The 82,726-nt window shown below is 36.6% G+C and carries 61 protein-coding genes and 1 pseudogene; 29 read left to right on the top strand and 33 right to left on the bottom strand.

Features of this window, described 5'->3' with window-relative positions; genetic code table 11:
• Positions 1-790 precede the first annotated feature (790 nt).
• From BW980_RS20690 to BW980_RS20735, 10 genes are all read left to right on the top strand, one after another.
• Entirely contained in the window at positions 791-4,909 is a 4,119-nt protein-coding gene (locus BW980_RS20690; protein WP_076457066.1) for a hybrid sensor histidine kinase/response regulator transcription factor, read from the top strand.
• Positions 4,910-5,299: 390 nt separating this feature from the next.
• Positions 5,300-8,557 (top strand): SusC/RagA family TonB-linked outer membrane protein, encoded by a 3,258-nt coding sequence (locus BW980_RS20695; RefSeq protein WP_076457067.1) that lies wholly within the window; start codon positions 5,300-5,302, stop codon positions 8,555-8,557.
• Positions 8,558-8,577: 20 nt separating this feature from the next.
• Positions 8,578-10,149, top strand: coding sequence for a SusD/RagB family nutrient-binding outer membrane lipoprotein (locus BW980_RS20700; protein ID WP_076457068.1), 1,572 nt, complete (start codon positions 8,578-8,580; stop codon positions 10,147-10,149).
• Positions 10,150-10,302: 153 nt separating this feature from the next.
• Positions 10,303-12,546, top strand: a complete 2,244-nt coding sequence (locus BW980_RS20705) for an alpha-N-acetylglucosaminidase (protein ID WP_076457069.1) — start codon at positions 10,303-10,305, stop codon at positions 12,544-12,546.
• Positions 12,547-12,551: 5 nt separating this feature from the next.
• Positions 12,552-14,855, top strand: coding sequence for a beta-N-acetylhexosaminidase (locus BW980_RS20710; RefSeq protein WP_076457070.1), 2,304 nt, complete (start codon positions 12,552-12,554; stop codon positions 14,853-14,855).
• Between the two features lies 1 nt (position 14,856).
• A complete protein-coding gene (locus BW980_RS20715; protein WP_076457071.1) occupies positions 14,857-16,248 on the top strand; it encodes an arylsulfatase in 1,392 nt (463 codons plus the stop codon).
• A 35-nt stretch (positions 16,249-16,283) separates the two neighbouring features.
• Positions 16,284-17,657, top strand: a complete 1,374-nt coding sequence (locus BW980_RS20720) for an MGH1-like glycoside hydrolase domain-containing protein (protein ID WP_083690576.1) — start codon at positions 16,284-16,286, stop codon at positions 17,655-17,657.
• Between the two features lie 413 nt (positions 17,658-18,070).
• Entirely contained in the window at positions 18,071-18,787 is a 717-nt protein-coding gene (locus BW980_RS20725; RefSeq protein WP_175609932.1) for a phytanoyl-CoA dioxygenase family protein, read from the top strand.
• Positions 18,788-19,145: 358 nt separating this feature from the next.
• On the top strand, positions 19,146-20,018 hold the full coding sequence (locus tag BW980_RS20730; protein WP_083690577.1) for a sugar phosphate isomerase/epimerase family protein: 873 nt from the start codon (positions 19,146-19,148) through the stop codon (positions 20,016-20,018).
• 593 nt (positions 20,019-20,611) lie between these two features.
• Positions 20,612-22,144 (top strand): sulfatase family protein, encoded by a 1,533-nt coding sequence (locus BW980_RS20735; protein ID WP_076457074.1) that lies wholly within the window; start codon positions 20,612-20,614, stop codon positions 22,142-22,144.
• A gap of 85 nt (positions 22,145-22,229) precedes the next feature.
• Here the strand turns inward: BW980_RS20735 and BW980_RS20740 are convergent, their stop codons facing one another.
• The gene (locus tag BW980_RS20740) at positions 22,230-26,330 is read right to left on the bottom strand and encodes a hybrid sensor histidine kinase/response regulator transcription factor (protein WP_175609933.1); all 4,101 of its coding nucleotides are present in this window, start codon (positions 26,328-26,330) and stop codon (positions 22,230-22,232) included.
• A gap of 691 nt (positions 26,331-27,021) precedes the next feature.
• On the opposite strand from BW980_RS20740, the gene BW980_RS20745 reads away from it, so the two are divergent.
• The 10 genes from BW980_RS20745 to BW980_RS20790 all read left to right on the top strand — a co-directional run bounded on the left by BW980_RS20745 (position 27,022) and on the right by BW980_RS20790 (position 48,604).
• Complete coding sequence (locus BW980_RS20745) at positions 27,022-28,620, top strand: right-handed parallel beta-helix repeat-containing protein (protein ID WP_245800126.1); 1,599 nt, start codon at positions 27,022-27,024, stop codon at positions 28,618-28,620.
• Between the two features lie 153 nt (positions 28,621-28,773).
• Positions 28,774-31,872, top strand: coding sequence for a SusC/RagA family TonB-linked outer membrane protein (locus BW980_RS20750; protein WP_076457077.1), 3,099 nt, complete (start codon positions 28,774-28,776; stop codon positions 31,870-31,872).
• A 12-nt stretch (positions 31,873-31,884) separates the two neighbouring features.
• On the top strand, positions 31,885-33,630 hold the full coding sequence (locus BW980_RS20755; protein ID WP_076457078.1) for a RagB/SusD family nutrient uptake outer membrane protein: 1,746 nt from the start codon (positions 31,885-31,887) through the stop codon (positions 33,628-33,630).
• Between the two features lie 15 nt (positions 33,631-33,645).
• Positions 33,646-35,319 carry a hypothetical protein gene (locus tag BW980_RS20760; RefSeq protein WP_139327755.1) on the top strand — a complete coding sequence of 558 codons (1,674 nt, stop codon included), beginning with the start codon at positions 33,646-33,648 and terminating at the stop codon, positions 35,317-35,319.
• Between the two features lie 253 nt (positions 35,320-35,572).
• A complete protein-coding gene (locus BW980_RS20765; RefSeq protein WP_139327756.1) occupies positions 35,573-38,593 on the top strand; it encodes a beta-galactosidase in 3,021 nt (1,006 codons plus the stop codon).
• A gap of 6 nt (positions 38,594-38,599) precedes the next feature.
• On the top strand, positions 38,600-39,301 hold the full coding sequence (locus tag BW980_RS20770; RefSeq protein ID WP_139327757.1) for a fibronectin type III domain-containing protein: 702 nt from the start codon (positions 38,600-38,602) through the stop codon (positions 39,299-39,301).
• Between the two features lie 219 nt (positions 39,302-39,520).
• The gene (locus tag BW980_RS20775) at positions 39,521-40,951 is read left to right on the top strand and encodes a glycoside hydrolase family protein (protein ID WP_076457082.1); all 1,431 of its coding nucleotides are present in this window, start codon (positions 39,521-39,523) and stop codon (positions 40,949-40,951) included.
• Between the two features lie 268 nt (positions 40,952-41,219).
• Positions 41,220-42,650 carry a Gfo/Idh/MocA family protein gene (locus tag BW980_RS20780; RefSeq protein ID WP_076457124.1) on the top strand — a complete coding sequence of 477 codons (1,431 nt, stop codon included), beginning with the start codon at positions 41,220-41,222 and terminating at the stop codon, positions 42,648-42,650.
• A 160-nt stretch (positions 42,651-42,810) separates the two neighbouring features.
• On the top strand, positions 42,811-45,153 hold the full coding sequence (locus tag BW980_RS20785; protein WP_139327758.1) for a glycoside hydrolase family 42: 2,343 nt from the start codon (positions 42,811-42,813) through the stop codon (positions 45,151-45,153).
• Positions 45,154-45,376: 223 nt separating this feature from the next.
• Complete coding sequence (locus tag BW980_RS20790; protein ID WP_076457084.1) at positions 45,377-48,604, top strand: VPS10 domain-containing protein; 3,228 nt, start codon at positions 45,377-45,379, stop codon at positions 48,602-48,604.
• A gap of 389 nt (positions 48,605-48,993) precedes the next feature.
• On the opposite strand, the gene BW980_RS20795 is transcribed toward BW980_RS20790, so the two are convergent.
• Positions 48,994-50,121 (bottom strand): epoxide hydrolase family protein, encoded by a 1,128-nt coding sequence (locus BW980_RS20795; RefSeq protein ID WP_076457085.1) that lies wholly within the window; start codon positions 50,119-50,121, stop codon positions 48,994-48,996.
• Positions 50,122-50,498: 377 nt separating this feature from the next.
• Here BW980_RS20795 and BW980_RS20800 point away from each other — a divergent pair, with 377 nt between their 5' ends.
• Positions 50,499-51,227, top strand: coding sequence for a hypothetical protein (locus tag BW980_RS20800; protein ID WP_076457086.1), 729 nt, complete (start codon positions 50,499-50,501; stop codon positions 51,225-51,227).
• 384 nt (positions 51,228-51,611) lie between these two features.
• On the opposite strand, the gene BW980_RS20810 is transcribed toward BW980_RS20800, so the two are convergent.
• The 5 genes from BW980_RS20810 to BW980_RS20835 form a co-directional block, all read right to left on the bottom strand.
• Positions 51,612-52,184, bottom strand: coding sequence for a hypothetical protein (locus tag BW980_RS20810; protein ID WP_076457088.1), 573 nt, complete (start codon positions 52,182-52,184; stop codon positions 51,612-51,614).
• Complete coding sequence (locus BW980_RS20815) at positions 52,168-52,959, bottom strand: alpha/beta hydrolase (RefSeq protein WP_076457089.1); 792 nt, start codon at positions 52,957-52,959, stop codon at positions 52,168-52,170. The genes BW980_RS20810 and BW980_RS20815 overlap by 17 nt, the downstream gene beginning before the upstream one ends.
• A gap of 69 nt (positions 52,960-53,028) precedes the next feature.
• The gene (locus tag BW980_RS20820; RefSeq protein WP_076457090.1) at positions 53,029-53,634 is read right to left on the bottom strand and encodes a Crp/Fnr family transcriptional regulator; all 606 of its coding nucleotides are present in this window, start codon (positions 53,632-53,634) and stop codon (positions 53,029-53,031) included.
• Positions 53,635-54,130: 496 nt separating this feature from the next.
• Positions 54,131-55,186, bottom strand: a complete 1,056-nt coding sequence (locus tag BW980_RS20830; RefSeq protein ID WP_076457092.1) for an ATP-grasp domain-containing protein — start codon at positions 55,184-55,186, stop codon at positions 54,131-54,133.
• A 436-nt stretch (positions 55,187-55,622) separates the two neighbouring features.
• On the bottom strand, positions 55,623-56,057 hold the full coding sequence (locus BW980_RS20835; RefSeq protein WP_076457093.1) for a winged helix-turn-helix transcriptional regulator: 435 nt from the start codon (positions 56,055-56,057) through the stop codon (positions 55,623-55,625).
• Positions 56,058-56,184: 127 nt separating this feature from the next.
• On the opposite strand from BW980_RS20835, the gene BW980_RS20840 reads away from it, so the two are divergent.
• The 3 genes from BW980_RS20840 to BW980_RS20850 are packed head-to-tail and all read left to right on the top strand — an operon-like array spanning position 56,185 to position 59,025.
• Positions 56,185-57,195 (top strand): SDR family oxidoreductase, encoded by a 1,011-nt coding sequence (locus tag BW980_RS20840; RefSeq protein WP_076457094.1) that lies wholly within the window; start codon positions 56,185-56,187, stop codon positions 57,193-57,195.
• 25 nt (positions 57,196-57,220) lie between these two features.
• Positions 57,221-58,096, top strand: coding sequence for an SDR family oxidoreductase (locus BW980_RS20845; protein ID WP_076457095.1), 876 nt, complete (start codon positions 57,221-57,223; stop codon positions 58,094-58,096).
• A 5-nt stretch (positions 58,097-58,101) separates the two neighbouring features.
• Positions 58,102-59,025 carry an alpha/beta fold hydrolase gene (locus tag BW980_RS20850; protein ID WP_076457096.1) on the top strand — a complete coding sequence of 308 codons (924 nt, stop codon included), beginning with the start codon at positions 58,102-58,104 and terminating at the stop codon, positions 59,023-59,025.
• A gap of 329 nt (positions 59,026-59,354) precedes the next feature.
• Here the strand turns inward: BW980_RS20850 and BW980_RS20855 are convergent, their stop codons facing one another.
• From BW980_RS20855 to BW980_RS20965, 21 genes are all read right to left on the bottom strand, one after another.
• Positions 59,355-59,933 carry a YdeI/OmpD-associated family protein gene (locus BW980_RS20855; RefSeq protein ID WP_076457097.1) on the bottom strand — a complete coding sequence of 193 codons (579 nt, stop codon included), beginning with the start codon at positions 59,931-59,933 and terminating at the stop codon, positions 59,355-59,357.
• A gap of 2 nt (positions 59,934-59,935) precedes the next feature.
• Positions 59,936-60,325: a DoxX family protein gene (locus tag BW980_RS20860; protein WP_076457098.1), complete on the bottom strand. Its 390-nt coding sequence runs from the start codon at positions 60,323-60,325 to the stop codon at positions 59,936-59,938.
• 7 nt (positions 60,326-60,332) lie between these two features.
• Positions 60,333-60,797, bottom strand: a complete 465-nt coding sequence (locus tag BW980_RS20865) for an SRPBCC domain-containing protein (protein WP_076457099.1) — start codon at positions 60,795-60,797, stop codon at positions 60,333-60,335.
• A gap of 2 nt (positions 60,798-60,799) precedes the next feature.
• Positions 60,800-61,123 (bottom strand): ArsR/SmtB family transcription factor, encoded by a 324-nt coding sequence (locus BW980_RS20870; protein ID WP_076457100.1) that lies wholly within the window; start codon positions 61,121-61,123, stop codon positions 60,800-60,802.
• Positions 61,124-61,715: 592 nt separating this feature from the next.
• Positions 61,716-62,603 (bottom strand): succinylglutamate desuccinylase/aspartoacylase family protein, encoded by an 888-nt coding sequence (locus BW980_RS20875; RefSeq protein ID WP_245800128.1) that lies wholly within the window; start codon positions 62,601-62,603, stop codon positions 61,716-61,718.
• Between the two features lie 755 nt (positions 62,604-63,358).
• A complete protein-coding gene (locus BW980_RS23035; protein ID WP_083690582.1) occupies positions 63,359-63,742 on the bottom strand; it encodes a class I SAM-dependent methyltransferase in 384 nt (127 codons plus the stop codon).
• Complete coding sequence (locus BW980_RS20885) at positions 63,742-64,014, bottom strand: class I SAM-dependent methyltransferase (protein ID WP_076457102.1); 273 nt, start codon at positions 64,012-64,014, stop codon at positions 63,742-63,744. Before BW980_RS20885 ends, BW980_RS23035 begins: the two co-directional genes overlap by 1 nt.
• Before the next feature lie 33 nt (positions 64,015-64,047).
• Positions 64,048-65,367, bottom strand: a complete 1,320-nt coding sequence (locus BW980_RS20890) for a leucine-rich repeat domain-containing protein (RefSeq protein WP_076457103.1) — start codon at positions 65,365-65,367, stop codon at positions 64,048-64,050.
• 37 nt (positions 65,368-65,404) lie between these two features.
• Positions 65,405-65,803, bottom strand: coding sequence for a VOC family protein (locus BW980_RS20895; protein WP_076457125.1), 399 nt, complete (start codon positions 65,801-65,803; stop codon positions 65,405-65,407).
• Positions 65,804-65,938: 135 nt separating this feature from the next.
• Positions 65,939-66,685, bottom strand: a complete 747-nt coding sequence (locus tag BW980_RS20900) for a helix-turn-helix domain-containing protein (RefSeq protein ID WP_076457104.1) — start codon at positions 66,683-66,685, stop codon at positions 65,939-65,941.
• Between the two features lie 211 nt (positions 66,686-66,896).
• Positions 66,897-67,202, bottom strand: a complete 306-nt coding sequence (locus BW980_RS20905) for a hypothetical protein (protein ID WP_076457105.1) — start codon at positions 67,200-67,202, stop codon at positions 66,897-66,899.
• A gap of 72 nt (positions 67,203-67,274) precedes the next feature.
• Positions 67,275-67,877, bottom strand: a complete 603-nt coding sequence (locus tag BW980_RS20910) for a Crp/Fnr family transcriptional regulator (protein WP_076457106.1) — start codon at positions 67,875-67,877, stop codon at positions 67,275-67,277.
• Positions 67,878-67,970: 93 nt separating this feature from the next.
• Positions 67,971-68,537: a nucleotidyltransferase family protein gene (locus BW980_RS20915; protein WP_076457107.1), complete on the bottom strand. Its 567-nt coding sequence runs from the start codon at positions 68,535-68,537 to the stop codon at positions 67,971-67,973.
• A 636-nt stretch (positions 68,538-69,173) separates the two neighbouring features.
• Positions 69,174-70,130, bottom strand: coding sequence for an AraC family transcriptional regulator (locus BW980_RS20925; RefSeq protein WP_076457109.1), 957 nt, complete (start codon positions 70,128-70,130; stop codon positions 69,174-69,176).
• Positions 70,131-70,610: 480 nt separating this feature from the next.
• Complete coding sequence (locus BW980_RS20935; protein ID WP_076457110.1) at positions 70,611-71,231, bottom strand: hypothetical protein; 621 nt, start codon at positions 71,229-71,231, stop codon at positions 70,611-70,613.
• Between the two features lie 395 nt (positions 71,232-71,626).
• Positions 71,627-72,142, bottom strand: a complete 516-nt coding sequence (locus tag BW980_RS20940) for a hypothetical protein (RefSeq protein ID WP_076457126.1) — start codon at positions 72,140-72,142, stop codon at positions 71,627-71,629.
• A 392-nt stretch (positions 72,143-72,534) separates the two neighbouring features.
• The gene (locus BW980_RS22685) at positions 72,535-72,699 is read right to left on the bottom strand and encodes a hypothetical protein (protein ID WP_175609934.1); all 165 of its coding nucleotides are present in this window, start codon (positions 72,697-72,699) and stop codon (positions 72,535-72,537) included.
• Between the two features lie 46 nt (positions 72,700-72,745).
• Entirely contained in the window at positions 72,746-73,177 is a 432-nt protein-coding gene (locus tag BW980_RS20950) for a hypothetical protein (protein WP_076457112.1), read from the bottom strand.
• Positions 73,178-73,337: 160 nt separating this feature from the next.
• A complete protein-coding gene (locus BW980_RS20955; RefSeq protein WP_076457113.1) occupies positions 73,338-74,129 on the bottom strand; it encodes an ImmA/IrrE family metallo-endopeptidase in 792 nt (263 codons plus the stop codon).
• Positions 74,110-74,451 (bottom strand): hypothetical protein, encoded by a 342-nt coding sequence (locus BW980_RS20960; RefSeq protein WP_076457114.1) that lies wholly within the window; start codon positions 74,449-74,451, stop codon positions 74,110-74,112. Before BW980_RS20960 ends, BW980_RS20955 begins: the two co-directional genes overlap by 20 nt.
• A complete protein-coding gene (locus BW980_RS20965) occupies positions 74,441-75,106 on the bottom strand; it encodes an RNA polymerase subunit sigma (protein ID WP_245800130.1) in 666 nt (221 codons plus the stop codon). Before BW980_RS20965 ends, BW980_RS20960 begins: the two co-directional genes overlap by 11 nt.
• A gap of 90 nt (positions 75,107-75,196) precedes the next feature.
• On the opposite strand from BW980_RS20965, the gene BW980_RS22690 reads away from it, so the two are divergent.
• From BW980_RS22690 to BW980_RS20985, 5 genes and pseudogenes are all read left to right on the top strand, one after another.
• Complete coding sequence (locus tag BW980_RS22690; RefSeq protein WP_175609935.1) at positions 75,197-75,370, top strand: hypothetical protein; 174 nt, start codon at positions 75,197-75,199, stop codon at positions 75,368-75,370.
• A 3-nt stretch (positions 75,371-75,373) separates the two neighbouring features.
• Entirely contained in the window at positions 75,374-75,988 is a 615-nt protein-coding gene (locus BW980_RS20970; RefSeq protein ID WP_076457115.1) for a Cap15 family cyclic dinucleotide receptor domain-containing protein, read from the top strand.
• Positions 75,989-76,000: 12 nt separating this feature from the next.
• Positions 76,001-76,999, top strand: a complete 999-nt coding sequence (locus BW980_RS20975) for a cyclic GMP-AMP synthase DncV-like nucleotidyltransferase (RefSeq protein WP_076457116.1) — start codon at positions 76,001-76,003, stop codon at positions 76,997-76,999.
• Complete coding sequence (locus tag BW980_RS20980; protein WP_076457117.1) at positions 76,989-77,621, top strand: hypothetical protein; 633 nt, start codon at positions 76,989-76,991, stop codon at positions 77,619-77,621. The genes BW980_RS20975 and BW980_RS20980 overlap by 11 nt, the downstream gene beginning before the upstream one ends.
• Before the next feature lie 264 nt (positions 77,622-77,885).
• Positions 77,886-78,122, top strand: a pseudogene (locus BW980_RS20985) (transposase); the annotation flags it as partial.
• Positions 78,123-78,691: 569 nt separating this feature from the next.
• Here BW980_RS20985 and BW980_RS20995 read toward each other — a convergent pair.
• From BW980_RS20995 to BW980_RS21015, 5 genes are all read right to left on the bottom strand, one after another.
• Entirely contained in the window at positions 78,692-79,336 is a 645-nt protein-coding gene (locus BW980_RS20995) for a hypothetical protein (protein WP_076457119.1), read from the bottom strand.
• Between the two features lie 185 nt (positions 79,337-79,521).
• Positions 79,522-80,139, bottom strand: a complete 618-nt coding sequence (locus BW980_RS21000; protein ID WP_076457120.1) for a CatB-related O-acetyltransferase — start codon at positions 80,137-80,139, stop codon at positions 79,522-79,524.
• Positions 80,140-80,146: 7 nt separating this feature from the next.
• A complete protein-coding gene (locus tag BW980_RS21005; protein WP_083690581.1) occupies positions 80,147-80,533 on the bottom strand; it encodes a hypothetical protein in 387 nt (128 codons plus the stop codon).
• 2 nt (positions 80,534-80,535) lie between these two features.
• Positions 80,536-81,396, bottom strand: a complete 861-nt coding sequence (locus BW980_RS21010) for an SDR family oxidoreductase (protein ID WP_076457121.1) — start codon at positions 81,394-81,396, stop codon at positions 80,536-80,538.
• A gap of 21 nt (positions 81,397-81,417) precedes the next feature.
• Positions 81,418-82,497, bottom strand: a complete 1,080-nt coding sequence (locus tag BW980_RS21015; protein WP_076457122.1) for a serine hydrolase domain-containing protein — start codon at positions 82,495-82,497, stop codon at positions 81,418-81,420.
• Between the last annotated feature and the right edge of the window lie 229 nt (positions 82,498-82,726).

An 82,726-nucleotide genomic window follows, 5' to 3' on the forward strand; every position in this document is an offset into this window, starting at 1 on the left:
TTTGGCTATAGATGATAGTGAATCTGAAAGCATTTAACTTTTTGGATTCAAAGATCGGCCAATTTTAACCTCTCCACAACTTTTTGTGTTGAGCCGTAATAATCTTTTCAAATGATGTAAATATCCATTTCGGATAAGCGGTAAAGCTACCATTATAAATACCAAGGAATCCACATAGGAGAAGCAATGGTACTCTAAAGTCTATCGTACCAAGGTCTTGACAAAGGAGGCAAAGTACATCAACGGTATTTTATATAACATAAAAATGGAACCCAAAAGTCTCATAAAGAGCTTCCGGACGAAGGGAGGGTGATTATGGTATTAGCAGTTAAGGAACGTTATCTCGGAAAGGATAAAGCGGTATCGACTACCCGCAAATATGCCGAGGTCATGTTTAGTAGTGTTTATGGTAATTGTATTTAATATTATAATGTACTTTGGGCTGATTTATGAAAATCCAATTGTTTCTATCTTAAACTTATGGTATGTCCGATTTCGCATTAGTAAGAATGATCGAGAATGACAGGTTCAAATTGTTTTACGGAACCTATAATTTCTATCTTTAATTGTTCTTACATTGGGCTTAAAGCGTAAATTGACCACAATATCGTATGGATGATTTCCTAGGTCTTAAATCTAGGAAGTCTTATGTTTTTCGTTATAAATTGAAAATGTTGTTGGTAAATTAATGGTCAGGTCTATTCTAAAAATAAAGTTCTCAAATACAATCAAAACGGGTTTAATCGCATTTCTGTTGCTTTTTATTTCTGTTGGAAATAGTCAGGTCCCTATGTACAAAGTAGGAACGTTGAATGATCAAAACAGTATTAATGATAATGTGGTATCATCTATATGTAAAGACAGTTTAGGTTTTATATGGATAGGTAAGATGGATGGGCTGTTTAGATATTCAGGTTACGATGCTGAAGTTTATTCTTCGTCGTCTAATGATAAAAAACGGTTAAGCAATCCGTGGGTGACTGATATTATAGGGTATCGAGATGAATTGGCTATAGGCACTAAACGAGGGCTCAATTTTTTTAATCCCAAGACAGGCATATTTCGACGACTGTTCCCTTCAGGAACAAATAGTGAGTTAAGCAATGAAATTACATCCCTTCTAGAATTACCGAGAGGAAGATTGCTGGTGGGTACGGCAAACGGTCTAATACTAGTAGCATCTGATACTACTTCTGTTTTGAAAGAGATTCCCTTGTTCGTTGATGGAGTGAGAAACAAAGCAGTTAGGGTAAGGGATATGGTTCAATCTCCACATGGGGTTTTTATCAATACTGAACTTGGAGTTTTTCAGCTTTCAGAAGACAGCAACAGAGCACATAAATTAGCTTTTATTTCAGGGGGGCAAGAGTTGAATGATATTCGTTCAATATATGCGACAAAGGACCGCCGTTTACTCATTTCCGCTAAACAAGGTTTTTTCTACTTTGATATAGGCTCGTATCGCTTAACTATGGATAAGGACATTCGGGTAAGTCCGATTGGGGAACTTTATAGCAATTGGCCGCCAACGAAGAGGGTAAACGTTGTTCTGGAGGACTCCAACGGTACAATTTGGTTGGGAACTGAAGGTAATGGTGTGTTTTCTTATTACAAACAAACTGCTCAGTGGAAAAATTATCGGTTCGAGATAGATAAAAAAAATGTTCTAAAAAATGATTTCATAAGAGCGCTTTATGAAGATGAATCGGGGATGATATTGATAGGAAGCGATGCAGGTGTAAATACATTAATTGCAGAAGGAGGTATATTTCAATCAATAGAGAACCTTACCTGTAAAAATATAAAAGAAGACGTGTCTAATGTGCACTCAATTCTTACGGATAGGAATGGTAGGCTTTGGATAGGTACTAGAGGCAACGGACTTTTTGTTAAAGATGATGTGATTTGTATAAACGTGCATCCGGATGAGAACGGGAGACTAGGTCAAATACGCTCTATTATAGAGGATGAGTATAACCGTATATGGGTGGGCACGCAGGAAGGAGTGTACATAATTGACAGTAGGAAGGTCAAAACTGAAAATATCGAAACTTATCTTAAAAATGTACAGCCTGCATTGCTCCCCGAAACAGAGATATATCATATTTTGGAAGATAGGGTTGGTAACAAATGGATTAGTACTTTAAGTGGACTTTATATATATACTGCCGAAAAAAATCTTAGGAAGATTACCAATACGAATATAGAGACCATTTTAGATAAAAAGGTGGTGTACTCAATGTTCTTGGATAGTAAAGAAAGAATATGGATGGGAACTTTAAACGGGACAATAGCTTTTTTGGACTTAAACGATTATGACAATCCGTACTTGTTTTCTGAATATATTGGAAAATCACTCAATTTTCAGAGGATTGCAGTTGCTCCAACTTACAAAGATTACTTTGAAAATTATGGAGTTTATTCCCTTACCGAAATTGTCGACGGTACTATTTTGGCCGGCACTAATTTTGGAGTGTGCAAAATCGATATTGAAAATAAGCAAATAGCCCCCCTTTTCTCTGTTGATGAAGTAAGTACTTCTTCTAATCTGGGCAACAGTTATGTATACGGACTTCTTTACAATAAAAACCAAAATCAATTGTGGGCTAGTTCGAACAATGGCTTGTTTTCTTATGATTTCAATAGTAGGGAAATTGAAAATTTTGGCATAAAAGATGGCCTACAGTCCCTAGAGTTCAATGGTAATGCTGTTCATAAAGATAGTCAGGGAAAACTTTATTTTGGAGGGGCAAACGGTTTAAACATTTATGATGCTTCCTTAAGGTTCGAAAAAAGTAGTTTTAAACCCAATATCGCTTTGACAAAGATTTTTGTGAATGGAAAATTATTGGAGAACGACTTAAAAAGTAGGGCTTTGAATAATGAAGTGGCATACACTCGATCACTGACCTTGTCCTCAAAACAGAATACCGTGGGGTTTGAGTTTACCTCATTACATCTGCCGCATCCTTTAAGTAACTACTTCAAATGTAAATTGATAGGGGTCGACCATGATTGGATCGAACTTAAAAACAAACGCTCGATCAATTACGCTAATTTGCCTAAAGGTAAATATAGCTTTCAGCTCATGGCTACGAACAATGACGGAGTGTGGAATGAAACCCCGCTTACAATACACCTTGAAATACTACCTGCATGGTATAATACTTGGTATATGATGTTATTATGGGTTTTATTATCCCTAACGATTATAACATTGTTCGTTCGTGTTTTAATAAAGAATCACAATAAGAACAATGCCTTAAAGATTAAAGAGATAGAACAGGAAAACCTTCAAAATTTGTACGAGTCAAAACTGGTGTTTTTTACCAATCTCTCACACGAGATTAGAACGCCTTTGTCATTGATAGTAGATCCCATAAAAACGTTAATGTCGCACAGCGAAATCTATGGTAGAAAACCAGAGCTTTTTAATGTGTTGAACAACAACGTAGATCGCTTACGAAGGTTGATCGACCAGATTATGGATTTTAGAAAGTATGAATACGGAAAATTGGAGTTAAACGTCGTGCATGCGGATATGGTCCAGACCATACGGTCGATTACTGCATCCTTTGATTTTCATTCGGTTCAGCAAAAAATAAAATTTAAAGTTAAGTTACCTGAACACGAGATGTTAATGTATTTTGACGAAGATAAAATAGAAAAGATAGTTTACAATATTTTGTCCAATGCTTTTAAGGCAACTCCCGCAGAGGGGACGGTGAGAATTTCTTTAAGAAACTTTGATCCTCAAAAAACAAAAAAGTTAAGTAAGTACAAGGTTATATGTGGTAATGATAAATTACATGAATTTCAAAACCATATATACATCAAAGTAGTAGACAAGGGCACTGGAATAAGGGAAAGTAATCTAGAAGAAATTTTCACTCGGTTCTACCAAGATAAAACCATAAATTCGGGTACAGGAATAGGGCTTTATATGGTAAAGCAGTTGACCGAATTGCATTCAGGTACCATTTTAATAAAAAGCAAGCGTCATAAAGGAACTTCATTTATTATCGTTTTACCTCGAAATGAAGATATTTATAGCACCTCCATAGTTGATGATCAACCTTTGGTTAGTCAAGGGGAAAAGGCAGAAAGACCAAGCACTTTAATTCTTCGGGGCACGGATAATAATATTTTTAAAGCCAAAACGCATAGTGTTGCAATTGTAGAGGACAACGACGAATTGCGCATGTATCTAAAAGATATTTTGGAAGGCCATTACCATGTATTTACGGCTACCAATGGGGTTGAAGGGCTAGAATTGATTAAAGATGAAATACCGGACTTGGTTTTGAGCGATGTCGTTATGCCGGAAATGGATGGCCTGGAACTTTGTAGGCAGGTAAAGAATAACTTTGATACCAGCCACATCCCGATAATATTGCTCACTGCCAAAACTTTTGATTCTCAAAAATTGAGCGGCTTACAATCGGGGGCGGACGTATATCTTACCAAGCCATTCAATCGAGAAATAGTATTGGCCAATATTGCCAATCTTATTACAAGTAGGGAAAAGCTTAGGTTGATTTTTCAAAATGAAAAGATACTGGAACCATCAAAAATCACGGTTAGTTCAGTAGATGAAACCCTTATGCTGAAATTAAAGAAATATATTGAAGAGCACGTTCAAGACCAAAACCTTACCTTAGAACGCATGGCAACTGAAATAGGTGTGAGTAGGGCCCAGCTTTTTAGAAAAATGAAGGCACTGACGGGACTGACCCCTAATAACTTTATAAAATCGGTGCGCTTAAAATTTGCCGTAAAGTTGTTAGAAGAGAATAAGCTGCAGATTTCGGAAGTGGCATTCCTCTGTGGATTTAAAGAACCTAGTTATTTTTCCAGATGTTTTAGGGAAACTTATGGGTGTACTCCCAAAGAATATATGAAGTCCTAATCAAGCTCGGCATTGTTTTTTATACGTTTAAAACACTATTTTGGCCAAATTTAAGTGCGAATTTTGTGTTATGGGGTATGCCTCATCTCTTGGTCAGGTCTACATCTTTCCTTTTTAAATAATTTTCTCTTCCTAGAATGGGCATCAAAGCTACAATTACGCATTGAGCTATTACTTTTTTTGTAAGGTTTTAATAGCAATTTTACCCAAATAGCTTCATAATCGTTGATTTGATACGATTTTATTAGTAATTGATACTTGTTTATCACTGCCCAATGCCTCTTCAAGTTAATTTCAAACCATCTAAAAACCCAAAAAATAATTTGCGAATGGATACTAATTAGTAAAGGAAGAAAACAAAGACTAACAGATAACTAAATAACGCCAAGTATGAAAAACAAACAGAATAAGAAACAACTTTTGCTGGCCCTGATATTTTGTCAGCTCATTTTCGCACAATATATATTTGCACAAGACCAAACTTCCGGTAAAATAGAGGTTACCGGTGTGGTAACCGACGAGTTTGATATGCCCATGCCCTATGTGAACGTGTATGTTAAAAATACACGATCGGGTACATTAACGGATTTTGACGGAAATTATAGTATACAGGTTACACCGGGCCAAATTCTGGTGTTTTCTTATGTAGGTTACAGTAATCTTGAACAAACGATTTCCGAGAACACCGAACTTTCCGTCTCATTGGTGCCCGATACCAGTGAGTTATCGGAAGTAGTGGTAACCGCACTTGGTATAAAAAAGGAAAAAAAGGCCATAGGTTACGCGGTAGACGCTATATCGGCAGATGAGATCAACTCAACGGGAGAACCTAATGTATTATTGAATTTATCGGCCAAAGCCCCCGGAGTTCAAGTGTCTGGTTCGGCCAATGGTGTAGATGGGTCTCCTAGAGTATTGATTAGGGGGGTAACTTCCCTGTCATCCGATAATCAGCCTTTATACGTTCTTGATGGTCTGCCCTTGCTTAGCAATAGGTCGCTTTCCGAAAGTTTGTTCACATCATCTTCGGGACAATCTGATTTAGGTAATCCATTATCCGATATCAACCCCAATGATATTGAAAATATCAGTATTCTTAAGGGAGCGAGTGCTACAGCTTTATATGGGGCCAGAGGTGCAAACGGGGTTATTATGATCACCACTAAAAAGGGGAAATCCGGACAGAAAGGTTGGGGGGTAAACCTTAGTACTTCCACAACGTTTCAATCGGCTTTGATTCTACCTGAACCTCAATTAAATTATGGTCAAGGTAATAATGGTGAGTTTTCATATGTAGATGGGAACGGTGCAGGTACCAATGAATCCGATACAAGATTATGGGGTCCCCGATATAATGGCCAGCCTATATCTCAGTGGGATCCAGAAACAGGGGGGGCGATAGTAAAACCGTGGTTACCCTATGGGTCTAAAAACTTGGACAATTTTTTTGAAACAGGTCACACATATCAACAAAATATATCGCTGACCCATGTTACCGAGACTTCTAACGCGCGTCTTTCCCTTGGGCATCAAGATATAAAAGGAATTACCCCTAACACCGGTTTGGAGCGTATCACTGGAAGTTTTAATTCAACTTTTAGGTTAGGTGAAAAATTAAGTTTGAACTTTGTAGCCACAGGCTCTACAATGGATAGTGATAACAGAACTAGTTATGGTTTTGGTAACGGTGGTATGTGGCAAGCGCTTTTTATTCCAACGAACATAGATATTAGGGACTTAAGGGATTATAAGGATGAATTCGGCAATAAAAAGAGCTTTTACCAAAACGGACCGAACCCTTATTGGGACCTGTATGAGAATGTTAACCCTGTTACCCGAACACGCTTCAGTTTTAATGTAGGACTTGATTATGCACTTACCGATTGGATGTCCTTACAGGCAAACGTGTTTCAAGATACCAATACCACCGAATATGAGAGAATTGTAGCGAAACACTTATATAATACAGGGAGTTATCAAGAAGGTCTTGATTTAAACAAGGAAATTAACGCAGATGTACGATTGAATATCAATCAGGATATTTATAAAGATTTAAACGTGAATTTCATGATGGGCGCTGCAAACAGAAATGAAAAGACCAACAGCAAATTTGCCAGTACCGATGGAGGACTTTTAGTTTCAGGGGTTTATAACCTGGGTAACTCGGCTAAACCGGCGACCGTAAATAATAGAAAAACGGAGAAAGAGGTCAGCAGTGTATTCAGTTCGGTAGAGTTTAATTTTAAAGATTACTGGTATGCGACTTTTACGGGAAGAAATGATTGGTCTTCTACGCTGCCAAAGGACAACTGGTCTTTCTTTTATCCATCCGCTTCAACGAGTTTTATTTTTACGGATGCCTTAAATATCAAGAGTAAATTGTTGACCTACGGTAAACTACGGGGTAGTTGGGCCAAAGTAGGTAATGATACCCAACCTTATGCCTTAGACCGCTTTATTACGAGAAGCTCCACTGCTTTTAACGGGCAGCCTGTTGCAGGAATAGATAATGTTATTCCGGCAACAACATTGGTGCCTGAGGAATCAACTTCGTTTGAAGTCGGTGGGGAACTTTACCTATTTGATTCAAAGGTGAAACTGGATGTAGCCTACTATAAAAACGAATCGAGCAATCAATTGATTCAGGTGGAGAATGCATGGGAAAGAGGTGCCCGTTTCGCCTTTATCAATGCGGGAACAATTACCAATAAAGGATTTGAGGTAAAGCTTGATGTCACTCCGTTAGAAACCAAGAATTTTCGTTGGGACATAAATATGAACTGGTCTCGAAATAGAGGAACCGTATCGGGTTTTCCTGAAGATCTCGTAGACTTCAAGCATATTGCAGCTTGGTTCGGACCGGAAATTAGGGCCACCAATGGAGAGCCTTATGGCCATATTGTAGGCTTTGAATATTTTAGGGATACCCAAGATGCCTTGGCCAACGTTCCCAATATGGCAGATGACTTTAATAATTTTGGGTATACGGCTGAAGACAATATCTATGGAACGGGACAAATACTTACCAAAGATGGCTTTCCTATGCATAACCAATGGAGAGGAACGAGAGACTTGGGAGTTTCCGCTCCATTAGATTGGACCGCGGGAATCAGCAATAGTTTTAGGTATAAAGACTTTAGTCTCAATTTTCTTTTCGACCTTCGATATGGGGGTAAAATAATATCGACCACATATCAATATATGTCGCTCAACGGCCTTAACCCCGAAAGTGCTGGGAATAATATAAACGGGGTGGCCGTAAGGGAAAGTACAGAGAATGGCGGCGGTTTTATTTTTGAAGGCATCGATGTGGAAACCGGACAACCGAACACGACAGCTATAAGCACCCAAGATTTGTACGCCAATTTCAACTATCCGACTTCCGCACTGATGAGGGACGCTACAAATATTAAACTTAAAGAACTTTCGATAGGATATAGATTAGATAGAAAGGTTACCAAAAAATTAGGGTTGTCCGATGTGAACATATCCTTAGTGGGTAGAAACCTCTGGTTGATAAAGAACAACCTAGATGGTATCGATACCGAGACGGCAAATATGGGGAGTTTGAACAATGGATCTGGATTTGAAACCGGATCGCTTCCCAATACCAAAAGTTTTGGAATGAATTTCTCCGTTAGTTTCTAATCGAATAAAAATATATCAATATGAAATATTCAAATTATATAGTGGCCATTAGTTTTCTGATTTTCTCGCTACAGGCCTGCACCGACGATTTCGAGGAAATAAACACAAACCCTAATGCCCAAGTTGTAGGTAGCAATGAGAGTTTATTGTTAGGTGCGGAAATAAGGGCTGCACGAGAATTGTTGGACAATGTCAACAGCTACAATAAGGGAACTGCAAAATGGGTGCAGTATTATACAAATACTACGGCCCCTACTGATTTTGTAGCCTCTAATCCGCGCGAAGACTTCAATGATTTTTGGGTGTATCAAAATTTGGTAACCCAGACAATCCCCTTGATAGAAAGAATTTTGGACAATACGGAGGAAACCCCCCAACCGAATTACCAAGCGGTAGCCCTAGTATTGAAGGGGTGGATTTATAGTAATATGGCCGAGCTTTGGGGCCCCATTCCATTTTCAGACGCTCAATTTGGGGAAGTCTCGGAAGAAGAACAGTACAATAAACCAAAGTTCGATTCGCAAGAAGAAATTCTCAAATCAGTTCTTGATTTGTTAGAAGAGGCCAATGACTCTTTTGACCTATCCGGAGAGCCCAACGTAGCATTGAATGGAGAAAGTGATGCTTATGCCGGCGGAGACTTGTTGAAGTGGAAAAAATTCGCCAATTCCTTACAAGTGCGTATTTTAATGCGGATTTCTGATGCAGATGCCGAGTTTGCTAAGTCTAGACTAGAGTCTATTTTCGCGAACCCTAGTAAATATCCGTTATTAGAAAGTAATGGGGATAATTTTGGTATGACCTGGGAGGCCACCATCGGTTCTTATTCGGACCCTTTTGCCCAATATGTAGAGAGCAATACCAATTCTCCTATCGCTATTACCGGTTTTGTAAATACCCTTGGGGAGCTGAAAGATCCCAGAATGAAGGTCCTTTTGGATCCAGCTCCAGGTTATACGGATGAAGATACGTACACCGGGGTTCCACCGGCTTTTGATGAAGAGAATCCAAATGGGTACACCAGGGTGGCCTTGGATTCGGTAAGTCAATTATCCGATATGTATACCTCCCCTCAAAAACGATTTATGATGACCTATTCGGAGTTGATGTTTATAAAGGCGGAAGCGGAGAGCAAAGGCATTGAAACTGGAATTTCGGTGGATCAGGCATACCAAGATGGCATTAAGGCCAATATGGAGCAATTAGCTGTAGACCAGACGGCAATTGACGCTTATTTGACCTCTCCAGGAGTGACCTTTGATTCGTCGAATGCATTGGAGCAGATTATTACGCAACGTTATATAGCGCAGTTCGGTCAAAGTATAAATACCTTTTCAATGATACGAAGAACGGGATTGCCGACTTTGGACTTTTTCGATATAGGAATAAACAAAGAAAAGGGTTATCCGGTACGAGTTGGATATCCACGTGAGACTATGCAGAATTTCAACAATGCCAATTTTGAAGCCGCCATTCAAGGGGTGAATATAGTCGATAACGTATTTGGAGACCCACTTTGGTTTGCTCGGAATGCCCCGGCCGTAAAAATGGTGCCGACCATTCAAGAAGGGCCTGTTCTGTTCAGTTATTAGTTTTTTGAGTTAGTTAAAAAGGCTTGTTGTAAAGGCTTTCCCCTAAAGTAATCACTTTGCCTTGACAATAAGCCTTTTATAGTTGTACGATCTATAAGGGCGCCCCAAAAGTTGGCCTAATATGACTTTTGGGACTTAATCAAAATTTAATTCATGAGAAAAGTAGTCAGTTCAATACTATTGTTGTTTACTATAACCGTTTTTGGCCAGGTACCGCAATCCAGTGTGGAGAAATCTGCATATGGTATTTTAAAGCGCATTTTGCCCGATCGTGTTTCCTCCTTCGTTTTTAAGGAAATCACAGAGATAAACAATAAAGATGTTTTTGAGGTATCCAATGGACATGCAGGAAAAATTATCATATCTGGGAATAGCACCGTGGCGATGGCCTCAGGTCTTGACTGGTATTTGAAAAATTACTGCAATACCCACATATCGTTAAATTATAATCAACTTGACCTTCCTGAGACGCTGCCTAAACTGCCCTCTAAAATTAGAAAAGAGACCCCCTTCGATTACCGCTATTTATTTAATTATTGCACATACGGCTACACCATGCCTTGGTGGAACTGGGACAGGTGGGAGCGGATGATTGATTACATGGCATTGAAAGGAGTGAATATGCCTTTGGCCATCATCGGTCAAGAAGCGGTATGGCAAGAGGTTTTTCGGGATTTAGGAATGTCTCGGCAGCAGATAGATAATTTTTTTGTAGGTCCCGCACACTTACCCTGGGGGTGGATGGGAAATATCGATGGTATGGCAGGTCCTCTGCCTCAAAATTGGATATCACAGAGAAAAGAGTTACAGGTTAAAATTTTAGAACGTATGCGTTCGCTTGGTATGAAGCCGGTTTTACAAGCGTTTACCGGCCACGTCCCCAAAGCTTTAAAAATACGCTACCCAGAGGCCAATATTTTTCAAATAGAGGATTGGGCAGGAGCGGAGGGAACCTATTTTCTGGATCCTACCGATGCGTTGTTCCAAAAAATTGGAACGGCCTTTATTAAGAAACAGACGGAACTTTACGGAACAGATCATTTATATGATGCAGATTGTTTTATTGAGGTAAACCCCCCTTCAAAAGACCCTGTTTTTTTAAAGCAGGTAAGTGAAAGTGTTTATAAGTCCATGGCATTGGCCGATTCAAAAGCTACATGGGTGCTACAGGGATGGTTTTTCTTCTTTAAAAAAGATTTTTGGACAAAGGAAAGAGGAAAGGCGTTTTTAGACGGTATACCTAGAAATAAAGCTATTGTGCTTGATCTCTACGGGGAAAAAAATCCTACTTGGGACAAAACGGATGCATTTTACGGACAACCTTGGATATGGAATGTAATCTGTAATGAAGATCAGAAAGTTAACATGAGCGGGGATCTCGAAGAAATGCAAAGACAGTTTCAAGAGGCTTATACGTCTGAAATAGACAATAACCTTAAGGGTATCGGAGTGATTCCAGAAGGTTTGGGGTATAACCCCATCGTACAGGATTTTATTTTCGAAAAAACTTGGAATCCCCAAAAACTCAGCGTAAAAGAATGGATTGAAGATTATGCCACAGTGCGTTACGGCACAAAAAGTCCATCCGTGAAAAAGGCCTGGCAACTTTTAGGGGAATCGGTATATGGTAGAACCCGAACAATGTGGTCGCCCCTAATCACGACCCCGCGATTAATGATTTTTGAAGAGGGTAGCAAGGAAGATATTAGACACGTAAGAAAGGATTTTAAAATTACCGAAACGGACCCCTTCGCATGGGATTTCGATGTATATAAGCTAGCCAAGGCGGCCGAGATACTTCTTGGGGAAGCCAATGAACTACATGACATTAAAACGTATAATTTCGACCTAGCGAACGTGTATCGTGAATTGTTGTCTAGCTTAACCCATAAATATATAAATGATTTAAGTGTGGCCTATCAGCAGAGGGATCGAAAAGCGCTTGACAGAAGTGCTAAATCCTTGTTCAAGCTATTGGATGACCTTGAGGCTATTACCGGTACCAATGAAAATTTCTTGTTGGGGAAATGGTTGGAGGATGCCAAAAGCTGGGGAAGCACACCAGAAGAGAAGGAATACTACGAATGGAATGCCAGAACAATTGTTACTATTTGGCAGCCCGACCCAAAGGGGGGGCTTCGAGATTATGCGGGTAAACAATGGAACGGTCTTTTTAGTGGTTACTATAAGCCTAGATGGGAATTATTTGTTGAGCACCTACAGAGGTCGTTAACCGAAGATGTCGATTTTGATCCCAAAGCTTATGATTCCGAAGTGCGGGAGATAGATTATAAATGGACTCGTTCGCATCAAATATACCCTAGTGTCCCAAGCGGGAAAACCATAGATGTAGCCCGTAGGATACAAACCGAGTATGCTTATTTGTTTAAAAAATAAAAAACATGATATTGAAGAAAAACATTTGTATAAGTCTATTTTTATTTCTCTATGGACTTTTATCGGGAGGTGCCCAAACATCGGGGAAGGACCATGGAAACTGGGACTTACTGCCCAGTCCGACACAGATTGAGAAAGAAAAGGGATATTTTAAACTGAACGGCCCCATTCTGGTTGGTATGGCCCAACCTGAATTAAAACCACTGGCAGAAATTTTGGTAACCTATGTCAACCGCATTGCCGGATCAGACTTAAAATTGGCCCAATATTCTGAGGGTAAGGCCAAGATATTACTGGGCATAAATGAAAAGCTCAACGAAAACTCATATACCATCAAAGTTGGTAAAACAATTGAAATAGAAGGGCAGACCTATGAAGCTGTATCCAATGCCGTGGCCAGCTTGGTTCAATTGGTTCACGGCTCTCAAACTGGTGGAACAATACCAAAGGTTTCTATTTCCGATAGCCCTAAATCTAATTTTAGGTCAGTCATGTTAGACCTTGCTCGATTTTGGCATCCTACAGAAACTATCAAGGAAACCATAGACTTGTTATGGTTGTACAAAATAAAGTATTTAAGCCTTCATTTAACCGATAATAAGCGTTTTACCTTTCCTTTGGAGAAATTTTCCAAAGTAAATAAAACCCATTCAGATGGCAGTCGCGAATTCTATACGAAAGAAGAATTGAGGGACTTGGTGGAGTATGCCAAGAATCGGGGGGTTACTATAATTCCTGAAATTGAGGTTCCTGGTCACTCTGGTATTTTATGGAGTACCTATCCTGAGGTTTTTGGAAGTGTAGATGAACAGACAAAGGAGGCAATGCCCTTGTATGTGGTTAATATGGCTAAAGAATCTACTTATGCGGCCTTGAATGGAATTATAAAGGAGGTTGCAGAGGTTTTTTATACGAGTCCGTATATACATATAGGTGGAGATGAAGTGTACCTCGAAAACCTTAAAAAAACACCTGAGTACAAGGAATATACTTTAAAGCATAATCTGCAAGAAGCAGCTAATGGTGATGCCAATGAACTTTTTTGCCATTTTATCAACCGAATGAATGGTATGGTAAAGGCTACAGGTAAGAAGACCATAATTTGGGAAGGCTTTCATGGAACGGGTTCCAAACATGTCACGGTGGACAAGGATATAACCATTATCGTCTGGAATACCACCTATAACCATCCTCAAAACTTATTGGATAATGGCTATAAGATTATCAATTCTACATGGGTGCCATGGTATATGGTGGGAGCCATGAATTTTGCCCCGGAAATAAAAAAAGCATATGATTGGAGTCTGACCGAGTGGTCCCATTGGCAAGACGCTATTGAAGATATTGAGGTGAAGGGCGATGAAGGAATTTTAGGCGGGCAGATTTCTTTTTGGGAGCAAAACCATTTTAAGGTTATTCCTGTTCTAAGAAAGAGGGTGCCCGTATTGGCTACCCATCTGTGGAGTGGATCAATTAACAAAAGTTACGATAGTTTTTTAGAGACACTTGACAATACGGACCAATTGTATTCCCGTCTTTTTAATCCCGTAAAAATAGAAGTGAATGGCTTGGTCCATGACGAAGACCAACGTTTTACCGACAAGATAACCATAGCGTTTGATTCTACGGAGGAAGTGGAGTTCAAATGGAAGTTTTCAAACTCTTGGAGTTTACCCAATATGGGCAAGGCAAAAACATACGAAGGTCCGATTGACATTGCCAATGGGGGGATTCTTACCGTGCAGGCCTTTACTGCATCAGGGAGTCCATTAGGGCACCCTCAGCAAGAGTATTATCAGAAAATAGTACCGGCTTATGCTTATAAAGTTTATGGTCCCATATCAAAAGGAGTTGGGATGGGGCTGCCCGATTTCTCGGAATTGAATTTGGTAAGGGAAGGGGTTACCGGCTTTATGACCAACGATCGCCTAGATAAAATAAACGGGGAACTTTTTGCGAAGGTCGCCCGGGACGGACATATCGATACGAGGTTTTACGGGCTTTATAATCCATATGCGGTCGAGCTTAATGGACAGATCTATATTCCTGGGAACGAAGATTATACATTGCGGCTTACTACCGATGACGGATTTGCTAATATATATATCGATAATAAACTTGTAGCCAAAGGAAGCGAGACCAACAAAACCCCTCAAGATTTTAATGTGGCTCTTTCCGAAGGTAAACACAATTTGAGGATAGAATATTACTATCGAAAAATTCAGAACCAATTGAACATAAAATATAAAACCGACAAAATGCACGGTTTTCTGCCTTTTGAGAAATTAGTGGCCCCATTAGAAAATTGATATGAAAAAACGAACACTTTTATACGTTGCCTTTATAGCCTTGCTTTGTTCCTGCGAAAATACGGGCTCGGCGTATGAACGGGCAAAAGGGGCAAAGCCCAATATAATATTCATTTTAGCCGATGACCTAGGTTATGGGGATTTAGGTTGTTATGGGCAAAAAACCATATTGACACCACACATTGACCGTATGGCCTCAGAGGGTTTGCGATTTACCCAACACTATGCAGGGGCTACGGTATGTGCCCCGTCTAGAAATAGTCTTATGACCGGACAGCACATGGGCCATACCACGATTAAATCTATGGAAAAACCCATAAAAGATAATGACCTTACCGTGGCAGAGGTGCTTAAGGGTGCCGGATACCGAACAGGGGTAATAGGAAAATGGGGCTTGGGAAATGTGGGTACGTCAGGATACGCCAATGCCCAAGGATTCGATTATTCCTTTGGTTATTACGATCAAATTAGGGCACATAATTACTATCCGGACTACCTTATGGAAAATGGTGAAAAGTTTCCTTTGAAAAATGAAGTGGTTTATGTTACCGATAGTACGAATTACGCAGTAGGTATCGGTAATGCTGCTGTGAAAAAGAAAGAGTACTCAAATGACCTCTTCACACAAAAGGCTTTGGATTATATAAAAAATGATACAAAAGAACCTTTCTTTCTATATCTCGCCTATACCATACCGCACGCCAATAATGAGAGCTTTTTAATTAACGAGCACGGTATGGAAGTGCCGGATTTTGGGATTTATGATAAAGAACCGTGGCCATCAGAAAAAAAAGCCGGTGCGTCAATGATAACCAGATTGGATAGTTATGTAGGTCAAATATTGGATTTGCTCAAGGAAAATAACCTCGATGAGAATACGCTTGTAATTTTCACTTCCGATAACGGACCGCACCAAGAGGGAGGGTGGCGATTAGATTATTTTGACAGCAATGGACCTTTGCGGGGAATGAAAAGAGATTTATATGAAGGAGGTATACGAGTACCGTTTATAGCAAGATGGCCTGGGAAAATAAAAAAAGGGGAAACTGACCAAGTAGTGTCTTTTTGGGATTTTTTACCTACGGCATGTGAGTTATCAGGTCAGGATCAACCTATTTCAACTGATGGAATTTCATATTTACCGACTCTTTTAGGGGATAATGAACAGCAAGAACAACATTCTTTTTTGTATTGGGAATTCAAAACGAGCATTTCAAGACATGCGGTACGGTCGGGCGATTATAAATTGGTGACCATCAAAGACCCTAAAATCGATTCTACAAGTATTGAATTGTATAACCTTGCCGATGACATATCGGAAAAAAGGAATATTGCCGATCAAAACCCTGCAATGGTAAGCGATTTGGAGGCTATAATAAATAGATTTCGATAATAATGTATAAATCAAGGCCATAACACCATATACATATGAAGATACACTATAGAAGTAAAGGTTTGATCAAACGGAACTTGAACAATTCCCCTTTGTTCTTTATGTTTTTTATTGCGATTTCCCTATTGTTGAACAGTTGTAAAGAAAAATCGGAAAAGCGTATAGCGGAAATCGAAACCAAGGTGATATCTTCTTCAAACCGGCAAGAATTGTATGACCTCTATACCCATCTACATGAAAATTTTAAGCGCTTAAGCACAAAGGTAATTCAACCGGCTGAGGGCTATTTGGAATATCCATACCTTATACCGGCTGGGTTTTACAAACAAATGTGGGATTGGGACGGGTTTTTTATGGGGAATTATTTTGTGAGTAAGGGTAGGCCTGAATATCTGAAGTATTGGGCGCTGAACTTGATCAAGGGGATAGATGAAGTGGGGTACGTATCGGGCTGTGCAACAATAAATGGACCTCGGCCTATATTCGGAAAGTTTGCTATGAAACCTTTTTTGTCTCAAGGTGTATATTTAGCTTCTGAAAAATTGAACGATTTTGAATGGGTAAAGCCTCATTACGATCAAATTAAAAAGGTATTGGAGTACAGGGAGAGAACCCAGAGGGATAGTATTACCGGCCTGTTTTTTTGGGATATTGCCATGCAGAGTGGGGCAGACAATAACCCCGCTCTTAATTATTTTATAGAGGATAAACGTTCTTTTTTAGCTCCTGACGCTAGTACATGGCAATACAAAGAATATATTGCTCATTCCGCACTCGCAAAAAAAATGGGGAAAGAGGCAGATGCTCTTTTGTACGAGCGGAAAGCAAAGGAGCTAAAAGTGGCAATCAACAAAATTCTATGGTCCGAAGAAGATTCTATTTTTTACACGGTAGATAGGGAAACGGGTGATTTCTATAAAAGGGTTACTTTTTCCTCTTTTTTACCATTGACAGCCCATATCGTTCCAAAAATCAAGGCAAAAAAAATGATAGAAACGTATTTGCTGAGTGAGCATCATATGAAGGCTAAATATGGTTTTAGAACACTTTCTGTACAGGATCCCGACTATAACAATAAAAACATTATTGTTCCTTTTTCAAATTGGCAAGGTCCTGTATGGCCCATAGCGAACTATATCTATTCCATAGGTTTAAAAAATTATGGATACGACCAAGAGATCGCTTGGTTGGCGCAAACCGTAGGCAATTTATTGTTAGACGATATTGCAAAGTACAAAACGACCCATGAAAATTATCATGCGGATACAGGCCAACCATTGGCTCCAAGCGATGACCATATTGATGAAGATGGCAATATAATCGGATTTATAAGTTGGAACCTCTGTATGGAAAACGTGCTTGACGGGGTGGTCAATGATAATTGGATGTTACTCGAAATAAAACAATAAAACACAACTAATCGAGAATAGAGGTTCTTGAAGGTACTTATAAAGAATTAGTGTAAAATAGAATTCTTGATAAATTTTATATAGGGTTAAGACTCAGTGTTTAAGGGGAGCCATTCTTAAAGCGAACAGGGGGTGGCTGGCAAAAAAAATGAATTTTACCAACTTTTTTACGGAAGGCATGTGGGGTGTGGTTTCGATAGTTTTAAGAAGTTTCCGTTGAGGTGGATTCATAAGAAAAGAACAAGATGAAACTAAGGCATAAGAATGCTTAGGGTTGGTTTCTAAATTGCCCTCCCGGAGAGGGAGGGAGCGTTTCGAAAAGGTTGAAAATAACCTTAATGTATATGTCGCTTCCTAAATTAAAGAGGAAGCCCCCTTAGCATCATTCGTAAAATGAAAAAAACAATCTTAATATGTTGAATCAGGATTTTGCAAACAATGGATTTATGCATTTAGACCGGCTATTGTCTTTTGATGAAGTGGTAGGGCTAAGGAAAGTGTACGATACGCTTTTGGAAGATAAGAAACTTACTGCTGGGTTGCGAAGCGATTTGTCCGGTAATAATACAAAATCACAAGCTGTTGAGAAAATTACTCAAATCATGCTTCCCAGTCGCATTGAGCCCCGGCTTTTACAACAGCAAGTCTATTTAAAAGCACTGCGGTGGGCGCAGAATTTGTTGGGTGATGATATGGCCCTCGATTTTGATATGCTAATAAATAAGGCACCATTAACGAATACCGAAACACCTTGGCATCAAGATGCTGCGTATTGGATCGATTTGCCGGATAAAAGATCGGTAAGTTGTTGGATAGCATTAGATGATGTTTATGAAGAGAATGGGTGTATGTGGTTTGCTCCCAGATGTGATACCAATCTACTCAAACATACTCATAGTAAAGAAGGCGGAGCCTTAACCATTGATGTAAGTCCAAAAAATGGTAGACCTATACCTCTGAAGGCGGGAGGGTGTACATTTCATGATGGTTTTACTTTGCACTATAGTAAAGGGAATAGCACCAATGGACCGCGACGAGCCTTGATCTTGAATTATAGACCTCATAAAATGATAGCGCTAGAACGTGAACAAGGGATGGATCATACGGGAAAACGACAATTTAGGAAGTAAAATGGTCTGTTTTTTTTCGGAAAGAAGAAAAACTAAATCTAAAATATAAAAGCCTTAAAGCACGATTGGCTTGTTGACCGGACAAACATATTTTTAGCGCACGATTTAGACGAAATAAATAATTAGTGAATTTTAAGCTACCTACATACACTAATTTTGCTAATTTTAAATGCCGATAACTCTCTGCTTTTTCATTTTTTTAAGGAATCAATTGGTTTTTTTGGACTGATTTAAGAGGAATCTACAAATCAGCTATGGTCAGATTTACGTCTATAGTGAAATGTCAAAAAATCATATATGGATATAGTTAGCTTTTTTGTAAAGGATTTGAAATAGAATTCAAAATAAAATTTTCAGAATGAAAAGAAGACAATTTATTACAAACACAGTTTCTGCCGGTGTCGTAAGTGCCTTATCTCCAACATTGTTAACAGCCTCTTCCATGTTGACTATGAAAGATCCCAGAAGGGTTAATGATGATATATCGTTAGCGCAATGGGCCTTGGTAGATGAATTTAAATCCGGAAAATTGAACACTTTGGATTTTCCGCGTATAGCTAGGGAAGGTTTTGATTTAAACGGCATTGAGTTTGTGAATATTCTATTTGATGTACCTACTTCTAGATATATTAATGAGCTTAAAAAAAATGCCAATGACCATGGTGTTGAAATGGTACTGATGATGGTAGATCAAGAAGGGGAAACTGCAGCGGAAACGGCCAAAGCAAGAAAGCAAACTGTAGACAATCATAAAAAATGGATTGACATAGCCCAAGAATTGGGATGCCATGCTGTAAGGACCAACTGTAGAGGTCCTGAAGGAGCGGACAAAGATGAAGCTCTAAAATGGGCTGCGGACACCTATAATATGATGTTAGAGTATGCAATTCCGGCCAATGTTAGTATTTGTATCGAAAACCATGGAGGATTGTCGAATGATACGGATTGGATGCTTGCTTTAATGAAAGAAGTTGATAATCTTTATTTTGGTTCCTACCCAGATTGGCGCGAACCAAGTGAATCTTTTGACAATTACAATTTTTTGAAGCAAATGCTTCCTTATGCCAAAGGAATGTCATTCAGAAACCAACCTACCGAAGAAATAGCTATAAAGATGATTAACCTTTGTAAAGAAAGTGGTTATAGGGGGTATTATGGTATAGAATCCAAAGGACGAAAAGAAATTAAACAAGCTATAAAAACCTTAAGGAAGCATTTGTTAAATGAATAAAGTAGTTGCTTTTGTATAGCTTAAATATTTTGAAGATTGGGAACTCTTTATTATGATGGATTATGGTTGGCAGTTATTCAAATGTTTTCCTAAAAGCAGCCTAGCTTAATGGAATAATATCCTTGGTGGCAACTTCTTTTGAGGGTTGTGCCCAAGTAGGGAATAATCGTAGCAGTTGCGCTAAAACCACGGTATTCAAGTATTAAACCCTTATAGACCTTAATTTTCAATTCATGGGCATTTGTATTGATAGTAGTTCACTTGGCAATGGATATGTGTAATTATTAAGAATAGATATTTTTCTTTCGTTTAATTGGGCCAAATTCTATAACTATCTATAGGGCAAATAAAACGATAGGTTTAGAAATGGCCTGAAACTTCTTGTTGGGAATATTTGCCCAGGTGTTTGGTAAGTTGAAATAAGTTGTGATCAAACTTGGACCTATGGTCTTTACTGTACAAAAATAAAGTATTTGTAAAATTTTAATCTATAGTATGATGGTCAGACTAGATATATAAAAGGTTCCCGAGATAGTTAAGTAGCAAAAAATCAAAATAACAAATCATCAATTGATAAAACCAATATTTGTAATATGGAAAGAATTCTCACCAAACTAACTGTAGGTTTAACAATTATTTCTGTTCTATTATCATGTGGCGAAAGTACTGCTGTTAAAAAAGTAGTCAAAACAAAACCAAATATCTTATGGATTATAGCAGAGGATTTATCTCCTTACCTAGGGTGTTACGGAGACTCGATAAACCAAGGGCATACACCGGTAATAGATAGTTTGGCTAAAGATGGTGTCTTATATAAAAGGGCTTATGCCACCGCTCCTGTTTGTTCGGCAAGTAGATCGGCCTTAATTACCGGAGTAATGCAAACCACTACCGGCACACATAATCATAGATCGAGTAGGTTTACTAATGGAGAGGTCGTTCCGGATAGCTTGCGTATACTTCTACCGGAAGGAATGAAAACCGTTCCCGAATTAATGAAGGAGGCGGGCTATTTTACTTTTAACAGTGGTAAGGACGATTATAATTTTCATTATAATAGAAAATCACTTTATGATGTAGGTACCCAAGATGATTATGTTATAGGTATGAACGGTTGGCAAGGAAATTTTGCTAAAGAATTTAAAACGGTCAAAAATTATGTGTGGAGTTCAAGGAAGGATAAAAACCAACCTTGGTTTGGACAGGTACAAATAGATGGAGGAAAAAAAGACTACAAATATGTTCGTGAGGGGGAGAAGTTAGCCGTTAACGATGTTCCTTTACCTCCTTATTTTCCAGACATTCCATCACAAAGGGAAGCGTGGACAAGACACTACAATGCCAATAGGGGATCTGATGTTGCCGTAGAGCGCATTTTAGATCAGTTGGAGGCTGACGGGGAATTGGAAAATACAATAATATTTTTCTTTTCTGATCACGGAAGTCCAACCTCATTGCGGCACAAGCAGTTTTGTTATGAGGGAGGAATGCAAGTGCCTTTGATCATTACAGGCTCTCACCCCAATATTCAACAAGGAAAAGTTGTAGATGAATTGGTTTCATTGTTAGATGTATCTGCTACAACTTTATCATTGGGCGGGGCAGAGATGCCGGGGTATTTAGACGGTCAGGATTTATTTAACAAAGAATTTAAAGGTTCTAAATATGTTATTGGGGCAAGGGATAGGTGCGATTATACCATAGATAAGATTAGAACGGTAGTATCGGAAAATTATAGGTACATAAAAAATTACTATCCGAACAGACCTATGTTGCAAGCAGGTTATAGAGATGGCAGACCTATTGTCACTGGCTTAAAAAAAGCCCGTAAAGATGGTCTTTTAACAGAGTATCAAGAAAAATTTTGGTTTGGGGTAAGGCCTGTTCATGAATTGTACGATTTAAAGAATGACATACATCAAATCAATAATTTGGCATTAAACCCTAAGTACGCATCCATTTTGAAAGAACACCAAGCGGTATTGGAAAATTGGGTACTGGAAACAGGAGACAAGGCTCAAGGACAAGAATCTGCTGCTCAATTAAAAGCTACCTACGATTTATGGAAAGATGTAGCACCTTTTAAAAATGCAAAGATAAACCCCGAATACGATCAGTTTAAGTAAGAAATGACTAACCCTAAAAGCACGTATGCTTATTAACAGCAGTTGGCGCATACCAGCGAATGTTTGTAGTGAAGCTAAAAGCGTGTCATGTATTATTGTGTTGGTGTTTTTCTTGATTGTATTTTCCCGGAGACACGCCATATTTTTCCTTGAATAATTTACTGAAATGGGAGCTACTCTTAAAACCTGTGAGCTGATAGGTTTCTTGAACGGTTAATTTTTCATGAACCAAGAGGTTGGCAGCTTTCTGTAGTCGGTAGCTTTTCAATAATTCATATGGCGTTTGGTTTGTTAAGACCTTGACCTTTTGAAAAAAATGAGTGCGGTTTAGATATAGTTTTTTAGCAAGACTGTTAAGGTCAAAATTTTGGTTGTCTACATTTTCCTCAATTAAGCTGTAGAGTTTATCAAGAAAGGCATTGTCGTTTCTACTATTTCTATTGTCTTTGGTCAATGGCATGCCTATTTGGTACCTTTCGCTAAGCCGTTTGCGGTTGATAAGTAACGCTTCGGTCCGTGTGATAAGCCTCTTAGGGTCAAAGGGTTTTTTTATATAAGCGTCGGCCCCGTCTTTAATTCCGCGCAAGTGGTCTTTTATATTGGTCAATGCGGTCAATAGAATTACCGGAATATGGCTAGTTTGTAAATTCGATTTAATTTTTAAGCATAGCTCTAAACCGTTCATTTCAGGCATTTGTATGTCGCTAATAATTATATCGGGCCATTGGTTTTCTACGGCATTTATGCACTCTTGTCCATTTCTAAAGCTTTGTACCTTAAAGTATTGGGATAATAGTTTTGAGACATAGACTCTCATTTCCAAGTTATCTTCCACGTAAAAAACCAATGCTTCTTGAAATTCGCCCGTAACATCTATATGATCTAAGGTATTGTTTTCTACAAGCTCACTACTTAAAGAGACTTCTTTCTCTTTTGGTAGTTCAATTTGTTCTACGGAAAGCTCGGTATCCTTAGACTGTTTTTTAACAATTGGAAGTTTAAAGGTGATTTTAGTGCCTTTGCCCGGTTCGCTCTCCGCATGAATATATCCGTAATGCATTTCTACAAGGCGTTTAGAGAAAGCTAGGCCAATACCGGAACCGCTTAGGTGGCTACTTTTTATTTTGTGGGATTGGTAAAATCTTTCAAATATGTGTTTTTGATCTACTTCGTCAATACCAATGCCCGTATCGATAACGGATACGATCAAGTTTTTCTCCTCGCTCCTGTATTCTATTTTAATACTATCATTGGTTTGTGTGTACTTAAAGGCATTATTCACTAGGTTATTCACTATTTTTTCTAATTTATCCCTGTCGGCAACAACTATAATGGAAGAATCCTCACCAACCAAATCGAATCCCTTTTTGTCGTTAGTTGCCATAAATCTGAAGTCTTCCGTAATTTCTTCGATGAAGGTTTTAAAATCAAACCTCGTATAGTTCATTTTTAATAGGTTTGAATCTGCCCTTCTAAAATCTTGTACTTGCTCTATAAGCTCATATATTTTTTTTAATTGACGCTTTATCAGGCTTAACTTATCCGTAAGGTCTGGACTTTCGGAGAACTCTTGAAGAAGGGTGTTTGTTGGGCCTTCGATTAACGTTAGAGGTGTTTTTATCTCGTGGGAAATATTCGAGAAGAAACGCAGTTTTGCTTCGTTTACCTCTTTTACATTATTGATGGTGAGTTGTTCTATCTCGACTTTATGATTCAGTTTTTGAATCTTTAAAAGAGTTTGGTTAATAATAAAACCCACAATCAGAATTAGTAGAATATAGGCTGCATAGGCGAGTTTGGTTTTCCAAAATGGAGGGGAAATTAGTATATTGATTTTTTTAGGGTCGGTCCATTCATTTATGGAATTGGAAGCCATACCTTGTAACTCGTAATCGCCAGGTGGCAAACCGCTATAGGAGATGTTCTTTTGGTCGGAAGGAACTTCTATCCATTCTTCGTTCATTGGAAACAACCTGTATTTTATGGTATGGTTTAAAGGGGTTGTAAAATGAAGGCTCGTTAATTCTAGAGAGAATACATTTTCATCATGTTTTAATTCAATAGTTTGGGTTTGGGATAAAGGTTTCTTCAGTAAAACTCTGCCATTAATAGAATCACCGGCTTTTACTGATTTATTGAGTAACTTAAAATTCCCGAAAGCGAACTTTGGTAAGGGTTCATTGTTGGGTATTTCTTCCGGTTTAAAATAGCAGATACCGTTTAAACCGGAAAAAACCATGTAACCGTTCTTCAAGAACAGACTAGCGTACCAAAAATCCTCAAAAGGAAGCCCATCCGTAGAGTGAAAACTCCGTATGGTATAATTTTTAGTATTAAGTTTATTGAGTCCAATGTTGGTGGTTACCCAAAGGTTATGGTCATGGTCATATTGGATGCTTTTGATGACATTGTTAGATAGCCCCTGTTCTTCGGTGAAGCAAATAAATTCTGGATTTGGGGTATCTTCGGTCATCTTACATATTCCGCCACCTTCAGTTCCTATCCATAGCTCCTTATTGGGGAGTCTGATAATAGAACTTACAAAATCCATAGGTAAAGACTTGGAGTCGTCGGCATCGTGCTGATACTGCTGTATCTTAGTATGTTTCAAAGGCCCTTCTGAATCTATTTTGAACAACCCTTTTTTATAGCTTCCGATCCATATATTGCTGTTTAAGGGGTCGGTGTATATGCATCTTACATATTTCAGTTGCTTATCCTTGAAAAAAAGATTGTCATTTAAGGTTTCAATGTTTATGATGTCATTTTTGTCATTCAGAATTATTTTATAAACCCCGGTCATGCCAATGATCCAAATGTTACCCTGTTTGTCCTCGGTATAAGAACTTATATGGGTATATTGGGGCAAACTTTTTGTGTCGGTTTTAATTATTTCGTAATTCTTGCTTCCGGCTTTAATTCTGCACAATCCTATATCTTTAATTTTTGCCCATAAGTTCTTTCTTGAATCATAAAAGACGTTCCCTAAGTTTGTTTTTTCTTCATCATTTATATGAATTTTAGGGGCTTCAAATTTTTGAGATTTGGTGTTGAACAAGTATATACCTCCCTGATCGGAACTGACATAGATTCTATTGTTGTCCAAGGGGGACATATTTGTAATGTTATTTGACCTAAAACCAAGGGGGTCCGCCATAGATGAATTGTAGGTTTTAAAAGGATTATTGCTAATCCTAAATTGGTATAGCCCTTTATTAAAGGTGCCTAGCCAACAATCTCCTAAGGATGTCTGGTAAAAAACACTGGATTTAATCGTATTGGTTTCAAATTCAAAGTAAGAAATATCATAGTCAGAATTGTTTTTCAAGTCTGAAGCATCGTTTAACCGCATGAATCCATCATTGAGTATTCCTAACCAAACATTATTTGAATTATCTACCATGCAATTCTTAAATGAATATTGGGGAAAGTCTACCCTGGTAATTTCAAAAGTGTACTTACTACCTTGTTTGTTTGAATGAATAACGGCCATACCTCCTACGGGGAGGGTTGTCAAAAGTGTATTTCTATCTACTTGCTCAATAGAGTTACATGAATATATTTGTTCACTTAAAACTCGCTTAAAGGTTTTTTTCTCTAGATTGAACAGAAGCAAGCCATAGGATGTGGAGTACAGATAGTTATTTGGGTCTAACTGGGTACCGTCATAAATTATTCCTGTTCGTGATTTGTTAACAAAGGGAAAGGCATAAGATGCAACAAAACTATAATCATCTTTATACACCAACAAGCCATAATTCTCAGTAGCACATAAAATGAGGTCAGAGGTATTGCTCATTATATGTCGTATAGCAGGCTTGTCCTTATTATTCGGGAACTGGTCCGCTGTAAGGTCGTAAAATTCCTCCTTTGTGGTGTTGTAGACGCTTAATCCTTCATCGGTTCCAATCCATATATTTTCATTTTTATCTTCAAATAGAGATCTTACACGATTATTTGCCAGCGGCTTATTTGTATTTGTATTTTTTATAGTAACAAATTCATAACCATTATAAAGACTAAGCCCTTCATAGGTTCCTACCCACAAAAAACCATTTGAATCCTCCAAAATAGAGGTTACACCGTTATGGGCCAGTCCGTCTATGGTCGTATAGTGTTTAGAGGGATTGGTTATCTGTTCTTGGGCGAAGGATGTGAGGGAGATCAGAAACAGATACAATATCAAAAAGACGCGCCTTGCCCCAAATCTTATATGACTCGTTATAAATAGGCAAGATTGAAATAAGGTCGATTGTTCCGATTCTAAATTAATCATGTTTATTCTAAGGGATATTTTCTCATTTGAAACTTAAAACGCAATGGTTGATGTTAATTTTTAAGACACATACTTATCAATAGGTGCTACAAAACTGAGTGAAAATTTAAGATTTTTTTAATTTTTGGGCTACTCTATAATTTTTCTGTTAAAACTACATATTTGTACGTACGGTCAGGCTTTGGCCCTTGGTTTTATATAGAATATTTACTGAGAAGCATTATTAATTTACCATGTGACATTTTCTTCTGTGTTCATATTTCAATATTTGGGATATGATTAACATATAGAACAAATGTCAAAACCATTTTATTCAAGAAAATTACATATTCTAATTTTACTTACAATCATTTTTTCTTTATCAGCATGTTTTTCTGATAAAAATGGTAAGATAAAATTATTACATTTTAGTTCAGATATTTCTTCTGATGCTACTCCTTTCGTATTGAAAGAATTATTGGATAAAGAAAACGAGGGGGTTTCAAAAATTACGTTCGAAAAAGGAGAGTATCATTTTTATCCAGATAAAGGCTTAGAAAAGTTTTGTTATATATCCAACCATAATGATGTTGTAATAAAAACGGCGTTTCCTCTTTCTCAAATGAAAGGCCTAACGATAGATGGGCAAGGGGCCACTTTTGTCTTTCATGGAAAAATGATACCCTTTTTGATAGATGGATCGACAAATATAGCTATCAAAAACCTTTCCATAGATTGGGAGGTCCCTTTTCACAGTGAGGCACTTATTGTCGCAAACGATTTGGAAAACAAAACCTTTGATCTAAAAATAGCGAAGGAATACCCCTATGAGATCCGCAATGGTCAGTTGTATTTTATTAAAGAATCTTACGAACACAATTTGGGTCAGGCCATATTATATGACCCTGAAAGAAGGGCCATCGCCTATAATACGGAAGACTATACCCCTTTGACCATTTACAATAACTTACCTAATAAAAATACCAAAACTGCTGTTGCCTACAAGTATAAAGTTGATTCACACGACCCCGTTCAAAATAGAATAGCTAGGGAATATGCGTTACGGGTAGAGGAACTTGAACCCGGACTCGTTAGAGTTTACAATCATAGGAAAAAAATTCCTCCCGTAGGAAAAGTACTGGTCTGTAAAGGCGAGCAACATGCCAATAGATTGGCGCCTGCAATCAGAATTACAAATACGAACGGTTTTAACGCAAAAAATGTAAAGGTGCACCATGCGGGAGGCATGGGGTTGATTGCGGAAAATTCTTCTGACCTGATACTAGATCGTTTTGATGTGACGCCCTCACGCGGAAGAATGGTTTCCACTACTGCAGATGCAACACATTTTGTGGGCTGCAGGGGAAGAATAGAGCTAAAGAAGTGCATTTTTAAGAATCAGCTAGACGATGCCACCAATGTACATGGTACTTATCAAGAAGTTGTTGATGTTATTGATGAGTTTACCATTGGTGTGCGTATGGGGCATTATCAACAACAAGGCTTTGTTATTGGTAAACCTAAGGATAAAGTGGGGCTGGTACGGTTGAAAAACTCATTTTTCCCTTATGACAGTCTTACCATAAAAAGCGTACAGAAACTCAATAGCCGGTATCAGAAAATTACGTTTAACGAATCTTTGCCAGCATCGCTTGAGAGCGGAGATTTAATAGAAAATCTATCCGCATACCCAGAAATGCTATTGGTAGAGGATTGTATTATTAGTAACAATAGGGCAAGAGGCTTGCTTTTATCTACACCTAACGAGACTGTAATTAGAAATAACTTTTTTAGTACCGAGATGGAGGCGCTTTTGATTCCCGTAGAAAGTGGACACTGGTTCGAGTCTGGGAATGGGGCCAACATTAGTATCATAGATAATACTTTTCAAGATTGTAATCATAGCGGTTATAACCGCGGGGTAATACGCTTTGTTACGGATGATGACAATCACAATATTGCCTTCAACAATATAAATATTAAAGGAAACACCTTTAACCATTTTGATAATCTCATTCTTGAAGTTGCCAACACGGATGGACTGGTTTTTCAGGAAAATGTGATTACCAATTCAAAAACCTTTCCTAAACGGCATAATCAGAAATCGGCATTTAGATTAAAGTCATCGCGTAATATTCAATTTAAGAAAAACACATATGAAGGAGACGCAGAGACCGTGGTAGAGGTAGAGGGTAATATGCAAAAAGTAGAATTCAATTAATCACTAATAACCAATACTCAAAAGGTAAACTCAGGACAAAATAGTTTTTTAAAGAAGTCATATGCATTACATGGCATGATGGGATATAAATACGAGAAGCTATAGAATGCCCAGGGGTTTAGCTACCTAGATTAACTAACTAATATTAAACCTATGAAATTCAAACAGGGAACAATTTTTATGAAGTTGCAGGGCGATTGTCCTCGAATACTATTTTTTCTGATTTTATGTTGCAGCATGGCCGTTCATGCGCAAGAGGTAAGCAAAGTAACAGGTACTGTTGTTGATGCAGAAGATGGAGTCCCCATACCGGGTGTTTCTATTGTAAAAAAGGGAACCAATATAGGGGTTTCGACAGACTTTGACGGAAATTATTCCATTGCCGCGAAACAAGGCGATATTTTGGAATTTAGCTATATAGGAATGGAGTTTCAAGCCATTACTGTATCCGAACCGGTTTTAAACGTGCGTATGAAGGCCGATGTAGAAAACCTTGAGGAGGTAGTGGTAATTGGTTACGGAGCGGTTAAAAAGAAGGAGCTGACAGGTGCCGTTGCTAGTGTTAAGGGCGATGATTTGGAAAACATCGTTACCCAAGATTTAGGTACGGCCCTACAAGGTCAGGTTTCCGGGGTTAACATTGTAAGTTCCGGCCAGCCCGGAGCCGCATCGGAAATATTAATTAGGGGCATAACCAGTATATCTGGATCAAATACGCCATTGTATGTGGTAGATGGTATACCACAGGAAGGTGACCCAAGAATAGCTCCAAGTGATATTGAATCCATTGATATATTAAAGGATGCCTCATCTGCGGCTATTTATGGAACTAGGGGGGCTTCAGGTGTTATCTTGATTACAACAAAGCAAGGTAAGCAAGGGGCATTATCCGTACGTGTAGACGCTTCTTACGGTTTTCAGAAAGTTCCTTCAGGAATCGATTTAATGAATACAGAGGAGCAAACCTATTTTAATTTGGTTTCTGAGAGAAATGAAACGGGTAGTACCGATGATGTTACGGTTTTAACCTTGGCAAGAAGCCCACAAGGTTTTCAGAACAATACAGATATAAGGGACATTATTATACGCGAGAATACCCCGTTTAAGAATTACTCGGTAAACGTATCCGGAGGCGGTAACGACATCAAATATAATGTCTCTACCAGTTTGTATGATACCGAAGGGGTAATTATAAACTCAGATTTTAAAAGATTCAATACTAGGGTCAATACTACTTATACGCGTGGTAAATGGGGTATAAATGCAAGTGTTGGTATGAGTCGTGAAGATCGGTCACGTGAACCGGGAGGAATAATAAATCAAGTTATTAGATATCTTCCAACGCAACAAGGTTTAGAAGCTATAGGTTCTGATGAACCCTTAGTGGAAGTTAGGTCTACTGAGTCAAATCGATTGGGATGGGTTTTGAATAGCTTGAGCAGTACTGATATTGAGCGAACCGTAAGAACTTTTGCCTCTTTTAATGTCAACTATGAAATTGTTAAAGGGCTTAATGTCTGGTCTAGAATTGGTGTAAACGAGTCTAACGGATATAGAGATAGGTTTTTAGGATATACCCCTGTATTTACAGCAGAAGGAGAGCTTATAAACAATCCGTCCGATAGCTTTGCCGAAAGTCGTGCTAACCAAAGGTCTTCAAATGTTTGGGAAACCGTGCTGACCTATAAAAATCAACTTTCCGAAGATCATAATCTAACCTTAACGGCTGGGTATACACAGGAAGAATATAGCGGAAAAGATTTTAGCGCTAAAAAATTTGGCGTGCAGAATAACGATATCAGGGTTTTGGACAATGCCACAATTAACCCTGATGCACAATCGGGTTTTTACTATAACTCAACTATTCTTGGCATGTTGGGAAGATTGCAATACAATTATAAAGGCAAGTATTTCTTGAGTTCTAGTGTACGTAGAGATGGGTCTTCAAAATTTGGGGAGAGTAGACGTTGGGGACTTTTTCCTTCGGTATCCGTTTCGTGGAACGTATCCGATGAGGGTTTTTGGAAACCACTTAAGAATGTGGTCAACAACTTTAAACTTCGGGCCAATAGAGGTTCCTTGGGGAATAATAGATTTGGAGATTATGCCTTTTCCGCTGCCATTGCTAGTGGTATAGATTATTCTTTTGGTACAGGAGACGGTGTTTTGAACATTGGTTCCGCACAGTCGGAATTCGCTAATGCCCTTGTGAAGTGGGAAACTAAAAAGGAAGTGAACTTTGGGGCTGATTTTGGTCTTTTCAAAAACAAGATAACCCTATCTGCAGATATTTATAACATTAAGAATGAAGATATGCTGTTTCCTATTGTCTTACCTGGTTCTGCAGGTGGTGGCGGTAATTCCCAAATTGTCTTGAATGTTGGGAATATGACAAATAAAGGAGCGGAGTTGGCCATAGGGTACCGAGAAAAAATAGGCCGGTTTAATTTTAATATGAACGGAACATTCACTACCAATGAAAACAAGATTACGAAGATATCAGGGGATAAAGGTTTCATTTTCACAAATGATTATGGACTCGTAAGTGGAGCAAGGGTAGAATCTCAAGTAACCGTACTCGCCGAAGGTTACGAAGCCGGTGCCTTCTTTTTAAGGAAAACGAACGGTATTGCCGATACACCGGAAAAGTTGGCGGAATATCAAGAGATAGACCCGGCTGCTAAGATGGGGGATGTCGTCTACATCGATTCCAATGGCGATGGCAGTATATCGGATGCCGATAGGGTATACAGTGGTAGCGGACTGCCCGAATATGAGATTGGCTATAATTTTAATGCAAATTATAAAGGTGTTGATTTTTCCATGCAGTGGTATGCTGCTTTGGGTCACGAGATTATGAATGGGTCAAAGGCAACCGCGTATGCTTACGGTAGGCACAAAGATCTTATTTACGCATGGTCAGAATCAAATACTTCAACTCCCATACCCGCTTTTAGAGGAGATATAAAAGCGCACCCCAATTTTAGGGGATACAATGATTTATGGTTGGAAGACGGTGATTATGTACGATTAAAAAATGTGACTTTAGGCTATAGCTTTCCTAGAAAATTAGTCGAGAAGGCAGGATTGTCCAAATTCAGGATATATGCCACGGCCCAAAACCTTTTGACCATTACGGATTATGAAGGATATAACCCGGAAATAGGGGGAGGGATCAGTGCACGAGGTTTGGATAAGGGTAATTACCCAATAACATCTCAATATTTATTTGGATTGGAGTTTAATTTTTAATGTGCAATTATTATGATACGAATTACTATAAAATACATCTGTTTAATATGTTTTTCATCGGTATTACTCACTTCTTGTGATGATGAAATTCTAGATCAAACAGACCCTAACAGAATTTCTACAGCTAGTTTTTGGAAAAACTTGGATGAGACCAACAGTACTTTGACCGCTACCTATGCTACCATGTTCAATCATTATGTTTTAGGTTTAGTGGAAGAATCATGGCGTTCGGATATGGGGTGGCCTGGTTTTGGTAGGCCAACACCTGGCGACGGAACAGGAAGAACCTACTATTTCAAAACCTATACCAATAGTGACAAATCTATCCAGAATAAATGGGACGGATTGTACCAAGGTATATCCCGGGCCAACCAAACCATAAACGGTCTCAAAGCTTTAGAGGGGGAAGTAGATGAGGAAGAATGGACGTTGCAAATGGCCCAAGCCCGTTTCTTCAGGGGCCTGTTCCATTTTTATTTGCATACGAGCTTTAATAATGGAAATGTCATAATTAGGGACGATGTTCCCGTTACTCAGGAAGATTTCAATAAAGGGGTTTCCCCTTCGGAGGAAGTAATGGAGTTCTTTAGGGAGGACCTAGAGTACGCATATCAAAATTTACCGGCTAAATATGAAAATCTAAGTGCAAATCAAGGTCGCGTCACGGCAGGTACAGCGGCAACCATATTGGGTACTAGCTTTTTGTACGAGAAAGAATACACGAAAGCCTTGGCGCTATTTAATGATGTTATAGATAATCCTGATTACGGTTATAAGCTGGTAGATGCTAATGTTCTTTTCACAATTGAAGGGGAATTTAATGCAGAATCCATTTTTGAAATCCCATATAATGTGATACATAGACCAGAGCTGAGTCAATGGGATGAATTAAGCCAAACCAATAGATATGGGTTTCTGTTCTCGGGTGTAACGGTATCTATGCCCGCATGGATTCAATACAAATACAAGACAGAACCCATGGATGTTTTGGATGAGCGAAATTATTATGTGGACCCTGTTGAGGGTAGAAAATTGCGTAACGTTCCGTTAAGGGCTTCCCAAATGGTAACATTGATCGAAGATGAGCAAACGCTGTATTACCTAGACGATAATGTTAGTGAGAACATGAAAAAAGGTGCTAGGGGCTGGGGTTTTGGTCATTCTAAAAAGTATAGCAATCACGACCACTTGGAAAGCGAGGATGATAATCCGGAAGGCACCTGGAATTCTGGAAAAAACGTAACGGTTAACAGGTTGGCAGAAGTGTACTTAATGCGTGCAGAGTGTTTGATACAGACTGGAAACGTTGCAGGTGCTTTGGCTGATATTAACAAAATTCGTGAAAGATGGGGATTGCAATTGCTTGGCCCGGCCATGGATAGCAACCATACCTATGACGAAGTAGCGTATACCGAAGAATCATTGATGGATCGTCTAATGTATGTGGAAAAACCTCTGGAACTATCCAATGAAGGACATTCTATAAGATGGACAGATTTGAGAAGATGGGGAATTATAAAGGAAAACTTTGATAGGTTGGCAAGCGAGGTTTACTACGCGGTACCTTACAATTTCACAAGGTTGGATGGTTCAAAGGGTTGGAACGATGCATCTGTAGTTATGGGCCCGGAACCTGCTGAATTTGAGTTGTTGGTAGATTTTGAATACGACTTGACCGCCCAGAATTACAATCCGGAGTTGCATGATTACTTACCGATCCCGCTTAGTGAAATAAATGCGAATTCAAACATAGAATAACCAAAAAAATCAATTATGAAAACGATTAGATTATTAATGATATGTTTTTTGGCGGTATCGACCAGTTGCCAAAATGACGATGAATATGAGGCTCCCGATACCTTGTCGGATGTGGCTTATTATACCAGTGTGTTTCCAGGTTCACCGTTTAATGCATCTGCGGAAAAAGACTTTATATCTTTTATGGATGCTTCCCAAGGAGCCATAAGCCATGAGTGGACTATTGAAGAGGGAAACTTCTTTTTAAGACCGGGTTTTAAAGTCAATGATTCCTTGCCAATTTTTATTAATGAAGAACTTGGTTTGACCACTACGGATAAGACCGCCCATGTAATGTTCATGAATGAAGGGATAAACAAAGTTTGTCTGAAAAATACCTTTAGTGAACCGGTAACCTTACAGACCGAAGACGGACCTATTTCTGCAGTACAGGAGGGTGATGTCTATATTTTTGAAAAATGTTTCGAAATCGACGTTTTTGCCAAAGACATTCAACCGGCCTTCAAAGTGTTACAGGACGGTGAGGAAATATTGAGGGTCGGTGCAAACGACGTAATAAATGAAGATATCAGCACTTGGCCGGTAGTAGATGTTGAAGTAAATAAAACGTTGACCTTTGTTGATCTAACTACCGTAGGAAGACCCAACGATAGAACCTGGAGTTTGTCAGGGATACCACAAACTTCTACCGATTCCGTAGCTGAGGTAGCATTCTTGAATTTTGGCACTACAACAACTGTTGGAAATATAAAGTCTTCTCGTATAGCTCCTTTACCCACTGCTTCTACTTTTATGCAAATCCCTTTAAGGGTGAGAGTAGTTTCTTCTTCTCAACCTTTTGAGATCTTGAGTGAAATATCAGAAAATGAATCCGGTAAATTAACATTTCAGGTCTCAGGTGTGTTAGACCCGGCTTCCTTGTCCGGTGAAAGTGCAAATTTTACGGTTAATGTAGTAAATGAAGCTTCAGGATTTGATCAAAATATTGCAGTACAACAGATAGGTGTTAATCCTGAAGACGGTTCAATATTAGAGATGACTTTAGCTGAACCTGTGTATAACTCGGATAAGATTACAGTATCCTATGCCGGGGGCAATATCCTATCTACCGATCAAAGAGTATTAAATTCTTTTGAAGAGAAGATCGCAACACTAAGTGCTGGGGAAGATGTTCTTGCATCGGATGAGCGCTATAGTTTTGAAATTGAGGAGGATAGGGGTAACGGCGGTAATACGGCGGGTTGGTGGACCAATCATAACAATCCGTGGTATTTTATGGGAACACGCGATATTTCTGCCGCGGACGGTACCCGAGTGGTACGTTTTCATGCGGATGATTATGCCACGGTACCCGATGTTACATGGTTTTGGGGCTTAAGTGCAGCAGAAACTGCAGCCTTGGTTCCCAACGCCGGAACCTATAGACTTTCAATAAAAGTGTACCGGGAGTCTGGATCTACCATTGGTGCATTTGTAATCAACACCAACCCGGAATGGGTCATAAGTATAATCGATTTTAGTGAAGGAGAAGATGGTCAATGGGTAACCTATGAGGTGGATGTAGAATTGACAGATGCTATGGAAAGGTTGAATATAGGGGTTCGAAAGGCAGATAACCCTGGTGTTTCCGGCCCCCAGACATTTTATATAGACGATATAAAGCTTGCCCCAATCGAGGCGAGACCCTAGTTTATAATTTGAGTAGTTGTGTGTTAGTGTAAGTTTCCCCCTCTGGGACCTTTGTTCCGGGGGGAATTTTAATCATTATAATTAAAACAAAAGACCTGATGTAAAATGAAAAAAAACTTTGTAAAACGATTGATTATTGAAACTGCTGGTACAAGAGGGCGTCACCCTTGACCAGATTAACTGCACTATGTCCCCTAAATATTACCACTCTGATACCACTGTATCCAGAGAATTAACCTAAAAAAATAAAACTATGGAAAAGAGAATACTGAATCTTTTTGTGCAAATGATATTTGTTTTTTGTGTAGGCTATTCGGCGACCGCACAGAGAACTAGAATTCCGAAAATAAATATTGAAGATTTTTCCGGTACGGAAGAAGAAGCCAATCTTAAAATAGAGGCGCTTAACGAACTTATTTCAGAGGCTGAAAACTTGGGAATAGACGCTACAAAAGAAAAAATGGCGGTTCGGTTGGCCCAAATATTTTTGTTTTATGCCAACTGGGACGAAAAAAATAGAAGTGCATACGAAAAAATGTTCGAAGAATTGCACAGCTTTCATGAAACAACACCTGAAATACTTGCAGAGTATCTACCCGTATATGAACGTAGTGAAGTGATTACGGTTCTTGATAAGGCGATCACCACCATTAATAGACTGATCAGTGGTGAGATATCACGAAACCCTATACCTAATATTGACTGGTCACAAATAACCTATGAGAACAATAAGCAGGTGTATGATGGTAAGCCTGTTTTCTTAGCGGACTATACCTGGCAAAAAGACAAGGCGGGCCCACATGATATTACCACTTACTTTGGTAATTATGGCAGTCTTTACATAGACCCAGCTATGGTAGAAAATGAGGAAGGTGATATAACACCGTGGGTATTAAGCGATATAAATAGTAAACCATCGGGCAATTTTGGGATTATGTTTATAGGTCATACTAGATTTCCAAGTTGGCTTGAAACCAAATATCCGGATATACGTACAGGTGGAGGTCTTTTTACTAAATATGATATTAGTAATCCCGGGGCCCGTGAAGTTAACCGCAAATTATTTGAAGGAATCATCCCTAGTTTAAAAGGGAAAAAATTTGTGGAACAAGGTTATATGCTTAGCAATGAACCGCATTGGAATCTTTCCGGAAATTGGGAAACGGTACAATTTTCTAATTACGCTATGGATAGCCTTAAGACTTGGCTTAAAGATAAGCACCATAACATAGCAAACCTAAATGCCCTATGGAACAAGAATTACTCAAGTTTTGAAGAAGTATCGGTAACCGTTCCCATGTCGGAAGTAGAGCGTGGAAAGCCAGTTTGGTACGATGTTATGAAATTCAACCAAGAACGTGCGAATAACTGGTTTAGTTTTTTACACGATGAGGTTAAAAAAAATGACCCAAATGCAAAAACACATATTAAGTTAATTCCGCTCCATTGGTCGGGAAACGATAGACATCAAGGTCTAGATTTTGAAACACTCACCAGTATAACGGATCATATCGGTAATGATGCGGGAGCAAAAAATTCCCTAAGGTGGGGGGCAAAACAAGATTGGGAAGACAGGTATCATTTTCTCTGGAGACACCTAAGTATGCCGTATGATTTCTTTAGGTCGGTTTCACCGAATAAAATCAATTACAATTCCGAAGTACATTTCTTACAGGCACCTGCATTCACAGATTTGTTTTTAGACCCGAATTATGTAAGGTCGGTTTATTGGTTGGCCGTCTTGCAAGGAATGAACTCCTCACAGACTTGGTTCTGGCCACGATTGGAAGATGGATCTTTTCGTTTGGGGCATGATTCTGTAAAAGAGTTGGCCGGGTCCGCAATTAACCAACCTCAAGTCATACATGAGATTACTTCTACTATGATGGATATAAATTCACATGCAGAAACTATTGATGCGCTACAAAACTTGAAACAACCTATCAGAATTTTTTATTCGGAAACATCGGCCATAAATAAAAAAGAACATATGGACGATATTTTTGATATATACGAATCACTGTATTTTGAGGGTGTACCCATTGGTTTTGCTACGCAAAAAATCATAACTGATCAGAATAACGCCCTATGGGATGTGGTCGTAGTTCATAAGACAGATTATGTTGCAGAAGAAGAATTGAATGCTTTACAGGCTTATTTGGATAAGGGGGGTACCGTAATTCTAGATGCGGTCAGCTTAAAAAAAGATGAGTACGGAAGAAATCATGGTGTAGCTTTAAATACAAACAACGGAGGGAAAATTTTAAGAAGTTCATCTCTTTCCGATATGGTTTCCAATGCGCTAGAAATTGCAGATTCAAAGGGTAGGCTTCCTAACGTAGTTTTGGAAGAAACTAATGATTTAGGATTAAAGGGGTGTGTCTGGAGAGGCTATCGAAGTCGTACCGGAGAGGATATCATCAATGTTATTAATATAGGAAAAGGGAAGGCTAATATAGCTCTGAAATTAAATAACTCTTCAGAGGAATTGGTAGTCACCGATCTGCTGACAAACGAGAGACTGGATAGTAATTTCACTATGGATCCTGAGACGGTGTACCTATTGGCGGTGCGTCAAAGAAGCGATGAGGATAATCGATTTAAAATTACAACAACGGCAGAAACATGTCCCGATAAAAACAATGGATCCATTCATATAGTTGCCGATTTTGAGCAAAACTATACCGCAAAATTGAATAATGAAGATTTTGAGTTTACCAAAGACCTGACAATTGAGGATGTTACCCCGGGGGCCTATGAATTATGTCTTACGACGGGTGAAAACGATATATCTTCATGCTATAACTTAACAGTAAAGGAAGCTGTTACTATAAAGGGACAATCTAGCGTAGCTACCAATAAATTAAATATGACAATTGAAAAAGGTACCGCGCCGTTCAGGGTTTTGGTCAATGACGAACAAGTATACGAAACACATGCGAACTCTTTTAGCATAGACGTCCAAAATGGCGATGAGGTTCAGGTTAAGACCGATCGCGAATGCGAGGGGGGGATAAATAAGGTAATCTCTTCTTATGGGGAGATACTTATGGCTCCCAACCCTTCGGATGGTGTGGTGGAGATTCATGTGCCTACAAGAAAAAAGACGATTCAAATTAATTTAAGCAATCTTCAGTTTCAATTAATTTCCTCGAAGGTATATCCTGTAAGCTCTGGTATAGTAAAGTTAGACTTGACCGACAGTCCCGCTGGTGTTTATCTAGCAACAATTATGCTTGATGAGGTGGTTACGGTTAAAATTATTAAAGAGTAGAATGTTATGAGAGCTATTATAATTTTTCTGCTTGCGACTACAATTTTTTGGTCTTGTTCTAGCAGTAGTGATGACGGAGCTGAAAAAGGAACTCTACCAATTGATAATAAGGCACCTTTACCCGTAACTGAACTTTTATTTCCCCCAAACAACATGTTGTGTTCAGATAACGTCTTGGAATTTCAATGGGAAAAGGCCCAGGATCCTAATGAAGACCCTTTGACTTATATTTTGGAGGTGGCAACAGATGATCAGTTTACAGAGGCAGCGATTTTTGATTCGGCTTCAAACGCTACAACCATTACTTTAGATAAAAATCAAATCTATTATTGGCGGGTTGCGGCAAAGGATCCTTTCAATTTGATAGGACCGCATTCAAAGGCATCCAAATTTTATACAGAAGGGTTTGGCGAAACCAACCATCTACCATTTATGCCAGATTTGGTAGCTCCCGATACAAATGAAATGGTAGATGAGGGAATAGTCAAGCTAGATTGGACAGGTGGGGATGTAGATGGTGACCCACTTGCATATGACATTTATTTTGACACGAAAAATCCTCCAGAAAATAAGATAGGTAGTAATGAAAGTAAGTCTTCCATTGAGGTGAACGTCCTTCCTGCCAGTACATATTTTTGGAGGGTTAGGGTTAAGGACGGAAAGGGGGGAGAGGCCATTGGTCACGTTTGGAGCTTTGCAAGCAATTGAGATGTAATGCGAACAAAAGCTGCTTCGAACGTTTTCCGGAATTTTTTTAGATCAATACGTCATATAACATCTTTACTAACTATAAATAAGTACACCCAAAACTTAAAAGAGCTAATGCGTGTCAGTGCGAACTCTTGAAGCCTTTTTAAGGACGGTGATTTTTTCAGTATTAAGAAGATATTGTGCCCCATATCATTTTTTAACTTAAACTATAATATTATGAAATTTAAACAATTTGCCCAAAAGGCAACAACCTCTCTTTTGGGGTTAATGCTATGTCTTGTTTCTTGCGATGATCCAACAGAATTGGTTAATGAGCCAGAAGTAGAAGTACAATCTGTTAAAGCAACGGCTAATGCCAATCAAATTGCGAACAAAGGTGTCCAAAAAAACCTAACTCCTAATGTGTTTATAAAAAATGGGGTGGGGTATCAAGGTCCTTCGCAAAGTGTAATTAATACTTTTCCAAAATTTGTTGTAGATGAATTGCCTAAGCATAATGCTACGCAAAGAATTCAAGCAGCAATAGACCAAGCTAGTGCTAGAAATGGAGGAAGGGTAATTATTAGACCTGGAAAGTATATCGTAAAAGAGATCAATTTAAAGTCCAATGTCCATATCAGGCTTAAACCTAATGTTATTATGGTTGCGGACCAAAGGGATCAAAGTCCTGCGGCTCGGGTCAAACACAAGGATATTTTTCTGATAGGTAGAAGAAAAAATATCAAAAATGTAAGTATTGTGGGCGAGGGTAAAGGGCAGTCTAGGCCTAAGTTCAGATATTTTAGGGAATCAAAAAGAAATGAAGGAGGGGTTAGGGCTTTTTCTGTAAATGGTGTCAAGAATTGTTTTATTCAAAATGTTCTTATTGAGGACAATGAAACTCGATTTGCGGGTATCGATTTTAACTTCAATTTTAGTGATGTAAGCAAAGCAGGAAGACCTACAAATGTAACTATAGATAATTGTGAGATTAAGAAGGGTGCTTATGGTTATGGATTAGTGCAATTAAATTGCGGGTTAAATGTTTTGTTATCGAATTTAACCGGGGAAGGTGGAATTACTGCCCGGATAGAATCGGACAATAGGACGTTTAAGAGTAAAACTATAGGTATAGACAATGCGCATGTGCGTAATGTTTTGACGATAAATGGTAACACCTCCGTACTCTTACAACCGTGGAATGTTGTAAATGGAAATGTTTTCATAGATGGAGCTTATGCCATAAACTGCAATTTTGCGGTTGAAAGCCAAGACGGCTATCAAGATACAACGGGCAAGGGTAGATTTGGGCCTAATTCTAGTATCAAAAACGTCGCCGCGGTTTATGGCCTTACGGCAACCGGTCATTTTGCACATGAAAAGGCCATTCCCAATTGTTTACTTAGGTTTTTCAAAAAGAATGAACCCTCTCCTGACGCGGAAGAGTCTGGGGCTAGGGTAGGGCCTTCAATATGTGTCGTGGGAGATTTTGTTACTCGCGAAGCGAATAGAGTAAAGGTTTTTGGCAGTACAGTTAGTGCCACCGTACCTAATAATACAAACCCCGCAAACACAGTAAATTCAAGAGTTGATATCTTAACCGGCAATGCTATTGCGCATAGGGGCAACGACCCTAATAAACAATGTGGATGGAGGGCTTATAATTAGTAGGTTATAAGCCTTTTGCAATTAAGGTAAGGTTGAGAACATTTATCTTTTTATACGTTTTGCCTTAAACGATATTGGGGCGCAGGACCTATATAGAGGTGAATTATTCTCAACCTTTTACCCAAACTTATCCCATAATCTTTTTTGAGGGACACCTTGATTCCAATTGACCTGAAAACTGCACAAAACCTAGGCTTAAGGATTGAATTGTAGCCAAAAGTCTTTCGGAAAAATAAAAGAGAAGTATAACGTAAAACTAGTAATTGAAATGAAAAATTTATCGCGAAGACGTTTTATCCAAACCACGGGTACTGCCGCGGCAGGAACTATTATTATGCCCAACATGTTGACATCATCGAGAAATAGCACTGTAAATGTAGCTGTCATTGGCGTAAATGGAAGAGGCATGAACAACTGGACTCAAATGTTAGGGATAAGAGGTGATTATAGAAGGATAAAAGAAGGACTGGAACCTGATGGCGAAAGAAAGCCCCATAAACACGTAAATATTGTGGCCATGTGTGATGTTGACGATGTGGCTTCTGCTACAGCCTATAAAATGATGCCTGAGGTGAGAAAGTTCAAGGACTTTAGGGTCATGTTGGATGAAATGCATAAGGATATAGATGCCGTAATTGTTTCCACTCCAGATCATACCCACTTTGCAGCAACCATGGCCGCTATGGAAAGGGGAAAACATGTCTATGTAGAAAAACCATTGGCCCATGATATATGGCAGTTACGGACCCTTAAAAAAGCAGCCGAATATTATGGCGTGGTTACACAGCTTGGTAACCAAGGGCACGCTTCAGATGGTATAAGGGACTTTAAAGAATGGTATGACCAAGGTTATGTAGGCGATGTAAAGGAAATTCATGCCTGGTTCAATGGGCCAAAGTTTGGAGATGATTTATGGTTCAATAAACCTACAAGTTATCCACCTGTAGCTGAACCCATACCCGGTACCTTGGCTTGGGATTTATGGTTAGGACCGGCAAAAGAAAGAGCTTATAGCCATTATTATTTACCCAAATGGTGGCGTTCCCACCTTGATTTGGGAACGGGAATGTTAGGGGATTGGGGATGCCATACACTGGATGCTCCATTTTGGACGCTAGATATGGGTATGCCTACCTCCATAGAACCCATACACTCGGTATTAAGTCCTCGCCCTACGGATTTCGGCCCTGATCAATCTATTTTAAAGTATGAATTCCCTAAGCGTGGAAACAGACCGGCATTGACCATGTTCTGGTATGAAGGGGGTAAAAAACCCGAGAACCGACCTGAATGGGGAATGCAAAATGTACCAGGTAACGGAATGATCATGGTAGGGGACAAACAATCGGTTTTTACAGGAGGTAAACCTTATGCTCCTAAAATGTTAATGCCAAAAACGGAGTGGGATGCATTTCAAAAGAAAGGTTGGAACAAAACCATTCGTCGTATTCCCAATGAAAACCCACACGGAGAGTTTATTGATGCGATTAGGGGAAAAGGTCCTAAACCCGGTTCTAGTTTTGAGTATGGTGCAGATTTAACGGAGGTCGCTTTACTAGGGGCTCTGGCACAACGGTTTAATACAAAGATTGAATATGATGCCGCAACTATGAAAATAAGCAATCAGCCTGCATTGAATGCTTACGTCAAGGAAGAGGTGAGGGCAGGTTGGTCGTATGGTGAAAACCTATGGAAGTAGTTGTAAACTTCTTTTTATGACATTGTCGAAGGTGTAGTTTCTTTATGTACAAAACAACGAGAAAGTTTGGTTAAACCGATACTGTGTTCGATTAAAATAGTCTAGATACACCGGTACGGACTTACCTGTTGGTGTCAGAAAGTCAATATATATTATAAGAATGAAAAAAAAATACAAGTTACTTTTATTACTATTATTTGCAAATTGCTTTGCGGCACAAGCCCAAGATTTAGAAAGAAAGGCAGAGAAGAAAATAACCCGGTTAGAGACTTTAATGTCTAAAGCCGAAAGAGAAGGGTTCGATGTAACACGCGAAAAAACCATAATATGGTTTTCAAAAGAATTTTTGAAAATTGCCAGGTGGGATGAGAATAATACCGACTTTATACAAAGTACTTTTGAAGAATTTAAACCATTAAAAGGAGACAAGGCCCAAATGGCTAAGGACCTTCCTAATTTTGAAAGGAAAAAGGTGGTGGAAATTTTGGATAAAGGAATTGCCAACCTTACAAGGGTTATGAATGGAACCATTGTAAGAAGACCGGTGGCGAAGGTAGATTGGGAGAATATAAAAGTGGAGAAAGACCAATTTACCAGCAATGGAAAACCTGTGTTTCTATATGATTATTTTTCAAAATCAATGGGGAACCCTACCTTGGATTCCAATATATATAACGACCATCTAGGAAATATTGACCGTATAGGAGGTGTTACGCCTCTTTTATTAAATGAAGATCGGACATTTAATCAGCGGACCTTGAATAGAATTGTCCGTCACCCGGATACAAAGGCAGGTTATCTTTTGCTATGGAATACGAATATTCCCGAATGGATAGAAAAACAAGAGCCAGAGGTCACTAAAGGTGTAAATACCTTTATGGGGTTTGATATTGATAACCCTTTAATGCGTGAGGTCTGGGGCAGTATAATGCAAAAAACTGGAGAAGTAACCAAAGGCAGAAAGGCAGTACAATTAGGTTATATTTTGGCCAATGAACCCCATTGGCTTTCTGAGGAGGGGAATTGGGCCTACAAACTTGGGGAAATGAATGAACTCTCATCTTATACCTTAGATAAGTTTAAGTCTTGGTTAATCAAAAAATATAATAATGACCTTGCCCAACTCAACAAAAATTGGAAAACGGAATTTGAGACGTTTAAAGATATAAGTTTTGTTTTTCCACTGAAAAAGGAAACCAAGGGAAGCCCGTTCAGATACGATTGGGACCGCTTTAATATGGATAGGGTTACAGAATGGTTTTCTTTTTTACAAACAGAATTGCATAAGACAAACCCAAAGGGAGATACCCATATTAAGCTTATATCCCACTTTTTTTCGGATGATGAACGCTCTCATGGAATAGACCTTGAATCCTTAACGGAACTAACTACTATGATAGGCGATGATGCAAAGACAAGGGAGAGGGATATCCGTTTTGATAAGCCGGAATTCTGGGAAGCGAATTATTCGTACCACTGGCAAGAATTGTGTGTTTCGTATGATTTTATGGAGTCGGTGTCACCCGATAAAATACATGTGAACTCAGAAACGCATTTTTTATCTAGTGTTGCATGGAGAAAGCTTGATACCTCTCCCGAATATGTGAGAAACAACTTCTGGCTAGCTACACTACATGGTATGGATGCCGGTTTATCATGGTTTTGGGCAAGGGACCCAGATGGCTCCCCCGAAGCTAGATTTGAGAATAACATTTATTCAAAAGATAGGGCTTTGAGCGAGTCATTTGCGGCATCGGTGAATATGCAACCCCAAGTAGCCAACGAACTCACCCAAGTAATGATGGACTTAAATAGTTTTTCCGAAGAGATTATGGCATTACGTCGTCAGAGAAAACCAATAAGGTTATTTCATTCGGAAACTTCGGCCATTAACAAAGAGCATCATATGACACAACAATATGATCTTTATGAATCTTTGTTCTTCGAAGGTTTTCCTGTAGGGTATGCCACTGAGAACATCATTAAAAAGCAGGATAGTAAAAACTGGGATGTTCTTCTTGTATACAAAACAGAATATGTAACTGATTCAGAATTTAACGAGTTACAAAATTACCTAGATAATGGAGGGACTGTCATAATGGATAATGAAACCAGCCTTTCAATGAACGAATACGGATACAAGCGGTCAAAAACCTTGAAAAAAGGGAAGGGAAACCTACATATTCTGAAAACAGATGAATATGAGACTCTAAAAACATTTGCCCTAGACTTGATAGCAGATAAATTACCCGCAGTTGTTCTTTCAGAATCTAATGGGGCGGCCCATAAGGGGTGTACTTGGAGAATAGCCCCTAATGGTAAAGGGGGCTATGTAATGACAATTATAAACCTGGGAAAAACCAAAGCCCGATTAAACGTTTCTATGAGGAATGGGGAAGAAATTAAGTGCACGGATATACTCACGCAACAACCGTTGAAGACAATGTTTGATCTTGATGTTCATGGTGTTCTATTACTTGAAATCGAAAAAACTAAAAATTGATCGATAAAGGAGAATCGGTGCCTTTGCTGTTTGTTTAAGCCAAGTAATACTGTCTAGAAGAATTAGACAAGGAGTAATTTGTTAGAATTCAAAGCGATAGTGTTAATAGGAATTAGGCGAAAGCAAAATGTTTAAACCTCTTGGAAAGAATAAATGACAATTGGCTTGAGCGTTGAGATAAAATTCTCAATTGATCAAGCGTCTAACTTTTACATTAAATGTTATGAAAAAAATAGTTCAATCTACAATTTTGTTGAGTTTATTTTATAGCTCAGTATTCGGACAATTAGATACAAATTACTTTAATCGTTTAAAATCTGAAACCATAAAATCAAGTGATGCGTTGGAATGGGTCCAATTTGGTCCGGGTATGTCGGGATATTGTGAGTTTTTTTGGTGTCATCCTACAGATCCTAAAACTATCCATATGAGTCCGGATATGTTTAACGCTTATGGAAGTTTTGACGCGGGTAAATCTTGGCAGACCATTAAAAATTATGACAGCCAAGACAGGGGAATGGGGCGTACCTATGATATAGAATTTTCTAGGCAGAACCAAAATTTTGGCTTTGCCATTGATGAGGGAGGGGGTGTCTATAGAACAAAAGATAAGGGTAGAACTTGGGAGAAAACTTACTCAATAAATAAAGCCCATTCTGAAATTGCCGTAGATCCATCAAATGATAATAATTGGTATATAGGGGCAGGATCATGGTGGGACGTTAAAGGAACACATAGAACCTTGGCCAATCCAATGGCAAACCTAAGGAGTACCGCAGTATCGGGACATATCTATAAAAGCACGGATAAGGGGAAAACTTGGAAGAAAATTAGTAGAGGACTACCATCAACCTTAAGCGTGGCTAAAATTATAGTAGACCCTAGAAATTCCAATAGGATTATTATGGCCGCTAATACCGGTATTTATCGCAGTATTGATAAAGGTGAGAGTTGGTCTCCTAGCAAAACAGGTTTACCTAACAACTTACCAAAAGATATGACCTCTTATTATAACAAGGGGCAGAACAAGTTTGTTTTGTATGTTGTTGAACAAACCAAGTATATTAAAAAGGGCAATACTACAACTTCAAAAGGAGGAGTGTATAAAAGTACAGATGGAGGAAAAAGCTGGAAATCAATTACGGGTGACTTAGGTTTTGATTTAACGAAAATAACCGACCCTCTTACTAGATCAAAGTACAAAAGAACCGTATCTAATTGGTTAAGCATTCCTACAAACCAAGTTGGGGAACTTCCAACACAAACTATCCCAACATTTCATAAAATTAGGGTAAACCCGAAAAACCCTCAAGAAATCTACCTTTCCCATAACGTAAAACATGATTTTTCCTTTGGACCTGGAGGCGTGTGGAAAACGGAAAATGGAGGAAAAAATTGGTTTCCCTGTGCTCGAACGGGAAAATATTGGACAAGTGGACAAGATAAGAGCTATTGGGAAGGGAGGGGCATGCCAACAGGTATGAACACTACTTTTGCCCATTTACAGCCCAAAATGAAAAAGGCAGATGGATATTTTGGGTATAGATTTATCGAGATAAATTCAAAGGGAGAAATATTTACAAGTATCGATCAACAAATATTAAAATCGACTGATGGGGGAAAAAAATGGAAACAAATAGATGATGATGAAACCGCACCGAATAGCAAGGGATGGGTAGGAAGAGGAGGGAGTAATTTACCGGGACGGTATATTTTATTGGATACGGGCACTCCAAATAGAAAGTTATTCTGTAGCGGAGAGCATGGTTTATGGGAATCCGCTCCTCTAAAAAATCACCCAAACCCTAATGCAGTAGCCGTAAAACAAATAGAGGGACAAGTGAACGAACCTAATGCCGCTACTTCTATAGGATATGTTGCCGTACATCCTAACAAACCCAATATTCTCTATACAATTCAATTTCGACAAGACCATCGGGATAATTTTCGTAGATCCATCGATGGAGGCAAAACTTGGGAAAATATTTCAACGCCTATAGATCACCCGGATACTAATTTATCGGGAGAGCGGATATTTTCATACTCCATCCTAATAGACCCAGTCACTCCCAAAAACATTTATTTTTGTGTTATTAGGGACGCTCCCGCAGAAGTCAATAGTTATATCCCTCCGGGAGACTTCAATAAATTTGGCGTTTATAAAAGTACGGATGGAGGGTTTAGTTGGAAAGTGATGAATAATGGTTTTCCTCAAGGGGCTAGTGTTCGTAGGTTGGAAATGCACCCCACCAATAGTTCCGTCATTTATGCCGCGTCTAACTTTAGTTCTAAAAATAAGGTTCCAGGGGGGCTATATAAAACGACCAACAAAGCGGCTTCTTGGTCTAAAGTGGAAATTCCAGCAGCTATCAAGTCGGTTAATAATGTACATATTGATGAAACAACAAAGCATATTTACATTTCGTGCGGTAGAAAATCAGGTACTTATGATGAAGGAGGAATTTGGAGAAGCAAGGATGGAGGAGCCTCTTGGGAGAAAATATTCGATTTACCTTATGTATGGCAGACAGAAACTTCGCCTATTAACCCAAATATTATTATTGCCAGTGTTCCTTGGAACTCAAAGGCAAAAAATTTAGGGGCTTACCTATCTAGAAATGGAGGTAAAAATTGGATTAAAATAAATAAAAATTTAGCGCATCCCGATGCAATTACTGATATTCGACCTGACAATAAAGATGAAAACACCTTCTGGTGTGCGGGCTGGGGAAGCGGCTGGTATAAGGGCGTTTTAAAAAATCAGTCAACAAGTCAGTTAATTGAAGATGGTACATATTATGTAAAATCAGTTCTGTCTGATCAACGATTATTAGCTAGAGAGTTAGAATCACATAGTGCAAGAATGGCCAATCCTGGAGATTATAGTGATCAACAGTGGGTTTTTACACATCTAAAAAATAATATCTATCATATTAAAAATAAAAGAAGCAATAGATATTTAGAGGTGCCTTTCGGCAAGTGTGGAAATGGAAATGATGTTGCCACACAAAACTCCAAGTCATTAGATCATCAAAAATGGAAAGTGCTTAAAAATAGCTCCAATAAATATTCATTTAAACCCATACATTGTAGAGAGGTCGCATTGGATATATCCGATGGGGCCCTAAATGCAAACGTGCATACGTGGAAGTACTCCTACGCAAATAAAAATCAGCAATGGGAACTTATTGCGGCCAATGCTGGTAAAAGCGACTTTTCGTCTAAAACCCAAGACATATTAAAAGTATTTCCAAACCCTGCAAAGAATAATATTGCTATAACGGGTGTGCACTATGGCGACCAAATAAACGTGTATAGTATGCTAGGAACCTTGATCGAAAGTAAAATAGCGAGCCAAGATAAAGAGGTCATGGATATTTCCTATCTTACATCAGGACTATATATAATATCTGTACCTGAAAAAGGAAGTATAACGTTCGTTAAGGAATGATTTGAGCGACTTCTCTATGGTCTTTTCTAGTAAGTGTAGTTGTTAACGATAAGACACTGTCCCAGAGATAAAATTACGGCCAGCTACAGCAAATGATCAAGAGTTGGTACAATATTGGGACACGAAACGGCACGTTACCGGAAAGATTCTTTACAAAAAAAGACAAAATTCAGATGATAGGATTTTGTCTTTTTTTTTGAATAAAACTACAATAACCCATTAATGATCATCAGTAATTTTTAGCCTTTGAGTTGCCATTGCGCCTGATTATTTACCCAAAGGTCAGGGGTGAAAAATAAGACCGTCTTAAAAAGTGTTATAAAGGTCTTTGCTTCAAATACTAGGGGGGCAAGGGGTACTATAGATGTGCATAGTGTTTTCTACACGGTTTACTTCAATTTTTTGAAAAACCTTATTATGTCATCGGCTAACAATTTAGGTTGTTCTAGAGCCGGAAAATGTCCTCCTCTAGGCATTTCTGTCCAATGGATCAGGTTAAAGCCTTTTTCAATATAATCTCTTGGCGGTAAAGGAATTTCTTTTGGAAACCTTGCAAAACCAACTGGAGTTTTTACAAAATCGTTTTTTCCAAATTTGAGAGGATTATTGCCGATCTCGTGATACATTCTAATAGATGAGTGTATTGTTTGAGTGAACCAATATAAAGTGACGTTCGCCAGTAATTCTTGTTTTGTAAAGCTATTTTCAATAGCTCCATTGTTGTCGCTCCAAGCCTTAAATTTTTCTAATATCCAAGCACAAAGTCCAATTGGGGAGTCATTTAGTCCATAAGCCAATGACAAAGGTTTTGTGCTATGGACTAAAGCATAAGCGCCCTCTTGTTCATTCCACATTTGTGTATACTTTCTGAATTTCACGATGTGCGTATCTATACTTTCGTTCTCTTTAAAATAAGGTTCATAGGAATCGGAAATATAATTCAGATGTAATCCGATAACACTTTCAGGATATTTTTGCGCAATTTTTATGCTAATTCCTGCACCAATATCTCCGCCTTGAAGCCCATATCTCTTATACCCTAGCTTAAGCATAAGTTTATGCCATAAATCTGCGTTAAACCCATAATCACTTCCATTCTCCCTTGGTTTTTTTGAAAATCCGAATCCGATTATTGAAGGTATAACCAAATCAAAGGCCATGTCTTCTGATTCTGTTAGATATGGTATGATTTTGAGCATTTCAAGAAATGAACCAGGCCAACCGTGTGTTATAATTAGGGGAGTGGCCTTCTTCTTTTTACTTTTAATATGAAGAAAATGGATTTGGTTTCCATCAACTTCCGCGATAAAATTCGGAAAGGAATTTATTTCTTTTTCAATTATTCTCCAGTCGAATTCTTCGAGCCAATACCCAGCTAGGGTTTTGATATAAGATAGGCTAGTACCGTACTTCCAATCTGAGTTTTTAATTTCATCTGGCCACCTAACTTTTTTGATTCTATAATTTAAATCATCAAGTTCAGATTGGGGTATGTTTACCTTAAATTCTTTTATCATCTAGATTTACAACATTATGTACAAAGTACTTATAACGACTAAGGTAATAAATCCCTTTTCGGGAATGTCCGGCCTTCCCGGAAAAATAATATAGATGGCTATACGATTTCCTTAGGCGGTAATTATGGATAGGTTTGTTTAATATCAGTTTGTCTCCTTCAAATTAAGGAAGTAACTCAGTCTTTACGGAAATTACAATGGAAGCATTGATTTTTGCCAATTGGTTCTTTTCCTTGAAAGGCGGCCAAAAAAACTATGATATCTAGAGAGGGCATTATATAGTATTTTATGATTTGATTAAACCTTTCCAAGTTTTGATAGTCTTTGTATTACACTAAAAATAAAACGGTCAATTCTGAATTTAATACGTACAAAAAATGAAATATATAATATATGCATGCTTACTACTAACAAGTTTTAATGCTTTTGCATCAGGTAAAAAAAGTATTTCGGCAGATACCACACAAGTAAGCAATGAAGGTATATTATATAAGGTTTCACAAGAAGGTAATTATGTCTACCTAAACATTAGCACTACTGAAAAAAAGACGGCGATGTCAATAATTAGAACCGGACTTACCATTTATTATGACATTAAAGGAAAGAGAAAGAAGGATGTGTACGTAAAGTATCCTTATAGTACGGAGCCAAGACAACCTCGGCAAGGTTCACTAGAAATTAAGGATATAAATGCTATAGACTTAAATCATATGATTGAAAAGTTGCCAGCAGTAGCGGAGTATAGCTCTTTTGAAGAAAGACAAGAGTTTAATAAAGACTTGAATAGTTTAGACATTACAATTGAAAACAGTTATTCACCTTCAAGTCAATTATTTGAATTTTCCATTAAAATTCCAAAAGCTAAAATAGCCTCTCAAAAAAACACCGATTTTTCTAAACTATCCATAGGTGTTGTAGCCAATAAAAAGGAAGGAAATATAAATAAGGAAAGAGAGCAAGGACAAGGCCAAAGAATGAGGAGTGGTGGTGGTCGTAGAGGAAATGGAAATGGACGTGGCGGCGGCGGTATGGGGCGCCAGAATAGACAACGACCAAGTTCGACAGTAGAAAAGACAAGTGTAAATTTTTGGTTTGAAGCAGAATAAACCCATAGTTGTCATCTACGTCTAGATGTTCAAGTATTTTTATCATTAGTATCGCCATTCGGGCATTGGCGGAAAAACAGCTTTTTTATTTTTTATCGTTGGCATTTGGCAAGGGAAAAATGAACGTGCTGTTTTTGCGTGTTGGTTTTTTTTAGTTCTGATTTAGACGATTTCCTGTATTGTGCACAACAACGGTTTACATATATAAAGTACGATTCTTAAAATACATAGATTTTTCTAGGGGGGATTGTTTTTTTTTAATAGGGGAGAACTCAAACATAGCCGTATATTGAGTGTTTTTAAAGCTTTCGCTTTTAGCGAAGGCTAGATTTTTTACACCTTGTACTGAAGACTTCAAAAAAAGAATTTGTTCTACCTCGGTTGTTAGTTGCCAAAAGTTTTTGTCCATCCAATTCCAATCTGATATCCAGATTGAGCTTTGTCCTTTATAAAAGGTAGAAATGTAGTGAATCCAATTTTATTGGAATTATTAATCTTATATTTTGGCGAAAAAGAAAAGCCATAATTAAAGAAAAATTCTTTATTAGAATAATCTTCTTCAAAACCTATTCTTTCATTTACCAAATTACCTTTTGTATAGGCATAACTTAAACCAACAGGCAGTTCAAAATTTAATTGGACTTTTTTGAAATTTAACGAATATCCAAAGTTCACAGTTGGTATTAAGCGCATATCAATATCATCTACTAAATAGGCATCTGGTTCTGATTCTCCTTTAAAATCGAAATAGGCGGCTAGGTTAAAAGAAATCGTAAAATGATTTGTTTTATTAGATAGCGGTACGATCAATTTGCTGTAGCCACCGTAATATAATGATTCATCACCTGCTCCCAATACACCTATTTCTAAAGAGTTTTTATTGGTTTTTTGAGCGTATAAGGTATTACTTATAGAAAACAAACCTATAATTGTAATTATTCTAATTACTGAATACATAGTCTAATCCTTTTTTAAATATTGTATGGGCAGAACCTGTATGTCCGCTCTTTTCTATTAATTCATTTTTGTGCTTAAAATTTCGATAGTTTCTATTGTCTATACGTTCATTCATTTCCTTAAAGGACGCGAGCATAACCCCTCCTTCTAAAGTTCCCATTCCATTATAAAATGTTACGTCTAAGTCATTGTTTTCATTAGCATAATTCTGTTCATATTCGAATATAACACCCGAATCGTACCAGTATGATGTGCCACTTGCTATAAATTTATCGAAAGGGTTATCTTGCCTATTCTGTGCCATAATATACTGTGTGAACAACCCACCAAAAGAATGACCAATTAGTGTTTTATTATTTAATGGGTCTACACTGTATCTAGATTCAAGTTCAGGTATCAGTTCTTCTTTAATAAACCGATAAAAATTATTGGCCCCTCCGGTACCATGTTCATAAGATGTTGGCGTATAATCTCGATTCCTATTTTTATTGTTTCCAATAGATATTAAAATAGAAGGGGGCATACTTCCGTTCTGGGTTTTATCGGAGATTAGACTTGCTATAGTATTGAATCTAGTATCGCCATCTAAACCGATGATCAATTGGTTATAAGAATTATGGGAATAATTTTCGGGTAAATAAACATAGATAGGATAGCTATCGTCAATAATGTTTGATTGTAGTATAAATTCTTCGGTAACTCCTATAATGTCTAAACTCGCATCGTTGGAGCAACTTAAAAGTAAAGTTAAAAGCAAAGGGTAGATAGATTTCATGGGCTAAAATTTGCTACAAAGATGCAACAGCTTTGAGCCATAAAACTTATTTCAAATCAATAAATGATTTTATTTTCTAAGATATTCCTTTTTTACCCTACTGTAAGTTTCGGGCGACATGCCTAGGTAATTTGCAATTAGTTTTTGAGGTATCTCTTCTATGAACAGTTTTGATTTATCAATTGTTTGCAGAAACAATTCATACTTTTTGCAGGCATCTTTGTGTTGCAAGATTAAAGACCTTTTTTCGCGTTCTAGATGTACTTGTTCAAACAGCTTGGTGTAGATATAACAAAAAGGTTGGCTTTTTAAAAGTAGTTTTTCAATATCATCTTTTTTAAAATATAGAATTTCTACATCAGTAATTGCTTGTTGGATTTGATTTGAAGGCGAGTTTTCCATATAACTGGTGAAATTGTTAAAACTCATACCTGACAAGGAAAAATCGATAGTAAACAATTCTTCTTCAATTATTACATATTGATGAATAAAGCCTTTAATTAGTAAACTGGTTTTTGTTTCAACTTGACCAATATTTAAAATAATCTCTCCCTTTTTGTATTTTTTCTTTTTTAAAATTTCGGCTATGGGCTTAAATTCCAAGGCGGTAAGTGGGTAGACGGTATTTAGAAAATTATATAAAATATTTTCTTCTTTTGAGAAAGCTTTATTCATTTGTAGGTAAGTTGATTTTTATTTTTTGCTAACGGCTCGGCTCGAATGTTTGTCTCTTAGTTGAAGCTAAGATATTTAGAATAATCCATTGGTTTAAAAGTAATGATGATTTTGTGGTAGGGCTGTAGCCTTCCCTAAAAATGTAGCCTTCAAAACGGTAAAGGCAAAAGAGTCGCCGGTGATAAGGATGGCGCCGATAGCCCATGGTTCTTGGCGATGGGCACCGTGGGGCGGAACACGCGTTATATGGCCTTGGGATTGTCCTTGCTGCAACGCGCAATGCTATTGCTTAGGTTGCTTAAGAACCACATGGGTTCGATGCTGCGGCCCACTCGAGTTCCAATTGTCTAGAAGAGCGTGTCCGGTATATATAAGCACAGATACAGGGCTTCAAAAGTAAATTCAAGAGATTTGGCGAACATCGGAAACAGGCCTGAGCCATTAAATTTGGCACTTTATGATCTATTTGCAATACCTATTGCAACCGACACCATTGTTAGCCATTGGCTTTCCACGCTTGTTTTAGTATGTTTTTCAATAAATCTATATAATTCCAACCGATTTTTCTCGAGGCCAACAAGGTCAGACTATCTTGGTTTAACCTATTCGGTCGCGATGGTCCGGTCATATTAGGTTTCATATTTAGGTCGAACAAAAAGTAATTTCCATTCTCGCCTGCACGACAATCTATTCGTATCGGTGCTTTGATATTCAGTAATTCGCCCGCTCTTACGCAATGACCATAAACCTCAATGATTTTTTTTGACTTTAGTTCATCGTTTTCAAGTACTGAACTGTTTTTCATTACTGCTACTAGTCCGTTATAGGGTGCTATTCCATTTTCGTGGTTAAATCTTTTGACGGCAGGAAGGCACCAAGGTTTTTCATAAGTCCTTTCTTGGTTATTTATCAGATAATTACCGGGGGGCATTACGGTGACCGTTATTTCTTGACCGTTTAAAAATTGCTCGACATAAACACTTTGACCATATTCTTTACTAGAGAATATGTGGTTTAGTTTATTATCCAGTTCTTTACGGTTATGTACCAATGAAACACCTTGACTGCCTCGTCCCCTTATTGGCTTGACGACCAGCGGAAAATCAATATCCAATGAGTAGTCGTTCAAATTTTCGATTGAAATCAATCTAGTTTTGGGGATAGGGATTTCGTTTTTTCTCAATAGTTCATTTGTGACATATTTGTCATCATAGATATCCACCTGATTCGGTAGTTGTCCGATAAATTGAATATCTCGATCAAAGAAGTTCTCTATTTCGTGGTTTTTGTATAAAACTGTATTTAACCAAAGGGTATTTGCTCCCTTGTCCAATGCTTTTTGAATTCCTTGCTTTGTGTCTGGGAAGACCCAATCCAAATGAGTTTCGATATTAGGATTATCGACTGGGGTAACTATTTGAATATTGTTCTTTTTTAATTCGCAAGCGATGTCTGCCCCACTATCGGAATATCCGCCTGGTTTCATTGGTTTCTGAACACCACCTGTAATTGGTGGAAGTTTTGCTTGATAGAGGATGGCTATTTTTTGCACGATATTTTTTCAGCTTGTAGTTAAGGTCAGTTTGTTTAAAACCGCCTTTAATTTTAAATAAATTTACATAAATTCTGATATAAGGGTGTAGCCTTTAAAAAACAGTACGAGGATTTTCCAGCGGAAAATCAGAGATAGTAAACTTGCAACGACTTTTGATAAAGCCTAAAATAGAGTAATTACTTTTATACATTGTGCCTGTTGCACGAATTGACGAAAAAACAACATAGGAGCAAGGCAATCTTAACGTTACATCCTTAATTTTAGGTATGCCGGAAAAAAGGAGTATCAAGAAAAACGGTCCGTGAATTTGTAATGAGCCATCGCCTACAACCTAAAAACCACGAAATTTACAACTTCCAGACCGGCATAAAAAAGGCCCCATAAGTAGGCTTATATCAATAGCTGTCGTAGTAATTAAAGGCTTGCGCAAGGGTTACCGGTGTTCTAGCCAGTTATTTTTCTTGTAATTTTCTACTATAACTTCAATAAACTTTTCTTTGTTACTTCTTATCATATCTAGTTGTTCCCCTGCGTATAAATCTGAATGAAATTCCCGTAGATGATTATCGCTCCAAATTGATAGTTCTACGATCAATGGCGCTAGTGCAAGTCCCTTTTCGGTTAAGGTATATATGTTCGTTTTTTTGTTTTCAGGAAGTTTTCCCTTTATTAAAATTTTAAATTCTTCGAGCATTTTTAATCGCGATGACAAGATATTTGTTGCGATAGCTTCTTCACTCTCAATAAAATCTTTAAATGTTTTTTTCTCTTCGGTCAACATTTGTTTAATAATTACTAAAGACCATTTATCTCCAATGATATCAATGGCACTGGTAATTGGGCAGTTGCATCTAAATTTATGTTCCATGGGGTATTACCTTATCGTCATCGTGTAAAAATACGTTTTTTTATTTATTACTTGCAAAATAAAAGTAATAACTTATCTTTGCTTGCAATTAGCAAGTAATAATTTGGTGTAAATAAAATATAATAAAATGAAAAAAGTATTGGTAACTGGAGTTTCAGGATATGTTGGTCTGCACGCTGCAGTGGAACTGTTGAAAAATGGTTATGCAGTTAAAGGTTCAGTTAGAAACTTATCTAAAACAGAGCAATTAACAAGGGCAATTCGAAAAGAAGTTAAACCTAATGGTAATTTAGAGTTTTGTGAACTTAACCTTTTAAAAGATGAAGGTTGGATGGAAGCAATGCAGGATTGTGACTATGTTCTACATATTGCCTCGCCTTATGTGGCAAGTGAACCCAAAGATGAAAATGAGATTATAAAACCTGCTATTGAAGGTACACAACGTGCGCTGGAATTTGCTAAAAATGCAGGTGTGAAGAGAGTTGTGTTAACATCATCGATGGTAGCTATGTTCGGTGATGCGGACAAGTCATTGAACATTGGGCAGGATACTTGGACTAATCCGAATGCTAAAAATATGTCCGCCTATGTAAAAAGTAAGACCCTTGCAGAAAAGAGTGCCTGGGATTTTATTGAAACTCAAAAAGGTGATAATAAGTTGGAATTGGTCGTTATTAATCCAGGTCCGATTTGGGGCCCGACCTTGTCAGATAAACTCTCTGGTGAATCAATGAATATTGTTAAAGATATGATATCTGGTAAAATGCCAATGCTTGCCAAAGTGCGCATTAATATGTCAGATGTAAGGGATATTGCCAGTATTCACGTTAAGGCTTTGGAAAATGAGAAAGCTAATGGACAACGATTTGTTGTGGCAACCGAAAATCCATATTCATTTAAAGAAATGGCCCAAATTCTAAAATCAAATGGAAATGAAAAAGTTAGTACACTCGAAGGTCCAAATTTCCTGCTAAAATTCATGTCTAAGTTTAACAGTGATTTAAAAGGAATGAAGCCTTTTATTGGAAACACCTATGATGCTGACGTCAGTAATACCATGAACACCTTTAATTGGAAGCCTATTTCCTTTGAGAAATCCATTTTAGACACGGCTCAATGCGTAAAAGCATTGATTTAATTTATAACAAAAACAATTGTAGAATATGAATATTCTAATATTAGGGGCTACAGGTAATACTGGCTCAATAATCGTAAACCAATTAAAGAAAAAGCAGGCGAATTTTGGTGTTATGGTTACCCGGTATAAAGACGCTGAGAAACTAGAATTACAAGAGAAGCAGATCCGTATTGGAAATTTTGATGATGTAGCATCATTAGTCGAAGCTTTTGAAGGCGTGAATAGAATTTACGTATTGACACCAATACATGCCAAGGCTAGAGATTGGGTGAAAAATATCATTGTGGCGGCAAAAACGGCAAATGTTAAGCACCTGGTAAAACAATCTGGTTTAAAAGCAAGTAAAGATGCCACTTCAGAAGTTATTAGGGAACATGCTATTACAGATGGGTTAATTAAAGAATCAGGTATAGATTATACTTTAATTCAACCGAATACCTTTTTTCAGAATTTTTATGCTAACCTAGCAAGCATTAATGCAGAAGGTCGTTTTTATTCATCTCTTGGTGAGACCGCAGTAAGTTTGGTTGATATTAACGATGTGGCAGGCGTTGCGGTTGCTGCCTTAACAGAGGATGGACACGTAGGGAAAACACACCTTATTACAGGTCCTGAGTCACTTACTTCTTCCCAACAAGCTAAGATATTAAGTGAAGCCATTGGTAAAGAGATTTCTTATATAGACCTGCCTGAACAGGCCTTGATAGGAGGATTAAAGGAAGCTGGCTTCGGAGATTGGCTTTCTGAAAAGTTAGGGGAAATGATTACATGGTTCACTGAAGGAGACTATGGTTTTACGACGCATACTGTTGAAGAAGTTTTAGGTCGTAAACCTCGCTCTTTTGCTGATTTTGCAGATGAACTCGCGCTTTCTATCGACAAGACAAAAAAACAATACTAAAAGAAATGATTTATAATATACAAGCCGACCCAGTATTGGCAAATGCAGATCCTTTAAATAAGAAACAAAGACCATTTGTTGTAGATAAGGAAGAATATCCTTTTAAAAGCCATTGGTATGAGCGCAATGGAGTTTCTATGCATTATGTTGATGAAGGAACAGGGATTCCGATAGTCTTAACACACGGAAATCCAGATTGGTCATTTTTAAACAGGAATATTATTAAGGATATGTCTAAGGAAGCACGTGTCATTGCCTATGATTTACCGGGATTTGGCTTTTCGGACACGCCTCGGAATTTTGAATTTACGCCACAGGAACATATGGTGTGGGTTGAATCCCTAATTTTCGAACATTTAAAGTTAGGGAAATTCATTTTAGTGGTTCAAGATTGGGGAGGACCAATAGGTCTGCATATAGCAACCAAGCATCCAAATAGTATTTATGGCCTAGTTATTAGTAATACTTGGGCGTGGAAACCAGAAGGTAATTTAAGGAACTTCTCTTTGATGATGGCTGTGCCAGAAATGCAGAGTAAAATAATGGAAGAAAACTTTTTCGCTGATGAACTTCTATCGGGAAACATCAATAGGGTTTCTGGAAACAATAAGGCCATTACGGACGCTTATGCCCATGCTTTTCCAACAACAGAATCCCGCAAGGGAACTGCTGTTTTCCCGGAACAAATTGTAAAAGCAGAAGATTGGGTACAAAAAATTGAGGGGAAATTGAATACATTGGCAGATAAACCTGTACATTTTGTCTTCGGATTAAAGGATACAGCGGTAACTACCATAGACTTTGAAAGATGGCAAAAACATTTTCCTAAAGGAGATGTTATTTTATTGCAAGAAGCTGGTCATTTCACGCAAGAAGATAGTCCAGAAAGTTTTGGTTTTATGTTACGTAAGATTTTAAAGCAGATTTAGGAATAGGCAGTAATAAAATCAAAAAATTAAAAGCATCATATTTATTTATACCACTCGGATTTTTAAATAAAGTTCGAGTGATTTTGCATGTGAGCCAACGGTTTAGCGACGAGTCGACAAGGGTATTTTCACCCAAGCTTCTCACAGGCCCCAAGGGTGTCAAGAAAACACGCTAAGCGTAAAGGTCTCCACAGAGGTGCTGCTTGATATTTTCCTCCCCATACAGATTGATTCCCATAGGAAACAACGTGGCCAAAGACCGGTGTAGTTTAACCATGTAACCATACTCGGTCGTACCGACCGAATGCTTAGTTATTGACGGTAGTATTTTATCTTTCGTTGTATCCTTTTCCGTCAAAGATTTTGGGTTTTGCCTTTTCAATTCTTGATGTTCGGGTGTTCGATTGTTTGGCATCTGAAAAATGAAGTAAATACCCCCTTTGTCTTCCTGGTGTCAAGTTGTAAAATGCAGTTTCAAATTCCGAGTCGTTCTCAAATGCTTGTTCTAGCTCTTTGGGCATTTCATATTCAGAAGTCTTTTTCTTTTTGACTTTCAAGCCTGCCTTTTCCACTTCTATTGCTTCAAAAATATAGACTTTGATAGCTTTTTTCAAATCATCGATTTGTGTTTTGTCCGTAAATCGAATTTGTCGGGCAGATTGAACGTTTTCGGTCTGTTGTACCAAAATATGTTCGGTGTCATTTAGCAATGCTCCTTTGTGAAAAAGTAAGGCACAATAATCCTTAAATCCGTGAATTAGAACTATGTTTTTACCTTGAAAAGTGTAGCAAGGGTGCATCCATTTAAAATCTTCATCAAGTCCACATTCCAAGCATATTTCTCGCAGCAAAATGGTTTCATCTTTCCAATTCTTGATTTTTTCTATATATCTGTCAACTTTGTCCATAGTTAGCTTTGTTTTTGTGGTTCAATTATTTTTTTGTCATTTGGTCTGAAATACCAAGACGTAACTGTTACTAAAAGCAAAATAATTGAAGGTAATGCTTCTGTTATGGATTGTCCCACTGCTAAATGTGACATGGTTGCTCCGGACATGGCAAAGAAAAATCCTGCATAAGCCCATTCTTTTAGTAAAGCTTTTTTAGGAATTAAAATGGCGATTACCCCTAAAATTTTCCAAGTTCCAAGAATTGACAGCAAGTAGAGTGGGTAGCCCAGTTGGGTAACTATTTCGTTGTATCCGCCAATTTGAAATAGTTGTTGGATTCCGCCTGCCAACATTCCGAATGATAGGAAGATTGTTGAAGTCCAATAAATAATTTTGCTCGTTGTAGTCATTTTGCAATTATTTTGATTTTGTCAATATTTCTTCCAATCGGTTATGTGCCCAATTGATACCTTGCTTGAACGGAAGTTTTAGATTTTGGTCTCTGTGGTTTACGGATTGATAGATTACATTCTGTTTTAATCTGCTTGTGTTTTCGGACAATTTCTCGAATTCGTAAATTTCGAGTTGAACGCCAAAAGGCATATTTTCCATTTCAAAAGTCCGTATGATTTTTTGGTTTGTTATAAAGTCGTGTATCGTACCATTAAATCCGATTTTGTTGCCTTTTGGGTCGGAAGTTGAGAATTGGAAACTACCGTGTTTTTGGAAGTCGAACTTTAGCACTTTCGTTCCCATCCATTGTTCAATTATTTCTGGTTCCGTATAGGCTTTGAACAAGAGTTCTACAGGCAAGTCAAACGTTCGTGTTATGAGTATTTCCTGTTTGCCATCTTCGGCTATCACCTTTGTTTTTAGTTCCATATCTATTTTTTTGATTGATAGTTTTTCATCACCGATTCCAATTTGTTAAATCGGTCGTCCCAAAGTTTTCTGAAAGGCTCGATAAATTCCGCTATTTCTTTCATTCCGTTTGGATTTAGGTGATAGTAGATCTCTCGCCCTTTGTGTTCCTGCTCCAAAATTTCGCATTCGGTAAGGATTTGAATGTGCTTTGAAATCGTTTGCCTTGAATAGTCAAAATTTTCGGCAATGGCAGTTGGTGTCAGTGCTTGAAATGCAACTAAAGAAATAATGGTTCTTCGGGTTGGATCGGCAATGGCTTGAAAAACATCTCGTCTTAATTTCATTATGCAGCTATTTAACTGCTAATATAAGTGCAACTATTTGACTGCGCAAATTTTCGCTTTAATTTTTTGAAATTAGTGGTCGTTTTTCTCTTCCGTTATAGTTGCTGACAACGCGCGAGAATATAGGTAGTAACGGGTCTCGTACGACTAATTACGAAAAAGGAAACCGAACCTTGGGAAGATTCGGAGGATCTTCTGAGGAACACGAAGTCCGGCTATTCATTATACACGTCTTAAGTTTGATTCTCGTTAGATTGTCGGTATGATCAGAAAGAACAAAAGAGAGAATTAAAGTCCGTCTAACTGTCAATAAAACATGGGGTTTTCTTTTTTGTCAGGTTGCATATTCCAAGACCAAGTTAGATTGTAAAATCTATTCCGGATGTCAAATTTACGTTTGCCTATAATTTCGCGGTTTTAAAAAAAGCGCATTTGTGAAAAAAGGGGATTCCAACTAAAATACGATATCACCTGTTTAATCTGGTAACAATCTGTTTGAAAGACGGATAGTCTAACAATGATAGGTGTTAAATTAGTATTGGACAAGTGCAATGAAGTCATTTATAATTCATATATAAGTCTTAGGAGCATTTTATAACTTGGAACTTAAACACATTAAAGTGTCATCTACATTGACGGGTGGGGTGGAAATTTTGTATAGAATTATGCCTGATGTAGGTGCTTTGTATTCTTTGAGCTTCTCGCCAAATTCGTCGGTGATATAGCCTACGACCTCACCCTCTTCAACAGAATCTCCTGCTTTGAGATTACTGTAAAAAAGACCTTTTTCATTAGACTTGATATAGGTTTGATTGTTTAACTGAATGAGCTTTGGGCTTGGCCCGGTAGCCTTATCGTACATCTTCATTTCAACGAGTATATTATATACTCCCTTTTTTATCAAGCTAACGGCATCATTTTGTACATTGCCCAATTTGCCACTTTCAAAGCTCAAGGCCACTTTGCCATCTTGACTAGCTTGTTTAAAGACATATTTTGCTGGTTCATCATCCCTAATAGTAAAAGGATATGAAACGATATATTCGAACCCGCTGACCTCTGAAAGTCTTCTGGCCTTTTTTGTTTGTTGCGGATAATTTCCATTATCGTAGAAAAGCGCAAACGGAATCAAATCTTCATTGACACCGCCACCATGTATATCTAAGAAAACATCGCTCGCTGGAATTATATTCGTTGTAATGAAATGCGCTATTTTCTGGGTAACACTACCATTTGATTTGCCCGGGAAAGCACCGTTCAGATTCACTTGGTCATTTGGGTTGACAATAGAGGTTCGAGAAAAAAACGAAGCCGTATTGGCCACGGGTATGATAATCAAAGTACCACTCAAGCTGTTGATATCGATTTCTCTCAAAAGCTCTTGTACGCCAACAATGGGCGGATATTCAAACCCGTGAACTCCGGCAACAATCGTAAAAACAGGGCCTTCGTTCTTTCCCTTTAGTATCGATATTGGCATGAAGGTTTGGTTGTTCCGAGAATCTTGGAATGAAATACGTATGTTTTTTTTTAGAGGTCTCGAATTACTTGAAAGCATATCCTGAATGCTGTCTTGGGCTAATCCCATATAAATGGAAAAAAACATGAGAAGAATAAAAAGTGATTTTCTATTTTTCATTTTATTGTTTCTATAAAGGTGTTATAACGTTTATGTATACGCATAGTTGGGGGGTATGTACGAAGATTGTCCACAGGAAAATCATCCGTACTAAACTTGCAACTAGCTTTGGTTAGGCCCAAAATTGAGCAATTGTTTTTATGCATTGTGCCTGTTGCACAAATTAATGAAAAAACCACATAGGATCAAGGCGATTTTAACGTTTCGTTGTTAATTTCAGGTATGCAGGGAAAAAAGGATTACCAAGAAAAACGGTTCGCCCATTTCCAGTTGTTTGGGGGAATGGGAGAGCGGCCAAAAGAGCATAGATCCGGTGGTCTTCTTCAAGCTTAGCCTTGTGGGCTACCTGGAGAACATCGTCCACAATCGCCTATGATCTGAAAAAGTACTTGAAATTCACTGAAAAACGTTCCAAAAGTGGGGTAGGCATGGCCGCCTTGTCGGTTTTTGTAAAAAAACGGATTGGAAAAGCTCAAAAGCCTGTTTTTATACCTCTATAAATAAGGGGCTCTTCCGGTATAAAAAAAACGAAACCGCCTTAAAAAGCGGTTATCGAGGTCGTTCTTTTAATCATTATGGGGTAGTGCAATGCTTACTTATGTCGTGTGCAGTTTTTTTATTATAAAATACATAGATAACAGATTGTGTTTTTGCCCATTAAATTCAACTTCGGGTTCAGTTTTCTCAATTTTCTCAATTATTTTAAAAGCTGTTTGTTGAATTAAAGATTCAAAATCTTCGGATTGATATTCTTTAAATCCATATTTAGTAAAGTTAAGTGTTTGTCCTTCAATAAATGGTCTAAATGAAACAATTAATATTCCATTTTTTTTTAATACTCTATAAATTTCTTTTAATGCCTTTACTGGATTTTTCCAAAAGTAAATGGCGTTGATTGTGCATATTTTATCAAATGTTTCATCCCAAACAGGTATTTTCTCAACATCTGCATCAAATAAATCTACATATCCTGTTTCTATTAGTAAACTATTATTTTTTTTGCTTCAGTTATCATAGTGTTAGAAATATCAATTCCAGTAAAGGATATTCTTGAACCATAGTTCAGAATATCCTTTATAAATTTCCCATTTCCAAACCCAATTTCCAAAACAGATTCATTGTCTTTTATTTTTAGCAATTCATATGTGGTTTTACTTATGAATTCATTCATGGAATTCATACCTAAAGCGACATCGATTCCATATTTCCCTGATGGATTGGCTAACTGTTTAGCAACTTCTTCAAAATCCATAACAATAAATCATTAATATTTAAGGAGAGATATTTAGTTACAAGTAACATCTAAATTTTTTTCAATGACAGTACCAGTCAACTCTAAGTCACAAATTTCTTGAGACATATGTGTAAATGGATTATTTATAATATTAAGCGTTTTAAGAGTCTTTAATTCGCCTATTTCCATAGGTAGTACCACTATGCGATTATTTTGTAAGAGTAGTTCCTCTATTTTTGGAAGTGAACAAATAGGACAATCAATTATTATAAGTTGATTATTTTGTAGTTCTAAAGTCTTTAGATTAGGTAAAAGACCAATAGATGAATGAACAATAGATAAATTATTGTATCCTAATTTAAGTGTAGATAATTCACTTAAATTTTTAATGGTAGAAGGTAATAATGCTAATTGATTTTTATTGAGATATAAACCTTTTAGTGTATTTAAATTACCTATTTCATCAGGAAGGCTGTTTATTTGATTGTTTTCGAGTATTAAAAATTCTATTTTTTTTAGTGCTCCTATAGTACTTGGTAGTTGTACTAAAAAGTTTGATGAAATATCTAAACGAGTTAAGCTCTGTAAATTTGATATTGTATTGGGTAACTGTGTTATTAAGTTATTTTTAAGGTTTAAGTTTTCAATATTTTTAAAGTTGTTTAACTCTGTAGGAAGTTTGGTTAAAGAACAAAAAGAAAGATCAAGATTTTTTAACTGCAGTCCCAAGTTAATTATGGCTTGGGGTATGCTTTTAATACCACTATTTAAAGAAGCGTTAAACTTGGTTAGCTTAGATAAACCTTGAACTTGAATAGGAATATTATTTATTTTACTATTAGAAAGATCTAGTTCTGTAACTTTTTCATCTTCAATTATCACACCACTCCAGTTGTTCATTGTAGTAGCATTCAAATCCCAATTTAAATTATTGTTTGGATTAGAATTATATAACAACTCAAGAATATCTCTGTCTGATAAAATAGGGGGGGCGGCAAATGTAGCTTCTAGTGTATATTGGGTTAAAGTTTCATTTTCTGCAGTAACTATATATCTTACGGGTGTTGTTAAATTAATTGTAGTTTTTGTATTAGGTAATATTGTTGCAAAATTAGAAATAGAGATTGTTGGTGTTAGGTTTGAAATATCTGTTCCCGAAGGAAAAGTTACTTGAATGGTATTGTTATCTTGGTTAACAATTCCTATAATATCATTATCTATTCCAGAATTTTTTGAAGCCTCAAAAGTAAAATTAGTAATCAATTTCTCACTACTCTTGTTTGTGTCATTTTTCGGGTTATCATCATTATTACAACTGTATAAGGTGGTAAACAATAGTATAACTAACTTATAAAAAGTTTTTTTTTTCATTTCTTTATATTATATATAAAATCAAAGGGATCGTATTTTATATCTGTTCAGGAGTTTCTGAAAAAGTTAAAATAAAACCGTTTAAATCCATTATAGCGAATTCATTAGTACCGTAAAAAGTTCTGTTCATAGGTTTTATTATGTTAACCTCTTTAGGTAATTGATTGTAAAAATTATTAATATCATTTACTCTTATGTAAAAAGTTAAAGCACCTCCAACAGTTAATGGCTCTATTTCTTTATACTCGGTTTTTAATGATTTTTCCTCTTGGAACATCATTCCTACATTATCTAGCATTACATACCCCCATTCAAATTGACCTGATTCAGGATTTGTATCTATTAATTTAAAACCTAGATTCTTTATGTAATAATCTAGAGTTGCGTTTACGTCTTTTACCATTAGGTTTGGTGTAAGAGATTCTAATTTTGCCATATTGTTGTTTTTAGTTTGTGAATAAGGTTTGATAGAGAAACTAATAAGAATTACTATCAAAAAACATTTCACAATTATTTTTATGACAAATGTAAATGGTAAGAAATGCCTATGTTTTGTAAAAAAACGACGAGCTTAAAACTTAGAAGGGTTTAGACCTGACATTTTATTAAATTCTTTGGTTAAGTGTGAATGGTCAAAATAGCCATGGTCAAATGCAATATTTAATAAACTTGTATCAGAGTTAGTAGAAATGTAATTCATTGTATTGTTAAATCGAATAATGGAATGATACTCCTTCATGGTAACTCCAACTATCGTTTTAAAACGTCTTTCTAATTGCCTTAAACTTATACAATGATTTTTAGCAATTAAACTTAAATCTAGTTCTCTATAATTAGTGCGTATAGATTCACAAACCGAGTACTCTAATTTGTTTTCAACTATAGCTGTCCAATTTATTTCGGAGGTTAAAAAACTATTAATTAATTGCACTTTTTCAAAATGACATTTTTTTTCAATAAGCTCTTCTAAAAATGAATTGTTAAGTTTAGGAGATAGGTTTGATGCCTTTATAGCCGTGTTTTTTATTTCTGACAGTGGTATATTCGAGATGGAATTAAACTGACCAGTTTTAAATCTAACCCCAAGAGTTTCTGAATTTTTCTTTGAAACTACTTTTTTGAATTTAGTCATCATTCCAGAAACTCTTATTTCATTTCCAGAGTTCAACTGCATTTGTTCGCCTAGTTCAAAAATAATATCAACATATCCATCGGGTAAAATTCTTGACTCTATTTCCTGTCCATTGTTTGTTGCTATCCAAATGGAATCAACAATTGAATTCAAATTTTTAGATGGTATGTATTCTTCATAAATCATTATAATAATTCAATAATCTCAGGCATGAAAAAATAGTGTATAAATGATACATTCGCATTTTCAGAAGAACCAAGGATGTTATAAGCGAAAGGAAACAGTATATTGTGATAGTTTTTCACAATCTAAATTTTGTGTTTAGAAACCATGACAATTCAATTTATAAAAACGTGACATTTTAAATTAAAATGTCATGTTTTTTTTACGAAGTTTTTTAATTATTAAATTCAGAAGTTTCAAGCACTTCATAATTTTTCATTGTTAAGCTATTTACGTCTGTTAAACTAGCAAATTTCATAGCATCTTTATTTTGTATAAATGTTTTTTGAACGTGTTCAACATCTTCTTTGTTTTTCCAAATAAAGATATCCATATAACCACCCTCTGTTTTTAATAATTGTCTACTAATTAAACCTTTACATTTAGAGCAATAATCTTTGTTAAATGCCTTTGAAGCTAATAAAAGCTCTTCATGAGTTACATTTTCTGCTGTTTTGTAAGTGGTAATTTCTACTATCATTTTTAAATTGTTTGTTTTAGATTATTGACGACAAAATTACTTTGAGAATTTTGTGTAAAACAATAAGGTAGTTTAAGAAATCACCTTTTTAGCAGCTATTTTTTTTCTTATAGTGCTTAAAAACTCAGGTGTAACACCAATATATGAAGCTATCTGAATATTTGAGATACGTTTTGATAAGTCGGGATATATTTTTAAAAAATATAGATATCTCTCATGTGCTGTCGAACTTATATGCTGAAGAATTCTTTCTTGTTGTTCTATAAAGGCTTCTTCACTAACAATCCTCATGTTTCTGTCAAAAAGAGGTGAGTTGTCATATAAAAGAAAAAGGTCTTCATTTTTAATTTGTAGAATAGTTGAAGGTGTCATAGCTTGAATAAAGAGCTTGCTAGGACTGTTATTATATAAACTGTTAAAATCAGTTAACCAGTTATTTTCTGAGGTAAATTTTAAGTTATGTTGGTTTCCGTTTTTGTCAACATGATACGTTTTTAAAATTCCTTTTATAACAAAGGTTAGGTGGAGACATTTTTCTCCTTCCGTTAAGATATTTTCTTTTCTTTTAAGCTTTCTTTCAGTTACGCATTTATCAAGCATTTTTACGGTTGATTGTTCGACCGTCCAATAATTGTTAAAATAATTTAGGAGATATTGTGTTTTAGTAGAACTCAATTTTTATAATGTTTTTCATTAGATATGACGTTAAACAAGCAAAAACAGAAAGAATAAACTATACTTTTTTTAGTTTAATCAGTAATAAATCTATTAGTTAAATTTATCGTTATATCCAGTTTCTACTTCTAATTTGCTCCATTTCTCTTTCCATCTTTTGTTTTTTATTCTATCATTATAAATGACCAAATCAAATTTTGGTGTTGGTCTTACCAAAAGGTTAAATAAGTCATCTAAACCATAAGGAGCTATATATTCAATTTGGTTTTCAAGATTCAGTCTTACGGCTATTGAAGTTGCAGTTTCAGGCCAAAAAGAAATAGCATGTTTGCAATTAGTATATTGTTGGTGTTCATTTCTAATATGCATTCTTGCTTGATTCTTAACGGACCATTTCAGATTCGAATTCAGTTTTCGTAGCTTGTTTTCTATTTGCAGGTCATATTTTTTAATCGGGTTTGATTTGTCAAAATATATTACATCAATATCATTAAGTTTCGTTCTGTCTTTCCCATGTTTTTCATCCCAAACTTTGTTTCGCACAAAACCTGCTCCAATCCAACAATCATTCAAGTTTAAATTTCTAACGGTTTTCAAAATGTTAGTCATCCAAATATCATTTTCAATGATTTCTATTAGTTCGTTTTCTAATTTTTTCATTTTTCTAATTACCGCCAACGTCAGTCTGTCTCAAAACCGCCCGTGATTTTGAATAAAATTACACAATTCGAGATATTGAGCTGAAAGAAACTCCGATTTTCATGAATGCCGATATAAGGTCCAAGAAGGAATTTTTTGAGACCTTTAGCGTCCATAAGGACCGCTTTTGGGATGTTGTTAGATACCCCAAAATCTAGTCAGTGAGTTCTTTACATTCAAAACCAAAGTCATTCAAAATTTCAATGATATTTTTCACTATATCAATCTGGCTATCAATACGTAAAATGTTGTCGGAATCTTCAAGGTCAAAGTTCCAACAAGAACCAACTAATAAGTTGTTCAATTGTGGCGTAATTAGTTTTATTGATTTTTTAGATTTTATTGAAGTTTTGAATACATAAATCATTATCACTAGTTAATTTTTTATCTTTCTAAGAATTTTATTGTCAATGTTAAATGTGCCGAATAATATGGTAGTGCATATTTCTAAGTTGGAAATACGTACTATCGTTTCGGTTTATTACTTAGAAAATCGTTCGCTTTTATATTTGTGGACCTCGTAAATAATATAAGACGTTTGGATTGGCACCAAACGTCTTAAAGTTTATTTATTATTCTGTGAATTTATTTCCTTTGTTATAATGGTTTTACAGAAATACACATGTCAAAAATATGTAAACCTTGCGGGTGAGTTTTAGGATCGTTTAAATGATTTAAATATACTCCTCTGTCGTCTGGTTGATAACCACTATTTGGAAACCATTCGTTATATAGATAATCCCAAGCTGAGAAACATTCATCTAATGTACCTTCTTTATGAAGAACTACATATTTTCCACCTTTTATAACAGTTTTTCCAATTGTTCCCTCTCCTTCAGTTTTCTCAGGGACAGATAAGCAGACATCGGCTTGCACCATTCCTTTTGAATCCGGCATACTTCGATATACTGTTAAAGCTTTAGTAGTCGGGAAGTCAACGAGTTCTCTTGGGGTAGCCCACGTTATCAATGTATTGAGCATTTTTGCGAAATTGTCCGAATCATGTACATGAATAGAATGGTTTCTGATATAAATAACTGGAAGGTTTTCTAATTCTTTAACCTCAATGTTGATCCTTTTTTTAAGCTCCATATTTGTGAAATTTTGATTTAATAATATGGGTGCAATGTAATTGTCATTTATTCTTGGAAGTTGTCCAATCTTGCTCTTTACTTTTCCAGTCTTGCTATTTTTATACCTTCTTCTTTCTCTCCATTGTGAAGGGCTTAGTTTATTTAATTTTTTAAATGCTTTAGAGAAGGATGAGACACTTGAGAAACCCAATAAATAAGCAATATCAGAAATAGCTATATCTAAATTGTTTGCCAAAATATATTCAGCTCTGCCTAATTTTGATTTTGTTATAAAATTATTTGGAGTAACTCCAGTAATTGCTTTGAATACCCTGTGAAAATGAAATTTTGAAAAATTTGAAACTTCAGCTAACTCGTCTAACGAAATCTCTCGCTCTATATTTAACCTTATAAAGTCAATTACTTTATTTATTCTAAAGACATATTCCTTAAATGACCTTTCTTGGATAGATTCATTCATTTACTATTCTATATTTGCTAATGGTTTCGCGTAAAGTAGACAGGGGGGAACCGAGCCTCTCACGGAACCGTATATTATAGTCTCCCATCATACGGCTCTTCATAATCAATTTAATACCTTTAATCGGAATATCCAACGTGCCAATGGTAAAACAGACTCGGATATTGCTTCCGAACCGCGTCCAACCATTTGTAGGCTTTGCTTGGATTGTTTCTATACCGCTTGTAGTGATATCTTGCCCATTTTACCAGTTTTATGCGCAATATAAAAAAACACTTTGGACAAGCTATAGCCTCGGTATTGGCCAAAGTAACGAATCCACCCTCGAAGTTTTGGGTTCACATGATGTGCAATGCAACAATACTGTCGCATCGCATTCTTGGGATTTCCATTTTCCTGATCTGTTCAAATAACCGTCATCTTGACTGGATACTGATTGCGCAATCTAATCCTAAGAACAGCCTGGCTGTTTTTAAATTTCTATTCAGAAGTATCACATTTATTATATTCTTCAACAATTTCACGGAAATATTTTCTACCGTATTTTTTAGCTTTAAGTTCTTTTATTAAAGAAGGACAATCTGAAAAGTATTTAAGCGCTTTTTTTCTTACAGAAAGAACTTTGTCCGCTAGATAAAGATTTGCTTTGGATTCTCCCTTTTTTAAAATATAATATTCTATATCATGATTGAAGGAAGTTGTCTTCATACCGTTAAGATTATTAGTATGCTCAGATCGTCCTGAATAATATCTTCTAACATATAAACTTGCTTTTCCTTCAATGATACGCTTGAACAGTTGTCTTTTGTTCTTTGAAACCGGTATATAAGTATAGTATTCGTTTCCGCTGTTTATAAAGTAATCAACATGTTCTTGTTTAAATTTTTCTTTTTTAGCTCTCTTATCTGATTTGAAAAAAACGGTCTGGTCATTAGCACTTAGCGTTAATGCTTTATTATGATATCCAACTTTAATAAGTCCTTTTTTGCTCTCTCCATTTTTTAAAAATAGTTCGCCCTCATTCCATGTATTGTCCTGGCCATAAATAAAACCTATTAATATAAAAGTGAATATTAGTGTAATAGTATTTTTTATTTTCATTTTGTGATGTTATAATTATTAGACCACTTATGCAAATTAATTCGACTGGTGTACTAGATACTTAGGTAGTAGGGAGAACTATAAAATTGTTTGAAAATGTTTGCCAACGACCCTGGATATGAAAGGTGCCGTATTTTGAAGCCACTTAGTTGTATGCCTACCGTAATTTTATTTAGTTGGAATGTCTTCATTTTTAAGGAGTCAGCCCGCATTTGTTATGGGCGATGTGCCTGTTGCACAAGCATGAATTCCATCAATACCTACTTGTTAGGTTATTTTGTGAAATATAACTAACTGATATATTGGGTTTTGATTATTTCTGATAATTCAAAAACTATCAATTTGTTGCTGATGACGGCTTGTGCAATGGTTACTTTTGTTGGCGGTAGTATTTCTTATTGCCTTTTGAGATATTCATTATAAGCTCTTTTACTTTCGAAAATGGTATCCATTGATACAGTCTCAGCAGATGATTCTGTATAAATTATTAATTCACGTATTTCTCCAGATTTAAAGTTTAAATTTTCAAAGTTTAAAGATGGAGTCTTGCCATATTTATAAGGTATTAGCTGTATATTATACAATCCATTGACAATGTTTATTTGAAAATGACCCTTAGAATCAGTGACTGTTTTAAACTTTCTTTTGTTTTCTTTACTTATAAAAATCACGGAAATACCACCTTCAGGCCTATCATAATCATACACTTTTCCGGTGATAAGAATCTCTGTTGTATCTGCAATTCTTTTTAAATTATTTTCTTTAATTTCCCCCCAAAAAGATGGTTGAAATTTAGTTATTTTGGCGGAATAAGGTTTTTGCATTATACAAGAATAAAGGCTAATTAATAAAAATGAACCTAAATAACCAAATCTCAGTAAAACCTTTCTGTTTTGAATGTGTTTTTTCATATTATTGGCAACGGTCACGGCTATGGCAAGTAGGGCGGGCAAGGAAACTTTTCGTTTCCGTCTACGAACGAAGCTAAAGCTTATTGTTTAATTTTATTTTTTCTTGTCCAAAGCTAAAATTGAATATTTCGCTAACGCGTAATTTTCAATTTAGCGACTTAGTAAATATACACAGACCTTTCGATTTAGCCCTAAAGTCCGCATTACGTTTAGGTTTTGTGCCTGTTGCACAAGCATGAATTCCATCAACACCTACTTGTTAGGTTATTTTGTAAAATATAACTAGCTGATATATTGGTTTTTAATTATTTCTTATAATTCAAAAACTATCAATTTATTCCGTATGACGGGTTGTGCAACGGTTACCTTTGTTGTGTGTAGTTTTTATTCGTTCAATTTCTTGGAAAAACAACAATTACATTTCCTTTTGAATCGGTCATTTTTCCATTCTCTAATTCAATTTTTTCGGTAAGATGTAGTTGAGATAATTTCTCCACAATTGTTTTAGTTAATAATTTTGTTTCGTCAGAAGGATTGGTAATTCCTTCGTCTTGCATTTGCATTCGAATTTTATAAATTCCTAAATAGTGTTTTACGTCCAAATTACCCATCTATTGAAACACCAACTTGTTTGTTATTCTCAAAATGAACATTAAAGTAATAATAAGGGTCATTTTTTTCCTGAAACGTTAATTCAAATCCGTTGTCATTTACTGAAATGCTACTCACATCAAAATGTTTTTCAATCGATATAAATTCCATTTCCGCATTGTCAAATTGTTCTTTCAGAGCTTTTTCCGATTCAGATTTAATTTCCGATTCGTTATTCAGAGCATTTATTAAAGTCCGTTTTTGAGATTCAGAGAGACTTTCTTTATTTCCATCAATTAAAATCTCAACATCAGAGTTAAGAAACTGCTTTTTAAAAGTCCAACCAACATTATTTCCACGAACACTAAAACTCTCAATTTCTCCAAAATCAGAGTCGGTCGTTTTTAGTTTTTTACTTCCAAATAGATTTCCAAATATTCCCATTCAGTTTGTTTTTAGTTCGGTTGCTTAAATTACACACAACGTTTCGTGTATGCGCAGTTTGCCTGTGTTGCGCCTGCGGCAGGCATATTGCGCATTACACATTGTTGTGTTTATGTGCTTTTATAGTGGTATTGACAATACACTAATCTAATCACTCAAACTAATACCACACGATACTTAAAACCTTATTCTTGTATGGAATCACCTGTTCATACACTTTGAAGTTGATATTATCATCGCTAATCCCATCAAACCAGTCAACACCCCATAATTCCTCTGTTCTTTTTTCACCCGTACCTGTATTAAAATATTTACCTGCTAAACTGTCTTTTGGCACAACTTCTTTGTCATCGGCTAATTTCCAGAATCGAAAATCATTACTTTGCCATTTCCAAGCAATACGATTATCTTCCATATATACCAACATAATCGGGTGTGTTCCAATGTCAGCAAAACGAATAGCACATGCCGTAATACTTACTAAATATTGCTTTGCTAAATTTTCAATAACTTGATAATCGAATTTTCGATACTTTTCACAGTCTTTTCTAAATCTCTTTTCAGGCATCAAAATACAAGAAGCAAAATAATCGGCCTCACGTTCAATTACCTGATGTTTGTTTTTATTATACCTTGATGGATGCGGTTTAATCAAACCAGCTTTTAAAGCAATTCTATGGCTGTCAATGAAGTAATGCCCAAGCTCATGGGCTAATGTAAAACGTCCTCTTTCTTTATCAGAAGTGTTTCCGAGAGTAGTATTTAGGTGTATGTAAAAGCTTTTATCATAAACTAAAGTTCCATCAAAAGCATTTCCATAATCATCATAAAACACAGGTAGCTCTTCTAACTCAGCAATTTTATTTAATGGAGTAACAGTTTCATCATGCTCAAGAGCAAGAAATTCTGCTAAATCTTTTATCTGGTTTCTTTTACGATTGTTTATCTCCATCTTTATGCTTGCTCTTCATTTTATCAAGAATTGATTGAGGTATTTCTTCACTACCTTTTCTTGCAGCCAACCTTATTTCACTAATATCCTGTTGTTCTTCTTCATCGTGAAGTTTTATTACCTTACCTTTCATTTCAAAAGAACCACTAATGATTTCTTCAGGATTTATTCTTACATCTTTTAACTCAAAGTCGTAACCTTCATACATTGATTCAAAAAGCTCTAACTCCTTATCTGTTCTTGGGTAAGTGTAGCCCGCAATAGCTAACAGTTCATCAAATCTATCAGCGTTAATGTCCATGTTTTTCTTTTTATTTGCCATTGTACTGATTTAAAAAGTTATCGACTTGTTTATTGGCTTGTTCCTTATACTTCCTTATAGAACCAGGAACTAATCCTAACTCATCTTGAAGTTTCTTACTTACAGGTCTAGGAATATTATTCCCTTCATGGGTGTATAATTTATACGTTAAATAAATGATTTTGTGCTTTTCCCCCAAACCATTAAGAACTTCTTCTAAAACACTCAGTTGCTCTTTTAGTTCTTTTCTTTTTAAACTATCAACTGTTGAATTTTCAACGAAATCATCAAGAGTATAGATAAGAGATAAGTCAGTTTCCTTGTCAGGTTCGTGACATGTACCTTTATCGGTGTAATTTGCAAGTTGGGTAAACGATATTCTGTTTAGCCACCTTTTAATACCATTGTCAATGTTTTTTGTTTTTGATTTCTCATGATTGTATGATGGATATTTCCAAACTCGTGCAAAAGTGCAATTAACTATGTCTAAAGCAACTGTTGAAGATAAATTCCATTTTCTACAGTTAATCTCTGCATTTTTTAATATCGCTTGGTCATAGCGAAGGCAAAAAACACTAAAAGCAGCTTTTGCTTCTTCCGGGTATTCATCCTTCCAGCCGATATACTCAAGTAAATCAAGGCTACAAGCCATTTTTATTTCTTCTATAACTTCCAAAATAGTCTTATTAATTAACTACCAAAAGCGTGAGTCACGCTTTTAGTATACAGGTAAAGAGTAGTTAAAAATAGCAATAAATAGTAATATATGGCAACAAATCCACCGAAAGACGGAAGTAGAAAAGGAGCAGTTAGACAGCGTTCTCAAGTAAAAAATCCTAAAACAGGATTATGGACAAAGCATGATAGTGAAACAGGTAGATTTCTTGATGTCAAGACATCGAGCAATAAACTTTTTAAAGGAGTAAGAAAGGAAAAATAATATATGAAGAACAGTTTTTTTAATTATTTCAGGTCAAGTATCCTGGTCTCATTGATTGTGATTTTTGGAATCGCATTGTATTTAGCCAAAACACACTGGCAGTTATCATTTGCCATATCAGGTAGTGTTAGTATGTTGCTAGTACTTATATCTAAATATTTATGGAAAATTAAGCCTTTTAAATGGTTGTTTTGGATTGATGATTTTTCAGGTAGGTATGAAGGTATTTTGAAATACAGCTATGTTGATGAAAGTGGGAACCTGCAAACAGGCGAACGGAAACATATAAAGATTATTAACCAAAATGGAAGTCGAATTTCCATTACTTCATTCACATTAAAGGAAGATGGAGGTAGGTCTTCACCATCGTATAGTCGAGGTTTGTTCGTAGAGCAAACTGAAGACGAACATCATTTCCGAATAATTTATCATTATCTCAATGAAGGTAATCATCAACTTGGCTTTCATCCCCACTTTGGTACAGATGTATTAAAGTTTATAAAGCAAGGAAATGAAAAGGTTTTATCTGGTGGCTACTACACAGATAGAACACCACAAACAAGAGGGAAATATCATAATCTTAAATGGGTTAGCAATGACCTAAATCACGAATTTTAAAACAGTAATAAAATGGCAGTCTTACATAAAGAATTTACAAAATTTAATAAAGAAATAAAGCTTACGTCTTCAAGGAAAGAGAAGCTAAAAACAAGTCGCAAAGACATTAAGAAAAAAATTAGAAAATGGTTTAAAGACAATAAACCGAATGAATTACAGCCTAAATTTCATGGTCAGGGTTCTTTTGAAATGAATACAGGTGTAAATCCTATCCCTGAGAAAGAAGGAGAAACCACCTTGTTGAAATATGATTTGGATTTTGGAATCTACTTCATTGAAAAAGAAGACCAGGATAATAAGCAATCTATTGATACATGGCATAATTGGATTTACAAGGCAGTTGAAGACCATACTAATAAGAAACCTGTTAGAAAAACGACTTGTATTCGTGTGATATTTAGTGATGGCCATCATATTGATTTACCAATTTACTATAAACTTGAAGATGTAATTGAACTTGCACATAGGTCAAAAGATTGGATTGAAAGTGACCCTAAAGAGTTTTATGAGTGGTTCAACAACTTAAAGAATGCTCAATTTGAAAGGATAGTAAGGTATCTTAAAGCTTGGAAAAACTATCGGGAATTAAATAATACAAACTTGAAGCTCCCTAGTGGCTTTGAACTTACCATACTTGCTGCAAACAACTATGTTGAAGATGATAATGACGATAAAGCCTTTAGGGAAACTGTTCATAAAATAAACACAGAACTAAATAAAGCTAATGGTTTCAAATGTTTACGTCCAACAACACCAAAAGATGAAGATGTTTTTGCAGATTACTCTACAACAAGAAAAAACAACTTCCTTTCGACCTTAAAAAGCTTGCTGAACGATTTAGGCAGAGCCAAAGATGAGAAGAACTTTAAAAAAGCTTCTGAGATTCTGCGTGACAATCAGTTTGGCGATAGATTCCCATTAGGTGCAGATAAGGACGAAGAAGAAAAAAGCAATATTCTTGGGAAAAGCCTTGGGGCAGCAGCCATAACACCAAAGCCTTATGGATATTAGAAAGCAAATTGAAGAAGTATTGAGATGTTATTCGAGATTATCCTTTAACGAGAATAACAATTCGATTGATGGAGAACTGTTTATTTCAGAGGATGATTCCTATGATGTTTCAATACATCTTGAACCATATCCCAAACATTTTCCGAGAGTATTTGAAACAGGTGAGCGTATCCCGCCAAAGGTTTCAAGACATATTTATTCGGATACTAAATCGTGTTGCCTTTCTACACAAGCAAAGGCTCAAATTCTGCTTAAAACTAAAATAAGTACTCTAAATCTATTCATAAAGGAAATAGTAGTGCCTTATTTTCAGAATAACTCATATTTTGAAATTAATGGCAAATACAAGACAGATGAGTATGCCCATGATAAGAGTGGAGTTATTGAAGGTTATAGGGATATACTTCAAACGAATAACGATTACCTTATTGCCAGATTAATGGTTAGAAGAGCTAAAGGAACAAAGATGCGGTTGCACGATAAATGCTATTGTGGGAGTGGAGTATCAATGAAAAAATGCAACAATTACAGGCACTATAAATGCTATAAGAATTTCCGAAAAATTGATAAGGATGTTCTAATCAATGATATTTCCGTTTTTCTGGAATTTATGAAAAAATAAACTAACTAAACAGTTAAGGGTATTGCTCTTATAAGAATAGTAGTAAGTTATACTGGCAGCATGAAACACAACGGTTTTGTGTATGATTAGTGGCGTGTTTAAGCACCTAATTTAGCAAATAAAAACCGAATAGAAAATCCGCGAGGATTTTCGTAAGTAGGCTAGAACTAGCCATTAATTATACATGTTGTGCCTGTTGCACAAGTTAACGAAAAAACCACATAGGATCAAGGCGATCTTAACGTTGCGTTGTTAATTTTAGGTATGCAGGGAAAAAAGCATTACCAAGAAAAACGGTTCGCCCATTTCCAGTTGAGCGAGCGAATCCCCGAGAACAATTTCTACAGGCGGTTAAAGGAGGTTTTGGAACTCCGGTTCCTTTACGGCCTTACCGAAGGCTATTACGGGAACAACGGCCAAAAGAGCATAGACCCGGTGGTCTTCTTCAAGCTCTGCCTTGTGGGCTATCTGGAGAACATCATCAGCGACCGCAAGCTTATAAGGTGATGCACCTCTCGGCGATTGCCTATAACCTGAAGAAGTACCTGAAATTCGAACAGAAACGTTCCAAAAGTGGGGCGGGACGGCTTGATTTGGCAGCCTTGGTAAAAAATGCGCTTCAATACTTGTTCGGGACTTGCATAAAGCATCTAAATTTGGTGCCTCGATTCTGACCCGACATAAAAAAAGCCCCGTAAAGAGGCTTATATGAATCCGTTTTTTTGCTTTTCAATGGCTTGTGCAACGATTACCTTTGTTGCCAATAGTGCTTACTTCTTATATTTATGATCATATAAAATAATTAAGGTTTAAGTATATTCAATCATTTTCTACTGTTAGTTTTTTTATCTTTTGTTTTAAGAATAGCATTAACCAAAATCATTGCACTTACAGAAACCTTTAGTTGATTGAATGAGTCACTCTTACAGCGTTTGTAATTTATAATAATCCGCTTTGCTTTGTGCAAACCCTACTATTGAGGTTAGCATTAATGCCATAAAGGCTATTTTTAATTGGATGTGTTTTTTGATTGTTTTCATTTTAATTGTTTGATAAGTTTTTATTTTATACTAAAACCTAATTCCTATATAAAGATTTGGTTCAAAAAGGAAGTGGTTTTTCCATCTATTATCTATTTGTTTAAATGCATCAGGCGTATTGGTGTCAAAAATCCAAAATTGAGAATGAACCTGAGGCTCGATAAAAAACCTTTTATTCTTACCAAATGCAAAATGATAACCAAGATGGAACGAATTGTAAAGCTTAAAACCGTTTGCTATTTTTTTGTTATCTAAATCTAAATAGGTTTTGTATTGTGGTAATACTTCTACTGATGCAAACAGTCCTTTCCAAAGCATACGTTGATAAGATACTCCAATACCCGTTTCACGTAAATAACCTGGATAAAATTCGGTTTTAGTATCTATTTTGTCTGTAAGTCCGTCCCACCATTGAATACCCATAGGCTGAAATAATCTCCAAGTAGCCAACTTAATTCCAACAATATTTTTAGCATCTAATTCTTTTTTTATATGGAACTCAAAATGTTGGGTATTGGTTCTCTCGCCACCTTTACCAATGTTACCTAAGATAATAGCAGGAAAACTTACTCTGTATTTAAAATCTGAATCCTTATTTTTCAAAGATCCGTTGTTACTTTGTGCAAAAACATTTAGTGTACAAAGTGTTAAGCAGATGATTACTATTTTTTTCATTTTAATGAATTTTAATTGTTCGTTTTTATTATTTGATGATGCAAATATTCATTGAATTTTAAGGGCAATCGTTTTGAATTATAATTTGAAACCTTTTTGATATTTAGTACTAATATTTTTTTTACTAAAAGAAAAAGGCTTAACATTTTAAGTGTTAAGCCTTTTATTAGTTCTTAGGTTTTAATTTAAAACAACGCCTCAGGGTGTGAAGTAAGTTTTTCTACGTTTTTAGTAATTTTTTCAATATCCCAATCCCACCATTTTAACTGTAATAGTTTTGAAATGGCAGCTTCAGAAAAACGTTTTTTGATAGGTTTCGCAGGATTACCTCCAACAATGGTGTAAGGATCAACATTTTTTGTTACCACCGCTTTTGTTGCTATAATAGCACCATCTCCTATATGAACTCCGGGCATAATGGTAGCATGGTGACCAATCCATACATCATTACCAATTATAGTATCTCCTTTTGTTGGATAGGTTTTACCATCCATCGCATCTTGCCAAGCACCACCAAAAATGGCAAATGGGTAAGCAGATGTGGCTTTGGTTAAATGATTGCCACCATTCATAATAAATGTAGCATCTGAAGCAATCATACAAAACTTACCTATGATGAGTTTGTCTCCAATAAAATCAAAATGATATTTTACGTTTTTCTCAAAATTTGACACCTCTTCAAAATCATCGTAATACGTATAGTCACCTACTATGATATTTGGATTGTTAATCAAATTCTTTAAAAAACAAAGTTTTTTATAATTGGGTAACGGAAATAGAGTGTTTGGGTTGGGTGCTTTCATAGAGACTTTATTTTTTTGATGATTTATATAATACTACGGCTAAATATAAGGTTATGATAGCTTGACTTTTTTCAATTATAGTTTTTGCCAAAAGGTTACCAATAGTATTTAACATAAAAACAATCGCAAAAACCAATAGTATTCTTTTTATGGTTTTATATGCAAAAAATGGTTTTACCAGTCTGCTTTTCATTGAAAGGATTGCACCTATAAACAGCATTATAGTTAATGCCACTCCCTCTAAAATGTACATTTCGTTAACTGACTTTATTTTGCCACCCCAAACTACATCGTATGGAATGATTTGAAATAAAACCAACACGTGAAATATACAGTATGTAATTACAATAATTAGGGCGATTTTTTGAGATAATTTCATTGTGATGTTTTGCATATTCAAATCGTTTTGACTTCTTTAAAATAAAAATCCTTTAAACGTTGCTCTCCGTAGGTTGGTGCTATATTATCCTCTGCCATAAGCGTTAAGAAAAACTCAATTGGCCCATAAGTTTTTACACTAGTAAAGGTTCTTAAACACCAAATAGTTAGTTTTCGCATCCAATCTGGTAAATGAATGATTTTTAAGGGTTTGTTAAATGCATTTAAAGCTAATTCACTAATTTCATTAAGACTTAATACATCCGGACCTCCTATAGTTAATTCTTTATTGGTTTCTTCTACATTGTCTACAATAAATGTTGCCAAATCTTTACCGTGAATTGGGTTAAATTTTTGATGACCCGAGCCAAACAAATAAATACGATCTGATTTTGCCATTTGCAAAAAATCTTTCATATCTGAGAAAAATCCGTTGGGTCTTATTATGGTATAGTTTAATCCTGAGGATTTTAAAGCATCAACAAACTTTTCCTTAGCTTCAAAAATTTTTAAATTCCGATATTTATAGCCATTGATTGCCGATACATAAACAAAATGCTTTACACCTGCTTTTTTTGCTTCTTCCAACAAATTCATATTGGCTTGATAATCGACATCCATATAGGTAAGTCCATCTTTTTGTCTAGTAATACCCACGGTAGAAATTACGGTATCAATACCTTTGCAAATATCCCTTAGAGTTTCAGGTTTAGTAACCTCTGCTTGTTTTATTTCTAAATAGTTTTCATTGGTATTTAATAACTTATCAGGGTTACGTACAATGGCAATTACCTGATTTTGTTTTTTGATTAAGGCGTTTAATACATAAGACCCCAAGTAACCTGTAGCACCTGCTAATAATATGTTAGTATGTTTCATTACTATTTGGTTAATTCGATTTTAATTAAACTCATTTGTTAATAATTGCTCTATAATGGTATTGCGTTGCATACCTGTATCGTCTTGCTGATTGCTTAACAATACAATGGTGGCATCGTAATCTGGAATAAAACCAATGATACTCCAATAGCCATTAATATCACCACCGTGCCAATACATAGTTGTACTTCCTTCTTGTGTGGTGAACCAGCCTAAACCAAAATCAGTATAACCACTTGGTACGTTTTGAGTAAATATTTCGGTTTTTTCTGCATTTGTAAACCAATTGTTTTTGACAGCATTTACCCAAGTTTCCATATCTTTTGGGGTACTACTAAAATCGCCTGCACCAAAAGCGATTGCCATTGGGTAAGTACTATTTGCACTACCATTTAAATAGCCTTGGGCGTGTGTATTTTCATCTACTATATTCATGCCTTTATACGTATTGGACATTGCAAGGGGGGTACATATGTTTTGTTGAATATAGTCGTGGTAAGACATTTGAGATATTTCTTGAATTAATAAAGCCGAAATAAGAAAATTTGAGTTGCTGTACTGTTTATTTGTACCTGGGGTAAAATCGAGACCATTTTCAATAATCAATTCTTTAATTACTTGGTATATATCTTCTTCATCCAAAGTTTCTCCTTGTTCGTAAGCCTCCTCTACTATAAGTTGATAATCTGGAATACCCGATTGATGTGATAATAATTGTGCAATAGTAATTTGACTACCGTATGGAAATTCAGTGTCAAATTCATCTAAAGTTTGATTAAAACTAGTGATTAAGCCATCGCGTTTTAATGGGACAATACCAGCTGCGGTTAATGTTTTGGTTACGGACCCAATACGATAAGCGAGATTGTAATTTTGTGCCAAAGCTGTGGTTTGGTTTGCCAATCCAAATCCTTGTCTCACTAAATCGTTTCCGTTTTTAGTTACAATGGCATACCCCTGAAAATCAACTTCATTTAGTAAATTTTCAACGGTTGTGTAATTGTTTTGTGGGGTGATGTTGTCATCATCTTTTGAACAAGATGTAAAAAGTATTATGGTGGCTACCATAAATGCTACTATAATTTTGTGTAAAGTTGTCATAACTGCTCGTTTTTTGATTATTAATTAAATGATGATGCAAAGATTCATCAGATAACTAAGGCAATCGTTCTGAATTATAATTTGAAACGAACTGAATATGATTTGCTACGAATTGGCTTTTAACCAAGTCTTAGTGTAAGCTTCCCTTAAAACCGAACTGTTTAAAAGTAGAATAATAATCTTAATTTTAAACAGTATTATGAGGAAGAGTAGATTTTCACCCACGCAG

This window comes from Zobellia uliginosa (assembly GCF_900156625.1).
In the GTDB taxonomy this organism is placed as follows: Bacteria; Bacteroidota; Bacteroidia; order Flavobacteriales; family Flavobacteriaceae; genus Zobellia; species Zobellia uliginosa.

What these genes read in the sequence shown, in the direction of transcription:
- BW980_RS20950 (WP_076457112.1), bottom strand. Translation starts at nt 73,177, where the DNA reads ATGGGAATATTTGGAAATCTATTTGGAAGTAAAAAACTAAAAACGACC.
- BW980_RS20960 (WP_076457114.1), bottom strand. Translation starts at nt 74,451, where the DNA reads ATGGCAAATAAAAAGAAAAACATGGACATTAACGCTGATAGATTTGAT.
- BW980_RS20790 (WP_076457084.1), top strand. Translation starts at nt 45,377, where the DNA reads ATGAAAAAAATAGTTCAATCTACAATTTTGTTGAGTTTATTTTATAGC.
- BW980_RS21010 (WP_076457121.1), bottom strand. Translation starts at nt 81,396, where the DNA reads ATGAAACATACTAACATATTATTAGCAGGTGCTACAGGTTACTTGGGG.
- BW980_RS20795 (WP_076457085.1), bottom strand. Translation starts at nt 50,121, where the DNA reads ATGATAAAAGAATTTAAGGTAAACATACCCCAATCTGAACTTGATGAT.
- BW980_RS20900 (WP_076457104.1), bottom strand. Translation starts at nt 66,685, where the DNA reads ATGATTTATGAAGAATACATACCATCTAAAAATTTGAATTCAATTGTT.
- BW980_RS22690 (WP_175609935.1), top strand. Translation starts at nt 75,197, where the DNA reads ATGGCAACAAATCCACCGAAAGACGGAAGTAGAAAAGGAGCAGTTAGA.
- BW980_RS20780 (WP_076457124.1), top strand. Translation starts at nt 41,220, where the DNA reads ATGAAAAATTTATCGCGAAGACGTTTTATCCAAACCACGGGTACTGCC.
- BW980_RS20700 (WP_076457068.1), top strand. Translation starts at nt 8,578, where the DNA reads ATGAAATATTCAAATTATATAGTGGCCATTAGTTTTCTGATTTTCTCG.
- BW980_RS20860 (WP_076457098.1), bottom strand. Translation starts at nt 60,325, where the DNA reads ATGACTACAACGAGCAAAATTATTTATTGGACTTCAACAATCTTCCTA.
- BW980_RS20750 (WP_076457077.1), top strand. Translation starts at nt 28,774, where the DNA reads ATGAAATTCAAACAGGGAACAATTTTTATGAAGTTGCAGGGCGATTGT.
- BW980_RS20785 (WP_139327758.1), top strand. Translation starts at nt 42,811, where the DNA reads ATGAAAAAAAAATACAAGTTACTTTTATTACTATTATTTGCAAATTGC.
- BW980_RS20855 (WP_076457097.1), bottom strand. Translation starts at nt 59,933, where the DNA reads ATGGACAAAGTTGACAGATATATAGAAAAAATCAAGAATTGGAAAGAT.
- BW980_RS21015 (WP_076457122.1), bottom strand. Translation starts at nt 82,497, where the DNA reads ATGACAACTTTACACAAAATTATAGTAGCATTTATGGTAGCCACCATA.
- BW980_RS20705 (WP_076457069.1), top strand. Translation starts at nt 10,303, where the DNA reads ATGAGAAAAGTAGTCAGTTCAATACTATTGTTGTTTACTATAACCGTT.
- BW980_RS20745 (WP_245800126.1), top strand. Translation starts at nt 27,022, where the DNA reads ATGAAAGGCCTAACGATAGATGGGCAAGGGGCCACTTTTGTCTTTCAT.
- BW980_RS20815 (WP_076457089.1), bottom strand. Translation starts at nt 52,959, where the DNA reads ATGAAATCTATCTACCCTTTGCTTTTAACTTTACTTTTAAGTTGCTCC.
- BW980_RS21000 (WP_076457120.1), bottom strand. Translation starts at nt 80,139, where the DNA reads ATGAAAGCACCCAACCCAAACACTCTATTTCCGTTACCCAATTATAAA.
- BW980_RS20845 (WP_076457095.1), top strand. Translation starts at nt 57,221, where the DNA reads ATGAATATTCTAATATTAGGGGCTACAGGTAATACTGGCTCAATAATC.
- BW980_RS20970 (WP_076457115.1), top strand. Translation starts at nt 75,374, where the DNA reads ATGAAGAACAGTTTTTTTAATTATTTCAGGTCAAGTATCCTGGTCTCA.
- BW980_RS20915 (WP_076457107.1), bottom strand. Translation starts at nt 68,537, where the DNA reads ATGAAAAAATTAGAAAACGAACTAATAGAAATCATTGAAAATGATATT.
- BW980_RS20850 (WP_076457096.1), top strand. Translation starts at nt 58,102, where the DNA reads ATGATTTATAATATACAAGCCGACCCAGTATTGGCAAATGCAGATCCT.
- BW980_RS20875 (WP_245800128.1), bottom strand. Translation starts at nt 62,603, where the DNA reads ATGCCAATATCGATACTAAAGGGAAAGAACGAAGGCCCTGTTTTTACG.
- BW980_RS20980 (WP_076457117.1), top strand. Translation starts at nt 76,989, where the DNA reads ATGGATATTAGAAAGCAAATTGAAGAAGTATTGAGATGTTATTCGAGA.
- BW980_RS20690 (WP_076457066.1), top strand. Translation starts at nt 791, where the DNA reads ATGTACAAAGTAGGAACGTTGAATGATCAAAACAGTATTAATGATAAT.
- BW980_RS20810 (WP_076457088.1), bottom strand. Translation starts at nt 52,184, where the DNA reads ATGTATTCAGTAATTAGAATAATTACAATTATAGGTTTGTTTTCTATA.
- BW980_RS20735 (WP_076457074.1), top strand. Translation starts at nt 20,612, where the DNA reads ATGGAAAGAATTCTCACCAAACTAACTGTAGGTTTAACAATTATTTCT.
- BW980_RS20975 (WP_076457116.1), top strand. Translation starts at nt 76,001, where the DNA reads ATGGCAGTCTTACATAAAGAATTTACAAAATTTAATAAAGAAATAAAG.
- BW980_RS20820 (WP_076457090.1), bottom strand. Translation starts at nt 53,634, where the DNA reads ATGAATAAAGCTTTCTCAAAAGAAGAAAATATTTTATATAATTTTCTA.
- BW980_RS20725 (WP_175609932.1), top strand. Translation starts at nt 18,071, where the DNA reads ATGTTGAATCAGGATTTTGCAAACAATGGATTTATGCATTTAGACCGG.
- BW980_RS21005 (WP_083690581.1), bottom strand. Translation starts at nt 80,533, where the DNA reads ATGCAAAACATCACAATGAAATTATCTCAAAAAATCGCCCTAATTATT.
- BW980_RS20765 (WP_139327756.1), top strand. Translation starts at nt 35,573, where the DNA reads ATGGAAAAGAGAATACTGAATCTTTTTGTGCAAATGATATTTGTTTTT.
- BW980_RS20695 (WP_076457067.1), top strand. Translation starts at nt 5,300, where the DNA reads ATGAAAAACAAACAGAATAAGAAACAACTTTTGCTGGCCCTGATATTT.
- BW980_RS20755 (WP_076457078.1), top strand. Translation starts at nt 31,885, where the DNA reads ATGATACGAATTACTATAAAATACATCTGTTTAATATGTTTTTCATCG.
- BW980_RS20720 (WP_083690576.1), top strand. Translation starts at nt 16,284, where the DNA reads ATGAAGATACACTATAGAAGTAAAGGTTTGATCAAACGGAACTTGAAC.
- BW980_RS20865 (WP_076457099.1), bottom strand. Translation starts at nt 60,797, where the DNA reads ATGGAACTAAAAACAAAGGTGATAGCCGAAGATGGCAAACAGGAAATA.
- BW980_RS20885 (WP_076457102.1), bottom strand. Translation starts at nt 64,014, where the DNA reads ATGGATTTTGAAGAAGTTGCTAAACAGTTAGCCAATCCATCAGGGAAA.
- BW980_RS20940 (WP_076457126.1), bottom strand. Translation starts at nt 72,142, where the DNA reads ATGAAAAAACACATTCAAAACAGAAAGGTTTTACTGAGATTTGGTTAT.
- BW980_RS20955 (WP_076457113.1), bottom strand. Translation starts at nt 74,129, where the DNA reads ATGGAGATAAACAATCGTAAAAGAAACCAGATAAAAGATTTAGCAGAA.
- BW980_RS20870 (WP_076457100.1), bottom strand. Translation starts at nt 61,123, where the DNA reads ATGAAATTAAGACGAGATGTTTTTCAAGCCATTGCCGATCCAACCCGA.
- BW980_RS20895 (WP_076457125.1), bottom strand. Translation starts at nt 65,803, where the DNA reads ATGGCAAAATTAGAATCTCTTACACCAAACCTAATGGTAAAAGACGTA.
- BW980_RS20800 (WP_076457086.1), top strand. Translation starts at nt 50,499, where the DNA reads ATGAAATATATAATATATGCATGCTTACTACTAACAAGTTTTAATGCT.
- BW980_RS20760 (WP_139327755.1), top strand. Translation starts at nt 33,646, where the DNA reads ATGAAAACGATTAGATTATTAATGATATGTTTTTTGGCGGTATCGACC.
- BW980_RS20925 (WP_076457109.1), bottom strand. Translation starts at nt 70,130, where the DNA reads ATGAATGAATCTATCCAAGAAAGGTCATTTAAGGAATATGTCTTTAGA.
- BW980_RS20995 (WP_076457119.1), bottom strand. Translation starts at nt 79,336, where the DNA reads ATGAAAAAAATAGTAATCATCTGCTTAACACTTTGTACACTAAATGTT.
- BW980_RS20770 (WP_139327757.1), top strand. Translation starts at nt 38,600, where the DNA reads ATGAGAGCTATTATAATTTTTCTGCTTGCGACTACAATTTTTTGGTCT.
- BW980_RS22685 (WP_175609934.1), bottom strand. Translation starts at nt 72,699, where the DNA reads ATGCAAGACGAAGGAATTACCAATCCTTCTGACGAAACAAAATTATTA.
- BW980_RS20840 (WP_076457094.1), top strand. Translation starts at nt 56,185, where the DNA reads ATGAAAAAAGTATTGGTAACTGGAGTTTCAGGATATGTTGGTCTGCAC.
- BW980_RS20835 (WP_076457093.1), bottom strand. Translation starts at nt 56,057, where the DNA reads ATGGAACATAAATTTAGATGCAACTGCCCAATTACCAGTGCCATTGAT.
- BW980_RS20710 (WP_076457070.1), top strand. Translation starts at nt 12,552, where the DNA reads ATGATATTGAAGAAAAACATTTGTATAAGTCTATTTTTATTTCTCTAT.
- BW980_RS20905 (WP_076457105.1), bottom strand. Translation starts at nt 67,202, where the DNA reads ATGATAGTAGAAATTACCACTTACAAAACAGCAGAAAATGTAACTCAT.
- BW980_RS20730 (WP_083690577.1), top strand. Translation starts at nt 19,146, where the DNA reads ATGAAAAGAAGACAATTTATTACAAACACAGTTTCTGCCGGTGTCGTA.
- BW980_RS20715 (WP_076457071.1), top strand. Translation starts at nt 14,857, where the DNA reads ATGAAAAAACGAACACTTTTATACGTTGCCTTTATAGCCTTGCTTTGT.
- BW980_RS20935 (WP_076457110.1), bottom strand. Translation starts at nt 71,231, where the DNA reads ATGAAAATAAAAAATACTATTACACTAATATTCACTTTTATATTAATA.
- BW980_RS20775 (WP_076457082.1), top strand. Translation starts at nt 39,521, where the DNA reads ATGAAATTTAAACAATTTGCCCAAAAGGCAACAACCTCTCTTTTGGGG.
- BW980_RS20890 (WP_076457103.1), bottom strand. Translation starts at nt 65,367, where the DNA reads ATGAAAAAAAAAACTTTTTATAAGTTAGTTATACTATTGTTTACCACC.